A 113470-nucleotide genomic window follows, 5' to 3' on the forward strand; every position below is an offset into this window, starting at 1 on the left:
GATAAAGGTAAATGTAGTATATTATCTGTATTGGCGTATTAGTTGAGGGTGCGTAAAATGTGCACTGGTGAATATTATAATAACGCTTATGCTTATCATTTAATCAGGAAAGGAACAGAGTGATATGGGAAAGTATACCAAGCAGGACATATTCAGAATGGTTGAGGAAGAAGATGTTGAATTTATCAGACTTCAGTTTACTGATATGTTTGGAGTTTTGAAAAATGTAGCTATTACATCAAGCCAGTTAGGAAAAGCACTTGATAACAAATGTATGTTTGATGGTTCTTCAGTAGAAGGATTTGTAAGAATTGAAGAGTCGGATATGTATCTTTATCCAGACTATGATACATTTGAGATATTCCCATGGAGACCACAGCAGGGCAAAGTTGCAAGGCTTATATGCGATGTGTATACACCTGATGGTAAGCCATTTGAAGGTGATCCACGCTGGATTCTTAAGAAAGTAATTAAAGAAGCTGAGGATATGGGATATGTATTCGAGGTAGGACCTGAATGTGAATTCTTCCTGTTCCACACAGATGATAACGGACTGCCAACAACACTTTCACACGAGAAAGCTGGATATTTTGATTTAGGTCCAACAGATTTAGGTGAAAATGTAAGACGAGATATGGTGCTTACACTTGAAGATATGGGCTTTGAAATAGAAGCTTCACATCACGAGGTTGCACCAGCACAGCACGAGATTGATTTTAAATATGATGAGGCGTTAAAGACAGCCGATAATATAATGACATTTAAGCTTACAGTAAAGACTATAGCTAAAAGACACGGACTTTATGCAACATTTATGCCAAAGCCAAAGTATGGAATTAATGGCTCAGGTATGCACGTTAATATGTCACTTGCCAAGGACGGAAAGAATATATTTGCTGATGAGAATGACCCACTTGGTTTGTCAGAGGATGCATATCATTTTATAGCAGGACTTATGAAGCACGCAAAGGGTATGGCGGTACTTACTAATCCATTAGTAAATTCTTATAAGAGATTAGTTCCGGGTTATGAAGCTCCTGTATATATTGCGTGGTCAGCAACTAACAGAAGTCCGCTTATAAGAATTCCGGCTTCAAGAGGACAGGGTACAAGAGTTGAATTAAGAAATCCAGACCCATCAGCTAATCCATATCTTGTACTTGCAACCTGCCTTGCGGCTGGTCTTGATGGAATTAAGAATAAACTTGAGGTTCCAGCAAGTGTTGACTGTAATATATTTGAGATGACAGATGAAGAAAGAAAGCATGCGGCTATAGAGGTGCTTCCTGAAAGTCTTTATGATGCTGTCAGATATCTTAATGAGGATAAGTTCATATGTGATGTATTAGGAGAACATATTACATCTAAGTACACAGAGGCCAAGTTAAGAGAATGGAACGATTACAAGACACAGGTTACCCAGTGGGAACTTGATGAATACCTTTACAAATTTTAAAAACTGACTGTGATAAGAGGTTAGAATATGTCTACATTAATAGTTGCGTTTCCGAAAATAGAGGAGGCCAAGGCGGTTCGCAGTCTTTTAGTAAGAAGAGGTTATGATGTGGCAGTTCCCTGTACAAGCGGTGCTCAGGCTATCAATCAGGCAGATAATCTGTCAGACGGAATTATAATATGTGGTTATAAGCTGTCTGATAATATGTTGTATTCAGAACTATACGAATACAAGCCAAAGAGTTTTGAAATACTGCTTGTCGCGTCGCAGAATTTGTGGGAGGAATGTCACGACAGCAATGTTGTATGCGTTGCCATGCCGATTAAAGTTAATGATTTATTATCTACAATTGAGATTATGCAGCAATCGCAGATTCGCCGCAGAAGAAAAGCTAGAACCACGCCAAGGCAGAGAAGCCCTGAGGAACAAAAGATAATAGATACTGCAAAGCATATGCTTATGGAAAAGAATAATATGACTGAGCAGGAAGCATTCCGTTATATACAAAAATGCAGTATGGACAGCGGTAATACTATGGTAGAATCGGCGACTATGGTTATGAGTATATTTACGGATGCGTAACACTAAAGATGGGTATTAAAGAAAGATATAGATGTAACAGATTGGTATTATTAATGAAAGATACTGATATATAATTTTATAGTAAGGTGATTGGAGGATATATGGTATTTACAAAAATGCACGGAGCAGGCAATGATTATGTATATGTTGACTGCACTAAAGAAGAATTAGATAATCCAAGTGAGGTTGCAATTAAGGTAAGTGACAGACATACAGGAATAGGCTCGGACGGACTTATCCTTATAAAGTCATCAGATAAGGCTGATTTCTTTATGGAAATGTACAATGCTGACGGCTCACAGGGAAAGATGTGCGGCAATGGCATACGTTGTGTCGGAAAGTATGTATATGATAATGGTCTTACAGATAAGACAACAGTAAATATTGATACACTTGCTGGTATAAAGATACTCGAATTAAATATAGGTACAGACGGAAAGGTCGCAACAGCAAAGGTTAATATGGGATGTCCGGTTCTTGAAGCCGCAGATATTCCGATGGATATAAGTGCATTAAAGGATTATAAAGCTGTATACAAGGATATACTTTCTAACGCCAAGCATACAGGACTTAGCAAAGTTGCAGTAAAGGCACTTAGTGAAGTAACCAACGCCGTTGTAGCAGAAAAGATAGAAGTTAATGGCGGTATATATGAGATAACAGGCGTATCAATGGGTAATCCACACGGAATAGTGTATCTTGATAAAGATATTGATATAAAGAAGTTTGCAATTGAACAAATCGGACCTCATTTTGAAAGCCATATGGCATTTCCAGAAAGAGTTAATACTGAATTCATTCAGGTAGTTGATAGAAAAAATCTTAATATGAGAGTATGGGAGAGAGGTTCAGGGGAAACCCTTGCATGTGGTACTGGTGCCTGTGCAAGCCTTGTGGCGACAGTGCTTAATGGCATGTGCGATATTGATGCAACACTTCATCTTCTTGGTGGCGATCTTAATATAAGCTGGGATACAGAGTCAGGAAATGTGTATATGGAAGGTCCTGCAACAACAGTATTTACAGGTACAATAGAAATTTAGCAGATATTTAAGGAAGTGAGGAAAAAGTATATGGATATGAAGGATTTTTTAAATGTTCTAGCTTCTAAAGAGCCGGTTCCTGGAGGAGGGGGAGCCTGCGGATATGTGGCAGCAGTAGGAATGGCATTGGGCAATATGGTGCTTTCTTTGACAACAGGAAAGAAAAAATATGCAGAATATCAGGAAGAAATAGAAGAACTTATTGTTAAAGCTGGGGACATTACTAACAGATTGTATGAGTGTATGGATAAGGATGCCAAGGCATTTAAGCCGTTATCAGAAGCTTACGGACTTCCTAAGGATACAGAAGAACAGTTAGAGCACCGTAATAAGGTTATGGAAAATGCTTTGCTTATTGCAAGTGAAGCTCCTCTTTCTATGATGGAGCTTATAGTTGAGGCAATAAAGCTTATTGACAGAATATCGGTTATTGGAAGCAGACTTGCAATCAGTGATGCAGGTGTTGGTGTACAGATGTGCAAGGCGGCTCTTAACGGAGCTTCATTAAATGTGTATATCAATACAAAGCTTATGAAAAATATTGATGTTGCAGAAGATATGAATACTAAAGCTGACGAGCTTGTAATTACAGGCAATGAACTTGCTGATAAAGTATATGACAGGGTTATGGATTGTGTACATCCATAATAATCACAAAGATATTGGCATTGTAGTTATATAAAAATACCAGGATAACAATATATACAGTCAGAATAATGGAGGTATTATCTAATGGAAATATTAAAAGGACTGCCAGTTGCTAATTCTATTAATGAGCAGCTTATAGAAGATATTAAGAATATAGATGGGGAACTTCCACATCTTGCAATAATAAGAGTTGGTGAAAGACCGGATGACTGTTCATATGAACGTGGAGCAGTAAAGAAAATGGATAAAGTAGGTGTAAGATGTACAACATATACATTTGCGGCAGATATATCTAATGATGAATTTCAGAAGGAATTCGACCAGATTAACAATAATCCCGACATAGATGGAATCCTTCTCTTAAGACCATTGCCAAAGCATATTGATGAGAAGGCTGTCGAGAACAGAATAGACCCAAGAAAAGACCTTGATGGAATATCACCGGTTAATCTTGCTAAGGTATATGCAGGAGATGAAACAGGATATGCACCTTGTACAGCGGAGGCTGTTATAGAGATGTTAGATTATGCAGGTGTAGATATTAAAGGCAAGAGAGTTACAGTAGTTGGAAGAAGCCTTGTTATTGGTAAGCCTGTGGCTATGCTTCTTATGAAAAGAAATGCAACAGTTACAGTTGTACATACAAAGACAGTCGATATGGCGGCGACCTGTAAGCATGCAGAGATACTTGTTGCAGCGGCAGGCTCAGCAAAGATGATAAAGCCTGAATATGTTGCAGATGGTGCTGTTGTTATTGATGTTGGAATAAATGTTGATGAGGAAGGAAAGCTCTGCGGAGATGTGGATTTTGAAGCAATAGGGAATATTGCCTCAATCGCAACTCCAGTACCGGGCGGTGTTGGCTCAGTTACAACATCTGTACTTGCCAAGCATTTAGTGAAAGCTGCACATATGAGATAATGCTTATTAAGCTTCAGTTATACATTAACATACACTAGCAGATAGTTAATATTTATTAAGGTATTAATGAACTTATAGGATAAAAGACTTATAGGACAAAATGTGTTGATAGAAACCGCCGCCAGCCTTTAATTTCAATGGCTGACGGCGGTTTAATCTTTATATTAATGTGTCTGTAAAAATGTTATAACAAGTTCTACAATAAATACTGATGCACAGCTTAACATTGCAACCTGAAAAAGGCTTTTTCCAATCCACGCAAGCACGATGGCTATTACAAAAGCGATAGCCGCTGATATTATACTGGAGGTTGCAGATAATATCGCTGGAAAAGTCATAATAGCAAGTGTTACATAAGGCACATAGTAAAGAAATGATTTAACTGTGATATTTTTAATCTCTTTTCGTATCAGTGTAAGAGGGAGAACTCTTACAAGATATGTTACAAGAGCCATAATTAATATGTATATGTATGTATTATGTGTAGGCATAAATAATCTCCCAATTCTATATAGGTAATATGTTTCTTAAGTATTATTAGTAGCATTAGTGTTATCAGCACTTCTGGCATTCTCTTCCTTCACAGGAAAAAGAATTGCTGCCGCAAGTGAGATGATAACTGTTAATATAATAATTCGAGTTCCAGAGGAAATGCTGCTTATAACAGGGGCATAGCTGAATATACAGCTTATAATCATTGATATTGCTACAACGCCTGCAATTATGTGATTTTTCCTTGCCGGAGGAATTATTATTGCAATGAACATTCCGTATAATCCGACACTTAAAGCACTTACAATATTAGCTGGAAGTATATTTCCAAACAGCACGCCGAAGTATGTTCCAAGAACCCACGCGGGTGAGGCTACAAGAACCATTCCGTACATATATGCGGGGTTGAGTTTTTCAGGAACAGATACTGTCAGTCCGAATATCTCATCAGTAACGAACAATCCCATAATAAGTCTGTGAAAAAATGGCATTTTATTATCTAATTTCTGGCTTAAGGCACACGACATAAGAAAATATCGTGCATTAATTATAAGTTCCATAACAGCAATCTCTGTATATGCAGCAAGTGCCGCAATAAGTGTAAAGCCGGCAAACTCACCAGCAGAAGCGTGGCATGTTATGCTTGCAAGGGCAGCCTGTAAGGCGGTCAGTCCTGCATTCTTAGCGGCAATTCCCAACGTAAAAGAAACAGCAAGGTAGCCAAGTGCTATAGGCATACCGTTGTGAATTCCTTTTTTTAACCAATAAGAGGTTGAATTATTCATATATTCTCCAATCTTGCAAAATAATATAAAAATTGCAATAGACATTAAAGCTTATGCAAACCACTATGATACAACAAATGCTATATTTTTACAATGTTTTCATCTGGTGCAATGTCAAAAGTTTAACAAATATATAAAAATGGATATGCTATTTTAGTAAAAGTATTTGAAAATCGACTTACACTTGTGCATATATTACAAAAATATTATCAGAAATTTATAAAGCTTTGATAATTGATTATAAACCGGTATACTGGTATACTGCAAGTGTCAAAGGAAATGACAAATAAGTAACAAACAGGAAAATTTAACAAGTATCTAAAAAGCTAACAAGTAAACAAAATATTTAATTCACAGGAGGATTTAATTATGAACACAACATTTGCTTTAGGAAACGGATTAAAGGTAATCGATCTTACAAAGCCATTAGACCCAAAGACAGAGTCAAGAAGATGCCACCTTATCAGATATAACACAGGCGGACCAATTCCTGATTTCCACACAGCAATGGATCTTACAAGCCACTTAGGAACACATTGCGAGTGTCCTTATCATCACGATGACAACTGGCCATCAGTTGCTGAACTTCCACTTACAACATTTATGGGAAGAGCAATATATGTTGACTTCAAGGATACACTTCCTCACAGAAAGCACATCAGTGCGGCAGACCTTGACAAGGCAACAGAAGGCTGGGTAAAGGAAGGTGATATTCTTATCATCGACTCATCTTACAAGCTTGACCCATTCACACCTGATACTAATACAGACAAGGATCAGAGATTATTAGTAAATGGTGAGACAGCACAGTGGTGTGTAGACCACAAGATTAAGTGTGTAGGCTTCGGTGATGGTGTTTCAATTGAGAACTGCAACGAAGATGTTAAGCCTTTCCACGACATCTGTATGGCAGAGAACATCGTATTCCTTGAAGTATTAAAGAACCTTGATAAGCTTTCACAGGATACATTCTTTATGTCATACTCACCACTTCCAATATATGGCTTGGATTCTTGCCCAATCAGAGCTTATGCTATTGAAGGTCTTGCAGAATTTACCCGCTAATCAGTGAAAAATGTATTTAACATAATATAATATGCTGGCGGTCTTAAGGGCTGCCGGCAGCAATAGAAATAATAAAAAAATATTTATTACCGCAATAGCAAAAATAATAAATAAAGAAAAATATTTATTATGGTAATAATAAACAGATAAAAGAAGAATATTTTAAGAAGAAATAATATTTAAGATAACAAAAATGTGAAGAAATGGAGGCATACTATGAAGATAGCGGTACTTGGAGCTGGTGCCATGGGTTCTATATATGGTGGACATCTTTCTACTAACAATGATGTATATATGATTGATAAGAAGGCAGAACTTGTAGATAAGATTAATGCAGACGGATTAAAGTTATTTGAGAATGATACAGATGTAATATATCACCCAGCAGCATTACTTAGTAGTGAAGGAATAGGTGAAGTAGATTTAGTAATTATATTTGTCAAGGCTTTATATTCAAGAGCAGCACTTATGGAGAATAAGGGAATAATAGGAGATAACACATATGTAATGACTCTTCAGAATGGTGCAGGCCATGAAGACATTATCTTGGAATTTGTTCCTAAGGAAAGAATTATCATAGGTACAACAGAAGATAATGGAGCAATCCTTGGTGACGGATATGTAAGAAGAGGCGGCAAGGGCAAGACCAATATCGGTATGCTTGTTGAAGATTCACAGCATATGCTTGACAAAGTTAAGGTCTGTCTTGACTCTTGTGGATTTGATACACACATTTATGATAATATCCAGCAGCTTATATGGGACAAGCTGTTTACTAATGTTTCACTTAGTGCTCTTACAGGAGTTCTTCAGGTTCCAATCGGATTTATCGCAACAGATGAATATGCATGGAATATGACAGTTACTCTTATAAAAGAGGCAATGCAGGTAGCTAAAGCTATGGGGCTTGAGTTTAATGAAGAAGAGATGATTGAACGGGTAAGAAATACATCTCTTAATTCTCCAGAAGGAAGAACATCTATATATGCAGACCTTAAGGCAGGAAGGCTTACGGAGGTTAATACAATCAGCGGTGCGGTAGTTAAGGCTGGTGACAGATTGGGAGTTCCAGTTCCATCACATAAGATGATTGTTAATATGGTTCATGCAATGGAGAACAAAAGCAAGAATAATGTAGAATAAAATATAAATGTATATATTATAGAATTTCATATTTATAATAGAAGGGAGTTTTGTTATGATATTTTCATCAATTCATACAAAGGATGATTTTAAGAATTATCCAGCAGCAGTACAAAGAGCAATAGAATATTTAAAGAACAATGATTTTACTAAAATGGAAACCGGCGTATATGAGATAGAAGGAAAGCTTATGTATGCACAGGTATTCGATGCTGAGACAGAACCATTAGAGGCAAGAAAGCCGGAATATCACGAGAAATATCTTGATGTACAGTTTCTTGTAACAGGAAGGGAAAAGTTAGGCTTCACACCAGATACAGGTAACTACGAAGTGGCAGAAAGATATGATGAGAGAGATCTTATATTTGTTAAAGATGTAGAAAATGAAGGCTTTATCACATCAACACCTGGCTGTTTCTGTGTATTCTTCCCTACAGATATTCACAGACCACAGGTTGCAGATGGAGAGCCTATGAAGGTAAGAAAAGTTGTAGTTAAAGTAAGTGTAGAACTTTTAAAGTAATTCACTTGTATGCAAAAGCATAAGAATGGAGGATTTTATGGGTAAAAAATTGATGGCATTATTATTATGCGTATGTTTAATGGCCAGCTTTACACTTACAGGATGCGGAAGTAAAAGTGCAGATGGTCAGGAAGTTAAGATTATCAGAGTAGCATTTAACCAGAATGAAAATCACCCACAGTATAAAGCTATGAAGGAGCTTGGTGAGAAGTTCGAGAAAGCTACTAATGGCAGATACAAAATGACTATATATGCTAACGGTGTACTTGGTGAGCAGGGTTCTATGGCAGAATTCATCAGAACTGGTGCACTTGATATGGCTATAGTACCATGTTCAGTTCCAGAAGGATATGATTCTAACTTTGCTATTGTCGGTGCACCTTATCTTTATCAGGATATGGATCATTTAAGAAGAGCAACAGAATCAGGGGTATTTACAGACCTTTTCAAGTCAACAAGAAAGTACAATTTTGAAGTCCTTACAATATATACAGCAGGTGAAAGAAATATATATGCTGACAAGCCTATCAACTCAGCAGATGATCTTAAGGGTATGATTGTAAGAGTAAATGATAGTACAACATATCTTAATATGGTTAAGTATATGGGTGGTACAGGTACAGCAATGTCACAGTCAGAAGTGTATACAGCACTTCAGCAGGGTGTAATTGATGCAGGTGAGAACAGTGAGCTTGTATATTCAGATTTCAAGCATTATGAAGTAGCTAAATATTACTCATATACAAGACATATTGTTCACCCTGATGTAGTTGTAGCAAGTACTAATTTCCTTGACAGCATGTCAGAAGAAGACAGAGCAATATTTGATAAGCTTGTAATGGAATCAACAGAATATGAATTTGATACATTTAAGGAAGCTGTTGAGGCAGGTAAGAAAGAAGCAGAAGAACACGGTGCAATCTTTGTATATCCGGATACTAACGAATTCAGGGAAAAATGCCAGCCATTACTTGATAGTATTGCTAACCAGTCAGATATGACAAAGGATATTTATAATAAAGTAGAAGCTTTAAGAGAGGAGAATTAATATGAAGACAGTAAAAAATATATTAGATAAAGTAACTTCGTATGCAAGTGTATTCATATTTATAATGATGGTACTTATGGTAACTTATCAGGTTGTTGCCAGATACATTTTCTCAGCTCCAAGCAGTGTAACAGAAATACTTACAAGATATTCATTTGTATGGTTAATAATCATATCTGCAACATATATGTTTGGACAGAGAGAGCACATTAATATTGCAGTAGTAAAAGATAAGCTTCCTAAGAAAGCTAAGAGAATCGTCAATATAATAATTGAATGTGTAACAATCGCATTTGCTGGTCTTATAATGGTATTTGGTGGTTTTAAGATTACACATATGAATTTCGTACAGTTTGACTCAATCTTGCATATTCCAACAGGTATTATATATTCAATTATTCCAATATGCGGTGTAATAATTATCTTTTACAGCATATACAATATCGGACTTGAACTTAAAAAAGATGAAGCATAAAGGTACGCAATGCACATAAGTGCATAGAAATGAGAGGTATATATGAGTATAGCATTACAGGTAGCCTTAGTAATGGTTACAATACTGGTTGTACTGCTTGTTATCGGCGCTCCAATCGGTGTAGCAATTGGTATGTCATCAGCAGTATCAATGATATGTATGATTCCAGCAGATGTTTCATTTGCAACTTCTGCTCAGAGAATATTTGCGGGTTCTAATTCATTCTCGCTTATAGCAATTCCATTCTTCATTCTGGCAGGTAATATAATGAATAATGGTGGTATAGCAACAAGACTTGTTAATTGTGCCAAGGTAATCAGTGGACGTATGCCAGGTGCACTTGCACAGTCAAATGTAGTAGCTAATATGTTATTCGGAGCTATATCAGGTTCTGGTGCAGCAGCAGCCGCTGCTATGGGTGGTACAATCGGACCACTTGAAGAAAAAGAAGGATATGACAAGAACTACAGTACAGCAGTAAACGTAGCATCTGCTCCAGTAGGTATGTTAATTCCACCAAGTAACACAATGATCGTATATTCAAGTGTTGCAGGAAGCGTATCAATCGCAGCACTCTTTATGGCAGGTTATATTCCAGGTCTTCTCTGGGGTGGTGCAGTTATGATACTTGCAGGAATTATGGCTAAGAAGCGTGGTTATCAGGCAGAGCAGAGAGTTCCAGTTAAGGTTGCTCTTAAGACATTCTGGCAGGCAATCCCAAGCCTTTTACTTATCGTAATCGTAATCGGAGGTATCCTTGGTGGTATCTTCACAGCAACAGAAGGTTCTGCTATCGCAGTAGTATATGCAACCGTATTATCACTTATATATAAGGCTTTCAAGATTAAAGACATTCCAAGAATTGTCCTTGAAGCAGCTAAGACAACAGGTATCATTACATTTATGATCGGACTTTCATCAATTATGTCATGGGCTATGGCATTTACAGGAATTCCAGATATGATAGCAAATGCAATCCTTGGTCTTACAACTAATAAGTATCTTATCTTACTTCTTATCAATGTATTATTACTTGTAGTTGGTACATTTATGGACGTAACACCAGCGATACTTATCTTCACACCAATTTTATTACCAATCTGTAAGTCATTCGGAATGGATCCAATTCACTTTGGTATCTTACTCTGCTTCAACTTATCAATTGGTACAATAACACCACCTGTAGGAACAATTCTCTTTACAGGCTGCCGAGTTGGTGGAACTACAATCGAAAGCGTAATAAAGACATTGCTTCCATACTTTGCAATAATACTTATTGCCCTCTTGCTTGTAACTTATATACCAATGCTTTCAATGTTCCTTCCTAAGGTACTTGGACTTGTATAAATAAAGGTATATAGATAAAGAAAATGTGCTATTAACTTAAGAAAGAACAGCACTATTAATAACGATAAAATGTGGATATACACCACATTTATATAAACTTTTTTCCTAATATTATGTATGGAAACCGTATTGGTCATATGGCTGATACGGTTTCTTTTTACCATGAATTATGGTATGCTGTTAATAATAATTGTTATGGAGGGAGCATATGCCATTTACACATTTACACGTCCATACAGAGTATTCACTTCTGGACGGTTCAAGTAAAATAAAAGAGATAACTAAAAGAGCGGCAGAGCTTGGAATGGATAGTCTTGCGATAACAGACCATGGTGTTATGTACGGAGTTATTGATTTCTACAGGGCTGCAAAGGATGCAGGAATAAAGCCTATTCTTGGTTGTGAGGTGTATGTTGCTCCGGGTTCAAGATTTGATAAGGAAGCAGGAACAGGTGATGATAAATATAACCACCTTGTTCTGTTAGCAGAGAATAACAAGGGTTACCAGAACCTGATGAAGATTGTATCAAGGGGCTTTACAGAAGGTTTTTATTATAAGCCAAGAGTTGATAAAGAAGTATTAAGGGAATTCAGTGAGGGCATAATCGCATCAAGTGCCTGCCTTGCAGGTGAAGTTCAAAGATACCTTACAAGAGGAATGTATGAGGAGGCTAAAAGGGTAGCGCTGGAATATCAGGACATATTTGGCAAGGGCAATTTCTTCCTTGAATTACAGGACCACGGAATTGCAGAACAGCATTATGTCAATCCACAGCTTTTAAGAATGTCTGAGGAGACAGGAATTGAGCTTATATGTACTAATGATGTGCATTATACCTATGCAGACGATGCAGATGCACACGATATACTGCTCTGTATACAGACAGGAAAGAAAGTTACAGATGAGAACAGAATGAGATATACAGGCGGACAGTATTATCTTAAATCACCGGAAGAAATGTCCGATTTATTCAAATATGCACCGCAGGCAATCGCTAATACAGAAAAGATTGCACAAAGATGTAATGTAGAGATAGAATTTGGAGTTACCAAGCTCCCCAAATTTGCAGTGCCAGAGGGCTATACATCCTGGACATATCTTAATTATCTGTGTTACGAGGGACTTAAGAAAAGATATCCAAATCAGGCGGCAGATATATCTGTTGAGGATTTTGTCAGAAAGGCAGAGGAGGAAGCAGTTGAGGATAGAAAAGATGTAGTTATTAAGATTGCCAGGGATACTAATAATATATTTGAAAGATTGGCATATGAACTTTCAGTCATATATTCAATGGGATATGTAGATTATTTCCTTATTGTATGGGACTACATTAATTATGCTAAAAGGCACGATATACCGGTCGGTCCGGGAAGAGGTTCAGCGGCAGGAAGCATAGTATCTTACTGCCTTGAGATTACAGACCTTGACCCTATTAAATACAGCCTTATCTTTGAGCGTTTCTTAAATCCTGAACGTGTATCTATGCCCGATATTGACGTGGATTTCTGTTATGAGAGAAGACAGGAAGTAATAGATTATGTAGTTGCCAAGTATGGTAAGGATTGTGTATCACAGATTGTTACATTTGGTACTATGGCAGCTAGGGCTGTTATAAAGGACGTTGGAAGAGTGTTAGACCTTCCATATGCTATGGTTGATAATATTGCCAAGATGGTTCCAAGAGAGATTGGAATTACAATAGATAAAGCAATTAATGAAAATCCAGACCTTAGAAATGAATATGAGAACAATGAGGCTGTAAGAGATTTAATTGATAAGAGTAAAAGGCTTGAGGGACTTCCACGGCACGCATCTATGCACGCCGCAGGAGTTCTTATATGTGGAAAGCCAGTAGAAGATTATGTTCCGTTATCAACTGGATCTGACGGTGCAGTAGTTGCCCAATTTGTAATGACAACGCTTGAAGAATTAGGACTTCTAAAAATGGATTTCCTTGGTCTTAGAACACTTACAGTTATTAAAGATGCAGAAAATCTTATTAAAAAGCACAATAAGGACTTCTCTATAGATAAGATTGACTATACTGATAAAGGGGTATTTGATGCGATAAGTACAGGAAGATGTGATGGTATATTCCAGCTTGAAAGTGCAGGAATGAAGTCATTTATGAAGGAATTAAAACCTAGCAATCTGGAAGATCTGATAGCGGGTATATCATTATACAGACCAGGTCCTATGGACTTTATTCCACAGTATATAGAAGGTAAGAATAACCAGCAAAATGTTACTTATGCCTGCCCACAGTTAGAACCAATTCTTAAACCAACCTATGGCTGTATTGTGTATCAGGAACAGGTTATGCAGATTGTACGAGATCTTGCTGGATATTCGTGGGGACGAAGTGACCTTGTCCGTAGAGCGATGTCTAAGAAAAAAGCATATGTTATGGAGCAGGAGCGTAAGAATTTCATATATGGCAATCCAGAAGAAGGCGTTAAGGGCTGTGTTAATAATGGTATAGATGAGACGGTTGCAGGAAAGATATATGATGATATGATTGATTTTGCAAAGTATGCCTTCAATAAATCCCACGCTGCCTGCTATGCAGTTGTATCGTTCCAGACAGCATTTTTAAAGACATATTATCCAGTAGAATTTATGGCGGCACTTATGACATCAGTAATTGATAATACATCAAAGGTAGCGGGATATATATACGCCTGTAAGCAGATGAATATCAATATTCTTCCACCAGATGTTAACGAGTCGCAGATGGAATTCTCAGTAGATAATGGTGGCATACGTTTTGCAATGGCAGGAATTAAGTCACTTGGAAGACCGACAATCAATGCAATTATAAATGAAAGAACAAGTAATGGTACTTTCACATCAATGCAGGATTTTATTAATCGTATGTCAGATGCACTTAATAAAAGGGCAGTAGAGAACTTTATTAAGGCGGGAGCATTTGATACCTTTGGTAACAAGAGGCGTGCGATGATGCTTGTGGCAGATAGTATGCTTGATAATGCGGTTAAGCAGAAGAAAGATTCGATGTCTGGACAGATGTCACTGTTTGATTTTGTCGGCGAGGAAGAAAAGAAAGATTATGAGATAAAAGTTCCGGATGTTACAGAATACACTAAGGAAGAACTGCTTGGTTACGAGAAAGAAATTCTTGGTGTATATGTAAGCGGACATCCTCTTGATGAATACACTGGAATGGTGAAGAAATATGTAACCAATGTAACAACAGATTTTGAGATAGATGATGAGACAGGCGAAACTAAGGTAAGAGATGGCAATAATGCTACGATTGGCGGAATGATAATGAATAAAAGCGTTAAGACAACCAAGAACGGACAGCTTATGGCATATCTTACAATTGAAGATCTTGTTGGAACTGTTGAGGTAATCGTATTTCCGAGGAACTTTCTTATTAACCGGCCGGTTATAGATACAGCAGATAAGGTATTTGTTACAGGAAGGGTTCAGGCAAATGCAGATGAGAACGCAAGGCTTATATGTGATAAGGTTATAGATTTTAACACTATTCCAAGAAAGCTCTGGATAAGATTCGAGAGTGAAGAAGAATACCAGTCAAAGCAGAGTGAGCTTAATGATATTCTTTACAATTCAGATGGAAAAGATTCTGTTATTATATACTGCACTAAAGAAAATAAAAGGATTGCCCTTCCTGCAAGCAGGACTGTACAGGTTAATTCAGAACTTCTTATGAAGCTTAAGGGTCTGTATGGAGATAAAAATGTTACGACAACATAAAATAATTGTATAAAAATTTAGATAAAAATTATCTAAAATAATATATCTTTTTAAAGATTTGTGGTACTATTAAAAAAGGTTAAACTATTTAGGCAATTATAAAGCTGTAAGTGTTATAAAAGTTGTATCTGTTGACAGAGAATACTTTGTTACTTACAAGATATTTATATGGTGAATGTCATAGACTTTAGATGAAAGGGGAAATTATTTATGGCTAAAGAAATTAAAACAATCGGTGTATTAACAAGCGGTGGAGATGCCCCTGGTATGAATCCTGCAATCAGAGCTGTAGTAAGAACAGCTATTAACAAGGGACTTAAAGTAAAAGGAATTCAGAAGGGCTACAACGGTCTTATTAATGATGAGATTATCGATATGGATAAGAAGAGTGTTTCTGATATTATACAGAGAGGTGGTACAATTCTTTATACTGCTAGATGTCTTGAGTTTATGACAGAAGAAGGACAGAAGAAGGCTGCTGAGGTATGTAAAAAGCACGGGATTGATGGTATTGTTGTCATAGGTGGTGACGGGTCTTTCCGTGGAGCACAGAAGCTTGCTGAGACTGGAGTTAATACAATAGGTCTTCCAGGAACAATTGACCTTGATATTGCCTGTACAGACTATACAATTGGTTTTGATACAGCGGTTAACACTGCTATGGAGGCTATTGATAAGATAAGAGATACATCAACATCTCACGAAAGATGTAGTATTATTGAAGTAATGGGACGTAATGCAGGCTATATTGCACTTTGGTGTGGTATCGCTAATGGTGCAGAGGATATTCTTCTTCCAGAGAGATATAATGGTGATGAACAGGCAATAATTAATCACATTATTGACGGAAGAAAGAAAGGCAAGAAGCATCACCTTATTATCAATGCTGAAGGAATCGGACATTCAACAGGAATGGCAAGAAGAATAGAAGCTGCTACAGGAATAGAGACAAGAGCTACTATTCTTGGTTATATGCAGAGAGGCGGCTCACCTACATGTAAGGACAGAATGTATGCTTCTATTATGGGTTCTTATGCAGTTGATCTTTTAGTTGCAGGAAAGAGCAACAGACTTGTAGCTTATAAGGACGGAAGGTTCGTTGATTATGATATTGATGAGGCACTTGCCATGACTAAGGATATTAGTGATTATGAGTTTAATATAAGTGCTATGCTTTCTAACTAATTATACAGGAAATGGTGAAAAATGATTACAAGTACAAGTAGTTCGCAGGTTAAGCACGTAGTGAATCTGCAGAAAAAAGCAAAGCTAAGGAAAGAAGAGAAGCAGTTTGTTGTTGAGGGCGTGAAAATGGTGTCAGAAGCACCGGCAGACAGACTTGTAAAGGTATATGTATCAGAGACTTTTAAGGCTGATAATGAGGAATTTCTTGAAAGAATGAATTATGACAGCATAGGAAAAGACGTGCTGGAGATTGTGACAGACAACGTGTTTATGCGTATGGCAGATACACAGACACCACAGGGAATTATGGCAGTTGTCAGAATGTCAGATACAGATTTGGAAGGTATACTTTCAGACAAGCGCAACCCATTACTTCTTATTATTGAAAATCTTCAGGACCCCGGTAATCTTGGAACTATTGTAAGAATGGCTGAGGGTGCAGGTGTTACAGGAATTATTATGAGCAGTAACACAGTTGATATATACAATCCTAAGACAATCCGCTCGACTATGGGTTCACTTTACCGTGTGCCGGTTATATATGTAGATGATATATGCGAGGCGGCTGATGTATGTAAGTCTAAGGGCGTGACAGTATATGCGGCACACCTTAATGGTACAGATAATTATAATAAGAAAGATTATACAAACCCTACTGCATTTATGATTGGCAATGAGGGCAATGGACTTACAGATAAGTTAGCAGATAAGGCTGATGAATATGTAAGAATTCCAATGCAGGGTGAGGTTGAGTCACTTAATGCTGCTATTGCGTGTACAATTCTTACATACGAAGCAGTAAGGCAGAGGTTGTAATAACAGGCAGAAATGTGTCGAAGCTCTCTTTTTAAGGGTGTATTTTCATAAATATTTAATAAATGTTAAATCAGTAATATAAGCGCAAAGCCACGGAAACACTGTGTTCCGTGGCTTTTTGTAACAAATTTGACAAATTTGATTAACTTTGCTATTATACTTTCGTAACAAAATGTAACAATTCTGTAACATTTTGTAGGCGCATTTAACAACTTGTGCCGGAAAGGGAAAAACTTTATGAAACTTAGAAGTAGCAAAGCTGCTTGTTGTTTGGGAGCTACGCTGGTAGTGATGATGATGCCGGTTCTTCCAAAGGTAACAGACGCCAAACCTACCTATGAGCAACACGAAAGTACAATTACTGATACCGAGGTCAGAGTTGCATCATACGCAGCCAATGTTGAGGAAGTAATCTTAACAGGTTATGAAGAACAGCAGGGGCAGATGCAAAATAAAGCGCTTGCAATTACAGAACCTTATCTTGATGTATATTCAGCCGATGATGAGAATTCATCAGTTAATGGAAGACTTTATAAGAACACAGTGGTAGATGTGTTGGAAGTTAATGGCAGTATGACTAAGATAAGCTCAGGTAATTGCGAAGGATATACTAAGACAGCCGCTTTATTATTCAATCAGGAGGCAGAGGTTATAGCCCAGACTCTTGATGATGAAGATATCCTTACAGGATATACAATTGAAGAGGCAGAAGCAAAAGAGGCAGAGGAAGAAGCTGCCAGAATTGCCGAAGAAGAAAGAATTGCAGCAGAACAGGAAGCTGCAAGGATAGCTGAAGAAGAAAGAATACAGGCAGTTATATCAAGAACAATATCTGGAACGGATATATCATATAACTCAACAATGAGCGTAAGTAATGAAGAAATATATCTTCTTGCCTGCATTATTGACTGGGAAGCAGCTTATGAGCCATATGAGGGGAAGCTTGCAGTTGCTAATGTTGTATTAAACAGAGTTAGAAGCTCTAACTATCCTAATTCAATAACAGGGGTTATATATCAGAAGTCACAGTTCTCAGGAGCATCAGATGGAGCAGGCGGCCCATCAGCTAAGTTCCAGAACAGACTTAACAGTGGTATCCGTACACAGGAATGTATGGATGCAGCACTTGAGGCATTGTCAGGAAAGAACAATATCGGCGGATATACATCATTCAGAATGGTTTCAATAACCAATCTTTCAGCAATGTCAGACTATGTAATAATTGGTGGACACGTATTCCACTAAATAAGAATACCAGCCAGTGAACAGATAAAAGTCACTGTGCTGGTATTTTTTATGATTAGAAAATAGATGAATGTTACCACGCTGGTATTTTTATAATTAATAAACAGTGATGTAAGCAGGTAAGTGTTATTTGAATATGTAAGAAGTTGCATTTATGAGCTGTTTGCGATAAAATGTTATCTAAATTTATAAATTGGGTATTATTAGCAGGATAATATGCTATAGCCTTAGAGCAGAGATTGTTTACATATGATTTATGCTAAAGAATGGAGGAGCATTATGAATCTTAAAGGAAGAGATTTTTTAACATTAAAAGACTATACACCAGAGGAAATAGAATATCTTATAGAATTGGCTGCAAAGCTTAAGAAGATGAAGAAGGACGGAGTTGTTGAACAGCCATTACTTGGAAAGAATGTTGCTCTTATATTTGAAAAGACAAGTACAAGAACACGTTGTTCATTTGAAGTTGCAGCACACGACCTTGGTATGGGCGTAACTTACTTAGACCCTAAGGGTTCACAGATAGGAAAGAAAGAGAGCATAGCAGATACAGCAAGAGTTCTTTGTACAATGTTTGAGGGTATTGAATACAGAGGCTTTGGACAGGAGATAGTAGAAGACCTTGCAAAGTATTCTTCAGTTCCAGTATGGAATGGACTTACTAACGAGTACCACCCAACACAGATGCTTGCTGATATGCTTACAATAAAAGAAAAGCTTGGAAGATTAAAAGGTGTTAAGTTCGTATATATGGGAGATGCAAGATATAATATGGGTAATTCACTTATGATAGTATGTGCTAAGCTTGGATTACATTTTACAGCTTGTACAGCTAAGGAATATTTCCCTAATGAAGATCTTGTAAACCAGTGCAGGGAATGGGCTAAAGAAAGTGGCGGTTCTGTAACATTAACAGAAGATGTTACAGAAGGCACTAAGGGTGCAGAAGTTCTTTACACAGATGTATGGGTATCAATGGGTGAGCCTGATGAGGTATGGACAGAGAGAATTAACGCACTTCTTCCATATCAGGTTAATAAGAAGGTAATGGACAATGCTGATAAGAACGCTATATTTATGCATTGCCTTCCAGCTTTCCATGACTTAAAGACAACAATAGGCAAGGAAATTCACGATAAGTTCGGACTTGATGAAATGGAAGTTACAGATGAGGTATTCGAGTCAGAGCAGTCAGTTGTATTTGATGAGGCAGAGAACCGTATGCACACAATCAAGGCTGTAATGGCAGCTACACTTGGAGCATATTAAACCTATAAGTAACGTAACTATTAATTGCATAGAAATGAGGATTGGTATGTATTATACAACAAGTGGTTCTTATAAAAAGACCAAAATGATTATAGATTACACTAATATAGTTCTTACAATTGCAGCAACAGTTATATTTATTATAATAATGTTCCTAAGAAGCAGAAGCGGAGTGCTTTTTCCAATAGAGTTTCTTCTTGGAACAGTTGTTAATACACTTACGGCTGTGAAGCATTTTATAAATGGCAATAAGGTATCTGGTGTTATAGTGGCAGTAGTTGCAGTTCTTCTTGGAATAATGACTGTATTTACTGCACTTGTGGTATTGTAATAATTATAGGACGGTACGAATATGAAATCAGAGATATTACATTTGTTAAGAAATGCAGATGGATATATATCAGGACAGCAGTTGTGTGAGGCATTTGGCGTATCAAGGACTGCTGTATGGAAAGCTATTAACCAGTTAAAAGAGGAAGGCTATGTTATAGATTCTGTGCAGAACAAAGGCTACAGAATTACAGAATATCCTGATATAATAACAGATACAGAGATAAGAAGCCTTCTTATAAAAGACAGTGCAATAAAATCCAGGGCTGATAAAGAACAGGACAGGGAAGCTGGCAATAAGGATAGAAATGTAAGCACAGACAAAGAGGCTTATAACAAGCTTAAAGATAATAGCTCTGATGATAATAAGCTTGAGGGAATATTCCAGCATATCAGATATTTTGAGAAGACAGATTCGACTAATAACCAGGCAAAGCTTGCGGCAGAAAGCAATGCTCCTGACGGAACATTATTTGTTGCGGAATGTCAGACAGGCGGCAGGGGACGAAGAGGAAGAAGCTGGGAGTCACCTGCGGGAACAGGAATATGGATGAGCCTTCTGCTTCGTCCGGATATGAGCCCGGAGAGTGCTTCAATGCTTACACTTGTTCTTGCGATAGCAATGGTAGAGGCTATAAGGGAAGAGGTTAAGGATATAGATTGTTATATCAAATGGCCTAATGATATCGTTGTGAATGGTAAGAAGATAACAGGCATACTTACTGAGATGAGTGCAGAGATGGATCTTATACATTATGTTGTAATAGGCATAGGAATTAATGTCAATACAACAGAATTTGATGAGGCAATAAGGGATATGGCTACATCTTTATATCTTGAAACACATAGAAAGATTAAGAGAAGTAATATAATTGCTGCATTTTCAAGAAGCTTTGATAAATATTATCACGAATTCCTTAAGACTAATGATTTGTCACTGCTAGTTGATAAGTATAATGAACTTCTTATTAATAAAGACAGGACAGTCCGTGCTATATATGAGAAAGAGGAGCTTATAGCAACAGCGATTGGAATTAATAAAGAAGGCGAGCTTATTGTAAAAGATGAAGCAGGAAAAGAGATTGCAATAAGAGCTGGCGAAGTTTCAGTGAGAGGATTATATGGATATGTATAGTGATGAAAATGTGGTGCTTTGTGCATCTAATTCTTATGAGAAGAAATATTATTTTAACCCGGATTTTGACAGGCTTCCAGAAGATATAAAGAACGAATTAAAGATAATGTGTGTTCTTTTTACAGAGGAAGTCGGCGGAATACTTGATATGGAATTTGACGAGGAGGGCAACCTGTTATTCAAATCCACAGCAGATGAAGAAGATCTGCTGTATGATGATATAGCGTGCGGACTTCTTGTTAAGAAGAATCAGTATGAAAAAAGAGACCTGCTGGAATCGTTAGAGATGTTCTATAAAGTATTCTTCTTAGGTTTGGATGAGTAAAATATTATAACAACGGAGTTAAGATGAGAATAGGTAATGTTGATATTAAAACAAATGTCGCATTAGGACCGATGGCAGGAGTGACAGACCTGCCATTTCGTCTTTTATGCAAGGAACAGGGCTGTGGACTTTTGTATACAGAGATGGTGAGTGCCAAGGCGGTATTGTATAATAATAAAAATACAGAAGAATTATTAAAGACAGATAAGAAAGAAAGTCCGATAGCTGTACAGTTATTTGGTTCAGAACCACAGATAATGGCAGACATCGCCAAAAGGCTTGCGGAAAGAGATTTTGATATAATAGATGTCAATATGGGATGTCCAGTTCCTAAGGTGGTTAATAACGGAGAGGGGTCGGCACTGCTTAAAAATCCCCTGCTTGTAGGAAAGATAGTGGAGGCTATGGCAAATGCAGTTGATAAGCCTGTCACCGTAAAGATAAGGACAGGATTTGACGAAACCTGCATTAACGCTGAAGAAATAGCATATATTATACAGGAGTCAGGTGGGGCTGCGGTTGCGGTTCATGGAAGGACAAGAAGCCAGTATTATTCTGGAAAGGCTGACTGGGATGTAATAAGGCGTGTTAAAGAAAAGGTTCATATTCCGGTAATAGGCAATGGCGATATAAGAAGTGGTGAAGATGCAGTAAGAATGTTTAAGGAGACAGGCTGTGATGCCGTTATGATAGGACGCGGGGCACAGGGTAATCCGTGGATATTCAGACAGGTCAAGGACTATCTTGAAACAGGAAATATTACAGCACCTCCGTCAATAGATGAGATAGTTGATATGATTATCAGGCACTGCCAGATGTTATGCGATGTAAAGGGCGAATTTACAGCAGTGCGCGAGATGCGTAAACATTTTGCGTGGTATACAGCAGGAATAAAGCACGCGGCGGCATTAAGAAATGAAGTTAATCATATAACAAAGCAGGACGAGTTCAATGAATTTGTACAGCAGATGCGTGGATTGACATAAAGTATTAGTTGAGATATAATATCTTGAACATTTTATTAAGCAATAGTAATAATACTATATAAATATTATTTATAGAAAGGTGACGAGCTATGGCAGAGAAACAGTTACTTACAAAAAAAGGATATGAAGAAAGAGTAGCTTTACTTGAGCACTTAAAGGTTGATAGAAGAAAGGAAGTTGCCCAGAAGTTAAAGGAAGCAAGAGAACAGGGCGATTTATCAGAAAATGCTGAGTACGATGCAGCTAAAGATGAGCAGAGAGATATTGAAACACAGATTGCAGAACTTGAAGAAATTCTTAAGAACGCAGAAGTTGTTCAGGATAACAATACAGATAAGGACGCTATCAAGATGGAAAGCGTTGTTAAGCTTCACGATGTAGAATATGATGAAGATATTGAATATGTAATCGTAGGTTCTTCAGAAGCAGATAGTCTTAATAACAAGATATCAAATGAATCACCACTTGGAGCAGCTATGCTTGGCAAGAAGGTTGGAGATACAGTTAAGGTTGAAGCACCAGCAGGAGTTATTGAATATAAGATTATCTCAGTACAGAATGACTAATTATATATAAAGGAGATAAGAAAGTGGCAGATAAGAATAATTCACAGCCAGATGTTAATGAGCAGATTAAAGTAAGAATGGACAAGCTCGCCGCATTACAGGAAGCAGGTAAAGATCCATTTCAGATAACAAAGTATGATGTTACACACCATACAGATGAAATCAGAGCTATCTATGAAGCACACGAGAAGGAGCTTCTAGGGGACAGACCAGCAGTTAATACTGATGGAATGGACGAGCAGCAGGCAAGAGAGGCAGTTAATGCCGATTATAATGAGAGAAGAGCTATTATGGATGCTTCTCCTATAGAGGTAAGCTTTGCAGGAAGAATGATGTTCAAGAGAGTAATGGGAAAGGCATCTTTCTGTAATATAGCAGATCTTAAGGGCAGAATGCAGGCATATATATCAAGAGATGCCATAGGTGATGATGCTTATGCAGATTTCAAGAAGTCTGATATAGGTGATATATTTGGTATCAAGGGCTTTATATTCAGAACTAAGACAGGTGAAATATCAGTTCATGCAGAGGAAATAACACTTCTTTCTAAGAGCTTACAGGTACTTCCAGAGAAGTTCCATGGAATTACAGATACTGATATGAGATACCGTCAGAGATATGTTGATTTAATAATGAATCCTGAGGTTAAGGATACATTTGTAAAGAGATCACAGATTATAAAGGAAATCAGAAGATTCCTTGACGGCAGGGACTTTATGGAGGTTGAGACTCCAACACTTGTTTCTAATGCAGGTGGTGCAGCAGCAAGACCTTTTGAAACTCACTACAACGCACTTGATGAGGACGTTAAGCTTCGTATATCTTTAGAGCTTTACCTTAAGAGACTTATCGTTGGTGGTCTTGAAAGAGTATATGAAATCGGACGTGTATACAGAAATGAAGGTGTTGACACAAGACATAATCCTGAGTTCACACTTATGGAGCTGTATCAGGCATACACAGATTATGAAGGTATGATGGAGCTTACAGAGAGCATGTTCAGACACCTTGCACAGACTGTATGCGGTACAACTGAAATCACTTACAATGGTACTAAGATAGACCTCGGAAAGCCATTCAGAAGACTTACTATGAATGATGCTATCAAGGAATATGCAGGCGTTGACTTTGATACAATTAAGACAGATGAAGAAGCTAAGGCTCTTGCTAAGGAAAGAGGAATTGAGTTCGAGGAACGTCATACAAAGGGCGATATCATTAACTTATTCTTTGAAGAGTACTGCGAAGAGAAGTTAATCCAGCCTACATTTATTATGGATCATCCGCTTGCAATCTCTCCACTTACTAAGAAGAAGCCATCTGATCCAGAAAAGGTTGAACGTTTTGAGCTTTTCATCAACACATGGGAAATGTGTAATGCTTATTCAGAGCTTAACGACCCAATCGACCAGAGAGAACGTTTTGCACAGCAGGATAAGAATGCAGAGAATGGTGATGAGGAAGCACAGCACACAGATGAAGACTTCCTTAATGCACTTGCAGTAGGTATGCCTCCAACAGGTGGTATCGGATACGGCATCGACAGACTTGTTATGCTCCTTACAGATTCACCAGCTATCAGGGATGTACTTTTGTTCCCGACGATGAAAACTTTGAGTAAAGAAAACCAGTAAAATCAAGGGTTTCAGCGATTTTGAGTTGTGATTTACTACAAATTTACTACAAATTTGCTACGTATAATACGGAATAATACTTGATAATACGTTTTGTGCGACATTTAATTTTATAGGGTATGTACCTTTAGGACACTTTCCAAGTGAGAATTTGGGAGTGTCCTTTTGTTATGGTCAAAAATAAAATTTGGAGGTAAATACAATGAACAGTACAGCGTTAGGAGCAGAAAAGAAAGAAAACATTATTTTTATCAGCGATGCACATGAGAAATTCTATTACGAGAAGTTAAAAGAGGTAAGGTATCAGGATGTTTACCACAAGGCACTCTGCTACTGTCTTGGCATCAGTGACGATACCAGAAGAAATATTAAAAGCATTTATGATTTTAAGACAGGCTGCGTGAAAACGGAATGCCTGCAGGAAGGCTGGCAGACCAGCGGAAGCGTGAAAGTAGTCAGAATGGCATTTAATCTGTACTGTAATGGTACACCGAGTGTTTTTGACTATGAGGATATGGAGGAGCAGATTGACGAGTGCAGGAATTACACGGTGGAGGAACTGTTCTGCTGTGCCTACGCACCATATTTTTGGCAGGCGGTACAGATTCGTTATCCGGAGTATGCAAGATACAACCGGGAGCTGTATGCCCTGTTTGGAGGAGCAGACTAATGTTAAAGGTCAGACTGATGGGAACGAAGAACGATATTACTTGGTTCGGAAAGATATTGAACAATAATTCCAAAATTGAAGTTACCGAATTTTCAGATTTGTACCCGAACAAGGGGACAAAGAAGTTTTACAGAGCGTATGTGGAAGTAAGAAAGAGCAATGTAGCAGAGAAATCATAGAAAACAGCATAGAAAAAGGAGAATGTATCATGTGTAAAGTTATATCAATTGCAAACCAAAAAGGTGGTGTGGGTAAGACCACCACCACAAGCAACTTAGGAATCGGGCTGGCAAAGCAGGGAAAGAAAGTCCTGCTGATCGATGCGGACGCACAGGGGAGCCTGACTGCAAGTTTAGGCTTTACGGAACCGGACAAGCTGGAGGTCACGCTTGCCACGGTCATGGCAAATATTATCAATGATGAGGAAATGGAAAAGGGATACGGCATTTTGGAGCATGAGGAGGGCATTTCCCTCATGCCGGGAAATATTGAGCTGTCCGGTCTGGAGGTATCGCTTGTGAATGCCATGAGCAGGGAGCTGGTGCTGCGTTCCTACATAGAGCAGGTAAGGGAGGACTACGATTACATTCTGATTGACTGTATGCCCTCGCTTGGCATGATAACCATAAATGCCTTTGCCTGTGCCGACAGTATCTTAATTCCCGTGCAGGCGGCATATCTGCCCGTAAAAGGTTTGGAGCAGCTTATCAAGACCATAGGCAGGGTAAAGCGGCAGATCAATCCAAAACTGGAGATAGAGGGGATTCTGCTGACGATGGTGGATAACCGCACCAACTATGCAAAGGACATCAGTGCATTACTGATTGAGAATTATGGAAGCAAGGTTAGGATATTTCAGAACAGTATCCCGATTTCCGTAAGGGCTGCGGAAATTTCAGCAGAAGGTGTCAGCATCTATCGGCATGACCCGAAGGGGAAAGTGGCGAGTGCCTATCAGTCTTTGACGGAGGAGGTGCTTCGTGATGAGTAAGGCAGGAAGTGCATCAAAGGTCAAAATAAATAGTTTTGATGATCTGTTCGGAGCTTCCCAAGCTCCGGCAGGCACAGAGCAGGTGCGGGAGATACCGCTTTCCGAGCTGCATGAGTTTAAGGGACACCCGTTCAAGGTGCTTGACGATGAAAAGATGCAGGAAACCGTGGAGAGCATTAGAAACTATGGTGTGTTAATGCCCGGTATTGCAAGACCGAGGGCAGGGGGCGGCTATGAGATCATTGCCGGGCACCGCAGGAAGCACGGGTGCGAGCTGGCAGGGCTTTCCACCATGCCGATGTTCGTGCGGGATTACAGCGATGATGAAGCAACGGTTATCATGGTGGATACCAACATTCAGCGTGAGGATATTTTACCCAGCGAAAAAGCAAGGGCTTATGCAATGAAGTATGAAGCCATGAAACATCAGGGCAAAAAGGGAAGCGGAAGCAGCCTTGACGAAGTGGGGGAAGCTGCCGGAGAGAGTGGAAAGACGGTGCAAAGGTATATATGGCTTGCCCGTCTGTCTGATGAATTGCTGGATATGGTCGATAAGAAGAAAATCGGTCTGGTGCAGGGCGTTGACATATCGTTTCTCACGGAACAGGCGCAGGAATGGGTACAGGTCATTCTGGAGGAAACAGGTGCAGCAATTTCCACCCACCAGTCGGCAAAACTGAAGGAGTATGGAAAAAACGGGGAGCTGACCCTTGCAATGGTAAGGCTCATTTTGACGGAGGAAAAGCCGAAGGAAAGAAAGGTCACAATCAAAGGCGAGAGGATCAGCCGATATTTTACGGAGGAGTATTCCAGTGAGGAAATAGAAAATATCATCTATCAGCTATTGGAGGAATGGAACGCCGCAAATGGCGTGAGCAAGCAGTAAAGGAGGCACGGAAAATGGGCGGTACAATCAAATTCGATTATTACTACGGAATCGAAGCGGAGCAGTTTTCGTTTTACCGTGTTCCACGTCTGCTGATTAAGGACGAGAGGTTTAAGGGGCTTAGCAGCGATGCTAAGCTCCTCTATGGACTGATGCTTGACCGTATGGCACTTTCCATGAAAAATGGCTGGCTTGATGATGAAAACAGGGCGTATATCATTTATACGGTGGACAGTATCATGGAGGATTTGGGATGCGGCAAGGATAAGGCGATAAAAGTCCTTGCCGAATTAGATACCAATAAAGGGATCGGTCTGGTGGAACGGATACGCAGGGGACTTGGCAAGCCGGATATTATTTATGTGAAGAACTTTGTTATTCCAGAGGAAAATGATGAGCAGCCGGATAAACAGGGAGGCGATAAAGGTGCTTTTACTGAGGACGGAGAAGCCGACTTGCAGAAGTCGGAAAAACCGACTTCAAGAAGTTTGAGAAGCCGACTTCAAGAGGTCGGAAAAACCGACTTCAAGGATTCGGATAATCAGACTTCAGGAGGTCGGGAAAACGAACTTCAAGAGGTCGGAAAACCAGCCCCTAATTATACTGACTATAATAATACTGACATGAGCTATAACAATCCTATCAATCAATCAGGAGACCCGGAGCAGAGAAACGATAAGATTGATGTGATGGAGGACGTGAACGCATACATAGAGCTGATTAAGCAGAATATTGAGTATGAGCATCACATGAAGTATGATAAAAGGCAGGACAGGGATTTGTATGAGGAGCTTTTTGAGGTCATCTGTGAAGTGGTATGCGTAAAGCGTAAAACGGTCAGAATAGCGGGAGAGGATTACCCATATGAGCTTGTAAAATCGAAATTCCTGAAGCTCAACAGCGGGCATCTGGAGTATGTGATCGGCTGTATGCACGATACTGTCACAAAGATAACCAACATTAAGGCATACATGGTTACAGCACTTTATAATGCTCCCTCAACTATGAACCATTATTATCAGCAGGAGGTACAGCATGATATGTATGGCGGCGGCTGGGAGGAAAAAGGGATTGTCTGAAAGAATTGGAAAGATTTTTGCGGAGATAATAAATATATTCACAGGCAGCTTTTGGACAGAGTGTCCAGAGGTGGATAATGGTTTAAAAAATAGATTAGGCGGTGCGGTATGGAGAAGAAAGTATATATCACGAAAGAAGAACAGGAAAAGTGCAGAAGGGTTGCGGAGGCGTTTGCAGAGCTGTATGGGCTTGAGAATATCCTTGTCATGGATGCAGGAAGATACGGCTTTGTAAAATTGCAGTATTACAAGGAGCCGCAGGGCTTTGATGATGTGATAACCTTCACGGATAGTCAGAGTATGTTTGAAAATCTGTGGCAGGAATGGCTTGATACAAAGCTCTATTTAATGGCAAAGGGAACGCCGCTGATGGAGAAAGGTTATGGCGGCGTATTAAAAAGTCTGCCGGAGGAAAAACAGAAGGAACTTACAGACAGAAAAGCCGACTTTGCAATAAAGGCAGGAATTACATTATAAGCAACACAGCGTAAGGGCAGTTATGAGCAGACAGCTTGTAGCTGCCTTTTTATGTTCAATGACTTTTGGACACGATGTCTAAAGGTGGAAAGGAAGATAACAATGGAATCAATGAGAGATATCAACAGGGTAATGGAGAGGGAGGTTGCAAAGGGGAGCTGTCCGCTGGCTTTTGAACGGATGGAATTTGGCAGTAAGCCTTTTCAGTTTATCATATCAGAGGAAAAGTTAAATGAAGTTCTTACATATCTGCTGCGGATCAGAACCTTCGGGCAGTATGCAGGGAAAAGCATAATCAACAATGTATATATGGATTTGGATATGCTCTGCAAAAAGCCGCAGTTTAAGCGCACCCGTTCCGTCGTGGAACGGGAAGAAGTTTACACAAAAGTGCAGAGATATAAAAGAAAACTGAAGCCGGAATATGACGGCAGGGTGTGTCTGGAAACGGTACAGTGTATTTTCAGCCTGCCGGAGAAAGAAACGGACAGATACAGAATGATCTATGAAGGGCAGGAAACCTATGGTTTTATTATGTCAAATAAATATATCCTCGGTCTGTTTGCTTATTGTGAAGCCGCAAGAAAAACTATTGTGTGGGATGGCGTGGAATTTGAACACCTGACGGAGCAGGAGCAGAAGATCGTTTTGCTTGATAATGTGCGGGATGTGCTGTTTCAGGCATTGCTTTTCGATAATGTTTCAATGGAGAAGAATCATATCCGGGCAGATATGTGTACGGTTATGTTATTGGAATAATAAATACAGACAAAATATTTTATGATAAAAAGACTTCTGTTATAATAATTGAAGCGGAATTTATTTTAAAGAGGGATTATATGAAACAAAATCATCATTCGCTTGCATATAAGCGGCAGAAGCAGCCAAATAAAACCTATTAGGATTTAAAGCAGAAGCAGAAAATGAAAATTGCTGACCAAATGTTTCGGGAAACCTGCTCTTATTATAAAGAAAACGGGGAAATGCCCACAGAGGAAGCAGCAAGGGAAATTACGGAACGTATTTATAAAAAGCTGGAATCACAGGCGGTATGGGTTCCCTTTGATGAGGTTTACCAAGCATATCTTTTAAAGATGCCTCGTTATGAAATCCGTATCAGGGAAAACGGAATACCGGAGGAAAAGCCCGCAAAGGAGAAAAAGCCTGATTTACCAAAGAAAAAGAGGGGAAGCAACAATAAGATATGCCCGGAGTGCGGCAGGAAAATGAAACAGCAGTTTATCGGTTTGCAGCATTGCAAATGCGGTATGAGCTGGAAGAAAGATATTGGATATTTTGAACGTACCGGGGATATGGTGTTTGCTTTGGAACGCAGGAAAACAGGTAAAAAGACAAAGCAGTGTCCGGTAATCCGGTACAGATAAATTAAATATGGTACACAGCGTCAGGGCAGTTATAGACCATAAAGGTTTATAGCTGCCCTTTTTGCGTTTACAGACTTTTGGACACGATGTCCAAAAGCGGAAAGGAGAGCTTATGAAATATTTACTGCATCGGCTGTATGTTCCACCTTAGCGGAGCTTACAGTCAGATAACAATGGATCAGGAGGTACTTATGCAGGAGGAAGTAACGCAAAAGACAATCGCCCTTGTGATTAAGACCTCAAAACTAAGTGCCAGCGTACTGAAAGCTGCAATGCGGATTTATCTGAATCATCAGAAGCAGAAATCACAGAAATCGCATGGTAAAACTTCTGTGAAAAAGCTGGTGGGAGAGGGCGTGGGAGTATCGTCTATCGAAGTGACGGACAGCAACATCAAATCCTTTGAGCGGGTAGCTCGTAAATATAATGTTGATTTTGCTGTCAAGAAAGACAGGACGTGCGAACCGCCCAAGTATCTGGTATTTTTCAAGGGCAGGGATGCCGATGCACTGTCGCAGGCATTCAAGGAATTTGTTTATGGTAATGAGAAAAAGAAAGGCAGGACTTCCGTAAGGGAGAAATTAAAGCATTTCAGGGAAGCAGTGTCACAGGATAAGAACAGGGAGAGGAGCCGGGAGAAAAATAAGGACAGGGGACAGAGCCTATGAGCAGCATCATTGCAGGCATAACCAAAGACCTAAAGGCTGTCCCGGAAAATCTGAAAGCAAAGGCGAAAGGTGCGGACGCCAAGAAGCTGCTGCTTTTGAATGTCCCGTATATCCTTGCAGGCTATTTCTGTGACAAGGTGGCGTGGCTGTGGAGAGTATCGGAGGGAGCAGATGCTTCCGCCAAGATGATTGCAGCCATGAACGGCTTTGATACGCTTTTTTCCAATCCCCTGCCCAGCTTCCACCCAAGAGATTTACTGATTGGAGCAGGCTGCGGCATAGCCCTCCGGCTTGTGGTGTACTACAAAGCCAAGAACGCCAAGAAATTCCGGCATGGCAAGGAGTATGGTTCCGCAAGGTGGGGAAATGCCAAAGACATAGAGCCATACATGGACTCTGTGTTTGAAAACAATGTCCTTTTAACCCAGACGGAGAGGCTGATGATGTCAGGCAGACCAAAGCAGCCGAAGTATGCGAGGAATAAAAATATTCTTGTCATCGGCGGTTCCGGTTCCGGCAAGACGAGATTTTTTGTGAAGCCGAACCTGATGCAGATGCACTCAAGCTATGTCGTCACTGATCCGAAAGGAACGGTATTAGTCGAGTGCGGAAAGATGCTGAAAAGGGGCAAATATAAAATAAAAGTCTTAAATACCATAAACTTTGCAAAATCCATGCACTATAATCCTTTCGCCTATTTACGGAGCGAAAAGGATATTCTGAAACTTGTAAACACGATCATAGTCAACACCAAAGGAGAGGGACAGCAATCCGGTGAGGACTTCTGGATCAAGGCTGAAAAGCTCTATTATACGGCACTGATCGCTTATATCTGGTATGAAGCTCCGGAGGAGGAGCAGAATTTCGCCATGCTGATTGATCTGATTGATGCAAGCGAAGCCAGAGAGGACGATGAGAATTTCAAAAATGCCGTAGATTTGCTGTTTGAGGAGCTGGAAGCAGAGAACCCGAACCACTTTGCAGTACGGCAGTATAAGAAATACAAGCTGGCTGCGGGTGTTGTATGCTCTAAAAGACTTCTTAATCAAGCGGTTGGGAAGTCTCTTAGAACACACAACCTAAAACCGAAGAAAGGAGCACAAGTTATGAGAAAAAACGAGAAAATCACAGCTCTGTACGAACGACTGAGCCGTGATGACTTCGGCAAAGATGATGACCAACAGCGTGAGAGCAATTCCATTTCCAATCAAAAAGCTATGTTGGAGGAGTTCGCCGCACGGCAGGGGTTTACGAACATTGTCCATTTCACGGACGATGGCATTAGTGGTACTTGCTTTGACCGTCCCGGATTTTTGGCAATGATGAAAGAAGTGGAAGCCGGGAATGTGGAGTACCTGTGTATCAAGGACATGAGCCGCATGGGTCGTGACTATCTGAAAGTCGGTCAGATTATGGAAATCCTGCGTCAGCGTGGCGTTCGCCTTATCGCCATCAATGACGGCGTAGACAGTGCCAGAGGGGACGATGATTTTACCCCTTTCCGCAACATTATGAACGAGTATTACGCCAGAGATACCAGCCGTAAAATCCGTTCCACTTTCCAGTCCAAAGGCAAGTCCGGCAAGCACCTTACAGGCACGGTCATTTACGGCTATCTCTGGAACGAAGCCAGAGACCAATGGTTGGTTGACCCCGAAGCCGCTGATGTGGTCAAGCGCATCTTTGCCATGACGATTGAGGGCTACGGTCCGTATCAGATCGCCAGCAAGCTGAAAGAAGAAAAAGTCCTCATTCCGTCCGCTTACCTTGCCCAGCACGGCGAGGGCGTGAACAAGAATAAGACTTTCAAAGATGTGTACGGCTGGGGTTCTTCCACCATCTGCAACCTTCTTGAAAAGCGTGAATATCTGGGACACACCATCAATTTCAAGACCCGAAAGCACTTCAAGGACAAGAAAAGCCATTATGTCCCGGAGGACGAATGGACAATTTTCGAGAATACCCATGAGCCTATCATTGACCAGCAGACCTTTGACCTTGTGCAGAAAATCCGTGGGAATGTCAGACGCTACCCGGACGGCTGGGGCGAAGCAGCTCCCCTCACAGGCTTGCTTTATTGTGCCGATTGCGGCGGCAAGATGTATGTCCACCGCACCAACAACGGCAAGCGCATTTCTCAATACACCTGCTCACAGTACACCAAAGTTCCTTGCGGAACGCTATGCAAGACCCAGCACCGTATCAATGAAGATGTGGTACTGTCCCTTGTTTCCGAAATGCTCAAAGCCATTGCCGAATATGCAAAGCTCGACCGAGCCGAGTTTGTCCGTGTGGTGCAGGAAGCGCAGTCCAGCCAGCAAACAACAGAAGTTAAGAAACAGCGCATACGCCTTGCTGCCGCTAAGCAGAGGATTTCCGAGCTGGAAGTCCTGCTCTGCAAAATCTATGAGGACAACATTTTAGGAAAGCTGTCCGACAGCAGATACGCCACTCTGGACGCTCAATACGCAAAGGAACAGTCCGAGCTTACCGCTGAAATCTCTGCTCTGGAAAAGGCAGTCAAGAGCTATGAAACGCACGAAAAGAACGCTGACCGTTTTATCGCTCTGATTGACAAATACGAGAACTTCGACAAGCTGACCATTGCCATGCTCAATGAGTTCATCGAGAAAATCCTTGTGCATGAGCGTGACCGTAAAGGCAGTATACAGACCACACAGGAGGTCGAGATTTACTTCAATTTCGTTGGGCGATTCGTTCCCCCGACGTTTGGAGAAGTGGAGCTGACCCCGGAGGAATTGGAGGAAATCCGCAAGCGTGAGGAACGCAAGGACAGGCTTCATCAGAACTACTTGAAACGGAAAGCCAGCGGAGCACAGAAGCGATACGAGGACAAAATCAAGGGGAGAAAAAAGGCGGAAATCGAAGCCAAGAAAGCCGCCATTCGTGCAGAGGACATTGCAAAGGGAGTGTTCGTTCCCGTCAGCAGTTTACCGCAGAGAGAGCCGATGAAAGGAGTACAAACAGCATGAATATCACTTACACACAGAACGGTGATTATCTTATCCCGAACATCATTATCCGCAAGACAAAGCCCCTCGGACACTACGGCAGACTCCGCAAGGCGTATCTGGAAATGCACCGCCCGATACTGTTCAATGAGCTGGTGCTATCCGATAGGCTCTTTGAGCATTGCGCCGAGATTGACGAAGCGGCACAAAACCGAATGGAGCTGATCGTGCCGCAACTGGCAAAGCAGTACGGCGTGACCGAGCAACTGAAAGCCGATAATCAAATGGAATGGGTGCGGCAGATGAACGCTTGCAAGGCACAGGCAGAGGAGATTGTGAAAGCGGAATTGATTTATGATTGAGCGAGGAAGTCCGGGCAGAAAACTGTCCGGACTTTTCTCATATATTCCAAAGTTGCGGTAGAATTGTTCACAAGTTTTATGGTATAATTTGAATACGAAAAGTGAGCAACAAATCATTATTTGAGGAACTGGGCGGCAAATACGAAAGGCAAGGGGATTATTTGATACCGTGCTTAACTGTACCCGCCGAAGAAGAACAGGCAATAGGCATCTGGGGGCAACGGCATTTAGATTATCTAAAACAGTACCGTAAAGTTACATACACCAATCTTCTTACAAGCGGCAGGCTAAACGCCTACCTTGCCGACATCAACAGACAGGCACAGGAACGCTTTGAAAGGCTCATAGAGGGTATGAAACAGGCACAGGGCATAACGGAACAGCTAAAGGCAGAAAACGCCTTAGAATGGACAGGATGCCTCAATAACATAAGGGCTTGTGCGAGGGAGATTGTGGAAAAGGAAATTATTTTTGCATAAACAGATGATTAGTGGCAGGGGGAAATCCTGCCGCTTTTTCTGCTTTAGTTTGTCAGCTTGACAAATAAAGGGTTAAGGAATATAATTAGATTCAGTATTATACAAGGAGTTAATAAATATGCGGCAAGGTATTCTTAAATAAACTGTCAATTTGATAGTGGGAACAAAAAGTAGCAGTCCCGTTTCACTTTTAATATGGGGCTTAGTTTTTTGTACCCAGTTTAAGAATACTTTTATCATGTAATTTTATATGCCCGAAAACATATAAGTGTTTTGGGGCTATTGGAGTTATTTACCCAGTGATAGGAGTATTTATCACTGGGTATTTTTATGCCCTTTTTTGGGTGTTGATAGGAGGAAAATCACATGAAAATAATTAACTTAGGCATTCTGGCTCACGTTGACGCAGGAAAGACAACATTAACGGAAAGTTTATTGTATACCAGTGGTGCAATTGCAGAACTAGGGAGCGTAGATGAAGGCACAACAAGGACAGATACAATGAATTTGGAGCGTCAAAGGGGAATCACTATCCAGACAGCAGTGACATCTTTTCAGTGGGAGGATGTAAAAGTCAACATTATAGATACGCCAGGCCATATGGATTTTTTGGCGGAAGTATACCGTTCTTTATCCGTATTAGACGGAGCAGTATTATTAGTTTCTGCAAAGGATGGCATACAGGCACAGACCCGTATACTGTTTCATGCACTACAGATAATGAAGATTCCGACAATTTTTTTCATCAATAAAATTGACCAAGAGGGGATTGATTTGCCAATGGTATATCGGGAAATGAAAGCAAAGCTTTCTTCGGAAATTATAGTGAAGCAAAAGGTTGGGCAGCATCCCCATATAAATGTAACGGACAATGACGATATGGAACAGTGGGATGCGGTAATTATGGGAAACGATGAACTATTAGAGAAATATATGTCAGGGAAACCGTTTAAAATGTCAGAACTGGAACAGGAAGAAAACAGGAGATTCCAAAACGGAACGTTATTTCCCGTTTATCACGGAAGCGCTAAAAACAATCTGGGGATTCGGCAGCTTATAGAAGTAATTGCCAGTAAATTTTATTCATCAACGCCTGAAGGTCAATCTGAACTATGCGGGCAGGTTTTTAAGATTGAATATTCAGAGAAAAGGCGGCGTTTTGTTTATGTGCGTATATATAGCGGAACATTGCATTTGAGGGATGTTATTAGAATATCTGAAAAAGAGAAAATAAAAATCACAGAAATGTGTATTCCGTCAAATGGTGAAATCGTCCCGGCTGACCATGCCTGTCCGGGAGAAATTGTTATTTTAGCTGATGATACTTTGAAACTGAACGACATTCTGGGAAATGAAAAACTCCTGCCTCACAAAACATGGATTGATAATCCCATGCCATTACTTCGGACAACGGTAGAGCCGCAAAAGCCGGAGCAAAGGGAAGCCCTGTTAAATGCCCTCGCAGAGATTGCTGATACAGACCCTCTTTTGCATTTTGACATTGATACTGTTACACATGAGATTATGTTATCTTTTTTGGGGAATGTGCAGATGGAAGTCATTTGTGCCATCCTTGAGGAAAAATATCATGTGGAGGCAGAAATAAAAGAGCCTACTGTTATATATATGGAAAGACCGCTTAGAAAAGCAGAATATACCATCCACATAGAAGTCCCGCCAAATCCTTTCTGGGCTTCTGTCGGGTTGTCCATAGAGCCGCTCCCTATTGGAAGCGGAGTGCAGTATGAAAGCAGAGTTTCACTTGGATATTTAAATCAATCGTTCCAAAATGCGGTTATGGAGGGGGTTCTTTATGGCTGCGAGCAGGGGCTGTATGGATGGAAAGTGACAGACTGTAAAATCTGTTTTGAATATGGATTGTATTATAGTCCTGTAAGTACCCCCGCAGACTTTCGGCTGCTTTCCCCTATCGTATTGGAGCAGGCTTTAAAAAAAGCAGGGACAGAACTATTAGAGCCATATCTCCACTTTGAAATTTATGCACCGCAGGAATATCTCTCACGGGCGTATCATGATGCTCCAAGGTATTGTGCAGATATTGTAAGTACTCAGATAAAGAATGACGAGGTCATTCTGAAAGGAGAAATCCCTGCTAGATGTATTCAAGAATACAGGAACGATTTAACTTATTTCACAAATGGGCAGGGAGTCTGCTTGACAGAGTTAAAAGGATACCAGCCAGCTATTGGTAAATTTATTTGCCAACCCCGCCGCCCGAATAGCCGTATAGATAAGGTTCGGCATATGTTCCACAAGTTAGCTTAACAGCTTGCAAAAGTCATATAAAATGAGATTTGAAAGGATTAGAGACTAATTATGATGAAATGTAACTTCATGTTTGCTAAAAATTCAAAGGCATATTCTGTCTACCTGCTGTTCCGATTTGTCTGTTCCCTGGCGGTTTCTATGTCCACAGTGCTTTCCATCGTGTACCACCTGGAGGTGGTGCAGCTGGATGCTTTCCAGCTTGTCCTGGTAGGGACGGTTCAGGAGACCTCCTGCTTTCTGTTCGAGATGCCCACCGGTGTGGTGGCGGATTTGTATAGCCGTCGGCGCTCGGTGCTGATTGGAATGTTCCTCTACGGCCTGGGCTTTCTGATGGAGGGTGCGCTACCGTGGTTCGCGCCGGTTCTGCTGGCCCAGGTTGTCTGGGGTTGCGGTGATACCTTCATCACCGGCGCTCTGGAGGCGTGGATTGCCTCGGAGGAAGAGGACAAACCCATAGACAAGGTGTTCCTGCGGGGCAGTCAAATGGGGCAAATCGGCGGCGTTCTGGGCGTGGTGCTGGGCACACTGCTGGGAAACATAAACCTGCAAATGCCTCTCATCTTGGGGGGCAGTTTGTGCTTGTTGTTGGGGCTGGTGATGGTTCGCATCATGCCAGAAACCAACTTCTCCCCTGCTATTGAGGAACGGCAGGGCTTGCTTAAAGACTTTGTCTGCCTGTTCAAGCTCAACCTGGGCTTTGTGAAAGGCGCACCTGTGTTGCTGGCGCTCTTAGCAATCACACTATGCGGGGGACTTGCCAGTGAAGGCTTTGACCGGCTCTCCACCGCTCATTTTCTGGATGACACGGTAATACCCGTTATCGGGCCGCTGAACAGCGTCACTTGGTTCGGTGTTATCAGTCTTATCGGCAGCGGCTTAGGTATTCTGGCTTCTCAGTTGCTCATCGCCCGCATGGAGAAAAAAGGGACTGTCAGCCGAACCAGTGTGGTCATGTCCACCAGCGCCGGGTATATCCTGTTCCTGGTTCTCTTCGCGGTGGGGCGGAGCTTTTGGTTCATGTTGTTGGTGTTCCTGCTGGCGGGGCTTATGCGCACCATCAAGGAGCCTGTGCTGGCCGCCTGGATGAACGACCATGTGGATGAGAAAATGCGCGCCACAGTCTTTTCCACCAGCGGACAGCTGGACTCTTTCGGGCAGATCATCGGCGGGCCTATTGTGGGGCTGGTAGCCCAGCAGGTGTCCATACCCTGGGGGCTGGTCTGTACCGCTTTCCTGCTGTTGCCCGCGCTGTTCTTAGTGCCGGTGGCGGGAAAGAAGCGGGATTGATATGGCATAGTTAAGTTTACTGACGAGCGGGAGATTACTTCCGCTCGTCTTCATTTAGTAGCGCAAAATTTGAGGACTCTTTATTTCCTTATTCGGTATAGCGGAGGCGGCTGTCAATTCGACATAATTTTCTTGTGATACTTTACCGTACATGAGCATTAGGAATAGGAATGTATCTTTGTGTGGTAGTTGTTACTTGCACAGGTATTATTGTTTCAAAAATCAGTTCCAAGCCAAATGAAGATACTCCTGAAGAAAAAGAAGAATGACCAATTCCAGTTTGACGAACTGATAAAATCCCTTTAGGAACTAAAGGGCGCACTTCTATACTCTCCTATCGGAAGTATTCGTGCGTCCTGCGGAGCTTCATTCTCTGTCAGCAGAAGAAAACTGCCCGACCGAGAATGTTGCGTCACTTTGTTCCGTCAAGGGAGCTACACTCCCTTGCGCCGCTTATGCGGCTATCCCCTGTGTACTTGCCGTCCGCAAACAGCATGAAATGCTGTTCGCCGCCAGCAAGTTTGAAAAACTGAATACCGAAAAACTGACCGTTGACTGGTCGCACTATGCGAAAAGTTGACGGTCTTTTTTTATCCCAAAAATCAAAAAAGGAGGTCAATCACAATGACAAAACCGAAAACCCTCGATCAGCTTCGAGCCGAAAAGGAACGAGCTGAGACGCAGCTTGCACAGGAGAAGCACAAGCTGGAGCGTCTGGAGAACAGAAAGAAATATCTGGAGAAAGGCGAAAGGCAGAAACGCACCCATCGTCTTTGCAATCTGGGCGGCACGATTGAGAGCCTTGCCCCGGAGGTCAAAGATCTCACACGCACCGAAATGACAGAGCTGATGGAGTACATCTTTTCTCTGTCCGAAGTCCAGCGAGCCGTCCGGCACATGGCGATTACTCACACCAACCAAGCGAACAGAGAAAAGGAGCTGAAAGCCGATGGCACTATTTCATCTAAGCGTCACGCAGACTAAGCGAAGCGCAGGACAGTCCGCTATTGCTTCTGCCGCCTACCGTGCCGGGGAGCGATTGTATAGCGAGTATTACGGCGAATACAGCGACTACACCAGAAAGGGCGGCGTGATCTGCTCTGACATTCTCCTGCCGTCCCATGCACCGCCCGAATACGCAGACCGCCAGACCCTATGGAACGCCGTGGAAAAAGCCGAGCGTGGAAAGAACGCACAGCTTGCATACAGCTTTGACATTGCCTTGCAGAATGAGTTCTCCCTTGAGGAAAACATCGCTCTTGCAAGGCAATTTTTATTGGAGAACTTTGTGAGCCGGGGCATGGTGGTTGACTTCGCCGTACACCAGCCAGACCGGGAGGACGGCGGCATACCAAACCCACATTTTCATGTGCTTTGCCCCATCCGCCCCATCGAGCAGAACGGCAAATGGGGGCTAAAGCAACGCCGGGTGTATGAGCTGGACGAGGACGGCAACCGTATCCGGGACGCAGACGGAAAGTTTGTGTTCAACGCCGTTCCCACTACCGACTGGGGCAGTCCCGAAACGCTGGAATACTGGCGGCAGACATGGGCGGAGCTATGCAACGCCAAGTTTGCGGAAAAGGGGCTTGACGTTCGTATCGACCACCGAAGCTATGAGCGTCAGGGCGTGGAGCTTCTTCCCACCGTCCATGAGGGCGCAACCGTCCGGGCAATGGAGAAGAAAGGCATACGCACCGAGAAAGGCGAGTTCAATCGCTGGATTAGAGCCACCAATGCCGTTATCCGGGACATCAAGAAGAAAATCGCTCTCCTGTTTGATTGGATTGCCGAAGCAAAAGCAGAGCTTGCCAAGCCGCAGGCACCCGACCTTGTTTCTCTGCTGAACGCCTATTACACCCAGCGCAGAGCCGGGGCATATTCGCAGAAAGGCAAGGTCAGCAACCTAAAGGAGATGAACGAGACTTTCAATTATCTCCGGGCAAACGGCATTTACTCCCTTGAAGATTTGGAACACCGTGTCAGCGAACACAGTGCTGCCACAGAGAGCTTGAAGAAAACGCTGGACGAACAGACCGCCCGAATGAAAGCAATTAAGCAGCTCTATGACAGCTCCGCTGCTTTCCAGAGCTTGAAGCCTGTCTATGACGGCTTGCAGAAAATCAAGTTTGAGAAGCCCAGAGCCAAGTACAAGGCAGAGCATGAAACGGAACTGATACAGTTCTACGCCGCCAGACGAAAGCTGACTGGGGAGTTCCCGGACGGCAAGGTGGATATGAAAAAGCTGTCCGCAGAGTATGACGCTCTGGAACAGGCGCATGAAACCACCTACGGCGAGTTTAAGACCGTCAGAGACGATTTACACCGTCTTTGGAAGGTCAAGTCATGCGTAGATACTGCCGCCCGATTTAACGAGCGCACAGAGGAACAAATGCTCCAAAATCGACCCCAAACACGACACAAAAAGGAGGAACTATCCCGATGAATTACACCCAAGCACAGATTGACCGGGCAAACGCCGTCAGTCTGGAAGATTTTCTCCGCACACAGGGAGAGACGCTTATCAAAAGCGGACGGGAATACCGCTGGAAAGAACATGACAGCCTGACCGTCCGGGGAAACAAATGGTTTCGCCACAGCCAGAGCAAGGGCGGCTATCCCATTGATTTTGTCATGGAGTTTTACGGCAAGTCCTTTCCCGAAGCAGTCCAGCTCTTAACCGGCGAAAGCGCCGAGGGACAGAGCGAAGCCAGCACAGCACCGCCCACAGCGTTCCACTTGCCCTTGCACAACAGAACAGCCGACAGAGCAATTCAATATCTTTGCGAAAGCCGAGGTCTCAACAAAACGCTTGTTGAGGCTTTTCTTCTTTCCGGGGATATTTACGAGGACGCAAAGCGGCACAATGTTGTGTTTGTCGGCAGAGACCGAAGCGGTACGCCGAGATACGCCCATGTGCGAGGAACGGCAGACACATTCAGACAGGATATTACCGGGTCTGACAAGTCCTATCCGTTCCGATACGAGGGAAACGGCAACCAGCTCTTTGTCTTTGAAGCACCGATTGACCTGTTATCGTTCATCTGCCTTTATCCGCAGGACTGGAAGACAAGGAGCTATCTTGCCCTGGGCGGCGTTTCGGGCAAAGCCCTTGACCGTTTCCTTTCTGAACGCAAGGACACCCGAAAAGTATTCCTCTGCCTTGACAGCGACACCGCAGGAGGTGAAGCCTGCTTCCGACTGGCGCAGGACATTCCCAGCGAGATCGCCGTCATTCGCCTTGTCCCGGCAAGGAAAGACTGGAACGATGTTCTCCGTCAGCAAGGGGACATTCCCAGCCGCAAATTCATAGCCGAGACAATCACGCTGCGAGAGCTGCCCACCGCCCAGCCTGTTCCCATGCTCCGCATGGCAGATGTGGAGCTGACGAGCGTGGATTGGCTATGGTTTCCGTATATCCCATTTGGAAAGCTGACGATTATACAGGGCAACCCCGGCGAGGGCAAGACCTACTTTGCTATGCGCCTTGCGGCGGCTTGCACCAATCGAAAGCCTTTACCCGGTATGGAGACACTTGAGCCTTTTAATATCATCTATCAGACCGCCGAGGACGGTCTGGGCGATACCGTTAAGCCCCGGCTGATGGAAGCGGACGCAGACCTTGAAAAAGTGCTTGTCATTGACGATAGAGACACACCGCTGACCCTTGCCGATGAACGCATCGCAAGGGCAATCCGGGAAAACAACGCAAGGCTGGTTATCATTGACCCGGTACAGGCGTTTCTGGGCGCAGATGTGGACATGAACCGGGCAAACGAGGTGCGCCCGATATTCCGCAGTCTGGGAGACATTGCACAGGCTACCGGGTGCGCTATCGTGCTGATCGGACACCTCAACAAAGCCGCAGGAACGCAAAGCACCTACCGGGGATTAGGGTCTATCGACATTACGGCGGCAGTCCGCAGTCTGCTCTTTATCGGCAAGCTGAAGGACAGCCCCACAACAAGGGTACTTATCCATGAGAAAAGCTCCCTTGCGCCGCCCGGACAGTCCCTTGCCTTTTCTCTGGGAGACGAGAAAGGGTTTGCGTGGATAGGAGCTTATGACATTACCGCTGACGAGCTTCTTGCCGGGACAGACACAGCCAAGACGGAAAGCAAGACCGCACAGGCAGAAGCACTGATATTGGAACTGCTGGCAGACGGAAAGCGTATGCCGAGCGCAGAGCTGGAAAAGATGGTCAATGAGCGTGGGATTTCCTCACGCACCATGAGAACGGCAAAGAGCCGTATCGGGTACAGGCTTGTGACCGAGAAAGACGGCACAGCATGGGTCTGCTATCTCCGAGACTGACAACAGGAACACGGCAAGCGTGGCAAAGACGGCAAGGTTTTTATAGATACCTTAATGTTGCCGCCTTGCCTTGTTCCCTCATACCGACACCGCCCGATGATGAACAGTCACCGGGCATTTTTCATTTACAGGAGGATTTTGAATGAACAATACCGCAACCAACACCGCCACTTGCCCGACTGTCAGAAAGCAGATCGGCAAGACCACATATATCGTCCGTGTCCATTTCAGCCAGACCGCAAAAGAGACGATGGAGGACAAAATCAAGCGTCTGCTCCGTGAGGAAGTCCGCAAAATGTGACTTCTTTTTGAATTTGATGAAAAAGTCCTTGATTTTTCGTCTCTGGAAAAACAGCTAAATCCATACTTATTAGCTGCGGTGCAAGGTTAGCACCATTTGATATCAAAGAGCTGCGTGACCTGATGGAATATGACGAGCTGGAGCTTGACACGCTTGGAGAGCAAAAGACAGCGTTATTCGTCATTATTTCCGATACGGATGCCACATTTAATTTCGTGGTGTCAATCATGTATTCACAGCTCTTTAACCTGCTCTGCGATAAGGCAGACGATGTTTATAATGGCAGGCTTCCGGTTCATGTGCGGTGCCTGCTGGATGAGTTCAGTAATATTGGGCAGATTCCACAGTTTGAGAAGCTGATCGCTACCATTCGTAGCCGGGAAATATCAGCTTCTATTATTTTGCAGTCAAAGTCCCAGCTCAAGGCGATTTATAAGGACAACGCTGACACCATTGAAGGGAATTGTGATACCACCTTATTCCTCGGAGGGAAGGAAAAGACCACCTTAAAAGAGATGGCGGAGATTTTGGGTAAAGAAACAATAGACCTTTACAATACCTCAGATACGAGAGGTACAAGCCAGTCCTACGGTCTGAATTACCAAAAGACCGGAAAAGAGCTGATGAGTCAGGATGAGATAGCGGTCATGGACGGCGGGAAATGTATCATGCAGCTTAGGGGCGTAAGACCTTTTTTCTCAGACAAGTTTGATATAACGAAGCATGACAGATACAAAGAGCTGTCCGATTATGACCCGAAAAATGCCTTTGACATTGAGGACTATGTGAAGCATCTGCATCACATGAAAGTCACGCCTGCAACAATGGTAGACGATGCCTTTGACTGTGGGGAAGTAAACGGGCAGGAGGATAATTCCTCAATGACAACTGAATAGCGGCTTTTGGACAGAGTGTCCAAAAGTGCAGATTGACAACTGAATATGAAAATCTGTTTAGACATGCACAGGTAATGCAAAGCAAGTGTGCAAGTTTACTTGCAGACACGCAGATTTGCATTTAGCTGTATTTGGCGTTCAGCCGCAGCGAGATGAAGCGAAGCATAATCGAGCTGGCATGGATAAACACAAATCAAAGGAGTTTTGCAATGTATCTTTGTGAGAATAGAAAAGCACCCGGCACAGCCTATCGCCAAACAGAATGTACCGGATGCCAGCAGGGTTCTCCAAAGGATTTCCCTGCCCTTATTTTACCACAAAGGGCGGGGATTTACATACAAAGCTCTTTCTTTATCAAAAAATCAAATCTTAGGAAAGAAAGAGGTAAAAATCATGAGTTTTTTTACAACAGCAGTAACAGGATTAAAGACAGTCGTAACAGCAATCGGAGCAGGCGTGGCAGTATGGGGCGTTATCAACCTTCTGGAAGGCTATGGAAATGACAATCCGGGTGCAAAATCACAGGGCATCAAGCAGCTCATGGCGGGCGGCGGCATTGTCATTGTGGCGCAGACGGTGATTCCACAGCTCACTTCCCTTTTCTCATAATTCATGGGAGCGATCATTGACAAAATCACTGAATTTATAAAGGAAATGCTGCAGGGCTGGGTGCTTGACAATCTTTCCACGATGTTCACGGACGTAAATGATAAGGTCGGGACTATCGCCGGGGAGGTGGGGAAAACACCCAGCTCTTGGAACTCCGGTATCTTTTCCATGATACAGAGCCTTTCAGAAAACGTCATGGTTCCCATAGCGGGAATGATCATCAGTGCCATTCTCTGCTATGAGCTGATTACAATGGTAATGGACAAGAACAACATGCACGAGATCGGGAGCGAATTTTTCTTCCGTTATCTTGTAAAGGCATGTATTGCAGTGCTGTTTGTCAGCTATACCTTTGACATCACGATGGCGATTTTTGATGTGGGAAACCATATCGTGACAAAGGCTGCGGGTGTCATCACGGGCAATGCAAGCATAGATGTGACAGCCACTTTACAGACCATGTTCAACACCCAGCTTTCCACTATGGGCATTGGCGAACTGATAGGGCTTGGGATAGAAACCATGATCGTCAGCTTATGTATGAAAATCATGTCCGTCTTAATCACCGTCATTTTATATGGGCGCATGATAGAAATATACCTTTATGTTTCAGTGGCTCCGGTTCCGTTTGCGACTTTGAGCAACCGGGAATGGGGCAGTATCGGAAGCAACTATATCAAGGGACTGTGTGCTTTGGCATTTCAGGGATTTTTCATTATGGTGTGCGTAGGTATTTACTCCGTGCTGGTATCCGGCGTGGCAGTTGCCGGCAATCTTCACTCGGCTTTATGGTCGGTGGCAGCCTACACCGTAATCCTATGCTTCAGCTTATTTAAGACAGGCTCCCTTAGCAAATCAATCTTCAATGCCCATTAAAGGGGCATTGCATACGGGAAAGGAGGTGCAGCCGGGAGATGGTTTCCGGCTGCAATGCTTATGGCTATATCAGTAGCAGTGCCAAAAAATCTAAGCGGCATCAAGACAAAGGTGGCAATGAACTTAACAAAACGCCAGCTTGTCTGCTTTGGAAGTGCGGGTGCGGTGGGCATCCCCTTTTATATTTTCACAAAAGGGGTTATCGGCACACAGGCATCGGCACTGATCATGGTAGCCCTCATGCTGCCGTTTTTCTTTTTGGCAATGTATGAAAAAGACGGGTTCCCCGCAGAGAAGATTCTGTATTTTATGTTACGGCAGAAAATCCTCACGCCGGGAATCCGTCCCTATAAATCAGAAAATCTTTACAGACAGTTGGAGGAGAAAGAGAGAATGAAAAAGGAGGTGCGCTATCTTGAAGAAAAAGCCGCAGGCAGAAACGCAGGGCAGGCAGGTTAGAGCTGCAAAGCCCAAAGCAGGATTGAGCTTTTCAGAAAGGAAAAGGCTTATGGAGCTGAAACGTACTCTCTCCGGAAACAGCAAAAAACAGGAAAAGCCAACCACGGCACAGAATACCATTACCTTTAAAAAGATGTTTCAGGACGGTATCTGTCAGGTGACTTCCACTTTCTACACGAAAATGGTGGAGTTTTTTGACATCAACTATGACCTTTTAGAGATAGAAGATCAGGGGGAGATTTTAGAGGAGTACAGCAAGCTCATCAATTACTTTGATCCGTCTATTAAGTTTGAACTGTTCCTGTTTAACAGACAGGTCAACGAACAGACTTTGATAGAGCAGTTTGACATTCCTTTGCAGGGAGATGAATTTGACGATATCCGTGAGGAATATACGGAAATGTTAAAGAAACAGGCAGCAAAGGGAAACAACGGCATCATCAAATCGAAATACCTGATTTTCGGTATTGAGTGCAAAGGCTTCAAGGAAGCAAGGGCGAAACTTGCAAGCATCGAAGCCGATGTGATAAAGAACTTTTTAAATCTTGGCACACACGCCAGAAGCCTTGACGGAAAGGAACGGCTGCGTATCCTGCATGAATATTTCAACCAGGATACAATGGAGCCTTTCCGTTTTTCCTTTAAGGAGCTGTCAGAATCCGGTAAAAGCGTAAAGGACTATATCGCACCGCCGGGCTTTGACTTCCGTTATCCGAGCCGTTTTAAAGCGGGGAAGATGTATGGCAGCGTCCACTATCTGGACATCATTGCACCGAGATTTAATGATGAGCTGCTAAAGAAGCTCCTTGACATTGATGATAACCTAACCATTACCATGCACATGCAGACCTTTGACCCGGTAAAGGCGATCAAGATGTTAAAAGGGGCATTGACAAATATTCAGAAGATGAAGATTGAGGAACAGAAGAAAGCAGTACGCTCCGGCTATGACATGGATATTTTACCCACGGACATCATCACTTATGAAAAGGACACGCTGGAGCTTTTGGATGACCTTAATACCAGCAACCAGAAGATCATCAAGATGACATTCCTGATTACCTGCTACGGCAGGAGCAAGCGGGAGCTTGAGAACATCACGCAGAGTGTGTCCGGCATTATCCAGCAGGCAAACTGCAACCTGCGCTGTTTACAGTATCTGCAGGAGCAGGGGCTTATGGCTTCCGCACCGATAGGCTGCAATGAAACCGGGATAGAGTGTGTGCTTACCACAAAGAGTACCGCTATCCTTGTTCCGTTCTGTACGCAGGAGTTATTCATGCCTGCTCCGGCGATTTATTACGGTCTGAACGCCCTCAGTAACAACATGATCATGGCAGACCGGAAACGCTTAAGAACACCAAACGGCGTGATACTCGGTACGCCCGGCTCCGGTAAGTCTTTCAGTGCAAAGCGTGAGATTTTATCCTGTTTTCTTATGACAAGGGACGATGTGATTATCTGTGATCCGGAGGGAGAATATTTTGCCCTCGTGGGCGCACTGCACGGGCAGGTGGTAAAGCTTGCCACCAATTCAAAGGATTATTTAAACCCGATGGATATACAGCTTTCCCATAAGGGGGACAAGGAAGCGTTAAAGCTGAAATCGGACTTTATCATTACCTTATGTGACCTGATCGCCGGAGGGAAGGACGGGCTGGAGAACGATGAGAAAGGCATCATTGACGAGTGTATCCGTCATATCTACGATGGCTACTTTGAAAATCCCGTGCCGGAAAATATGCCGATCCTTGAAGATTTGTATAATGCCCTCTTGAAGCACAAGAACAAAAAAGCGGAGCGTATCGCAAACAGCCTCGTGCTGTATGTGCATGGATCGCAGAATTATTTTAACCACCGCACCAACGTGGACAGCCATAACCGCATCATGTGCTTTGACATCAGGGACTTGGGCAACCAGCTAAAGGAGCTTGGAATGTTAATCGTGCAGGATGCGGTCTGGAACAGGGTTTCACAGAACCGGGAGCGCAGGATTGCCACCCGCTATTACTGTGATGAGTTCCATCTTCTCTTAAAGGAAAAGCAGACAGCCATTTACAGCGTGGAAATCTGGAAGCGGTTTCGTAAGTGGGGCGGCATTCCGACAGGCTTGACGCAGAACGTGGGCGATTTTTTGAAATCAGAGGAAATCGAGGGCATACTCGGCAACTCTGATTTTGTTTATTTACTGAATCAGAACGCAAAGGATCAGGCGATACTTGCAGACAAGCTGGGGCTTTCCGAAAAGCAGCTTGCCCATGTGACAAACTCTGAGCCGGGAAGCGGACTGATTTTGTTTGACAACGTGGTAATCCCGTTTGTGGATAAGTACCCGAAGGACACCAAGACCTATGCTATCATGAATACCAAGCCGGAGGAAAGCGTAAAGCAGGAGGAAAATAATGTATGAACGGAGGAGGAAAGTGATGGAAACAGACACAATTATCCATAATGACTGTCTTGACGCCTTAAAAGATATGCCCTCTGAAAGCGTCCACTGCTGTGTCACATCGCCGCCTTATTACGGGCTGCGTGATTACGGCATGGACGGGCAGGTCGGCAGGGAAGCAACGCCGGAACAGTATATAAGGAAACTGACGGAAATTTTTTCGGAAGTTTACCGTGTACTCAGGGCGGACGGAACCTGCTGGCTGAATATTTCCGACACATACTGCGGTACGGGGAGCAAAGGGGGCTATAAAGACCCGAAGAACCCGGAAGGCAGGAACGGTCAGAATGTTTCCATAGTCCGGAATGTGGAAGGGTGCAAACATAAAGATTTAATCGGCATCCCGTGGATGCTGGCATTTGCACTCAGGAACAGCGGGTGGTATCTCAGAAATGATATTGTCTGGCAGAAAGGGAACGCCATGCCGGAAAGTGCAAAGGACAGGCTGACACGCAGCTATGAGCATATTTTCCTGCTTGCCAAGTCACAGAAATATTATTTTGATGCGCTGGCGATTTCGGAGCCGATAGCGGCGGATACGGCAAGGCGGTACATGGGAGGACGTGGAAGCAGCCATAAATATTCCGGCGAAGTGCCGGGGCAGGCAGGAATACAGAAGCTCAACAAGCCACGGAAAGCGGGGGAAATTAAGAAAAGCGACATTTCTCCTGTCAGGAACTGCCGGGATGTGTGGCTGATCAACACAGTGCCTTACCGGGGAAATCATTTTGCAGCGTATCCCCCGAAGCTGGTGGAGAGGTGCATCCTTGCAGGCTGTCCAAAGGGCGGCATTGTACTTGACCCGTTTTTTGGAAGCGGCACAACAGGGCTTGTGGCAGTAAGAAACGACAGGCATTATATCGGGATTGAACTGAATGAGGAATACTGCGTCCTTGCAGGAGAACGGATAGGAGGCGGATATGAAAATAAGGCTGATTGACATGAGTAAACGATAAGAGGCTGTTTCATTCCGTAAAGGATTTTAAGAATCATGACACAGGCGGTACAGAAAGGGGCAGGCATTGGATAGCAGATAGACATGGAGGAATTTTAATGGCAGAGATAAAGAAAGCACAGGCGGCTGGGTTTGCAGAGGATAGCAATGCTTTTGCCGGGGGCAGCTCCGTAAAGGGAACTGCCGCACCGAAAAAGGCACAGCAGAAGCAGTCCGGCGTACACCAGCCGAGAGATGCAGACGACACTTCCGGACAGAATGTCCAAAGGTCGGGACAGGCGGAAACTTTTGGACAGGATGTCCAAAAGCAGACAAAAACATCTGACAGCAGGAAGGCAAAAGGCGGGCAGAGAAAGCAGCACCGGAAGCAGGGTGCTTTTGGGCAGAGTGACAAAATGTCTGAAAATGCGGATGCCGGAAGTCAGAAGAAAAGTGATTTTACAAAGGAAAACAGTACCTTTACGGAGGACAATGGCACAGCGCAGGAAGAAAGGCAGTCCGGCGATGATTACCGCCGCAGGGACACCTATCATCAGGCAGAGAAAAGGGGGCATTACCGCAGGCGGAAACAGCGTGAGCATACGGACAGGGAACGGACGAAAACCTCTGATTTTGAACAGGATTTCAATACAAAAGACAATGCCTTTACAGAGGGAGAAAAAACGGAGTTTCAGGGCAGCAAAAAGCTGGATAAGTTACAGAAGAAAGCGGAGAAAGCCGGAAGAAAGACAGAAGCGGCAAGACGGAAGCTGCCAAAGAAAACGGAGTATTCCCTTGAGCGTGTCTTTGATGAAAAGACAGGCAGGGCAAAGTATGTGCTGACCGCCGTAAAAAAGGAAAAGCCCTTTAAACCGGACAGCCCGGTAAAGAGGATGGCGGGCAGAGCCGGATCAGAGTTTACCAATTATGCACATGGCAAGGTTGCCGAAGTGGAAAAGGAAAACGCAGGCGTGGAGGGCGCACACAAAAGTGAGCAGAAAGCCGAAGATGCGTACCGCTTTGTGAAGCGGCACCATAAAAACAGGCTGCAAAGGCGGCGTGAGAAAGTGGCGAAGCTGGAGAAAAAGCAGTTTCAAAAAGAGGTCAATTTCCGTTACCGGAAGTTTTTGGAAGAAAACCCGGAAATGCAGGAAAAGACGTTAAAGAAGCAGCTGCAGAAAAGACTGCAGAAACAGCGCATCAAACGTGAGTATGCAAAGGCAAGGCGGGCAGGGCAGGCGGCGAAGAACACAAAAGAAGCGGCGGTAAAATCTGCCAACTTTACCACAACGGTTGCAAAGAAGTTACAGGAAGCCGCACAGAAACACGCTGCCCTGCTTGTGACGATAGGAGCCTTTGCGGTGCTTTTGATTATGATTATGACCTCCATATCGTCCTGCGGGGCGATGTTTTCGGACGGCATGAGTACCACGCTGGCAGGGAGCTATATGAGCGTCCCGGCGGAGATGGATGCGGCAGATTTGGCATTTTCCGAGCTGGAAAAGAACCTGCAGGCAGAAATTGATGCCATAGAAACAGATTATCCGGATTATGACGAATACCGCTACAATCTGGATGCCATAGGGCATGATCCCTTTGCCTTAATCAGCTATTTATCCGCAGTCTATACGGAATTTACGGCGGCAGAGGTGCAGGGTGAAATAGAAAGCCTTTTTGACGAGATGTATGAGCTGACCCTGAATCCGACCACGGAAACAAGGACAGGCACAAGAACGGTCACAGACCCGGAAACGGGGGAGGAAACAGAGGAGGAATATGAGTACGAAGTCAGTATTTTAGAGGTCACGCTTACCGCAAAGGATTTGGGTGTGGTGGCAGCCGGACACATGAATGAGGAGCAGAAAGAGATTTATGCTTTTTATAACGAAACACACGGGCTGGTACAGCAGTTTTACACACCGCTTGACCTTTACTGGTACAACTATGTATCGAGCTATTACGGCTGGCGCATCAATCCGGTCACGGGGCAGGAGCAGCTTCACAGGGGCGTTGACATTGCAGTGCCGACAGGAACCACGGTCTATGCGGCGATGGACGGCACCGTCACAACAGCCGCTTACGATGATTACTACGGCAACTATGTGGTAATTGAGGACAGCAAAGGATACTGTACGAAATATGCCCACATGGACACGTTAAGCGTCAGTACCGGACAGGACATTACACACGGAACGGTAATCGGAACAACGGGAAACACGGGGAGCAGCACCGGAAGCCACCTTCATATCGAATGTCTGTATAACGGGGAATATTATAACCCGTTATTTTACTTTGAAGCAGGAGAAAAAACGCTGTACGGGGAAACACCGGGAAGCGGAAGCGGCGGGGGAGGTGCCATACCGCCTGATTCTTATAATGATGAAACCGTACAGGCACTTATGGAGGAAGCAGCAAAATATCTAGGCTATCCGTATGTATGGGGCGGTTCGTCACCGTCAACGAGCTTTGACTGCTCCGGCTTTGTCTGCTGGGTATTTACCAACAGCGGCGTACACAATTTTCCAAGAACCACGGCACAGGGCATTTATGACCAGTGTACTCCGGTTCCGGCAGCGGACGCAAAGGCAGGAGATATTATCTTTTTTACGGGTACATACAATTCAGGCGGTGCAGTCAGCCATGTGGGAATTTACTGCGGAAACGGTGTGATGATACATGCAGGCGATCCGATTAAGTATTCCAATATCAATACCTCGTACTGGCAGAGCCATTTTTATGCGTTTGGCAGATTGAATTAGAAATAAATGCCCTTTAACGGGGCATGGAAAGGAGAAATGATGTGACAAAGGAAAGGATTGAAAAGGAGCTTCAGAAAGTCCGGCAGCAGCTTGCAACGCTGCAGGAAAGGCAGAAGGACTTGGAGGAGCAGCTTCAGATGGCAGAGGACGCAGAAAAGATGAAATTCATTGAGAAGAATAAAATCTCTTTGGACAGGCTGATTCTGCTGAATAAAGTCAGTGAGGAAGAAATCCTGCATCTGTTAAAGCAGAAGGAGCAGGAGGAACAGACAAGACAAACAGAAAGGGAGGCAGTAAGCCATGAAAAAAATTAAGTTATCAACTAAAGCGGTGTTATCGCTTGGTTTATCAGCAGTATTATTCTGTATGCCCGCAGTGGGCTTTGCCCTGAACGGGAATTATGCAGTGAATGTCCATGCGGAGGATTCCAAAGAGCAGGAAGCAGTATCAGAGGAACCTGCGGAAAGCACAGGGCAGACGGAAGCCGACACAGAGCAGAGTGCAGAGGGCGGCACGGAAGAAAGCACGGAGAATACAACAGAGGAAAGTACGGAAAACGGTACGGTTTCCGGAAATGAAGTAACAGAGCCGGTGTGTACCTGTGAGAAAAAGTGCAGCGCATATGACTATGACAAGGATTGTGAAGTATGCGCCGCAGATTACAGGGACTGTGAATACAAGACTCCGAATGTAGTCATTAACATCAACAGTCCGGGCGGGTGGTACAACGAAAGGGCAACAGTTACGTTTACCGTATCCGATACGGCACACACGGGCAACTTTGAAATTGCCATGATACAGGCAAAAGTAGGGCAGAACGGGAGCTGGACGGACGTGACGGAAGATAAGAAGCTGGAAATTTCTGAAAACTGTACCGTCTATGTGCAGGTCACAGACCAGAAAGGCAATACATATGAGAGAAACCGGGCAATGAAATGTTTTGACACCACGAAGCCCACCCTCAATGCGGCGGTCAGTGACGGACTGTTAAGTATTCAGGTGCATGATACGGATTCCGGCGCAAAGGCGGTGTATGTCAACGGTTATGAGTTTACAGACCTGACAAACGGAACCCTGAATATCCGCTTACAGCAGTTTGATGCAGGATACGAGTATTTTACCATTTCCGCAATGGACAATGCCGGAAATATGTCGGAAGTTTATAAGACGAAAAATCCGTATTACAAAGACCCTGCCGATGAGAGTGATGAGAATCCGGCAGAGCAGCTCCCGGTCAACGCCGAAGCCACCAAGCCGGGGAGTGCCACGGGAACGGTGACAGAGCATACAAAGACGGACAGTGACGGCAATACCATTTCACAGACACCGGAGGAACAGAAGAAACAGGCTTTTGCTGAAGCAGATGCTGCGGAAGCGGCAGAAAGCGGTGATAAGGAACAGTCTGAACAGGGCAAGGAGTTTTACACTATTCAGACCGCATCGGATAAAGTATTTTATCTGATTATTGACAGGGACGGGGAGGAGGAAATGGTTTATTTCCTGACGGAGATTACGGAAAATGACCTTCTGAACACCACTTCCGACAACAGCGAAACCTTACCGAAAAACTCCGCTGCTCTGGAATCTGCAATCCCGACAACGGAGAGCGCACTGCCAAACAACAATACCGATAAGGAGAGCGAGCCGGAGGAAGATACGGAGTCAGAGAGTACCGAAGAAGAAAGCACGGAGGAAACGGAACCGGAGGAAGAAGCCGGAGAGGAAGCCAGCCCTATTGCTTCTTATATCATCATAGGTATCCTTGCCATTGCCTTTATCGGCGGAGCTTATTATTTTAAGGTAGTCCGCAGGAAGAAAGAGGATTTCATCGAGGACGAAGATGAGGACGAGGAAGATACGGAAGAATATGAGAATGAAGATGAGGAGCAGGAGGACAGCTCCGATGATGATTTCTTTGACGATGACAGGGAAAGCGATGCGGCGGATACCACGGAATAAGGAAAAGCAGGAGGAGCATTGAATGGGAAAAGAAACAGGAATGAAAGAAACGGTGGACAACGTGCTTGATGACATTGCCGCAAAGCGGGCTGCGGCATCGGAAAAAGCAGGGCAGGAGAACAGAGAAACAAGCCCCAAGAAGGAATTTAAGGAGATCACGATGAAATTCGGCAAGGGCTGTGTCGGGGAGGAATTTCAGGGGAAGGACGGGAATAAGTACAAGGAAATACTCGTTCCCAATCCCGATAAGAATGATCACAGACCGTGGCAGACTTTTGTGGTAAAGGCAAACCATGTCCACGAGGATAAGTTTGGTAAAGGGATGTGGATCAAGCTCCCGGCGGAGGGGCATACAACGCTGCGCCGTCCGGTTGTGGTCGGAGAAAAGCCTGACGGCAAAAAGGAATGGGGGACAGAGAAAAACAGCATTGCCAATGCCGATTTAAAGAAAATGGTGGAGGCTTATAAGGAGCGTCCGAGGGAGTCGGTAAAGGGCAGGCTTGCAGAAAAGAAAGCGGAAGCTGTCACGCAGAAGCCCGCCCAAAAGACGCAGAGTAAAAGTAAATCTAAGGAGGCGGAGCTGTAGGAATTATGAAGAAATATTCAGTGATACTGGCAGACCCGCCGTGGCAGTACAAGGTTTATTCCAAAAAAGGATTGGGACGCAGTGCAGAAAGCCACTATCCCACCATGAATATTGAGGACATTAAGGCACTTCCCGTAGCTGACATAGCAGAAAAGGACTGTGCCTTATTTCTTTGGGTGACATTCCCCTGCCTTTTGGAAGGCTTTGAAGTCATAAGGGCATGGGGCTTTACCTATAAAACAGTAGCGTTTGTGTGGGTAAAGCAGAATAAAAAGAGCGATTCCCTGTTCTGGGGCATGGGGTACTGGACACGCAGCAATGTGGAGCTTTGTATCCTTGCCACAAAGGGAAGCCCGAAACGGGTGGATGCGGGAGTGCATCAGGTTGTGGTTTCCCATATCGAGGAACACAGCCGCAAACCGGGAGAAGTCCATGAGCGCATCAGGAGGCTCATGGGCGATGTACCAAAGATTGAGCTGTTTGCCCGCAGAAAAGCGGAAGGCTTTGACGTGTGGGGAAATGAAGTGGATTCAGACATTGAATTTAAAGGAGGAAACAGATTATGCAGTTAGTGATAGCAGAGAAGCCCAGCGTGGCACAGCAGATTGCCAGTGTCATCGGGGCAGAGGAGAGAAAAGACGGATACATGGAGGGAAGCGGCTCTATCGTTTCGTGGTGCGTGGGGCATCTGGTGGAATTAGCACAGCCGGATGCCTATTCTGATGCGTGGAAAAAGTGGACGTATGAGAGCCTTCCCATGATACCGGAGAACTGGCAGCATGAAGTCAAACGGGATACTGCCGCACAGTATAAGGTGTTAAGGGAGCTGATGCACGATACAAGAGTGGACAGCGTGGTGTGTGCCACCGATGCAGGGCGTGAGGGAGAACTTATCTTCCGTCTGGTCTATGAGATGGCAGGCTGCAATAAGCCCATGAAGCGGCTGTGGATTTCCTCAATGGAGGAAAGCGCAATCCGTGACGGCTTTGCAAATCTAAAGCCGGGCAGCGATTATGACTGTCTGTATCAGTCAGCCCTTTGCAGGCAGCGGGCAGACTGGCTTGTGGGACTGAACGGAACACGGCTTTTTACGGTGCTGTATGGCGGCAAGGTGTTAAAGGTGGGCAGGGTGCAGACGCCCACCCTTGGCATGCTGGTTGAGAGGGAAACACAGATCATGAATTTCAGGAAAGAACAGTATTTCATGGCACATATCCTCTGCGGCGGTGTTGACGCAGCCACGGGAAGGATTAACAGCAGGGCGGAAGCGGAAACTGTTGCCGGGGCGTGCAAAAACGGACAGGCAGTTGTAACTTCCGCAGCTAAGGAGCAGAAAAGCATTGCCCCTCCGAAGCTCTATGACCTTACCACGCTTCAGAGGGACGCTAACCGCTTGTTTGGTTTTACCGCAAAGCAGACCTTAGAGTATGTGCAGAGCCTTTATGAGAAAAAGTTAGCCACCTATCCAAGAACGGACAGCCAGTATTTATCTGATGATATGGAGCAGACTGCAAAGAGCGTGATCGAAGCAATTTTTGGTTCCATTCTTTTTCAGGAAGATGTGATGTTCAATCCGAACATCAAGCGTGTGCTGAACAGCAAAAAGGTCACAGACCACCATGCGATCATTCCCACAATGGAGATTGCAAAGGCTGACCTTTCCACGCTGCCGGAACCGGAGCGAAAGATTTTATCCCTTGTGGCCAACAGGTTACTGTGTGCTACGGGGGAAAAACATCTGTATGAAACGGTAAAGGCAGAGCTTTCCTGCGGCGGTCATACTTTTCATGCTTCCGGTAAATCGGTCACGCATAACGGCTGGAAAGATTTTGAGGATGCTTTCAAGCGTGCCTTTAAGACCATAGAGGAAAAAGAAAGCACCGAAGAAAAGAAGCTGCCGGAGCTTACAGAGGGACAGACCTTTGAGAACATGCAGACGAAGATCAGCGAGCATTACACGACACCGCCGAAGCATTACACGGAGGATTCCCTGCTGTCTGCAATGGAGAGAGCCGGAGCAGAGGACATGGGCGATAATGTGGAACGCAAAGGGCTTGGCACGCCTGCCACCAGAGCCGACATTATCGAGAAGCTGGTGAAGGACGGTTTTGTAAAACGTGAGAAAAAACAGATGCTCCCCACGGAGGACGGCATGAAGCTGATTACCGTGCTTCCTGATGTGGTGAAGTCCCCGAAGCTCACAGCGGATTGGGAAAATGCCCTTACCCTTGTGGCAAAAGGTGAATATTCCATGCAGGAATTTATGGGCGGTATTGAGGATATGGTGCGTGACCTTGTGCAGACCTATCACAGTGTCAGCGAGGAGCAGAAATCCATGTTCGGAGGCGGCGCACAGGGAATCAACGCAGGAACTGCGTTAGGCAAATGCCCGAAGTGCGGCGGTGATGTGGTAAAAGGGAAGTTTGGAGCCTACTGTAAGAATAAATGTGGCATGAATGTTGGAAGGGCAATGGGAGCCGTTCTTTCCGACAGCCAGATTAAGAGTATGCTGGAGGGGAAAAAGACCCTTGTAAAAGGCTTAAAAGGGAAAAAAGGCACCTATGATGCCTATCTTATCCCGGAAGGCATTGAGGACTATTCCTACACCAAAGACGGGAAGGAAATCAGGGGATCACAGTATAAGGTTAGGCTGGAATTTCCGAAGCGTAAGAAATAGAAACAGAATAACAGTACATACAGGGCATACGGGAACAGTCTGTATGCCCTTAAATTTCAGGAAAAACGGAGGAATTGAATATGAGTGAAACTATGGAAAATGCAGCTTTAAACAGCGGGGAAATTGCAGACCGCACACCTGCAGCAAAGGCAGAGGAAACCAAAGCGGATAAATTTATCCGTCTTGGGGAGTACCGCATGAATAAGGCGATTGATGCGATTGGAAGGATAGAGAACCTTGCAAACAGGTCGGCTTATGAGTATACGCCGGAGCAGGTGGAAGCCATGTTCTCGGTGCTGGAGTCTAAGGTGGCAGAGGTAAAAGCAAAATTTACCGTAACAAAGAATAAGGAAAATGCAGCCTTTTCCTTTGGGAATAAGGCAGGGCAGGAAAATTGAGAAGGAGGATAAGCGGTATGAATACAGCAGTTTACAGTACAGGGGATAAGATTTTAAATGTGATGAAAGAAATGGATATGAGTATTCCGGGGCTTGCGGAGCTGTCCGGCATCCACGAAAATACCCTTTTAAATATCCTTGCCGGGATAAAGGAGCCGGACATCGGGACAGCGTGCAGGATTGCGGACGCACTCGGCATCTGCGTGCGTGAGCTGTGTCCGGATGAGGAACAGTATGCGGTTTTCATAAAGAAGGATACCCTTGCAAAGCTGATTGTGATTAGTGAGATCAACGGAGTGGAACCGGATGAACTGATTGCTTCCATTCTGGAAAAAGGCATTGAGGAAAACGGATTTTATGATTAAACAGGGCGGCGGGAGCAGTCCCGCCGTCATTTTTTGGAGGAAAGCCTATGACAACAAAATATCAGATGATTTCCATGCTGGCGGAGGAAACCGCAAAGCAGATCGCAAGGAACGGGCAGGAATGGATGAAATATCTTGATACGGCTGCAAGGCTGTATAAATATCCTTTTAACGAGCAGATGCTCATCTATGCCCAAAGACCCGATGCGAGTGCCTGCGCTTCCCTTGAAACATGGAATGAAAAAATGAACTGCTGGGTAAACCGTGGGGCAAAGGGGATCGCCCTGATTGACACGGACAGCGAGCGTCCGAGATTAAAATATGTCTTTGATGTATCCGATGTGCATAAAGCAAGGAGAATCGGGCGTGATCCATACCTGTGGGAACTTAGGGAGGAACATAAGGATGTGGTGCTTGCTCGGCTTGAAAATATTTACGGAGAAACAGACGCACAGATGCCCTTTGAAAAAAGGCTGATAGAGCTTGCGGAGCGGATAGCGTCCGACTATTATGAGGAGCTGCTTCCGGAAATCGGTTATGTCAGAGAGGGCAGTTTTTTAGAGGAGCTTGACGAGCTGAATGTGGGAATCCGGCTGCGTGACACGCTTGCATCAAGCATTGCCTATACCATTCTGTCACGCTGCGGTGCGGATATGGAGCAGTGGAAAGAGGAGCTTGATTTTGACAATATCAGCGAATTTAATACCACAAAGACCTTATCCGTGCTTGGCAGTGCCACAACGGAAATGTGCAAGCCGCTTCTTATGGAAATCGGTAATACAATCAGAGCCTATGACCGTCAGACTGCCCGGAAAAGGGCAGAAGAAAAAGCGGCTTTAGAGCAGTCCGGCACTATTTTAAAAAATGCCGAAAATTTAGATGAAATTCCGCTTGCAAATACAGCAGAAGCGGACTATAATGCTTTAAAGCGTGAAAGCGAAACACAGATACAAAATGAAACGGAAACTACTGACCATAAAGAAACGGAGGGCATTGCCAATGAAACTGACATACGAGAAGAACGGGGATTATCTGATCCCGAACCTGATGCCGAACGAGGAGCCGGAACAGGCACTCACGAAGTACGGGCTGATGAGAAAGAAATTCTTGCAGGAACACCGGAAAGGGATTTATCAGGGCATGGTGCTGACGGGCGAGCTGAAAGCACACTGCCTTCAGATACAGGAGCAGGCAGAGCAGAGAATGGACTTCCTGACACAGCAGATGGCAAAAGCAGAGGGAGTGGACGAGGCACTGAAAGCAGCCGATCAGATGAAATGGGTGGGACTGATGAACAGCATCAGACATTCAGCGGAGGAAACCGTGCTGACGGAGCTGATCTACAGTTAGAAAACAGTACACAACAGAATAAAGAACAGCAGGAGCCGGATAGTGAAAACAATTCATTATCCGGTTCTTTTTTGGATAACGATCAGGCTGTTCCAAATGAAGATGTTACCGGGCTTCGGAAAGGCATTTTATGTTCTGATGAATTTCTGATCCATAAAAGACCGGAGATTGCAGGCTATTTTGCAATGGAGCAGGATACAAGGCTGCAAACGGAATATTTTAGGAACTGCTTTCCATTCGGCACATATTATGCGCTGGATGTGGCTGGTACTTCCGTAGGTTTCCATGCCGGTGAAGAAGGGCTTTACATCAACATGACGGGAAAAGCCGGGGCAGAAAATGAAACGCTTTTGTCATGGGAAGATGCCCGTTTCCTTGTCAATTCCTATATGGAGGACGGTGTGTATTTACTGCCGGGAGAAGTGGCGGAGCAGATTGATATGGACGGAATGTATAAACAGCTTGACCTCTTTACCATGTTTAGCGAGCAGGTAGGAAATATCGCCATGAAGCAGGCTGAGGAAGTGTCTAAAGTGCCGCCTGCAATGCCGATACCGCAGGAGCAGCTTGACGCAATCCTTAGAAGCGGGGGCGGCAGGGACAACAGTCGGAAACGTATCTATGCCAAGTATTGTCAGGGCAAGACGCCGGAGGAAATGGCGGAATTTCTGAAAAAGGAATACGGAACCACCGGAAAAGGCTTTGAGTTTGACGGAAAACAGACAGCGGTATGGTTTGATGAGCAGGGAATGACAGCCGGATATGGCACATCGGCATTGGAAAATCCCAGGTTTACCATGAGCTGGAAGGAGCTGGAAACACAGATACGTTCACAGGTGGAGAACGGCACTTATATGAGTGCAAATGAAGTCTACCTTGTAGACGAGGCGGAGCGTGGGCGCATTGCAAACCACTTGTATTTCTTTTTCCGTGACGGTATGGAGGAAATGCCGGAAGAACTGGAATTGAAAGCTGCAAATTATCCGGATTCCCATGCAGGATTAGTGGAGCTTCTATCGACACCGGAGGGTGTGGATATGGCAGCTTCGTACATGGATAAGGCACTGCACCAGCTTGAAATGGGGGAAAAGAAGCTGCGTTTCCGTTCTGTCATGCCCAAAGAGGAACTGCGGGATGAGCTTGATAATCTGCTCCTGAAAAAGAAAACTTTTCCGGCAGATGACCGGGTGGAAGTGAAAAAAGAGGATTTCATCACGCAGGACGAGATAGACCACAGGCTCGGCAGGGGGAGTGGTTATCATCATGGCTCATTCCGTATCTATGATTATTTTATGGAGGGGCATAACAGCAAAGATGCTGCTGATTTTTTAAAACATGAGTATGGAATAGGCGGCAGCTCCCATGCGCTTGCCGGGGCTGACCACAGTTGGGAGGATCACGATTCCAAGGGCATCAGTCTGAAAAAAGGAAATTTATCAGAACCTTATTCAGAGGTGCTGTTATCCTGGAAAGTGGTGGAGAAACGTATCCGTAAGCTCATTCAGGAAGATAAGTATTTATCCCCGAAGGGAAAAGAAGCATTTGCGGCATATAAAGAAGAACAGGCGCAGAAAGAGCTTGAAAAGGCACAGGAAAAAATAGAGCGTGATACAAAGGCTGCCTGTAAAGATGCCATAGACAGGGCAATCACTGAAAACTTTGACGGATACCGTCTGCCAAAGGAAACAGCGGAGGGTGTCATAAAGGAATACGGGATAGAACGTGTCAGCTATGTGCTTGCAAATACTGTCATGCACCGCAGACAGGAGGACAGGATTTCCCCGGAAAACAAAGAATGGGCAAAGTCTATCACGCCTTATGCAATGTATGAAAGCCGGGATATTGTTGCCGCTTCACACCCTGCTGTGCTGAATGGCTTTATCAATCAGGCAAGAAGATATATTGAGCATGAAAAGGAGATTGCGGTACAGGCAGAAGCAGAGCAGGTGCAGGAACCGGAGCAGAATGATGTTTTGGATATTTCTGAAGGGGAATTAGAGTGGCATATCATACATGAGGGTGATGATGAAAACGGACAGCCTACGGAGTGGAGCGCAAAGCTGCCTGACGGGGAATTTCTATGGATTGACAAGGAAGCGGAGGGGTATGCCTTATATAATACCCACCATACAGATGCAAGCCCGGTTACTGTTTCGGAAACATTGGATGGGGCAAAGGAAAGCGGCGAAGATTACGCCTTAGAATTTGCTGCTGTTGATGTAGAAGAAGTGGAGAAAACCACAGTTGCGCTGGAATCGTCAGAGGATTATTCAGAGCCGGGGATAGGTTTTTATACCCACCAATATGCAGATGGCAGGGATGGAGTGCGTTACCGTCTTGTGACACAGGGGGAGGACGGGCTTCTTGTACCCTACCCGGAGCATAACAGGTTTTTTATCAATCGTGGGCTGGCGCAGGAATATATAGATACCCATGCAGATCTGATTGATGTGATCGGATATGATGAGATGGTATTCAGCTCTATGCAGAAACAAGGCGAATACAAAAGGGAGCAGGCAGGAAAGGAAACTTATGGACATGATGTCAATCCTTCTGTAATGCGGAAGGATTTGGAACCGGAAACCATTTCCATTGACGGGCAGAAGTGTATAAAAATAGATGAATGGAAGTCCGGTGAGGACAGTTATCTGCTTTGCAATTCCACAGAGGACAGCGATTTCTTCTATGCAGAGGTAAACGGGAATACGCATTTTGAATATGACCATAAGCCGGACAGGGAGGAAATAGAAGATGATTTCATAGACATCGAAGCCATGAGGGACATTGACCGACACGAAGCGGAAGTATTTTCACGCTTTGAGGGCAGTGATGATTTCCCTGATATTGACACCGATGCAGTCCGTGAAAAGCTGGAGAATGGAGAAGCTGACAAAGAAGCGGATGCCATGCTTGCTTTTGCGGAGCAGGCTGCAAAGGAAAACGAGGTTGAGCCATACAAGAGATTTTCCGTAACAGAAACAAGCGACGCCTTTGCACCGGGGGAGAATTTTGCCATTTGGGATGATGTCCGTGAGGAGTATTATCACGATGGGGACGGAACGGTACATACCTTTGCTGACAGAAAAGAAGCGGAGGAATATCTTGCACAGGTTGAAAAGGAAGTATCGGAAAAGGAAGCTGCCGAGTGGAGTTATGTGGAGGCTGCCAAGACGCCCTTTTATGAAAATGCAGAACCGCCATTGACAGCGGAGGACGTACAGAATCTTGTACTGATCAGTCAGGATTATAACAGAGGTTCCCGGACTACGGTATATGATTTTGAGTGTGATATTCGTGGAGAGCATGACAAACTGCAATATACCTTACAATACCATGATGACGGCGAAGGTTTTACCATTCATACCGAAAAAAATGATATTTGGGAGCGTATGCCGGAGCCGGAGCTTAGCAGGCTGGAAGGCATACTTGGCAGGGAAGCGTTATATTACCAGCTCCATAACAAAATCGCAGGGGCAGAAAGCCTTGAAGAACTGAAAGAGATTGAGTTTGACATTATGGAAAACCAATCTCCTTATTTTTCTGCCGTATCAGGGAGAGTATGGGAAGATTTTAACCGTAAAAATGATGAGCTGTCTGGTGTTTCGCATGAAGTGCCGGAAACTTCCGGACAGAATGTCCAGAAGTCAGAACCGGACACTTTAGGACACAATGTCCAAAAGCAGGAGCCAAAGACCGACAGGCAAAATGCAGTCAATTTCCATATCACGGACGATGCCCTCGGTATTGGCAGTGCAAAAGAGAAATTCCGCAGGAATGTGGAAGCCATACGCACCCTTGAAAAAATCGAGAGCGAGAACCGCACCGCCACGCCGGAGGAACAAGAGATTTTATCACAGTATGTTGGCTGGGGCGGTCTTGCCGATGCCTTTGATGAAACCAAAGCGAACTGGCACAATGAATATCAGGAATTAAAGGGGATTTTATCCGATGCGGAATATGCTTCCGCAAGGGAAAGCACCTTAAATGCCCACTACACAAGCCCCGTGATTATCCGCAGCATCTATGAAGCACTGGAAAACATGGGATTTGAAAAGGGCAACGTATTAGAGCCTTCTATGGGCATCGGCAACTTTTTTGGTATGCTGCCGGAGAAGATGCAGGAAAGCAGGCTTTACGGCGTGGAGCTTGACGGAATTACCGGAAGGATTGCAAAGCAGCTTTATCCCAAAGCAGATATTAAAATCACAGGCTTTGAAAAAACGGATTATCCAAACGATTTCTTTGATATTGCAATCGGCAACGTGCCTTTCGGTCAGTATAAGGTGGCAGACAGGCAGTATGACAAAAATAACTTTCTGATACACGATTATTTCTTTGCAAAGGCTTTGGATAAAGTGCGTCCGGGCGGTGTGGTTGCCTTTGTGACAAGCAAGGGCACAATGGACAAGAAAAGTCCGGAGGTCAGAAAGTATCTTGCACAGAGGGCGGAGCTTTTAGGTGCGGTCAGGCTTCCCAATACAGCGTTTAAGGAGAACGCAGGAACGGAAGTCACTTCCGATATTTTATTCTTAAAGAAGCGTGACCGGGTAATGGACTTGGAGCCGGAGTGGGTGCATCTGTCGGAAGATGAAAACGGCATTGCCATGAACAGCTATTTTACTGAGCATCCGGAGATGATCGTGGGAAAAATGGAAATGGTAAGCGGGCAATACGGCATGGAAAGCACCTGCACACCCGATACCACCAGACCCTTTGCAGAGCAGTTAAGGGAAGCGGTAAGCCGCATTGACGGGAAAATTGAGGAAATGGAGCTTGATGAGTTTGACAGAGAGATGGCAGACCAGACCATTCCGGCAGACCCGGACGTGAAGAATTACAGCTATACGCTTGTGGATGATAAGGTTTATTACCGTGAAAACTCCGTCATGAAGCCTGTGGACATGAAAGATTCCATGCTGGAGCGTATTAAAGGAATGGTGGGCATCAGGGATTGTACGCAGGAGCTGATCAATGTGCAGCTTCAGGAATATCCGGATACCGTCATTAAGGAGAAGCAGGCAGAATTAAATTCACTGTATGATGCTTTCTCCAAAAAGTACGGACTTATCAATTCACAGACCAACAAAAGGGCGTTTAACCAGGACAGCAGCTACTGCCTGCTCTGTTCGCTGGAAAAGCTGGACGATGAGGGCAATTTTAAGGGTAAAGCGGATATGTTCACCAAGCGTACCATTAAAAAAGCCGAGGTTGTCACAAGCGTTGACACCGCAGCCGAAGCCCTTGCGGTTTCGCTGTCGGAAAAGGCGAGGGTTGATCTTGACTATATGGCGGAGCTGTCAGGAAAAAGCACTGACACGATAAAAGAGGAACTGACCGGGGTAATCTTTAACAATCCCGTAACGGACAAATGGGAAACTGCGGACGAGTATTTAAGCGGCAATGTCCGTGACAAGCTGGAAACAGCAAAAGTCTATGCGGAGAACCACCCGGAATATGCCGTCAACGTGCAGGCACTTACACAGGTACAGCCAAAAGAGCTTGATGCAAGCGAGATTGAGGTGCGCATCGGGGCAACATGGATAAAGCCGGAGTATCTGGAGGATTTCATGCGTGACACCTTTGAAACGCCGCAGCACTTATTTGACAGGAACATCATGGGCGTACAGTTTTCGGACGTGACGGGGCAGTGGAACGTAAAGGGCAAAAATGCGGATTACGGAAATGCGCTTGTGAACATGACCTATGGAACCAGCCGCAGGAACGCCTACCAGATTTTAGAGGATTCGCTGAATCTGAAAGACAGCCGGGTATATGACACCATAGAGGAGGACGGGAAGGAAAAGAGAGTCCTCAATAAGAAAGAAACCACCCTTGCTGCACAGAAGCAGGATACCATCAGGGAAGCCTTTAAGGACTGGGTTTTTCGTGACCCGGACAGGCGGCAGGACTTAGTGGCAAAGTACAATAAGCTGTTCAATTCCACCAGACCGAGGGAATATGACGGTTCACACCTGAAATTTCCCGGCATGACACCGGACATTGAGCTAAAGCCACATCAGAAAAGTGCAGTAGCACACGTTTTATACGGGGATAATACCTTACTGGCGCATTGTGTCGGTGCGGGAAAGACCTTTGAAATGACAGCGGCGGCAATGGAGAGCAAACGGTTAGGCTTATGTCAAAAGAGCCTGTTTGTCGTGCCGAACCACCTGACAGAGCAGTGGGCGAGTGATTTTTTGCGCCTTTATCCGGGAGCTAATATTTTAGCCGCCACGAAAAAAGATTTTGAGCCTGCCAACCGGAAAAAATTCTGTTCGAGGATTGCCACGGGAGATTATGATGCGGTCATTATCGGACATAGTCAATTCGAGAAAATTCCCCTGTCACAGGAAAGGCAGGCGGCAATGATCGAGCGTCAGATAGACGAAATTGAAACTGCGATTGCAATGGCAAAAGCGGACAATGGGGAGCGTTACACAATCAAGCAGATGGAGAAATCAAGAAAAGCACTCCAGACAAGGCTTGAAAAACTCAATGATACATCAAGAAAAGACAATGTAGTGACCTTTGAGCAGTTAGGCGTTGACAGGCTTTTCGTGGACGAGAGCCACAACTATAAAAATCTGTTCCTTTACACTAAAATGAGGAATGTGGCGGGCATTGCACAGACAGAGGCACAGAAGTCCTCGGATATGTTTGCAAAGTGCCAGTACCTCGATGAGATAACGGGAGGCAAAGGAGTTACTTTTGCGACAGGCACACCGATCAGCAACAGCATGACGGAATTATACACCAATATGCGCTATCTCCAGTATGGCACGCTTCAGAAGCTGGGGCTTGGGCATTTTGACAGCTGGGCATCTTCCTTTGGAGAAACACAGACAGCCATAGAGCTTGCACCGGAGGGAACAGGTTATAGGGCGAAAACAAGGTTTGCGAAGTTCTTCAATCTGCCGGAGCTTATTTCCCTATTCAAAGAAAGTGCAGATATTCAGACGCCGGATATGTTAAAGCTGCCTGTGCCGGAAGCAGAGTATGAAAACGTGGTGTTAAAGCCGAGTGAATACCAGCAGGATATGGTGGCATCGCTTGCGGAACGTGCGGAGGCGGTGCGTGACAGGAAAGTGGACGCAGCGGTTGACAACATGCTCAAGATTACCAACGATGGGAGAAAGTTAGCGTTAGACCAGCGGCTTATCAACGATATGCTTCCTGATGATGAAAACTCAAAAGCGAGTACCTGTGTCAGAAAAGCATTTGAGATATGGGAGCAGACAAAGGAGCAGAAGTCCACACAGTTAATTTTTTGTGACCTTTCCACACCGAAGGGGGATGGCACATTTAATGTATATGATGACATAAAAAACAAATTGATCGGGAAAGGAGTACCGCCGGAGGAGATAGCGTTCATACATAATGCAAATACGGAAACAAGGAAAGCGGAGCTGTTCGCAAAAGTAAGAAGCGGGCAGGTTCGTTTTTTATTGGGTTCCACGCAGAAAATGGGAGCCGGAACCAACGTGCAGGATCGGCTTATTGCCTTACATCATCTCGATGTACCGTGGCGTCCGTCCGACATCGAACAGCAGGAGGGGCGTATTTTAAGGCAGGGCAACATGAATCCAAAGGTAAAGATTTACCGGTATGTGACAGAGAATACGTTTGACAGCTACTCGTGGCAGCTCATCGAAAACAAGCAGAAATTCATCGGGCAGATCATGACGAGCAAATCCCCGGTCAGAAGCTGTGAGGACGTGGACGAGGCTGCACTGACCTATGCGGAAGTAAAGGCTCTGGCAACGGGCAATCCCTATATAAAAGAAAAGATGGATCTCGATATTCAGGTGTCAAAGCTGAAGCTGATGAAAGCCAACCACACCAGCCAGAAGTACCGTCTGGAGGACAATATCGCAAAGCACTATCCGCAGCAGATCGCCATTCTGAAGGAGCGTATCAGCGGTATGCAGGCGGACATTCAGACCGCAAAGGCAAAACTTCCGGCAGATAAAGAGCAGTTTTTTATGAAAGTCGGGGATAAGGCTTATACGGACAAAAAAGAAGCCGGAGCTGCACTTGTGGAGATGTGCAAGGAAATGAAAACAGTCAATGTGCCTGCAACAGTCGGGGAATATGCCGGGTTTAAAATGGCGGTGTCTTTTGATTCGTTCAACCACAAATTTGTGATGAACTTAAAAGGGCAGTTAAGCCATAACTTGGAAATCGGTTCAGACCCACTCGGCAACATTGCCCGTATCAATCACGCTCTGGAATCTATGCCGAAACAGCTTGCCGAAGCGCAGACCAAACTTGAAAACGTGGAGCATCAGCTTGAAACAGCAAAAGCGGAAGTGCAGAAGCCTTTTTCACAGGAGCAGGAATTAGCGGAAAAGTTAGACCGTCTGTCTGCCTTAAATGCCCTGCTTAACATGGACGAAAAGGGCAATGACGGGATCGGCATGGAAGATGAGCCGGAAACGTCAGAGGGAGATAGAGAGGTTGCAGACCGTTCTGCAAAGAATATCCCGCTTGCGGAGAAACTGACGGATACGGGGCAGAATAAAGGCGGCAGGCAGTATACGGATGTACCTGCAGCAAGGGTATCCTTAAAGGAAAAGCTGGAAGCGTTCAAAGTCAAAGCTGCCGAGGGAGATGCAGATAAAGCCACGCCAAAAAAAGCAAAGGATAAAGCAGAAATTTTATAATTATTTTGAACGGGTAGCTGTGAAAAGCTGCCGTTTCCATTAAGCAGACAGGAGGGAGAAAGAGAACATACATTAGCAAAATAAAAAGAGGGAGAATGTTTATAACAGTTATTCTTCCTCTTTTTCATCAGGCGTAAACTCTGCAATATCATTAAGGGTAAATCCCTCGCCTAAAATATTCAGTATCACATTCAGCGTGTGGGTAGTGACAGACTGGTTGGTTTTCAACCGCTGAATCTGCGCCCTGCTGATACCGTAATGGGTGTAAAGACTGTACTGGCTTATACCGTTTTCTTTTAAGGTTTTAAAGAGTTTGTCGAATTTTATCATTATTTGCGATATTTTCCTTCCGGTTTTCTATTGAATATGTTTTATTATGCTCCTATAATGGAGATGATTATAGTTACCAAAATCGGAGATTATTATGCAAAAGGAGAAAATATGGAAAAGGAACAAATATTGCAACAATTATTTTCACAGACGAAAGAGGATAAGGACATACTGCTGGAACAATTAGTGTTCTGCAAATTTGCAAATGAATATGATTTTGAAAATTATTTCAGAATAGGGAAACTGAAAGAAAGTGATCTGTTCTGCTTGATAAGTTTCCTGTATCATCAGGATTGCTTTTTAATGATGCTGGACATTATGAACAGATACAGGGACAGATTTGTTTCACATGACGAGTCTTTATTAAAGGAACTGGATTTTTCAGAGCAGTTTATGTCAAGGATAGAAAAGATAAAGGGTGTTGCAGAGTGTTAAAAAAATATGGCAGTACGAAAAAAGCAGTCAGAAATGGCTGCTTTTATTGTGAATAAAAACAGATGGAGGTATCAGGAATGGAAACAGCAAAACAGAATACACAACAGAACATAGAGGAAAATGATGCGCTAAAGCAGTTCATGGGACTGCTTAACCGGCAGGGCATGGGAGAACAGTCACAAGATTTTATGGAGCTTTTTCAATATGTGGCAGGTATGCAGCTACAGCTTGCCGTGATGACAGACGAGCTGCAGGGTGTCAAGGAGCAGCTCTCACAGTTGCGGGAAAACCAGCCCAAAACGGTCACAGAGAGCCTTGTGGATAAGGTGACACACCTTCAGGAGAAAATCGCAAACCTGTCGGAACGCTTGTCAGCAGTAAAAGATCATTTAGCAGAAACAGCAACACAGGCATTCAATGCTTTTAAGGAAAAAGGAAAGGCGGAAATGTGCAAAGTGTTACAAAAAGGAATTTCTGGCGTGAAATCAGTGCTTGCAGACTGCCGGGAGCATCTGGTTGATGTGATGATGGACTACAAAAAGACAGCTAACCAGATAGACAGTATTGGAGATGAATTAAAGCAGATTGGGAACAGCGTTTCCAACGTGGGCAGACTATTGGCTGGAAAAGGCACAAAAGAGGCGTCTGACGAAAAGTCAGGCGTTGCCCTGACAAGGGCAGTTAATAAGCCTGTAAAGAAAGCCATTGCTAGGCTGGAAGAGAATCTTGACAGTATTGATAGAATGTCTGAAAAATTGGATAAAATCTACAGCAGGCTTGAGCCACAGAAAGCAGCGGAAAAGGGTACAAGAACTTCCTTAAAAGAAAAGCTGGCACAAATGCAGGAAAAGGCAGGAACGCAGAACAGGCAGCCGGATATGGAAAAGAAGAAAGAAAAGGGAAAGGAGGCAGTCATATAAAATTCATAAAAATTTTGTTGCAAAAACGGCAGTTGGATAATAAAATATAGTTAGAGAAGTATGTTTAACCGAAGATGAGCCATACTAATAAAGGAGGTGTTTATATGGCAACTTCAAGTATCACGAAGAATTTTGTCATTTCCGGCAAGGAGCAGGTGGAGATGTTCGTCAATGCGATTGAAGAATCTGCCAAAAACCGTCCTGTCCGTACTCCGGTAAATGTAAAATTCATTGAAACTGAGGATGAATTGAGAGAGTTTATGAGGTTTAGAGAAAAGAAAGCAAAGGAGAAATTAAATGCCAATAACGGATAAGTTTTTTGCAATCAATATCCGTAAGTATTTGGCATTGGGAGATGACCATGAAGCCGGGGAGCCTGCGCTTATTCAATTGCTCTCCGGATTTTCTTGTCCAAAGAATCCGGATGTAGAACATTTTTTGAAAAAAAATGCAATAGAGTTTACCAAAAAAAATCAGTCGGTTACATATCTTGTTTTTTCCAAGGATAATGGAGAAATGTTAGGTTATTTTACGCTTGCATTAAAGCCGTTGACAATCCGTGGTGAAACAGTAAGCAATACCACGAAACGAAAATTGCTGCGGGTTAGTGAATTAGATGTAAAGTCGGATACCTATACCATGTCTGCTTATCTTATAGCTCAGCTTGGGAAAAATTATGCAGATGGCAGGAACAGAGAGATTGCCGGAAAAGAGCTTATCGAACTGGCTTGGATGATAATTGAAAAAACACAATATATGTTTGGCGGAATGGTAACATTCTTAGAAGCAGAAAAAGAGGAAAAATTATTATCGTTTTACCGGGATAACAGTTTCTCACAGTTTGATACACGTCAGACTGCATCGGGAACAACAGAACCGCATGAGCTTGTGCAGCTGCTGCGCTTGCTCTAATACAATTTAATAGCAACTAAAAGGTGTATGGAAAGAGTATCAATAGCCATGCACCTTTTTTATTTCAGGAATACCGTCTTGTGAATTTACAGGGCGGTATTTTTGCGTGCAAAAAGAGTAAAAGCTCTGGAAAGGAAAAACTATGGTAGATAATAATACAAACACGGTCATCAACACGAACACAGTTCATATGACCGAGAAACAGAAAGTAAAAGAGATCACCGACAGACTGGAGGAAGGCTTAAAAGAGCTTTTTGAGAGTGAAAAGTATAAAAGTTACCTCTCCACTATGTCAAAATTCCACAATTACAGCTTTAACAATACGCTTCTGATCGCCATGCAGAAGCCGGAGGCGACTTTAGTGGCAGGCTACAAGGCGTGGCAGAAAAATTTTGGCAGACACGTCAACAAAGGCGAAAAAGCAATCCGTATTCTTGCCCCGATGCCTTACAAGATCAAGGAGGAACGGGATAAGTTAGACCCTGTGACCGGAGAAATGACCTTTGATGAAAACGGTATGCCGCAGAAAGAGGAAGTGGAGGTTACAATCCCGGCATTCCGTGTGGTATCTGTCTTTGACGTGTCACAGACGGACGGCAAGCCCATACCGGAGCTGGAGGCGCAGGAGCTTTTGTCTGCAGTGGAAGGCTATGAGAACTTTGTGCAGGCACTTATGAATGTGGCTCCGGTTCCCATTGGCTTTGAGGACATTCCCGGAGATTCCAAAGGATATTTTCATACAACGGAAAACCGGATTGCGGTGCAGGAGAACATGAGCGAGAGCCAGACACTGAAAACAATGGTGCATGAAACCGCACATTCTATGCTGCATAACAAGGAAATCAGCCAGGATATTGACGCACCTGTAAAGGACAGGAATACCAAAGAGGTGGAAGCGGAGAGCATCGCTTATACCGTCTGCCAGCACTTCGGCATAGATACGTCAGATTACTCTTTCGGATATATTGCCGGGTGGAGCAGCGGAAAGGACATGAAAGAGCTGAAATCTTCCCTTGATACAATCCGCAGAACTTCATCGGAGCTTATTAAGGGCATTGAAGGGCAGCTTCAGGAAATACAGCGTGACCGGGATTTGATGCAGGATAAGTCCATAAATGGACTGGAAAAGGAGAGCCGTCTGCTGATACAGAACAGTGATCTGTCCGAGTACAGCCTTGTAAATGTCAGGGGAATGGATGCGGCGGAGATTATGGAAGCTCTCTCTGCCATGAACGATGATGACAGGCTGAGTGTTGCTGCATATTTGGAAAGTAGAGGTGCATGGACTACGGAGATTGCCAATGAGGAAACAAGGGAATTTGGGGAGTACCACCTTGATGTCCGGTACATTACCGATACAAATGAGATAATTGACTTAAAGAAAGAAATGGCATGGGAAGAAAGGGCAAAGGAGCCAATCGGGGCGGATGATGTGATTTTGAAGATTACCCATGCGGAAGGTTTTGAGATAGAGCGCATTACCAATAAGACACCGGAGGAAGTACAGGAAATCATGGGTGCGCTTACAAAGCTGGAAGAAAAGGACAGGAAGAATATCCATGATTGTCTGGAAAGCTATGGGGCTGATTATATCCCTATCATTGTGGACGGCGGCAGAAATTCCGGTATGCCGCAGTTTAATGACTTTGAGATTGACCTGAATAAAAAAGAGGTAGTAATGATGAACCACCTTTCCCCGGCACAGCAGGCGGAGGGTATCATCAACCGTCTGGAATATGCAAAGACCGCTTTTTCCGATGATGAGCGTAACTTGATTGTAAATTATGCCTATAAGCTGAATGATATGGAAAAGACAAGGGAGCTTGCGGAACATATCTATTATGAGGAAACGGAAGGCAATCAGGGAGCAGCCCTTGCGGTCATTGATGCACAGGCAGAGATTGATGCACTTCCCGACCCTATGATCGGCTTGTCGGAAATGGAGGATTACGGATATACATGGAATGAGATGCTGCCGCTTACGAAAGAGAGGGCATTGGAATTATTTGAGCATGATTTACCGATATATGTACTGCATGAGGACGGTTCTGAAACAACCGTGGAGGACAGAACGCAGATAACGGAGCATGAGGGAATCTTTGGCATTGAAAAAAAGGATTGGGAGAATGAGAGAAATTTCCTCACAATGCAGGAGGAGCTTTCGGAGAATGAAGCGGCAAAGGAAACCCGGCTTTTGTATGGCAGCACGGATAAATACGGGATATATCAGTTAAAAGATGATCCGGAGCTAAGACAATTCCGCTTTGAGGGGACGGAAGCACTGAAACGCATGGGCATTACAAAGTACAATTTTGATGCCATTAAACGGGAGAATTACAACCTGATTTATGTGGGTGAACTGTCCGAACTGCAAGGACAGACGCAGGGGGAAACGCTGGAAGCAGTCTTTGAAAAGTTTAATATAGATCACCCGACAGACTACAAGGGACATTCCCTTTCCGTCAGCGACATCGTGGTGCTGCATGAGGACGGGGAAAATACTGCCCATTTTGTAGATTCCTTTGGATTTACGGAGCTTCCGGAATTTACAAGGACGCTGGAGGGCGAAAAAACGCAGGAAGCAGACAAAGCGGAAATGGAGCTTACCGATGAAGAAAAACAATTCCTTGAAACTGACAATGCACCTTTGATTGCGAAAAAGTTTCTTGCATGGGATGAGATTGAAGATTTGGGGTATCGTTTTTTTGAGGACGGGTATATCGACAGATTCGAGCCGAGCGAAAAAGCGTTGTATGGCGATGGCATGGTGCCGGAGCCTGAAATATATGATATAGCCCGCCGTATGCATGGCGGCGAGGATATTCGCAAGGAGCTTGCAAAGGCTCTTATCGGCGGATATGAACGGGTAATGGGAATAGGCGAAGATGATGCCGTTGCAGTGTTTGGGAATGATGCGGTGACTGTCACTTTCGGGAATGCCAAAAAGCAGATTTCCTATGAAGAAATGGGGACGGCTTTTCTCGGTCTGATTGAACGAGAGTACAAAGACGTTGAGCAGGCAAGAGCCACTGAGGAGCAGGAGGAAGAAATTGCGGAAGATGCCACTTTTGGACAGAGTGTCCAAAAGCCGGAAACGGAGAGCATAGAGGACGGGGACGAAATTATTGATCTCGGAGAGGAAAGGGAACAGGTGCTTGCAGAGATGAAAAAGGCACAAGGAGAAAGGCAGGACACCTCTGGACACGATGTCCAGAAGCCGGGAATGGAAGATAAGGAGGAACCTCACGAAACAGAGCTTGCATTTCAGATAGCAGACCGCTATATCACCATACAGGAAACAGAGGGCGGCTATGATTATTCCATTATGGGTATGGATTATAAAGAAATAGACGGCGGCGTGTATGACAATCCTGATATTAGTATCAGGGAAGCACTGAATGACATAGTGGAGGATTTGAAAGCGGAACCGGATCATAACGGTGCAAAGGGAAACATTGAGAAAGACAGCAAGCTGATACCGATGGATTTTGATGAGCTGCTTGTTAAAAATATGTACGCTGACCGTGTGGAAGGCTCCACTATTACGAATATGCAGAACACACAGAGCAGTGTGGTGGCAGATTTTAAGGCAAAGACGGATGAGCTGTTCCATGAAATAAGCGAGATGAATCCGGCAGAGATTGAGGAAACCGTCAAAGTCCATGTGCAGGCGAAAATAGACGAATATGGCATTGATGCACAAATAGTGGATGCTGCAGTAGTCGGGAGCAGATGCCGGGGATTGGAGCGTGAAGGCTCTGACCTTGATGTGGTAGTGGAGCTTTCCACAAATGAGCGTGAGGACGATTTATTTAACACTTTTAATGAGGACGGACTTCATATCGGCGGGATAAAGGTGGATATTAACCCGATTACTGAACAAAGGACGGGAAGCCTTGAAACCTATCTTCCACAGGTGGAGGAGTATCTTGAAGGTATCAGGATGGCAAGGGAGCAGGCAGAAAAAGAAGTAGAAGTAACCTTAATGGTATCGGAGTGCAGCGAATTTCATAATTACGGGGAATTTTATGAGAATATTTCCACCGTGGAGGAAGCCATTGCAATCTGGAAGCAGATACCGCCGGAGCGTTTGAACGCCATACCCGCAATCGGTATCAATGTCCATTTACCGGGAACAGAACCCTATGAGGATAGTGAGATTGACATTTTATCGGGCAGACGGATAGACCTTGAAATCCTAGAGCATATCCCTGATATTAAGAACAATCCGAAGGCTATGGAGGTTATTGCACAGCTTGTGGCAAAACTGCCGGAAATGGAGATAGACGGTGTGATGTCAGAGGAAATGGAAGCGAGGGTTTGGGAACTGCGTATGCCGGGGCTGGATAAGGCGGGGCAGCTTGCAGTAGAGCTTGACCGTTTTGTGTATGATTATGATATATATAGTTATCGTAATGATGTGCATAGTATGACCGAGAATATAGCGGAGCTTACAGAGATGTTAAATCAGGGAGATACGGAACATATCACAGAATGGCTAAATGAAGCGATTTCTGAAGGAGCTGCACCGGAGGAAGAAGAACGGGCAAAAGAACTGCTTGAAAAGCTGGCAGAGTATACGCCCCTTGCCAAGATTGAAGAAAATGCCATAAATGGCATGGAAGAACAGAACTATAACATGGTCGATGATGTGCAAGGAACTGGGGACAGTTCCTTTAATAACGGTGTTGGTGAAAAAGCACAGAAGGAAGCGGCAAAGAGAGAGCAAGAACAGCCTGCCGCAAGGATTTCTCTAAAAGCCCGCCTTGCCGAGAAAAAAGCACAGGTGGCAGGACAGAATCAAGACCATGATGCACAGGAAAACAGTAAAAATAATCAGAGGGAGATGTAAGCAATGAAAAATGAATTTACCGTGGAAGAAAGCAATTTAATCAGTATTTATACGGAAGAAGGTACAGCTTCCGGTTTGGGAAGCAGGGCAAAGGTCATAAAGAGTATCAGTGATGCAATGGAGCATTTGGAAGATGATGAGATGATGGAATTATCGCTTCGGGTGATTGTAAAACTGATTGACTTGACGGATCAGGAATTTGCGGAGCTGGAGTTTATAGTAGCAGAGTAAAATTTGAATGGGCAGAGCATGGCTTTTGTGGCTGTGTTCTGCTTTTTTATTGTATGAATATCTTTGAATAAGAGCAGAGGGAGCAGGCAAGGCAGAGAATATTGTCGGTTAATTCAAGCCGATAAATTGAACCCCGAAATGATTTATTGCCGGAGGAATTTTTTTCACAACAAAATAAGGGTTGTTTACAACATACATAAGCAGATGCGGAATTGTGTGATATAATTTAAGAAAAATTATAGAAGGATGTGATGCATATGGAGCATACGATTGCCAAAGACGCTTTTTCTGGCTTGTCAGGCAATAATGCAGTTTACAATGCAATTTGCATTGCAGTTTGTGATGATGAACAGTTTATGTGTGATATGATTGAAGAAAAAATCAAGGAGATGCTGCCGGATGCGGTAGTATGCAAATTTTTTTCGGCGCAGGAACTGCTTGACAGCGAAACACAAATAGATATTCTGTTTTTAGACATACAGATGCCGGAGATGGACGGAATGGAAGCGGCAAGGCTTTTTCGTAGAGATTGGAAACAGGCACTCATCATATTTGTTACAGCGGCTCCGGAATATGTCTTTCAGGCGTTTGATGTAGGTGCATTTCATTATCTGGTCAAACCTTTGTCAGATGATAAATTCTGTGAAGTTTTTGAAAATGCGGTTCAGGAGATTGAAAGCAGGAAGAAAGGAAATGGAGAACTTGATGAAGAATATATGATGATACAGGCAGGAGGAGACCATACGAAAATACTGCTGAAGGATATTATCTATGCGGAAGTGTTCAACCGAAAAGTCATTATCCATACCGTAAACGGCGATACAGAATATTATGGCAATCTGTCAAATCTTGAGAAAAAGGCAGGGGAGGATTTTTTTAGAACGCATCGGTCATATCTTATTCATTTTAGATTTGTACATAGATATGATGCTGCATCTGTTACTATGGAAAAGGGAACAGTGTTAATCGCTAAACAGAATTATCCTGAATTTGTGAAACAGTATTTGAAATATAATCAGAGGAAAGGCAGGGAAATCAAGTGAGTCCGATAGAATTATGTTGGAATATCACATCTTATATATCAATTATTGTGCAGCTTATCGCTGCCGGCGTTTGTTTTGGAGTATTTGTATTACCCTATATGCAGGGCAGAGATAAAGCAGTTAAGACGGGAAGTGTGTATGGGGTGGTAATGACGGTTTTATATATCATGCCGCCACAGATAGACAATATTCTTGCATATTTCATTGGAACAGTGGCGGCATTTGCCGTGATGTATGTGGAGGACAGGCAGAATATAAATCAAAAAATATTTTTGTCGGTCACTTTCTTTACGCTGCGTTGGCTGTCCTCTTCTATGGCAGGGATTATAGATTTCTTTCTGGATATTGTTCTTTTCAATTCGGCGATAGCGGCGATGTCATGGCTGCATTATGGACTGTATGTAATGACAAGAATTATGGATATACTGTTTTGTTCGCTACTTTTGCTGTTGTCCATTCAGGCTGTCAATAGAGCTTATGAGTACAAGAACAGATATATGGGAAAAAAGGAACTTTTGATGCTGATTGTGCCATCGTTGTTAGGCATGGTTGGCTATATGATTTTTCATTTTTATCAGGTAAAATCCGAAATGACAGGATTTTATGATGTGCTGTGTTTCCTATATTATTTAATGTCCATAATAGCAATCCTTGTGATAATTGTATTCTTTCAGAACTGGAAAAGCTTACAGGAAGAACAGTTAGGTCAGGAACTTTTGGAAAGCCAAATAAACAATATAAAAATGCATATTAAGGAAGTTGAAAAATTGTATGGAGATCTCCGTGCTATGCGCCATGACATGGGAAACCATATCCAGATGATAGAGCGTCTGATGGGTGCGGATAACAGCAGCGAGGCTTTTGCATATCTCGGAAGGCTGAAAAGTGAATGGCAGGAGCTTACGCCAGAGATCAGGACAGGTAATCCGGTTACGGACATGATCCTTCTGGAAAAAAGCAACGAAGCACAGATGCGTGGAATCCGGTTTGAATGTGACTTCCGTTATCCGGAAAATACAAAGCTGGATGTTTTTGATGTCTGCATTATCTTATATAATGCATTAAATAATTGCATGGAATCGGTAAATGGAGAAAAACCTTATATCAAAGTCCATGCGTTCCGTAAAAACAGTATTTTTATGTTGATCATCAGCAATAGTTTTAAGGGCAGGCTTCGGATTGACCCGGCAGAGGGAATTCCGTATACTGCCAAGAAGAATGGTGAGCATGGAATCGGCTTGAAAAATATGCGTAGAGTGGCAAAAAAATATATGGGTGACTTGTCATTTGAGCAGAATGGGGATGAGGTGACGGTGGGAATCATGCTCCAGATTGTATAAATGGTTTACAACGAAATAAGGGCGGTTCACAACATATCGGTTGATTAGCACAAGTAATTTTCCGATAAATTTGTTAGAGAATAGAAAATCTATAACATTAATTATAGGCTACTTGGGAAAGGGATTTCAAATTTATTTATCAAGGAGGACGAAACAATGACAATTAACGGAATTAGTGGAGCAAATACGCAGGCAGCGCAGATAGGGATGAATCAGGCAATGGATTCTTACAGCAAGAACATTCAGAACCAGATTGCCAATGCACAGAAACAGTTACAGGAGCTTTCTTCCAACGAGGAAATGACGTTAGAAGAAAAGATGAAGAAGCGTCAGGAGATTCAACAGCAGATCAGCGACTTGAATATGCAGCTTAGACAGCATCAGATTGAGCAGAGAAAAGAACAGCAGTCTAAGGGTGCATCTATGGACGATATGCTCGGCGGAAATCGAACAGCAGCAAAGTCGGGAAATAAGGGAAGCGGGCTGTCACAGGCAAGTATGCAGGCAATGATTTCCGCAGATTCTTCCATGAAGCAGGCAAAAGAGCAGGGCAGCGTGGCAACACAGATGCAGGGCAGAGCGAATGTTTTAAAGGCAGAAATAAAGCAGAGTGGAAGTACAGAGGCTAAGGAAGCGGAGCTGGCGGATTTGGAACAGAAAGCCGTAAATGCAACAGCCTCACAGATGAATACACTTGCAGAGGCTAATAAGGCTGTCAGCGAAGCTGCAGCAGCAGAACGCACTGAGAAGAAAACTTCTGATGCAAAAGAGGAAAAAGAGGCACAGGCAGAAGGCAAGACCGAAAAGACAGCAGACAGCGGTGCAATAGGAGAGAAAGCGCAGGATGGCATATCAGGTGCAGATGCACAGACAGGAAATATAGAAAATGTGCAGCAGGATAACGGCGCACAGGCACAGAACATACAGCCTGCCCAAACAGCCGTTCCAGAAACTCCGGCGGCACAGCCAGCAGTTTATACCCATGTTGATGTCCGTTTGTAAAGGAGGTAAGGCTTATGTCAGAAATAAACAGTTTCAGCGACTACGCAAGTAAATATAACACAAATATGGATTATTCTTCGTTATTTGGCGGCGGTGCTCCCTATATAGATAATGGCATGGGCGGGATCAATGTGTCGGACTATGCCATGATTAAAAACGGAAGCTATGGAAAACTGATGAAGGCTTATTATGCGAAACAGGATGCGGATAAGCTGTCACAGTTCGGTGATTCTTCCAAAACACTGACGCTGATGCGTTCCAGTGCGGACTCGCTGAAAAAGTCTGCGGAAGTGTTGGGCGATGTCTCGCTTTATGAGAAAAAGAAATTCAAGAAAAAGGACGAGGAAACCGGAGAAGAAATCGAGGTCGAGGATTATGACTGGGATGCGATCACAAAGGCGGTTAAAACCTTTGTTGACGATTACAATTCGGTGGTAGAACAGGCAGGAAATTCAGAAACGAAGAATGTGCTGCGCAATGCGGCATGGATGACCGGTATAACGGAGAAGGCGGGCAATCTGCTCTCGAAAGTAGGCATTACCATTGGAAAGGGCAATAAGCTGGAGTTTGATGAGGAAGGCTTGAAGAAAAAAACAACGTTAGGAGAAAGCGGTATTGAGTTTGACAATATTTCTACTTTAAAATCCCTGTTTACAGGGTATGGCTCATTTGCTAGCCAGATTGAGCAGAAAGCTTCGGCGATATCCAGCGCTGCGGCGAGGACAAAGGGAGTGGATCAAACCTACAATAAGAGCGGGGCTTATTCCGACACGCTGTCGAAGCTGTTTGGTAGTACCGTGGATGAAAAAGTGGGTGATAAGTTCAAAGATAAAGATACGGTCAAGGACAAAAACAAGGATAAAGAGAAAGATAAGAGTTCTGATAAAACTTCTTAAATCCAAGACAGATAAAAAAGCGATGAGAAAGATTGAGTTTGCGCTAATCACAATGGCTTGATATACAATATATATTAACCATAAATATATTGTAGTAGGAAGGAGGTGACAAAGATGAGGAAGTTAGGAAAAAAGGTTACTCTGGATAAGAGGTCCTTGCAGGCATACAAGTTCTGCGTATGTTCAAATTGCCCATGCCCTTCAGGCACGAGCAGCTATAGCGCAAAGGCATCTGATTCAGAAAGAAAAGCACCAACGAATTAGGGCTTGAAGTAGGCGACATCTAAACTCTAGATGCCATATGTGAAGGGAAGCATATATTCAGTACCTATGCGTATGGCATTTGGAGCGATGATAGAGCGGAGGTTTCTGATTACGGAAGAAGATGACAAAGATGAGCAAGCTAGGGGGACATGTCCTTCAGGCACGAGTAGCTATAATGCAAAGGCATCTGATTCAGAAAGAAAGACACCAACAAATTAAGTTTAAAACATGCGGCATCTAATCTTGGATGCCGCAATGCTATAGGAGAAAAAATAAATGTCAGTACCTTATATTCATACTTTTTATACTCCGAAAGGATATTATTTTTATGACTTTAATACCAATGCAATAGTCCGAATTAATAAAAGTGTATATGATTTTCTGAATGAATGGGAAAAAAACAAGGATTGTCCTAATTCGCAATCCGAATGTGGAAATATAATAGATGAACTAAAAAGAGCGGGTTTTCTGTCGGAACGTCATTGGACCAAGATTGAACATCCTGCAACTAAGATGTTGGATAGATATTTGCATAGTTCTGTGGAATCAATTACTTTACAGGTAACACAGCAGTGTAATTTAAAGTGTAATTATTGTCCCTATTCAGGGAGTTATTATAATAGAGAGCATAGTAACAGGCATATGTCATTTGAAACAGCTAAACAAGCAATTGATTTTTATATTGCACATTCTTTTGATATTCCTGTTGCTCATATTGGATTTTATGGAGGGGAACCTTTAATAGAATATGATTTGATTCGCAAAATTGTTGAATATTGTAGAGAAAAATGTTTTGGCAAAAAAATAATGTATTTTATGACTACAAATGCGACTCTTCTTACAGAAGAAGTAATTGATTTTTTAATGGAGAATGAATTTAATTTATCAATAAGTTTGGATGGACCGAGGAATTATCATGATCGCAATAGGCACAGAATTGATGATAGCGGTTCGTTTGATATAGTAATGCAAAATATTGAAAGATTATATAAACGATATCCTGAGAAAAAAGATAATGTCCAGTTTAATTGTGTGCTTGATCCCACATCAGATATAAAGTGTATAAATGATTTCTTTATGAATGAAGATATGCTTAAGGAATATAGGGTTCTTTTCAATTCTCTTTCGAGGGAAGGGATTAAGGATAATGATAAATTTGTTCCTAATAAAGATTATCTTGAACAATTCGAATATGAGTTGTTTAAGATGTTCTATTCAAAATCAGAAAAAATAGAAGGAATAGATGTATCAAAGGTTGTGGAGTCATACTATTTGCAAATCAAAACTGTGTATGCACAGAGAAAAATGAGCAGTTTTGTTGAAGATTTTTCGCATCCCGGAGGACCATGCATTCCGGGTACACATAAGCTGTTTGTCAATGTAAAGGGTGATTTTTATCCATGTGAGAAAGTTTGTGAGTGTTCGGCAGATACAATCATAGGGAATATAGATAAGGGATTTGATTTAGATAAGGCTGAGACGCTTTTGAATGTTGGAAAACTGACTGAGGAACAGTGTAGGGACTGTTGGTGTGCAAAATATTGTTATATATGTACTGCACATTTGGATCAGGGCGATGGGTTATCAAGAGAATTAAAACAAAAACATTGTGCTGGAGTAAGAAAAAGCATAGAAAATGATTTTAAAGATTATTGTCTTTTGCATGAAATGAGTGGATTGGACGATGATGTGATCTATTTGAACTGAGAAGGGAGTGAAATAGATGGCAGCTGCAAGCAGGGCACTGATGTATCCGTATGATATATCGCTATTACATATGATTATGCACAAATTTCCAGATTTTGAAATTATTGAAGTGGCATCACCAAATGGCTGGGGGTATGTAGGCAAGGATGCTGGAAGTAAGATAGGAATAGAAACAGGTATTATAGTGAAGCATGAACAGGAAATAGAATTCAATCAGATTGAAAAGCTGTTCCTTATGCCATCAATTATATCATTAGACGATAAATGTTTCAGAACAATTATTGATAAAGCAAAAAGTTTGAATATTGAAATTATTGATATGAGGAATAATGGAAATGACGTTTGCTTAAAAAGAGATGATAAGCTGTATGGAACAGAGATTAAGAAAATAGATAAGCCTGTTGTCCTTGTGATTGGAACTGGGGACAGGACAAATAAGTTTGACATCCAGTTGATTGTAAGAGAGTGCTTTCAAAAAAAAGGATATACTGTTTCGCAAATAGGAACAAAAGGATATTGTGAATATTTAGGTTTCCACAGTTTCCCCAATTTTATGTATTCCAATTTGCAGGTGACGGACAGGATACTTGGGTTCAATCATTATATTTATGAGCTGTCTAAGTCTGAAAATGCTGATGTTATCATTATAGGTGTGCCTGGTGGATTAATGCCCTACAGCGAGAAATATAATAATGATTTTGGCTATTTGAATTTTATGGTATCAAACGCTGTTGTTCCCGATTATGTTGTATTGGCGACAACGTATGTAGATTATAATAGGGATTATATCAATGCTATCGTTGATTCGTTGCGGTATAAATATGAATATGATGTGGATGCGGTTTTTATTGGGAATAGTTCTATTAATTGGGATGTAACAGAATCGTTGGATACTCTTACTTATGTAACACTGGATAAAAATTTTATTGATGAAGAAGTAAGGAAATGTAATGCTTACTCTGTGTATGATTCAGATAGTATTAAACAGTTTAGCGAGCAATTAATTAATACATTGGTGGGATATGACAACTATCCGACACTCTAAGGAGGAAAAGTATATGGTGGAAGAATTGAAACCAATGTTGGAAAATATTTCGGGAAAGAAACTAGACGAATTGTGTGATGATGAATGCCTTTTTTCCAGAAAGTATGCAATGAATGCAAGAGATATTGTTTATTTTCTAGTCGAAATAGAAGAACGATATGGTGTAGTATTCGATAAAGAAAAAATAAATAATCCGGATTTTTTTACTCTGAAAAATATTTCAAATGAACTATTAGCGAAAAGGGAATTGAAAAATTGCTGACCAGTTTTTTTAAGATTTCGGAGAAATACAATAATTCTGTGAAAATTGTGATTATGATATAGTGAGTGCAAGTGGCACAAGCACTTCTTCACTTTTTAACGGATATGTTTTTGGGGAAGCTGGAAAGTGTAGACTTTGACTATGAGAAATGTTTCAACATCCATTTATGGATGTTGATATAAAAGTTTAAAGTATATTGAAAATTTATAAGATAGGAGGAATTTTTTATGGCAATTTCTAGTGTAGGAAGTTATACAAATAGTTATGAAAACTTGTATACTTATAATCAGACTAAAAAAAGTGAAACAAGCGAGATATCTGAGGTAAAAACGGAAACCACAAAGAAGAGTAACAATGAAGAATATCTCAAAAGTTTGCAAAAGCAAGTGCCCTATATGAAGTTGCAAATTGGATATGGGCTTAATACAAGTAATGACGGCAAAGTGAATGTTGTAGATGTCAACCCCAAGCTTGTGGAGAAAATGCAGAATGATCCGAAAGCAGCAAAGGAGTATACACAGAGATTAAAGGATGTAGAATCTGCTTTAAAATGGCTCGATAATTATAAAAAATCAGTAGGGTCCACTGTAATTGTAAGGCATGATTATATTGATGAAAACGGAAATCTTTCTCATTTTTCTGTTTCGATAAGAAAAGATGAGATGAACGAAAGACTCCGTAAAGAAGCGCAGGAAAATGCCGAAAAGCAGATTGAAAAAACCCGTGAAAATGCACGTAAGAAAGCAGAACAGATTGCGGAAAAGCTGGAAGAAAAAGCTGAAGAAGCTAAAGAAGATGGTGAAAAAATAGCAATATCTGAAGGTATTCAGGATGAAAATGAAATTGTGAAGGACAGGGCGGAAAAACTGCTTTCCGAGAAGTTGGAAAATGCGACTGATGGGGAAGTGTACCTTGACAATGAAGATATGCAGGTAATTATTGATGCAGCCCAAAATAGAGAAGCTGTTACAACCAACACATCTTCAGAAGTTGGAAAAAATTTTGATTTTAAAATCTAATAGAGGAAGAAATTTGATTTTCTGATTATGCTTAAATAATTAAACAGCAGATGGTAAAGGCTTGACTTTTGTCAGGTATTATGACCATAAATTTATAGAAGAGGAGGTGAAAAAGATGAAAAAATTAGGAAAGAAGGCAAAAGTACATGAAAATAGCTTGTCTGCGTATTGTTCTTCGGCATGTACCTGTCTTACAATTACATGTACATGTTCAAGCACAAGTCATGATCCGACTGGAAACTATTTTCAGGGAGATGTAAAGGCTGATTCAGCAGGTACAATTGTATGGCTGTAATGCAGGTTACTGGTAAAGTCATTTTTCAATGAATAGGTAGATTGTTGAAAAAATGACTTTTTCAGTGCTTTTGCTACAATGTGCAAAGGGAGTTAGATTGTGCTTGTTTTTGACAATTTAACTCCCTTTAATAATAGGAGGTACAAATGAAAGTAGAAGCACCATTTATCCATTTGATTAAGTTACATACGAAGTATTATCTGTATGATGTAAATTCAAAAATGATTGTAAATATAAGCAATGATTTATTTGATTTTTTCAAAAGTAATGAAAATATAAAAGCAGAAATTGAAATTCCTCATAAATTGGAAGATGAAGTCCGTAGGCTTTTGAAATATGATTTGTTCAGTAAAACAGATACTGGCTATGAAATAGAATATCCGCAAGGTACGAATTTAGAAGAAATTTTAAATAACTGTATGAGGATTATGACATTGCAGGTAACGCAGAATTGTAATTTGCGCTGCAAATATTGTGTCTATTCGGGTTCTTATTCCAACCGGGTTCACAGTAATAAACGAATGTCATTTGAAACGGCAAAAAGTGCCATTGATTTTTTGTATGCACATAGCAGTATGACTACATCAATAGGCATTGGTTTTTATGGAGGAGAACCTCTACTTGAGTTTGACTTATTAAAGAAATGTGTAGAGTATGCGAAAATGAAATTTATTGGCAAAGATTTAAGTTTTACACTGACAACGAATGCTACATTATTGACAGAAGAAATTATGAAATTTTTTGTAAAAAATAACTTTTTTGTCACCATTAGCTTTGATGGTCCTCAAGTAATACAAGATAAGAATAGGGTTATGGCAGACGGAAAAAGTGGTTCTTTTGAGACAGTTATGAAAAATGTAGAAATGTTTTTAAATAAGTATCCTGATTTTTCTTGGCATGTCAGTTTCAATGCAGTATTGGACCCAACGAATGATTTTAGTTGTTCAAATGATTTCTTTATGAACTTTGAAACGGTAAAAAGTATAACAGCAAATGGAGTGTTGGTCAGTACAGATGGATTAAAGAAGGAATTAGAAAAGGATGAAACATTTTCCATAGCTTATGAATATGAAATGTTCAAGAATTTTTTATGTAGTTGTGGTAAATTAGATAAGATAGGAAGCAAGCTGTCTGTTGCCTATATTGAACAGTTGGAAAAGCTAGTTGCAAAAAGGGAAGTAGGAATTGAAAAAAATAAGAAATTTGCGCATCCTGGAGGACCCTGTTTAATCGGAGTGCATAAATTTTTTGTAAATGCGGATGGTAATTTTTACCCATGCGAGCGTGTTGATGAAAGTGCAAATGTTACGAAGATAGGTAATATTAAGAGTGGATTTGATTTTGACAGAATCAGGGAACTGCTAAACATTGGTAAATTAACGGAGAATGAATGTAAGAACTGTTGGGCATTTCAATTCTGTATCCAATGTTTCCGCTCAGCGGTGGATGGTGATAAACTGTCAAAAGAAAAAAGATTAGCTAAATGCAAAAGTTCAAAAATGAATGCAGAGGAAAGTATAAAGGATTATATTGTACTAAAAGAATATCATTCAAAATTTGGAGAAGGATTGAGGGGGAATTGATATGAATACGAATGAGCCATGTGCGGCAGTTTTTCCTGTAGATGAGGATTTCATGCGCTTGCCGAATAATGATGTGATACAACTGGAAGGAAGGCAACAAAAAATAACATATTATTTGACATTGGGTGGCTGGAATATTTCAAGTCCCAATCATATTATAAATGTTATTGATAAGTTTGATTTCAGCCAGTTAGATGTGCTTGTTCTTGTTAATTCCTACCATTTCTTAGAACATAGGGTTATTGAAGATATTATTAGAATAGCAGCACAGAATAACATAGAGATTTATTGGGCTAGGGATGATCGAGATGTAGACAGACAGGCTATAGAGGAAATGTCGGACGAATTAAAGGTGTGTACATCGTTTATTTGCAATGAAGTCGCTGCTGATATAAGTACAGTGTTACATAACTTTGATATACCCATTGTAAGCATAGCGGGGGTTGGTCCATATGTTCAGAAGTTTCAGGTAGGACTCAAACTTAGAAATGACTTCGTGAGTGCTGGATACAAAACCTTATATATAAGCTCCCGTAGGGAAGGTGTGTTATTTGGAGCTAGGATATTTCCAGAGTTTCTCTTTGAGAATGGCATGAGTTTTTCAGAAAAAATTTATGGAATTAATCACTACATCGAAAAATTATGCCGGGAAGAACAGCCGGATGTTGTATTGATTAGTGTTCCTGGTGAAACAATGGAATTGAGCCAAAAACATAAATTGGATTTCGGGTACTTAGCCAGCATTGTTTTTTCCGCAATCAAGCCAGATGTATCCATATTAAATTTATATAATCTGAAATATACAGATGAATTTTTAGAAGAACAGAAGAGTTATTGTAAATACCGTTTTGGTGCAGTTCCGGATTTGTTTTATGCTACATATACAGGAATTGTTGAATCGTCTTTACAGGAAGCATGGATACAATATTATCATGGAGATAAAATATATGATGATTTACTGACAAAAAACAAGCTGTTTAATGAAGCAGATGTGATGAATGGTCTATTTTTTGAGCGGGTTATGGAGATATTGGAAGAATATGGTTCATTAGATTTTATGTGAGGTGCATATGGAAGATAACAGAACAAGCATAAAGAAAAGGTTAGATGATATTTTTATAGAAAAAATGGGTTACTTAGTTAATAGACTTACAAACGATCAGCGTTCAAAGAGTTTGTTGAGTGATAGTGCTGGTATGCAGGCAAGGGATTTATTGAAACTTTATATGGAATTAGAAAACGAATTTCATATTGACTTTAATCCACTTGTATTAGACGGAAACTTTGATAAATATGATTGCCTATTAGGATATATTGTAAGAAAAACCGGAGAGAAGAATGTCAATTAAGAAGATTCATATTTATGTCATTGATGACGGAATATTAAACCGAAAAACGAATTTAATATATGCTTTAAGGTTTTAGTATTGCAGAGAAATTTTGATAAATAAAGTTGTATCATTGGATACGTAAAAGAATATGGTGATTTTAATGGTAAACAATAAAGTACATGTATGCATTATAGATAACGGAGTATTTTGCGGACAAGTTCATTTATATAAAAATATGGAAGTTGTTGGTAATGAAATCAGATTGGTTATATCTGAAAGTGATAAATTGTCGCATGGATCATCCTGTGCCAAAGTAATAGAAGCAAACATAGAAAAATCATATGAACTGAGCAGTATCACTATTTTGGATTCATATGGGAAGGGTGAAGTAGGGAGTTTGCTTTTGGCACTGGAATGGTGTAAAAATAATGCTGTTGATATTATCAATCTGAGTTTGGGAAGCACATACTTCAAAGACAGAAGATTGCTGCAAGAAATCATTAACGAGTGTGCGTATTCAGGTTTGATTATTGTGGCTGCCCTGTCTAATTCAGGATTTGCAACATATCCTGCCGGATTTACGAACGTGATTGCAGTGAGAAAATCCGATGTATTAAAAAGGCGGGAATATAAAGTAAATTATAGTGCAGGGCTTGGATTTGGCATTGTTGAAACATATGGGAGCGATACAGTTCTTGTTGATGGTAAAATGCATCAGACAAGAGCTAGTAATAGTATTGCAACGCCTTATGTAACTTCTAAAATTGCTGATATTTATTTTAAGGGTATTACTCCATTTTATATTAGACGATTTTTTTCACAGGAGCAAATAGATATAAATTGTTTTTATGTTGATTGGATTAGAACAGCGTATCTTAGTCATGTGCAGTTGCCTTCTAGAATATGCAGTTTTTGTGTTTCAGATGATTTAGACAGTTCTGATACGGTTATTCTTGGAGAAATGGATAATATTGAGCATTATCTTGATGCAGGGAAAAATATAATATACTTGGGAAATGATAAGTTGGAAATGACAAGCGATCATTGTTATATTTGGTCAAGATATAATAGGGAAAGGCAAATAGAACTGAACTCATATACTGATAATGAAGATATTGAAATACCAGTAATTTTTGTTAAAGGCTGTGATTCGCTAAATAAGGTTCGGGAACTATGCCGCAAAATGATTGAGCAAGATTACAACGCATATGGTATAACTGACAAAATTGTTGGGGAACTCATTGGACTTAGATATATTCCGGTAGAGAAGAAAAAAGGAACTGATATAAAAAAATATATTTGCAGTGAAATATTTTATGGACAATATGATATTTTAATCTGCGATTTGGGTAATTACTCAAAAGAGGATATTCAAACGGAAATTTGTATAGAGCCTGATGTATATATATATGCAGATGATGCAGAAATCTCTGTTTATAGTGAAGAAGAAAGCAAGGTGTTTAAGAAAATTAAAGGTATACCAGAGCAGTATATTATTGAACTGCTTACAAGGGAGTAATGATTGAATGACAGAAAAGGATATAATTCATAAATTAACATATTTGCTACATGGGCACAGAAGAAAAATTTTCATAATATTTGGATGTCTCTTAATATCTACCGGATTAAATTTATGTATTCCGTTTATTAGTAAAGAAATTATGGATGAGGGATTTATTGGCGGCAATAAAAATATTTTGTTATATTTGGTAGTAGGCTCTTTTGCTATATATATGCTCATATCAGCTTTGAATATTATCAAAGAGAAAGTGCGTGTGGAAATTGTTGCTAAAGTACAGTATTCATTATGGCATCAGGCATATGAACATCTGATGAGGATGAAAATAAATTATTTTGATGATAGAAATGCTGCGGAAATATTTAATAATCTTAGTGTAGATATTGCAAATATGGTATCCGTTGCGGATGAAAGTGCATTTTTTGTTGTGACACAGGCATTCAGCATGGTTGGAGGGGTTATTGGTCTTTTTATATTGGATTACCGTATGACGATTTTAGTATTGCTGTTTATTCCAATCAAGGCTGTTGTTATGAAATATTTTGCAAAATACCGTAAGAAAGTCATGGATGAATTTATCCTTGACAGTGAAAAATATTCTAGTTGGTTTGGAGATACGGTGGGCGGTGTAAAGGAGGTAAAGCTCTTTGATATACTAGACAACAAGCACAGAGAGTTTGATGAAAAACAAAGGGTAGTGATTCGCAAGCAGAAGAAAATGAATATGCTTAGTCAGTGGAATAGTGCGGCGGATGATGTATTAGTACATTTGTTGATAACGCTGATATATATAGTTGGCTCTAATCTAGTATTCAATATGCAGCTTTCGGTTGGTAGTATTTTTGCATTTATTACATACAGCTCATATGTGACAGGACCAATTTCTGCCATCTTGAACATCGGTTACTTGCTGTCAGGGATTATTCCATCGACAAAAAGATACTATATGTTTATGGAACTAGACGAAGAAAACAGTAACCAGAAGATAACAACATCCCCACAGTTTGGAGATATAGAGTTAAAGAATATATCATTTGCTTATGAGGAGGGAAAGCCTATTTTAGACGGTGTGAGCGTTATATTTCCAAAAGGAAGCAAAACGGCTATTATAGGCAGGAATGGTTCTGGCAAGACTACTATTATCAACCTACTTACGAGGCTCTATGAACCAGAAAATGGGCAGATATTACTGAATGGAACAAATATTGCGGATATGTCGTTACAGGCATATAGAGAAATGGTTTCCATCGTCAGCCAGCAGATATATCTTTTTAATGACAGCATAAGGAATAATATCTGTCTTTATAAGCAGGTAAGCGATGCTATGCTAAAAATAGCTTGTAGAGACAGTGGATTAGAAGATTTTATAAAAGAAGTATCCTTAGATTATGTGGTAGGTCAAAATGGTGCAATGCTTTCTGGCGGACAGAAACAGAAGATAGCCCTTGCAAGGGCATTGATCCATGATAAACCTATCATTATATTTGATGAAGCTACTTCCAACACCGATGCATATTCAGAGCAACAGATTAATGCATTACTGCACACTGGGCTTAGAGATAAAACGGTAATAGTGATTACACATAAAAAAGAAGTATTAAGTGAGGTGGATCAGATTGTGGTATTAGACGATGGAAAGATAGATATAGTTGGCGGATATGAGGCAGTAAAAAAGAGTAAATATTGGTTGCAGTTAAGGGATGATTATGTAGATATTTAAAAAGATGTATATAAGGGATAATGTAGAAGTTGTGAAAAGAAGAAAACCAATAGCTCCGCAAATGGGATTCTATTGGTTTTTCTTATTGTTCTGAATTGTCCCGTTTTCTCATCAGCGCAAGCAGATAGTGAACCGCTGGGAGCAGCTCGGCAACTTCCTGTTCCGTACAGTCATTTAGCATGATAAAGAGTTTCTGAAGGTTAGGCTGTGGAGTTACGCTTTCCGGATAAAAAATTCTGTCTGCGGAAATATTCAGATGCCTGACAAGGGGATACAGTTTTTCAAATTTTGGATTACCACGCCCGTTTTCAATATTGAGTATAGTACGGCTGTCAAAGCCTAAAATCTCAGCCAGCTTTTCTTGCGAAAGCCCAAGTTCTGTACGGGATTTCCGTATTGCATCGGCAAGATTTTGTTTTATGTCCTGCATTATAATTCACCTCCTTAGTAGTTTACAATACACATCGTCAGGAATGAATTACAGTAGAATACAGATTTTATATGGAGTAGAATACATGATAAAAAGAAGAAAGAGAGAAAAAGACAGGTATTACATATTGAAAACAAAATCAAATATGACTTACTGCACATATTGTGGTGTATTGCAATGAGGTAAAAACCCTCAATACAATACACCTTTTTTAATGCCTGATCAGAGGGTATTCTGGTTCCGTTCTGCTTTGCGGTCAGAGGTCTGATGGTCTTGTGAATCCCGGTCAAGATACTGCTTTAGATTATCAAGTTTTCTGTTTAAGGCATTGATTTCCTTTTCCGCAGATTTATAAGTGTTCTGCAAGGTTTCTTTCTTGGAATACAAGGCGTTGTAATCGCTGCGGAGTTTTTCGACATCAAGGTTTTTTAAGTCAATGCCAAATCGTTTTAGCATATTTTCGGCACCGTCATGGAGCAGCAGCTCGGTTTCGTGTCGGCGCAGGTATGCGTCCTGATCCTTTGACTTCTGATAACGGACATGATAGATATGATTGGCTTTGTACTGCTCGGCATACTTTAAAATCTGTCCCAAATTCTTAAGCTGATGCTCGGTTTCCACAAGGCTGTTTCGTGCGGTTTTGGCAAGGGCAGACTTGGCAGCAAGCTGCTTTTCAAGCTCGGCAATGGAGCCTGCTCCGCTGTAGCTTGCGGCTGCAATTTTGAGGTTTTGAATATCAGCCCAATGTTTCAGACCGGGACTTTGTGTAAACTTCTCCTCTGAGGTGTCAATGAGCTTTTTGGAGGAATAATCTTTGATAATAGGTTTTGCCTTTCGGGGAAAAGGAACACGCTTTTGGGACTGTTCCAGAGCTTTCGCTTCAATCCGTTCCTTAATCCTTTCTCTGGTGTATTCCGCACCTAAAGATTTGACGCTGCCACGGGCAAAACGCTCTCTGTCAAGGGGACGGAAAGAGATATATTTTAAGTCATTCTCACCAAAGGTTTCACCTTTTATTTCGTAGCCCTTTGCACGGATAAGATCAAGAAAATCCTCGTAGGTATCGGCGGTCTGTATGGCTTCGTCAATATCGTTCTTGAGCTTGGTTTTCCATGAAGAACTATTTTTGTCGGCAAGCCATTCTTTGTATTTTCTGCCACGATTGTCGGAGGGAGAAATGACCGATAACTGATGCTCGCTGCACAGCTCATCATTTAAGTGCCGGATGTGGTAATAGCTCTTTTTGCAGTCGTGATATTTTTCGTGATTGACGTTATCTGCAGCACAGAAAATGATGTGGTTGTGGACGTGTCCTTTGTCAATGTGGGTGGACACAATGTATGAGTATTTTCCTTCCAGTAGTTTGTCGGCAAGCTCCACGCCGATCTGATGGGCTTCCTTGTAAGATACTTCGCTCGGCATAAAGGACTGTATCAGATGAAAGGCTTTGTTTGTGTCTGCCTGACTGGTTTTTGAAAGGGCAAATTTGAAGTCATAAGCTGCGGTTTCAGGACTGCACCCAAAGGAAGAAATGAGGATACTTTCATCAGTTTTTGCCGGATCGCAGATGTAGTCTACTGCTTTATGGACGGTTGCTTTGATAGCATGGATTTTTGTGATTGCCATACCTGTTTCATCAGCTCCTTTACTTCTTTTACATCGGCTTCATAGACATTGCCCGTGGCGTTCATACGCTTTGCAATCTGGTTCAGATTGTTGCCGATACGGGCGAGGATTGTGTTGTATTCCCGCAGGTGTTCGTAGTCCACGTCATAGACATATCCGTACAGGATCAGGTGCCGTATAAAGGATGACTTGCTTTTCATACCGGAGATTTTGAATTTCTGTTCGAGTATGTATTGTTCATCATTGTTTAGATAGATTTTCAATTCATTTTGTCTTTCTCTTTTTGCCATTGCTTAATCCTTCCCTTTCCTTTTTAAATAGAAAATTTTTGATATGCCGTTTCCGGCGGTGTGTTTTTATAAGCGTAAAAAAATCAGAAATCCCGGTGGGGTAATTACTGATTTTTGCAGCGCATAGGGGGCCAGGGGGATATGCCCCTTGCAAGCCAGTTTTCTCAAGTTTCCACTCGGAAGAAACTTGGGAAAATGGTGCCTGTGAGGGAACACAGGCAGTGCTTGCTATTCTTCTGCAAATTGCCCGAAGGGAATTTGCGTGTTGTACGAGCTTAGGCGAGTGTCCTATAACACATAAGGGCGTTACCGCCCGTTTTTCGGATAGCCTTTAGGCTGTCCGGCTGCGTAGTTTTGCAGAAGCAATAAAAAACTGCTACGGCTTGCAAAGACATGGAATGCCCGCAAAAGCTCATAGCAGTTTGAGTGTTTTTATAAAGTTGTGATTTTATCCATAAAAGATTTTAGCAAGCGGAGGGGAGAAAGTCAACCAAAGAAAGCAGGGGAGAGGGAGAAAAATAATAAGCCGGAACATACGGACAGGCAGATGAAATTTCAGTGAAAAAAATTTGCAAAAGAAACTTTTAACAATAAGCAAAGTTCTTGCGGGGTCTGCCTTTACAATAAATTTGGAGGACTAACAGAGAGGAGGTGAAGCATGAATACGATGAATCGCAGAATAGAGATTATCAACATTCTTATTATCAGACGGCATACAACAGCGAATGAGCTGGCGCAGGAGCTTGGCGTTTCTATTCGCACGATACAGTACGATATTCAGGCTTTATCTCCACAGTATCCGATTTACACGAAGCCGGGAGAAAACGGAGGGCTTTTTATAAGGGAAGATTACAATCCGCATATCAATTCACTTACTCCGATGGAGCTGGAAAATTTGCGTGAAATGTATGAGCAGACGGAAGGGGTGCATAAGAAGGTGCTGTTGCAGATTATCCGTAAGTATGGACCGGATAAGCTGAAACTCTAAACTTGTCATTCTTGTAAAGCACATAATTTTTACAGAACCGTTCATAGCAGACGGGAGAGTGTTTATGTGCTTTTTGGGCTGATAAGTCCGATTTGATTTTATCCAAAATGCAGGCGTCAGCTTGCGAGTGTACCTTGACAATTTCATAGACAAATACATACAGGACGTGTGAGATATGTGGAGCCACTATGCGGACACGCCATGAGATACCTGCTTTCATTATTTTGTGAAAGTGCATACGAGGGAATATTGATTGCTGATATTGAAGTTAAGGTAAGGAGCGATGAATGTCTGGCAAAATGCACAGCAGTTGTGTGGGGCGAGGATACATATTTTTGATAATGATACTTCCGGAGATTTCCGGTCAAATTTGATTGACGGTGCGATACCGATGTGGGCGGTGTAATGAGCTGCCACCTGTATGGATTTTTTGAAAAGATTATTTGTCTGCTGATGAGAGCCGGAAAGAGTTTGCGGCTGTCATGGGCAGATAATAAGCTACATATTTTATGTCGGAAAGAGGTGATGATAGTGGAGCGAATGAAAAACGGAAAGAGATTTGTTCGTTACAAGGAAGGTGCAGAAATGTATAGTATGTGTCAGAGTAAATTTGAGCAGATGGCGAAAGATGCAAAGGCAATATATAAGGTCGATAAGCTGGTACTTGTAAATTGTGATATTTTTGAGCAATATTTGGAAACGTTCAGATTGTATGTGTGACAATTTTGGGGTTTGAGAGATTTTGCAGTAAAAACACTTGACTTTTCGTATACGGAAAGTATAATGGTAGATAGAAGTGATTGGAGGTGCATACAGATGGCTAAAATGGGTAGACCAAAGTCTGATGCCCCGAAATTGAACACATTAAGTTTAAGGGTAACGGACAGCGAGCTGCGAGAGCTGAAAGATTATGCGGACAGTCACGGAATGACCATAACTCAATTATTGCATACGGGTGTTGATTTATTGCTTAAGACACCGGATGCGGAGGTGCAAAATCTCTTTCCTTGAAGAAAGGAGCAGAGATGGCAAAAGCAAGAAAAGATAACAAAGGCAGAGCTTTAAGAAAGGGGGAATCCCAAAGAACGGATAACACTTATGTATATACATACACTGATCCGTTCAAGAAACGCAGATTTGTATATGCCAGAGATTTACAGACACTAAGGGAGAAAGAAGCAGATTTGATTAAAAATCAGCTTGACGGATTGGATGTCTATGTGGCTGGAAGTGCAACCTTGAATTATGTTTTTGACAGGTATATGTCAACGAAGTATGACTTACGCAGGACAACACGCTCTAATTACCTATATATGTATGACCATTTTGTTAGGGAGGGGTTTGGACAGCGTAAAATCGGAGAGATTAAGTATTCCGATGTAATGTATTTCTACTATTACCTGTTGAATGAAAAGGATTTGCAGGCAAACACGGTTGACACAATCCATACGGTTTTACACCCTACATTTCAGTTGGCAGTGCGTGATGGAATAATACGCATGAATCCTTCTGACGGTGTTATGGCAGAAATCAAAAGAAAAGCAGGAAAGAATAAAGGCATTAGACACGCTTTGACGGTAGAACAGCAGAGAGCATTTATGAATTATACCGCAAACAATCCGGTATTTTATCACTGGCACCCGTTATTTACAGTATTATTAGGAACTGGGTGTAGAATTGGAGAAGTTATTGGACTGAGGTGGGACGATTTAGATTTTGAAAAACGTCTTATCAGTATCAATCATAGCGTGACTTATTATGCAAGAGAAGGGAACAAGACACGAAAGTCAGAGTTTGCGGTGTCACTTCCAAAGACAGAAGCGGGTATTCGGACTGTTCCAATGATGGATGCGGTTTATGAGGCTTTCAAAGAGGAATACGAGGTGCAGAAAGAAAATGGTTTTAATAGTACTGTAATTGATGGTATGACGGGCTTCATTTTCTGTAACCGTTTCGGTAATATCCATAATCCTCAAACAGTCAACCGAACAATCAAAAGGATTTTGGAGAATTACAATGCGGAAGAAGTGATAAATGCCAAAAAAGAGAGAAGGCAACCTGTCATTATTCCAAACTTTTCCTGCCACCACCTGCGGCATACTTTTTGCACGAGGTTCTGCGAAAAGGAAACAAATGTAAAAGTCATTCAGGCTGTCATGGGACACGCTAATATCGAAACAACAATGGATATATATGCGGAGGTCACAGACGCAAAGAAAAAAGAAGCAATCGAAAACTTATCACACAATCTTGATATATTTTAGGAGAGAGTCCTAAGATTAAATGTGTGAATTATAACAACAAAATAACTGATATACTACAAAGTTACTACGAATTTTGCTTGCATGGTACGGAATAATACCTTATAATACGTTTTGAAAATGCAGCAAATATGGGATAATACCTGATAATGTGGAATAATACTTTATCCTCTTGGGTATTCCCGACAATGAAGTCCTTAGATGGTGTAAATAAGAAAAATGATGTAAATAATACAGCTTCTGAAGCACCTGAAAAAAATGTAAAAACTGAATCTGAAAAGATTGATTTTTCTAAGGTAAAGGTAGAGCCTTTATTTGAGGAATTTGTTGATTTTGATACATTCAGTAAGTCAGATTTCCGTGCAGTAAAGGTTAAAGAGTGTGTTGCAGTACCGAAGTCAAAGAAACTGTTACAGTTTACGCTTGATGACGGAACAGGCACAGACAGAACCATTTTAAGCGGTATTCACGCTTATTATGAGCCTGAAGAACTGGTTGGAAAGACGCTTATCGCTATCACAAATCTTCCACCGAGAGCTATGATGGGCATTGACTCTTGCGGTATGCTCCTCAGTGCTATCCACGAAGAAGAAGGCGAAGAAAAGCTCCATCTTCTGATGGTTGATGACCATATTCCAGCAGGTGCAAAGCTCTATTAAGATGATGTAAAGATGTACCGTTTTACCGAATAGACGGGACGTACTTCATTTGATAAAAAACTAAAAAAACAGCGATTTACATCAAACTTACATCAATTGATGCAGAAATCGGTGCAAGCAAGAAAAAATCGCATAATTGGCAGAATGAATGGGCAGTCCTGAAATCAGGATTGCCCATTTTTAGAAGAAAGACGAAAAACTCTTGACCTGCACGCAGCGTATACGCTTATACTATCAACATAAATCATAAGGAGGTGCATCGGATGTTATTAAATGAAATTATAAATGAGGTTGGAATGACAAAGCGTGCAGTTAAGTATTATGAAGAAAAAGGATTGCTGTCAGTGGATAAAGATAACAATGGTTATCGTAACTATACTGCACAAGATGTTGAAACTTTAAAAAAGATTTCAGTATATAGAAAACTCGGTATTAGTATTAAAGACATACAGAGCCTTTTGGAAACTGGCGACAAAAGTATTCTTCTTCGTATTTATCAAGAAAAAGTGCAGGAAAAAGTTTTAAAAGACTCAGAACTCGAAGCTTTGAAGCAATTTATAGATGATGGTGACGCAGACAAAGCAAATGAGGCACTTGATTATCAAACCGTTGAAAATGCAATTGAGTCTTTGCTACCGGGAAAAGAATGGGGAGATTATTTTAAAAGTCATTTCAAACCATTTCTTAATGTAAGGTTGAAGACTCTGGAACAGAAGCAGGCACTACAGAATATATTAGAATATTGCGATGAAACGACATTGAAAGTTCCTTTTATTATGGGAATAGGTGCGAAGATGATAGGTGGGATTGCACAAGAAACCAGAACCGCAGATGAGATGATAGCCTATTATCGTGATATGAGTGAAAGTGAATATGAAAGACTAAAAGAAAAAGTATGGAAAGGTGCTAAAATGAAAAACGGTATAATGAAATACCATCCAGCATTTATTGCACAGAGAAAAATGCAGAAAGAGTTACAAAATAAAGGATATAACGATATATTCATTCCTAATTTAATGGTTCTGTCTCCAACGTATGCAGAATATAAGAAAGCGTTAGATAATGTGAACGATAGAATGTGTAGAGAACTTGGACTGTATTATGATAGCAATTATAACTTAGTTATTAAAAAAGATAATTCTAAGTAAAAGTTAAACTACCCTTTGGGAGAGGAGAAATCCTTTTCTCAAAGGGCTTTTTCTATTTATACGGATATTCGCAAACTACAAGATAAAGCCAAAACTTCATATAGGACTTCGTGGAAGAAAGAAAAAGAATAAACAGTAACAATTAACCTTGCGGGGAATGTAAGCCAGTGACTTATGTTCCCTGTTTTTTTTGATTTGGAGGACAAACAGTGGTAGGAGAAAGAATCAGATATTACAGAAAACGACAAAAAATGACACTCAGGGAACTGGGCGAGAAAAGTGGTTTTGAAAATAGAGGTGATGTAAGAATTGCCCAATACGAAAATGGTTCAAGAGTTCCAAGGACGGGAACGTTGAACAGGATTGCAAAGGCACTTGGCATTCCGCCGGAAGAATTATTCTGTGAGGACTGTGGAAAGTGCATGTTTCTCAAGAATTATTACAGAAAGAAAAGAAAATCTCATACCACTTTTGATATGGGAATCGAAGAAGACAACAGTTACAGAGAACACAAAAATCCCGAGGATGAAGGGATTTTGTATGACAATTTAGATTAAGGAGGAACCGTAATATGATGAATTACGAGATTTTTAAGGAAGTAGTAAAAGAAAAGTTTATGGATTATATGCCTGAGAAGTTCAAAGGAATGGAGCTTGTGGCAGAACCCGTGGAAAAGGTGAATGTGACTCTTGATGGCATCATCTTACGAGAGGAAGGCAGGAATATTTCGCCTACGATTTATATCAATGACATGTATAAGAAGTATCAGGACTGTGGTGATCTTGAGGTGTCACATCATTGACAAATGTACATCGCCATGATATGGTTTGAGAAATATATATATTTTTTGTCGGAAGTGTAGAGTTTTTTGTCGGATACTTTTCTAAAATAAATAAGCTATTACATCTTTATGAAGGTGTTTCAGCATTTGGCACAAGGGGTTATCGCAGAAAGACCTATTTTTTGCAATAACTCAAGTAGAAATGAGGTGAATATCGATGATGCAGCAATTGTATAAATTGACATATGTCAAAAATGGGGGTGGGGTAGAAGCCTACTGACCGTGAATGACGCTCAGGAGAGAATGACAAAAGGAGGACTTTATGAATATTATCAAACATAAATATGGCAAACGAACGGTATCTCTGCTGCTTGCGGTAATTTTGGTGCTATGCCCTTTGCAGGTTAGGGCGGCAGATAACAAGCCAACCATCGAAATTGGTGACTACATTCAGATGGGTACTTATGGGGGAGTGCCAATTGTGTGGCGTTGTGTAGCGAAGGATAGCAATGGGCCATTGATGCTTTCGGATAGAGTATTGTGTGATTACATGCCCTATGATGCAAAAACCAACAAAAATGCCGAAACAGGCTCGCACCGGCGCAATAGCTGGAGAGATAATTTTGGTTCTAACCACTGGAGAGACAGCAACATACGTTCTTGGCTCAATTCCAACGCTGAAGCAGGAAAAGTGAAATGGCTTTGCGGAAATCCGCCAACAGAGGATTCTGTCTATCCTAAAACGGCAGCATATGACCAAAAGGAGGGCTTCCTTCGCAGCTTTCGTTCGGATGAGCTGGGAGCGATTCGAACGGTGAAGCAGCGTTCTATCGTTTCCCATCCGGAGTATACGGCAGGTTATATCGACGCAGCCGGTGTTGATCTTCCCTATAACACCACAATTGATACGGTAGCGGATGGGTATGACAGTGCCCATTATGAATATATTTGGGATAGAGTTTTTCTGCTTGATGTTCAGCAGCTCAAAACGGTTAATGATAACCTGAACGGCTACCATATCGCAAAAAACAGAAGCGGTGTAGCATGGAACTATTGGCTGCGTACACCGATTACAACCTGTAACCATGATATGCGATTTGTGACCCCTCAAGGGAATATTTTGCGTGACGCACCCTATAAGGGATATTACGGCGTTCGTCCTGCCTTCTATCTGAATACGGAAAATTACACCGTATCATCAGGCACAGGACAGAGCGCACAGGACCCCTATGTTGTTTCCGCACCGGATGCGCCGGATGACAGCATTGGCATATCCGGCGCTGTGCGAGAGGATGTGAATGGTGACTGGAATGTGAACACGGATGAGTATCTACAGCTGGAGATGAGTACCCTCTACACTGAGGATCCTGCATATGCAAATGTAACCGTACCGGTGTATACAATCCAGAAGCCTCGCAGCGATAAGGAGAACATGGTGATTGTGTACTGCGCCGAGGGCTACACCAAAAGCCAGCAAAAGCAGTTTGTCGAGGATGTAAAAAAGCTGTGGGGGGAGGTATTGCAGATAGAGCCATATCGCAGCATGGCGGATCGCTTTAATGTCTATGCACTCTGCACGGCATCGGTGGATGGCTATGGCGGTACCAGCACATTTTTTGCTGCGACCGCCAAAGGAGGAATTTCTACTAACAAAGGGAACTGGCGCAACCATGTTTTGGAGCGCATCATAGGCCCTGCGTTTATCGAGAAGATTCATGACGCACATATTCCTAATGAAACGCATCCAAACGAAAACACGATGGATCATAATTATAGACAGTATGATTATGTGTATGAAAATATCAACCAATTCGTTGTGTTGGCGAATAGCGGTGAGTATTTCGGTGGCTCTCATGATAATAAACAATATGGTATTCACTATATTGTTGCGTCAGCGAGAAACGCATATTCTGCGTTTACCCAGCGGCATGAACTGGGACACGGTCTGTTACATCTGGGAGATGAATATAATTATAGCACTGTTCCTGTAGATGAGTGGAATTACACTACATCACTGAATATGACTGCAACAAAAGATCCCACGAAAGTGAAGTGGAAGCAGCTGCTTGGCTTCCGTAATACCTATACCTGCCCGCATCTTGACTACTATCCTTTTACCTATAATTCCAGCAGGGATTGTCTGATGCGAGAGACCTTTCAGAATGATTTTTGCGATGTGTGCAAGCTACAGGGCATAAAGGTCATGAGTCAGCTCATTACAAATCCCCCTGCGCTTTATGTGGCTGTTCCTGAGGTGAAAAAGTATATCGGCGGTTACAGAAATCCCACAAAAGATCCTTCTGCCTTTGAGGCAGCGAATTCCTCCGCATATGAGAGCTATCAAAATGACAGGAATAGCCGTCTATTAAGCGGCGGCAGTAAAAACAGCTTTGATTATAGCAGCATGAAGGGGCAGCAGGTTGAGCTGCGCACCATTATACAAAATCTTTCGAATACCCAAGCGAAGACTGTGACCCTGCGCCTGTGGGTGGAACATTCCAACGGCGAAAAAGCGGTCACGACAGATGGGGAGCAGGTTTTCACTACGCAGGAGTTTGACATCCCTGTTTGGAAAGAGAAAAGCAAATTCTGGACAAAGGGTGCGTTGGATTACGAGGGCAGCGACTTTAATTCCGGCCTTGTCAACTGCTCTCTGGTTTACACGATTCCGGAGAATGCCATTCTGCAATCCGGCGATACCATCGGCTTTGAGATTGTAGATCATGCGACAGGCGAGGTATTGGCTGATGATGATACGGAGCAGCAGCGCTATGTCAATGTCACCATCCAATATCAGCTGGAGGATGGCACAGATGTTCCAAACACCATGCCGACTACCTTTACTGTTCCGGTAGGCAAAAAGGTTGATTGGCAGCCGCCGCAGGAACTGCACGGCTACACTTTTGTTAAAGCGGAGGGGATGGAAAATGCTGTCCCGAACAGTGGTATGACGATTCGTTATATTTATAAAAGGTCTGAGGAACGCCCCGAGCCGCCGGTGACAAAAAATTATACGGTGCAATACAATTGGGGCTCTGTATTCCCGACAGGCGCAACGCTGCCGCTAAATAGCAGCTCCTATTCGAGTGTGCAACAGGCGAAAGCGGCTGTGGATAAGAAATATACCTCCACAACACGCATTCAGGCACAAAAGGATGGTAAAAACGGCACATGGGCTTTTTCGGGCTGGGATGCCGGCAACCTAAACGGCACAACCGTGGTATTCCGTGGAAGTTGGAGTTTTACGGCGGATACAGCGCCGATAACGCCTCCGAGCGGTACAGCAAGCTACAAGATTACCGCAACGGCAGGTATCGGTGGAACAATCTCTCCCGGTGGCACGACAACGGTATCTGCCGCAGGTCAGCTTACATATACAATCAAGGCGAACGAAGGATATTATATTGCGGACGTAAAGGTGGATGGTTCGGAAGTGACAGCAACCACAAGCTACACCTTTAGTGATGTGAATACTGATCACACCATAGAAGTTACCTTTAAACAGGAAAGCCAGACACCGGATGTGATTGCACCAAGCATAACCACACAGCCTGGAAATGCGACAGTGAAGGTAGGTGAGACTGCGTCCTTTACCATAGCAGCAAGCGGTACAGATCTTACCTATCAGTGGCAGATAGACAGAAATGATGGGAAAGGATGGGTAAACATTGACGGTGCAACGGCAACGAGCTATACCACATCCACAGTCAATATAAGCTGCAACGGATTTAAGTATAAGTGTGTTGTTTCAAACAGCGCAGGAAACGTAGAGAGTAATTCTGCAACATTGACCGTACAGGATGCGGGCGGTTCCGATAATCCTGACACACCGAATAACACCTATCAGATTATTGATGGAGCAAACAGTAGTTGGACGCATGACAGTGATGGTAATATCACCATCCGGGGTAACGGAGACTTCTCCAAGTTTACCGGAGTTAAGGTGGACGGAAATTTGATAGACAAGAGCAACTACACTGCAAAGGAAGGCTCTACCATTATCACACTGAAAGCTTCCTACCTGAATACACTTTCGGCAGGAAACCATACAGTTGAAATCCTTTGGACGGATGGTTCTGCAAGCACCACATTTACCACCAAAGCAAATATCTCTGATAACAGTAATAACAACCAGAATGATAATAACAATAGCAATTCCTCTGATGACAAGCCATCGAGTGGAACTGATAAGAAGGATGTGACTGCACCTAAAACCGGAGACAACACACCGAGTGTATGGCTGTTTATACTATCAATTCTTTCCGGAATGGGATTGATTATTACCGTAAAGAAACGCAGAGAAAATTTGAATTCATAGAAACGATAGTTAAAAAATAAAACGAGAAAATAACCATGGAGAAGGCGGGCATGTATGTCCGCCTTTTCTTCAAAGAAAACACAACAGGGAGTGTACGCTGCGGAAGAGGCGAAAGAAAAGACACAGACGGAATCAAAGCAGAAGGCGTGTATGGGAATGGAAATGGAAATGCCTGACTCTGCAACTTTTATTAGCGGTGATATTTGTTTTTTCTGTGGCGGGGCTTCTTGGATATGGCATCTTCTATCTGTGTCAGAATGAGAGTAGCAGAAACACGCAAAAAGAATTACAAGGCATACGAGGAGAATCAAAAAAATTGCTGCTCCGACTCAATCTTCCACATGGAATACATCTTCCACCAGCATATTAAAGTACTTTGATATCTGCAGCATAAATTCGGCAGATGGGGTACTGTCCCCACGCTCTATCCTGCCGACAGTTTTGGCGCTGTATCCGATAGCAGCGGCAAGGTCGTTCTGGTAAATGCCACGCTGCTCCCGGATTTCTCTGATATTATTGGTAACCGCCATAAAAATCCCTTCTTTCAGTTCTATAGATATTTTCTTATTGTCATTATGCAAAATAATGTGTCCGATAAAAAGGACTTGCAATTTTATCGGCAATGCTTTAATTGTAAAATTTAACGCCAGAAATTGCCTACTTTTACTCTTACAATCGTGCGTTTACTTTTACAAATCTTGTTTTTTATAGGATAATACTCATATGCTGTCTGACCAGAAAGGAGCAGACCTATGAGTAAACATCTCACTTTAACTGACCGGGCAATTATTGAAAAATATCTCGCCCAGGATATGTCTTTCTCTTTTATTGCTAAAAGACTGAACCGCTCAGCAACCACAATCTCTTGCGAAATTAAGAACCACCGTTGCTTTGTTAACGGTTTCCGGTATACATCGAATGACTGCATTAATTATCGTTCTTGCTTACGCAGAAACATATGCGATCAGGAATCAATTTACACTTGTTCCCATCGTTGCAAAACATGTACGGAATTCCACTGTAAAAGCTTATGTTCACAGTACATTTCTGCACATTGTCCTTTGCTGGATAAACCGCCTTATGTTTGCACTCGTTGTCCAAATGAGAAGACATGCAAAAGAAACCATGCCTACTACACTGCTCATCGGGCGCACGCTGAATACGTCAAAGAATTAAGTTCATCAAGGAAAGGCATTCGTACCAGTCCTGAACGGTTATTGGAACTAAATGATTTACTAATGCCGCTGGTTAATAAAGGACAATCCATCAACCACATATTTGCCACTCATTCCGATGAAATCAGGATTAGGGAAAAAAAGGACGATATATGCGAAATCTCTTGTAACACTTAGGCAGAAAGAAGACGAACTTGTTCGTGACCAGATGGACGGGTTAAATGTATATGTTGCTGGAAGTGCAGATGTAAATTTTTTGTTTGATAGATATATTTCTACCAAGACGGAGTTGCGAAGCACTACAAAAGCAAATTACTTATATACATGGGATCATTTTATCAGGGATACGTTCGGAAAGAAAAAGATTAAGGATGTGAAGTATTCTGATGTCTTATTTTTCTATACGGATTTGATTACGAACAAGGGATTGCAGGTAAATACTTTGGAGAGTATCAATACTGTATTGCGACCTACATTTGAGCTGGCAGTACGAGATGATATTATAAGAAGAAATCCTGTAAATGGAGCTTATGCCGAGGTGAAAAAAAGAAACGGTGGTGCTAGAAAGAGTCGAAGAGCACTGACAGTAGAGCAACAGAGAGAATTTATTGATTATGTTGCAAAGAATCCGTTTTTCTTCCATTGGTATCCGTTTTTTGTATTTCTGCTTGGAACTGGATGCAGAATCGGTGAGGCAATAGGCATCAGATGGGACGATGTTGATATGAAGAAACGAACAATCAATATTAACCATAGTCTTACTTATTACACAAGATCTGACAATTCATTTAAGTGTGAGTTTCGGGTTTCAGAACCTAAAACAGAAGCAGGAATAAGGACAATTCCAATGATGGGACCGGTGTATGAAGTGCTCAAGTCTGAATATCAGCGTCAGCAGGAAGAAGGTTTTTGTGTTGCAGAGGTTGATGGAATGACAAACTTTATATTTACTAATCGGTTTGGAAATCCACATAATCCGCAGGCAGTAAATCGTGCAATCAAGAGAATCATTGATACTCATAATGCCGAAGAAGAGGTAGAGGCAAAGAAAAAGAAGAGAGAACCTATAATGTTGCCCAGGTTTTCATGTCACATTTTTAGACACACATTTGCTTCGAGGTTTTGTGAGAACGAAACCAATGTAAAAGTTATTCAAGAAGTAATGGGACATGCAGATGTCAGCACAACCATGAACATTTATGCGGAGGCAAATCCAGAGGTTACTAGAGAGGCTTTGGAGAAACTTGCCAAGAACATGGATGTATTTTAGAAACAACGATATAATATAGAAAAGAGTCCTCTGATTTGAGGACTAGGCAATTGACCAAAAAAATTTAATATGACTAATATATGACCAAAAAAGACTGCAAATTTGGTTATTTTAGTACAGCTTGCTAAAGAAAATATTGTAATGATTTAAAGAAATGTAAATCATCTTACAGCTCTTTACAGCAGGAGCGAAAAAGCTCCCGACGATGAAGTCATTAGGTTCAGACAAGAGTGCTGCAAAGGCTGAAAAGAGTACTTCTACAGAAGCAGCATCAGACGGCAATAATAATGGTTTCTTTACAGCTAATGATAAGATTGATTTTTCTAATGTTAAGGTAGAGCCATTATTTGAAGAAGCTGTTGACTTTGATACATTTTCTAAGTCAGATTTCAGGGCTGTTAAGGTTAAGGAATGTGTTGCAGTTCCTAAGTCAAAGAAGTTACTTCAGTTTACTTTAGATGATGGAACAGGCACAGACCGTACAATCCTTAGCGGAATCCATGCTTACTATGAGCCAGAAGAACTTGTTGGAAAGACACTTATCGCTATCACAAACCTCCCACCTAGAAAGATGATGGGAATAGAATCTTGTGGTATGTTACTTTCAGCGGTAAACAATCTTAAGGATTCAGAGGATGAAGAGCTTCATCTTCTTATGGTTGATAACCACATTCCAGCAGGTGCGAAGCTCTATTAAGATGAGAAACTGAGCCTTGCGGCGGTGTGCACTTGCAAACACCGACATAAGGCGAAAAACGCAAGGAGACGCCAGTCGACGTGATGTAAAGATGTACCGTTTTACCAAATAGACGGGACGTACTTCATTTGATAAAAAACTGAAAAAACAGCGATTTACATCAAACTTACATCATTTGATGCAAAATTAAGTGCAAGCAAGAAAAAATCGCATAATTTGGAACATCAGCAGGAAAACAAGCACGAGCAAAGCGAGTATTTGTTTTCACCTGATGTGACAACGACAAAATCAAGGAGTGCGAAGCACGGCAACGGCAAAGCCGTTGGATTTTGGAGTGATAAATGAGTGGGCAATTCCAATCGGGATTGCCCATTTTTAAAATGAATGGAAATGCAAATAGGAATTTATCAGAAAATGAGGAATAGTTGAAATGGAGGCGCTATAATAACATGAAGATTGAAGGGAACCAGAAAGAACTGGATGCAATGGTAGAATTTCATAAGGGAAACCGTGTCGAGGGACTGAGACTGCAACAAGAATTTGCAGCGGAATTTCGTAAGGAGTATAAAGACAAAGATCACTGTCCTTGCCTGAAAGCCTGTCGTTATCACGGAAACTGTAAGGAATGTGTAGCAATCCACAGAGCGCATCAGGAACATATTCCTAATTGTATGCGACCATTGATTAATAAAAAATTGAAATTGATGTCAGAATTAACAGAGCATACCTTGGCAAATGAAATAGAAGCTCCACATGAGATTTTAAGAAAATAGGCAAGTCAAATTCCCGTTTATTGGGAAGTCGCAGAGAACGAAAAATCGGAAGTTTACAGCGAGGTGAAAGATGTTGAATTATGTAGAATATGGAAAAGAAAACAAATATGATGATGATATATTTTTTCAAAAATACAGTCAAATGAGTCGCTCACAGCAGGGACTAGCCGGTGCAGGAGAATGGGAAACATTGAGAAAGCTGCTGCCGGATTTTAAAGATAAGCGTGTGCTTGATTTAGGATGCGGCTATGGATGGCACTGTATTTATGCGATGGAACACGGAGCGTCTTCTGTTGTAGGTGTTGATATTTCTCATAAAATGCTCGAGGTAGCCAAAGAAAAAACACATTTTCCACAGGTTGAATATAAATGCTGTGCTATAGAAGATGTGGAATTCCCAGAGGAGAGTTTTGATGTAATATTAAGTTCACTTGCGTTTCACTATGTAGCAGATTATGAGATTTTAGTAAAAAAGATATATAGAATACTGAAGTCTGGTGGTAATCTAGTTTTTACGGTTGAACATCCTGTTTTTACTGCCTATGGAACACAAGACTGGTATTATAACAAAAAAGGAGAAATACTGCATTTTCCGGTGGATAATTATTATTATGAGGGTAAACGAACAGCTGTGTTTTTGGGAGAAAAGGTTACAAAATTTCATAGAACACTGACCACATATCTAAATACACTGCTTTCAAATGGTTTTATAATAAATCATATTGTGGAGCCGCAGCCGCCGGAAAACATGATGGATATTCCGGGGATGCAGGATGAAATGCGCCGTCCCATGATGCTGATTGTATCGGCGAACAAAAATTGCTATACTACATGATATTGGTGCGGTTGAAGCACAAAAAAAATACGGTTCTATTGATGGTGTCTATCAAGAAAAGGAAGGACCAGAAGTAGCGAAAGAAATATTAAAAAAGGTAGGCTATAACAAAAATATTGATAGAATATGCTTTATAATAGGCAACCATCATACTCCATCTAAAATTGATGGACTTGATTTTCAAATACAATGGGAAGCTGATTTGCTTGAAAATTTAACGGTTATGGATAAAGAAAAAGAACAGGAAAAATTCCCATTATGACCATGGGACCGATCTGTATTGCACCGGAGCTTAAAAGTAAGGGGTATGGAAAGATTTTACTGGATTATTCTCTGGAAAAAGCAAAAGAGCTTGGATGCGGAGCAGTATGCTTTGAAGGGAATATCGATTTTTATGGAAAAAGCGGATTTAAACAGGCAAGCGAGTTTGGCATCCGCTATCATGGATTGCCGGAAGGCGAGGATGCATCTTTCTTTCTGTGCAAAGAACTGATACCGGGATATCTTAATGGAATTACAGGAGAGTATGCACCTCCGGCAGGGTATCTGGTAAATGAAAAGGAAGCAGAGGCATTTGATAGAGAGTTCCCGTATATGGAGAAGAAAAAACTTCCGGGGCAGATTTTCTAAAATGTAGCAATCTTCATCAAATCTTTATTTTTCCCTGATAGATTATATTTCAGTAAGAAATGAAATATGGAAGGAAGGATAGTAAAGATGGAAATGATGTTGCAGACACAAAATTTATGTAAATATTTTAGAAAGCAGAAAGCGGTAAATAATGTTTCACTTAATATAGAAAAGGGACAGATTTATGGACTGCTTGGACCGAATGGCGCTGGTAAATCTACCACATTGAAAATGCTGACCGGTATGATGAAACCCACTGCAGGAAAGATTTACTTTGATGGAAAACTTTGGGATAGGAAAGATTTATCAAAAATAGGAGCGTTAATTGAGAATCCGCCTATTTATGAAAATCTTTCCGCCAGAGAGAATTTGAAGGTAAGACAATTATTGCTTGGTACAGATGAAAACAGAATTGATGAGGTCTTGCAGATTGTATCACTTACAAACACCGGAAAGAAGAAAGCAGGACAGTTTTCTTTGGGGATGAAGCAAAGACTAGGCATTGCAATGGCATTGCTTGGAGAACCGGAACTTTTGATATTGGATGAACCTACGAATGGATTAGATCCAATAGGCATCGAGGAATTACGAGAGCTGATTAGGTCTTTTCCGGAACAGGGAATCACTGTAATTCTCTCCAGTCATATTCTCTCGGAGGTACAGTTACTTGCAGATAAAGTCGGGATTATTTCAGGTGGAATCTTAGGATACGAAGGAGCATTAAAGCAGGGAGATAATCTTGAAGATTTGTTTATGAATGTGGTAAGAAAAAACCAGAAAGCAGGTGAAATCCATGGTTAATATTATAAAAGCAGAACATCAAAAAGCCAAAAGAACCATGCGAAAAAAGTTTATCTGGGGATTTCCTCTTCTTACATTTGTCATGGCATTTATATTTACTCTTGGGATGACAAATGCTTATGCAGAAAGTGTTTGGAACTGGTGGTATACACTTTTGCTGCCGGGGATGATTGCTCTATTTTGTTATCTTTCTGTGGCGCAGGAGAAAAAGATAAAATACTATCATTTAATGACTATTCCCACAGACAGAAGAAAATTGTTGCTGGGGAAAATTATTTATATTGGGTACATGATTTTGTTTTCTAATGTGATTGTGTTTGCAGGAGCAACGCTTGGAGGCTTTCTTCTAACGACACATGTTCCAGTGAAAGGAGCGTTGATTGCAGTATTGTTTCTGACGGTTTCTGAGTTATGGGAGATTCCGGTAGCTTTATTTTTAAGCGAACGATTTGGAATGATTGTAAACCTGTTCGTCTGCCTATTTATTACCGTCAGCGGTGTGCTAATATCACAAACCAGAATCTGGTATGTACTTGTTTCTGCAATCCCTATGCGAATGATGTGCCCGTTGCTTCATGTTTTACCAAATGGACTTGCCGCAGAAGCAGGGAATCCTTTTTTGGATACGGGAGTCATTGTTCCGGGAATGTGTCTCTCAATCATCTGGTTTGTTTTTGTAACGGTTCTGTTTTTGAAATGGTTTGAGAGAAGAGAGGTGAAATAAGATGATTGGAAGATCTCTTAATGCAGACTTGCGAAAGATGAAAGGAACATCTGTGATTCTGGCACACTTACTGATTCCGATTATAACCAGCGTTATATTTTTAATATATTACTTTTTTTCACCATGGAATGAAAATATGAAAGTGATTGCATTTTATCAGGCAATAGGAGCAGGACTTCCGGTACTTATTGGAATTTTTACAGCAAGTGTGATGGAACAGGAACAAAATGCAGGTAATTTTCAAAATCTGTTGTCTTTACCAGATAAACCTGCAGCATTTTTATCGAAACTGTTGATGCTACTGGTTTTGTGTCTGTGCTCTATCCTATTGACAGCAATCATATTCGGAATTGGATTTGGAAGAATCGCATCAAGCGATATCGAAATCATGAAAGGATGTATATTTGCAGCATTGCTGCTGTGGGGAAGCAGTGTTCCACTTTATCTGTGGCAGCTGATTCTGGCTTTTCAGTTTGGAAAAGGGGTATCCATTGGAGCAGGGATTATATCAGGACTAATTAGTGCATTGATGCTTACCGGACTTGGAGATTATGTGTGGAAATATGTATTTGTCTGCTGGACGGGTAGAGTACCATATACTTATCTGCAATCTGTATTGGGAGAAACTAGTGTAGGTGAATGGTTGTCATTCATACCAGGTTGCTTAATATTTACAGGGATTAGTATGGTATACTATTTTTGGTGGGTAAACCACTGGGAAGGAAACAGAATATCGGAATAGAATCGAGGGAAACTATGGCAAAAATACTGGCAGTTGATGATGAACCGGCAATTTTGGAAATGATAGAAAGCATTTTGAATAAGGATGGACATCTGGTTACCAAAGTAAGTAATCCACTAAAAATTAATATGGAAGAATTACATCGTTATGACCTGATTTTACTGGACATTATGATGCCTGGAATTGATGGCTTCGAATTATGCAAAAGAATTAGGAGACTTGTGGATTGTCCGATTTTGTTTCTTACGGCAAAAACGGAGGAAAACAGTCTGGTAAACGGACTTTCTTTAGGAGCAGATGATTATATTTCAAAGCCATTTGGAGTGATGGAACTTCGGGCAAGGATCAACGCGCATCTTAGAAGAGAGCACAGGGAACATTCTGTCCGGATGGTTTTAGGGAGAGTCTGCATTCAGATGTCTCAAAAGAAACTATTGGTTGATGATAAAGAACTTCCTCTTACGAAAGCGGAGTACGAAATTTGTGAATTCCTGGCTAAAAACAGGGGACAGGTTTTCTCGAAAGAACAGATTTTAGAAGAGGTCTTTGGTTTTGACAATGAGAGTAATGACAGTACTATAATCACGCATATCAAAAATATAAGAGCAAAATTTGCGGATTATGATTATATGCCGATAAAAACAGTCTGGGGGATTGGATATAAATGGGAAGAGTAAAGAGAAGCAATGCACTCAGCAGGATTTTTATGAGATATGTACTGGTCATGCTTGGATCATTAGTAGGTTTGGTGATTGTTGCTTGGCTGCTGCTGTGCCTTTTGATTAGTGTGGGCTGTATTTATCCGGCAAATTATGCAGAGCAAAAGATTAATGAAGCATATGATACGATTCTACGTGCAGATAAAGTGACTGCTGAGATGATTCCCGCACCTTGTGATTATGTAATCTTTTCAGAGAATGGAGAGAAAATAGGTGGAGATCTGTCAGAGCAATACGAACAGATAGCATGGAATGTTGCAAAGCACGGAAACGCATCCGGGAAATATTTTTATAAAGTAATTGCAAGGGAAAATGAATATGTTGTATTGCAATATCGCCTGACACCTCAATATCATTCAGCTTTTTTGAGGGAGCATTTTATAGGACCACAGAATGTGATGAGTATTATGTCTGTGATTGGAGCGATAGCGATTATCATCATTCCGTCCATACGTTTTGGAAAAAGAATCAAAAAGCAGATGCAGCCTGTATTAGACGCAATCGGACAAATAAAGGATCAAAATCTGGAATATGAGACATCCTGTTCCGGTATCAAAGAGTTTGATGACTGTTTATCGGCAATCGATGATATGCGAGATGCATTGCGAGAATCTTTAGAAAAGCAGTGGAAAACAGAGCAGGAAAAGAAACAGCAGATGTCTGCTTTGGCGCATGATATTAAAACACCTCTTACGATTGTACGGGGAAATGCAGAACTACTTTCAGAGACTGAACTGACCACAGAACAGAAGAAAAATATCACTTATGTTTTGAACGGCACAACACAGATACAAAGTTATGTAAAACAGTTGATAGATGTCACAAAATCATGGAATTGCAGTGATGTTACCTATACAACGGTGAGGTTAGAAGATTTTTTCGCAGATATAAAGGAACAGGCACTCGGACTGGTAGAAATCTATCACCAGAAGATAGATTGGAAGGCGGAACAAAGTGATAAAAAGGTAACAATTGCTTATGATCCAATGTTCCGGGCCGTAATGAATGTGATTCAGAATGCAGTGGAGCATACAAAAGAAAATGGAATCATTTATATTGACGCAAAGGAGCAGGATGACCGGCTGACATTCATTGTGGAGGATAGCGGATCAGGATTTACAAAAGAAGCATTATTGCATGGCACAGAGCAGTTTTTTATGGATGACACAAGTAGAAATGGCAAAGCCCATTATGGGATTGGGCTTTTTTTCGCAAAAACTGTGGCTGAAAAATATGGCGGAGGGATTAAACTTTCAAGTTCTGAAAATACAGGTGGGGCGAGGGTAGAAATATTTTTCCTGAGTAGTCAGGAAACACGCTAAATAGACTGCAATTAAGCTATGTAAAAGAAATGGAAGATACTATCACAAACCGAATGCTTCACTGGTCTTATACACCTGAACAGAAAGAGAAAGTGAAGAAGGCACTTGCCGCAGGAGTTACTAAGTCAACGATTCTTACTTACTTCTATCCGGAGGTTACTGTGGAGAGGATGAGTTTATATCGGAAGAAGTAGTAAATGTTATCGCATAGACACAGGATTATGTTATACTGTGTCTATGCGACATTAAAGAAACTTACAAATCGTTGTTTGGAGGTACACGATGATAATAAAAATTGTTACACTTTCACTGATGGCAGTGTTTTACATCTGCTATTTTGCAAAGCTGATTAGTCAGAAAAAGCAAGGCATAAAGACAGACCAATTAGGAAAAGGAAAAGAGGGATTTGTCAAATTTATAGAAGTAGCTCTTAAAATAATCACATATTTGCTTCCTGTAATACAGATTATCAGTATTGTGTTTTATTCGGGAACAGCACATATTGTGTTGCAATTTACAGGAGTTGTAATAACAATGTTCGGTGTACTTGCTTTTATTGTTTCTGTTACACAGATGAAGGAGAATTGGAGAGCAGGTGTGCAAAAAGAAGAAAAGACCAATTTGGTAACAACGGGCATCTATTCTATTAGCAGAAATCCTGCATTTTT

Annotated in this window: 105 protein-coding genes and 4 pseudogenes; 102 read left to right on the plus strand and 7 right to left on the minus strand. The window is 42.2% G+C overall.

The annotated features are described in order from the left end of the window. Window positions 1-124 precede the first annotated feature (124 nt). The 5 genes from glnA to WMO42_RS10925 all read left to right on the plus strand — a co-directional run bounded on the left by glnA (window position 125) and on the right by WMO42_RS10925 (window position 4650). On the plus strand, window positions 125-1456 hold the full coding sequence (gene glnA / locus WMO42_RS10905; RefSeq protein ID WP_349192273.1) for a type I glutamate--ammonia ligase: 1332 nt from the start codon (window positions 125-127) through the stop codon (window positions 1454-1456). Between the two features lie 27 nt (window positions 1457-1483). Next, window positions 1484-2038, plus strand: a complete 555-nt coding sequence (locus WMO42_RS10910) for an ANTAR domain-containing protein (RefSeq protein ID WP_055176523.1) — start codon at window positions 1484-1486, stop codon at window positions 2036-2038. A gap of 101 nt (window positions 2039-2139) precedes the next feature. Next, window positions 2140-3081 (plus strand): diaminopimelate epimerase, encoded by a 942-nt coding sequence (gene dapF, locus WMO42_RS10915; RefSeq protein ID WP_349192276.1) that lies wholly within the window; start codon window positions 2140-2142, stop codon window positions 3079-3081. Between the two features lie 30 nt (window positions 3082-3111). After that, window positions 3112-3729: a cyclodeaminase/cyclohydrolase family protein gene (locus WMO42_RS10920; RefSeq protein ID WP_055176520.1), complete on the plus strand. Its 618-nt coding sequence runs from the start codon at window positions 3112-3114 to the stop codon at window positions 3727-3729. Between the two features lie 84 nt (window positions 3730-3813). Further along, window positions 3814-4650: a tetrahydrofolate dehydrogenase/cyclohydrolase catalytic domain-containing protein gene (locus WMO42_RS10925; RefSeq protein ID WP_022501325.1), complete on the plus strand. Its 837-nt coding sequence runs from the start codon at window positions 3814-3816 to the stop codon at window positions 4648-4650. Window positions 4651-4814: 164 nt separating this feature from the next. On the opposite strand, the gene WMO42_RS10930 is transcribed toward WMO42_RS10925, so the two are convergent. Together WMO42_RS10930 and WMO42_RS10935 are read right to left on the minus strand one after the other, a co-directional pair. Continuing rightward, window positions 4815-5141, minus strand: a complete 327-nt coding sequence (locus WMO42_RS10930; RefSeq protein WP_022501324.1) for an AzlD domain-containing protein — start codon at window positions 5139-5141, stop codon at window positions 4815-4817. A 36-nt stretch (window positions 5142-5177) separates the two neighbouring features. Then, entirely contained in the window at window positions 5178-5927 is a 750-nt protein-coding gene (locus WMO42_RS10935) for an AzlC family ABC transporter permease (protein ID WP_022501323.1), read from the minus strand. A gap of 369 nt (window positions 5928-6296) precedes the next feature. Here WMO42_RS10935 and WMO42_RS10940 point away from each other — a divergent pair, with 369 nt between their 5' ends. The 52 genes and pseudogenes from WMO42_RS10940 (at window position 6297) to WMO42_RS11195 (ending at window position 67907) form a co-directional block, all read left to right on the plus strand. Further along, window positions 6297-6992 carry a cyclase family protein gene (locus WMO42_RS10940; RefSeq protein ID WP_022501322.1) on the plus strand — a complete coding sequence of 232 codons (696 nt, stop codon included), beginning with the start codon at window positions 6297-6299 and terminating at the stop codon, window positions 6990-6992. Between the two features lie 216 nt (window positions 6993-7208). After that, complete coding sequence (locus WMO42_RS10945) at window positions 7209-8135, plus strand: ketopantoate reductase family protein (protein WP_055307195.1); 927 nt, start codon at window positions 7209-7211, stop codon at window positions 8133-8135. A gap of 55 nt (window positions 8136-8190) precedes the next feature. After that, window positions 8191-8658: a YhcH/YjgK/YiaL family protein gene (locus WMO42_RS10950; protein ID WP_022501320.1), complete on the plus strand. Its 468-nt coding sequence runs from the start codon at window positions 8191-8193 to the stop codon at window positions 8656-8658. Between the two features lie 37 nt (window positions 8659-8695). Then, a complete protein-coding gene (locus WMO42_RS10955; RefSeq protein ID WP_022501319.1) occupies window positions 8696-9706 on the plus strand; it encodes a TRAP transporter substrate-binding protein in 1011 nt (336 codons plus the stop codon). A gap of 1 nt (window position 9707) precedes the next feature. Next, the gene (locus WMO42_RS10960; protein WP_022501318.1) at window positions 9708-10181 is read left to right on the plus strand and encodes a TRAP transporter small permease; all 474 of its coding nucleotides are present in this window, start codon (window positions 9708-9710) and stop codon (window positions 10179-10181) included. A gap of 42 nt (window positions 10182-10223) precedes the next feature. Further along, window positions 10224-11528: a TRAP transporter large permease gene (locus WMO42_RS10965; RefSeq protein WP_022501317.1), complete on the plus strand. Its 1305-nt coding sequence runs from the start codon at window positions 10224-10226 to the stop codon at window positions 11526-11528. Window positions 11529-11736: 208 nt separating this feature from the next. After that, on the plus strand, window positions 11737-15273 hold the full coding sequence (locus WMO42_RS10970) for a DNA polymerase III subunit alpha (protein WP_349192281.1): 3537 nt from the start codon (window positions 11737-11739) through the stop codon (window positions 15271-15273). A 210-nt stretch (window positions 15274-15483) separates the two neighbouring features. Then, complete coding sequence (pfkA, locus tag WMO42_RS10975; RefSeq protein ID WP_022501315.1) at window positions 15484-16458, plus strand: 6-phosphofructokinase; 975 nt, start codon at window positions 15484-15486, stop codon at window positions 16456-16458. 21 nt (window positions 16459-16479) lie between these two features. Beyond that, a complete protein-coding gene (locus tag WMO42_RS10980; RefSeq protein ID WP_349153820.1) occupies window positions 16480-17274 on the plus strand; it encodes an RNA methyltransferase in 795 nt (264 codons plus the stop codon). Between the two features lie 237 nt (window positions 17275-17511). Beyond that, window positions 17512-18519: a cell wall hydrolase gene (locus WMO42_RS10985; RefSeq protein WP_082437215.1), complete on the plus strand. Its 1008-nt coding sequence runs from the start codon at window positions 17512-17514 to the stop codon at window positions 18517-18519. A 279-nt stretch (window positions 18520-18798) separates the two neighbouring features. Next, window positions 18799-19791: an ornithine carbamoyltransferase gene (argF, locus tag WMO42_RS10990; RefSeq protein WP_022501312.1), complete on the plus strand. Its 993-nt coding sequence runs from the start codon at window positions 18799-18801 to the stop codon at window positions 19789-19791. Window positions 19792-19837: 46 nt separating this feature from the next. Further along, a complete protein-coding gene (locus WMO42_RS10995) occupies window positions 19838-20122 on the plus strand; it encodes a hypothetical protein (protein WP_022501311.1) in 285 nt (94 codons plus the stop codon). 21 nt (window positions 20123-20143) lie between these two features. Continuing rightward, window positions 20144-21256: a biotin--[acetyl-CoA-carboxylase] ligase gene (locus tag WMO42_RS11000; RefSeq protein ID WP_349192283.1), complete on the plus strand. Its 1113-nt coding sequence runs from the start codon at window positions 20144-20146 to the stop codon at window positions 21254-21256. Beyond that, window positions 21249-21581 carry a DUF6145 family protein gene (locus WMO42_RS11005; protein ID WP_055176704.1) on the plus strand — a complete coding sequence of 111 codons (333 nt, stop codon included), beginning with the start codon at window positions 21249-21251 and terminating at the stop codon, window positions 21579-21581. The genes WMO42_RS11000 and WMO42_RS11005 overlap by 8 nt, the downstream gene beginning before the upstream one ends. Before the next feature lie 23 nt (window positions 21582-21604). Further along, window positions 21605-22567, plus strand: coding sequence for a tRNA dihydrouridine synthase DusB (gene dusB / locus WMO42_RS11010; protein WP_349192284.1), 963 nt, complete (start codon window positions 21605-21607; stop codon window positions 22565-22567). 89 nt (window positions 22568-22656) lie between these two features. Next, window positions 22657-23133, plus strand: a complete 477-nt coding sequence (gene greA / locus WMO42_RS11015; protein WP_022501307.1) for a transcription elongation factor GreA — start codon at window positions 22657-22659, stop codon at window positions 23131-23133. A 23-nt stretch (window positions 23134-23156) separates the two neighbouring features. Next, the gene (gene lysS / locus WMO42_RS11020) at window positions 23157-24767 is read left to right on the plus strand and encodes a lysine--tRNA ligase (protein WP_349192285.1); all 1611 of its coding nucleotides are present in this window, start codon (window positions 23157-23159) and stop codon (window positions 24765-24767) included. 202 nt (window positions 24768-24969) lie between these two features. Then, the gene (locus WMO42_RS11025) at window positions 24970-25437 is read left to right on the plus strand and encodes a DUF6075 family protein (RefSeq protein WP_055194884.1); all 468 of its coding nucleotides are present in this window, start codon (window positions 24970-24972) and stop codon (window positions 25435-25437) included. Continuing rightward, complete coding sequence (locus WMO42_RS11030) at window positions 25437-25616, plus strand: hypothetical protein (RefSeq protein ID WP_055194882.1); 180 nt, start codon at window positions 25437-25439, stop codon at window positions 25614-25616. Before WMO42_RS11025 ends, WMO42_RS11030 begins: the two co-directional genes overlap by 1 nt. A gap of 29 nt (window positions 25617-25645) precedes the next feature. After that, window positions 25646-26428: an AAA family ATPase gene (locus WMO42_RS11035; RefSeq protein WP_055194881.1), complete on the plus strand. Its 783-nt coding sequence runs from the start codon at window positions 25646-25648 to the stop codon at window positions 26426-26428. After that, window positions 26421-27314, plus strand: coding sequence for a ParB/RepB/Spo0J family partition protein (locus WMO42_RS11040; protein WP_055194879.1), 894 nt, complete (start codon window positions 26421-26423; stop codon window positions 27312-27314). The genes WMO42_RS11035 and WMO42_RS11040 overlap by 8 nt, the downstream gene beginning before the upstream one ends. A 14-nt stretch (window positions 27315-27328) precedes the next feature. After that, window positions 27329-28393 (plus strand): DUF6017 domain-containing protein, encoded by a 1065-nt coding sequence (locus tag WMO42_RS11045; protein WP_055194877.1) that lies wholly within the window; start codon window positions 27329-27331, stop codon window positions 28391-28393. Window positions 28394-28501: 108 nt separating this feature from the next. After that, a complete protein-coding gene (locus WMO42_RS11050; RefSeq protein WP_055194875.1) occupies window positions 28502-28870 on the plus strand; it encodes a hypothetical protein in 369 nt (122 codons plus the stop codon). Window positions 28871-28972: 102 nt separating this feature from the next. Continuing rightward, complete coding sequence (locus WMO42_RS11055) at window positions 28973-29629, plus strand: hypothetical protein (protein WP_055194873.1); 657 nt, start codon at window positions 28973-28975, stop codon at window positions 29627-29629. Window positions 29630-29793: 164 nt separating this feature from the next. Beyond that, window positions 29794-30255: a hypothetical protein gene (locus tag WMO42_RS11060; RefSeq protein WP_349192287.1), complete on the plus strand. Its 462-nt coding sequence runs from the start codon at window positions 29794-29796 to the stop codon at window positions 30253-30255. Window positions 30256-30446: 191 nt separating this feature from the next. Then, entirely contained in the window at window positions 30447-30923 is a 477-nt protein-coding gene (locus WMO42_RS11065) for a PcfB family protein (RefSeq protein ID WP_055194871.1), read from the plus strand. Then, window positions 30920-33916, plus strand: coding sequence for a DUF4368 domain-containing protein (locus WMO42_RS11070; RefSeq protein WP_349192289.1), 2997 nt, complete (start codon window positions 30920-30922; stop codon window positions 33914-33916). Before WMO42_RS11065 ends, WMO42_RS11070 begins: the two co-directional genes overlap by 4 nt. Next, complete coding sequence (locus tag WMO42_RS11075; protein WP_055182593.1) at window positions 33913-34257, plus strand: TnpV protein; 345 nt, start codon at window positions 33913-33915, stop codon at window positions 34255-34257. The genes WMO42_RS11070 and WMO42_RS11075 overlap by 4 nt, the downstream gene beginning before the upstream one ends. A gap of 101 nt (window positions 34258-34358) precedes the next feature. After that, window positions 34359-34736, plus strand: coding sequence for a TnpV protein (locus WMO42_RS11080; protein WP_055182591.1), 378 nt, complete (start codon window positions 34359-34361; stop codon window positions 34734-34736). Window positions 34737-35102: 366 nt separating this feature from the next. After that, a complete protein-coding gene (gene tet(O), locus WMO42_RS11085) occupies window positions 35103-37022 on the plus strand; it encodes a tetracycline resistance ribosomal protection protein Tet(O) (protein WP_055182589.1) in 1920 nt (639 codons plus the stop codon). Between the two features lie 69 nt (window positions 37023-37091). Beyond that, window positions 37092-38312 (plus strand): tetracycline efflux MFS transporter Tet(40), encoded by a 1221-nt coding sequence (gene tet(40) / locus WMO42_RS11090; RefSeq protein ID WP_044999308.1) that lies wholly within the window; start codon window positions 37092-37094, stop codon window positions 38310-38312. Between the two features lie 624 nt (window positions 38313-38936). Continuing rightward, complete coding sequence (locus WMO42_RS11095; RefSeq protein ID WP_195255633.1) at window positions 38937-39296, plus strand: DUF3847 domain-containing protein; 360 nt, start codon at window positions 38937-38939, stop codon at window positions 39294-39296. Next, window positions 39262-40758: a MobQ family relaxase gene (mobQ, locus tag WMO42_RS11100; protein ID WP_195255632.1), complete on the plus strand. Its 1497-nt coding sequence runs from the start codon at window positions 39262-39264 to the stop codon at window positions 40756-40758. The genes WMO42_RS11095 and mobQ overlap by 35 nt, the downstream gene beginning before the upstream one ends. Further along, window positions 40755-42626, plus strand: a complete 1872-nt coding sequence (locus WMO42_RS11105; protein ID WP_195255631.1) for an AAA family ATPase — start codon at window positions 40755-40757, stop codon at window positions 42624-42626. The genes mobQ and WMO42_RS11105 overlap by 4 nt, the downstream gene beginning before the upstream one ends. Window positions 42627-42768: 142 nt before the next feature. Further along, on the plus strand, window positions 42769-42927 hold the full coding sequence (locus WMO42_RS11110; RefSeq protein ID WP_006428300.1) for a transposon-encoded TnpW family protein: 159 nt from the start codon (window positions 42769-42771) through the stop codon (window positions 42925-42927). A 41-nt stretch (window positions 42928-42968) separates the two neighbouring features. Continuing rightward, window positions 42969-43823 (plus strand): annotated as a pseudogene (locus tag WMO42_RS11115) (VirD4-like conjugal transfer protein, CD1115 family); the annotation flags it as partial. 393 nt (window positions 43824-44216) lie between these two features. Further along, complete coding sequence (locus WMO42_RS11120) at window positions 44217-44432, plus strand: Maff2 family mobile element protein (protein WP_055237933.1); 216 nt, start codon at window positions 44217-44219, stop codon at window positions 44430-44432. 3 nt (window positions 44433-44435) lie between these two features. Then, window positions 44436-45308: a VirB6/TrbL-like conjugal transfer protein, CD1112 family gene (locus WMO42_RS11125; protein ID WP_055230551.1), complete on the plus strand. Its 873-nt coding sequence runs from the start codon at window positions 44436-44438 to the stop codon at window positions 45306-45308. A 60-nt stretch (window positions 45309-45368) separates the two neighbouring features. Beyond that, window positions 45369-45767 carry a PrgI family protein gene (locus WMO42_RS11130; protein ID WP_055195815.1) on the plus strand — a complete coding sequence of 133 codons (399 nt, stop codon included), beginning with the start codon at window positions 45369-45371 and terminating at the stop codon, window positions 45765-45767. Window positions 45768-45816: 49 nt separating this feature from the next. Further along, window positions 45817-48177 carry a VirB4-like conjugal transfer ATPase, CD1110 family gene (locus WMO42_RS11135; protein ID WP_349192315.1) on the plus strand — a complete coding sequence of 787 codons (2361 nt, stop codon included), beginning with the start codon at window positions 45817-45819 and terminating at the stop codon, window positions 48175-48177. 16 nt (window positions 48178-48193) lie between these two features. Beyond that, window positions 48194-49156, plus strand: coding sequence for a site-specific DNA-methyltransferase (locus WMO42_RS11140; RefSeq protein ID WP_055195813.1), 963 nt, complete (start codon window positions 48194-48196; stop codon window positions 49154-49156). A 113-nt stretch (window positions 49157-49269) separates the two neighbouring features. Further along, a complete protein-coding gene (locus tag WMO42_RS11145) occupies window positions 49270-51909 on the plus strand; it encodes a CD1108 family mobile element protein (RefSeq protein WP_055195805.1) in 2640 nt (879 codons plus the stop codon). Window positions 51910-51950: 41 nt separating this feature from the next. After that, complete coding sequence (locus tag WMO42_RS11150) at window positions 51951-52223, plus strand: hypothetical protein (RefSeq protein ID WP_055230552.1); 273 nt, start codon at window positions 51951-51953, stop codon at window positions 52221-52223. Beyond that, complete coding sequence (locus WMO42_RS11155; RefSeq protein ID WP_055195799.1) at window positions 52210-53868, plus strand: CD1107 family mobile element protein; 1659 nt, start codon at window positions 52210-52212, stop codon at window positions 53866-53868. Before WMO42_RS11150 ends, WMO42_RS11155 begins: the two co-directional genes overlap by 14 nt. Window positions 53869-53890: 22 nt before the next feature. Further along, window positions 53891-54454, plus strand: a complete 564-nt coding sequence (locus WMO42_RS11160; protein ID WP_055195797.1) for a hypothetical protein — start codon at window positions 53891-53893, stop codon at window positions 54452-54454. A gap of 5 nt (window positions 54455-54459) precedes the next feature. Beyond that, window positions 54460-55026 carry an MT-A70 family methyltransferase gene (locus WMO42_RS11165; RefSeq protein WP_055195795.1) on the plus strand — a complete coding sequence of 189 codons (567 nt, stop codon included), beginning with the start codon at window positions 54460-54462 and terminating at the stop codon, window positions 55024-55026. Then, window positions 55017-57131 (plus strand): type IA DNA topoisomerase, encoded by a 2115-nt coding sequence (locus tag WMO42_RS11170; RefSeq protein WP_055195793.1) that lies wholly within the window; start codon window positions 55017-55019, stop codon window positions 57129-57131. Before WMO42_RS11165 ends, WMO42_RS11170 begins: the two co-directional genes overlap by 10 nt. 80 nt (window positions 57132-57211) lie before the next feature. Further along, on the plus strand, window positions 57212-57529 hold the full coding sequence (locus tag WMO42_RS11175) for a hypothetical protein (protein ID WP_227064068.1): 318 nt from the start codon (window positions 57212-57214) through the stop codon (window positions 57527-57529). A 17-nt stretch (window positions 57530-57546) separates the two neighbouring features. Beyond that, window positions 57547-57894: a helix-turn-helix transcriptional regulator gene (locus tag WMO42_RS11180; RefSeq protein ID WP_055195791.1), complete on the plus strand. Its 348-nt coding sequence runs from the start codon at window positions 57547-57549 to the stop codon at window positions 57892-57894. Then, entirely contained in the window at window positions 57887-58033 is a 147-nt protein-coding gene (locus WMO42_RS11185) for a hypothetical protein (RefSeq protein ID WP_172704767.1), read from the plus strand. The genes WMO42_RS11180 and WMO42_RS11185 overlap by 8 nt, the downstream gene beginning before the upstream one ends. Before the next feature lie 908 nt (window positions 58034-58941). Beyond that, on the plus strand, window positions 58942-59244 hold the full coding sequence (locus WMO42_RS11190; protein WP_306784332.1) for a TnpV protein: 303 nt from the start codon (window positions 58942-58944) through the stop codon (window positions 59242-59244). 1112 nt (window positions 59245-60356) lie between these two features. Further along, a complete protein-coding gene (locus WMO42_RS11195; protein WP_334291920.1) occupies window positions 60357-67907 on the plus strand; it encodes a DUF3849 domain-containing protein in 7551 nt (2516 codons plus the stop codon). 108 nt (window positions 67908-68015) lie between these two features. On the opposite strand, the gene WMO42_RS11200 is transcribed toward WMO42_RS11195, so the two are convergent. Then, entirely contained in the window at window positions 68016-68237 is a 222-nt protein-coding gene (locus tag WMO42_RS11200) for a helix-turn-helix transcriptional regulator (protein WP_055195787.1), read from the minus strand. 111 nt (window positions 68238-68348) lie between these two features. Between WMO42_RS11200 and WMO42_RS11205 the strand changes: the two genes are divergently transcribed. From WMO42_RS11205 to WMO42_RS11305, 21 genes are all read left to right on the plus strand, one after another. After that, window positions 68349-68672, plus strand: coding sequence for a hypothetical protein (locus WMO42_RS11205; RefSeq protein WP_055230553.1), 324 nt, complete (start codon window positions 68349-68351; stop codon window positions 68670-68672). A gap of 77 nt (window positions 68673-68749) precedes the next feature. Further along, window positions 68750-69592, plus strand: a complete 843-nt coding sequence (locus WMO42_RS11210; RefSeq protein WP_055195783.1) for a DUF6674 family protein — start codon at window positions 68750-68752, stop codon at window positions 69590-69592. A gap of 104 nt (window positions 69593-69696) precedes the next feature. Continuing rightward, window positions 69697-69906, plus strand: a complete 210-nt coding sequence (locus WMO42_RS11215) for a hypothetical protein (protein ID WP_055195782.1) — start codon at window positions 69697-69699, stop codon at window positions 69904-69906. After that, window positions 69890-70504, plus strand: coding sequence for a hypothetical protein (locus tag WMO42_RS11220; protein WP_055195781.1), 615 nt, complete (start codon window positions 69890-69892; stop codon window positions 70502-70504). The genes WMO42_RS11215 and WMO42_RS11220 overlap by 17 nt, the downstream gene beginning before the upstream one ends. Window positions 70505-70646: 142 nt before the next feature. Further along, complete coding sequence (locus WMO42_RS11225) at window positions 70647-75356, plus strand: YodL domain-containing protein (protein ID WP_147581273.1); 4710 nt, start codon at window positions 70647-70649, stop codon at window positions 75354-75356. Between the two features lie 3 nt (window positions 75357-75359). Beyond that, window positions 75360-75587, plus strand: coding sequence for a transposon-transfer assisting family protein (locus tag WMO42_RS11230; RefSeq protein WP_055195780.1), 228 nt, complete (start codon window positions 75360-75362; stop codon window positions 75585-75587). Between the two features lie 323 nt (window positions 75588-75910). Further along, on the plus strand, window positions 75911-76630 hold the full coding sequence (locus WMO42_RS11235) for a LytTR family DNA-binding domain-containing protein (RefSeq protein WP_055230646.1): 720 nt from the start codon (window positions 75911-75913) through the stop codon (window positions 76628-76630). Beyond that, entirely contained in the window at window positions 76627-77970 is a 1344-nt protein-coding gene (locus tag WMO42_RS11240) for a sensor histidine kinase (protein ID WP_055230555.1), read from the plus strand. Before WMO42_RS11235 ends, WMO42_RS11240 begins: the two co-directional genes overlap by 4 nt. Window positions 77971-78126: 156 nt before the next feature. Further along, window positions 78127-78972: a FlxA-like family protein gene (locus tag WMO42_RS11245; RefSeq protein WP_349192297.1), complete on the plus strand. Its 846-nt coding sequence runs from the start codon at window positions 78127-78129 to the stop codon at window positions 78970-78972. A gap of 14 nt (window positions 78973-78986) precedes the next feature. Further along, window positions 78987-79868, plus strand: a complete 882-nt coding sequence (locus WMO42_RS11250) for a hypothetical protein (protein WP_070098684.1) — start codon at window positions 78987-78989, stop codon at window positions 79866-79868. Between the two features lie 114 nt (window positions 79869-79982). Then, window positions 79983-80132 (plus strand): CLI_3235 family bacteriocin precursor, encoded by a 150-nt coding sequence (locus tag WMO42_RS11255; protein WP_070098685.1) that lies wholly within the window; start codon window positions 79983-79985, stop codon window positions 80130-80132. 276 nt (window positions 80133-80408) lie between these two features. Beyond that, a complete protein-coding gene (ccpM, locus tag WMO42_RS11260) occupies window positions 80409-81839 on the plus strand; it encodes a Cys-rich peptide radical SAM maturase CcpM (protein WP_055195774.1) in 1431 nt (476 codons plus the stop codon). 16 nt (window positions 81840-81855) lie between these two features. Next, window positions 81856-82884 carry a TIGR04066 family peptide maturation system protein gene (locus WMO42_RS11265; protein ID WP_055195771.1) on the plus strand — a complete coding sequence of 343 codons (1029 nt, stop codon included), beginning with the start codon at window positions 81856-81858 and terminating at the stop codon, window positions 82882-82884. 13 nt (window positions 82885-82897) lie between these two features. Beyond that, window positions 82898-83146 (plus strand): hypothetical protein, encoded by a 249-nt coding sequence (locus WMO42_RS11270; RefSeq protein WP_055195769.1) that lies wholly within the window; start codon window positions 82898-82900, stop codon window positions 83144-83146. Window positions 83147-83373: 227 nt separating this feature from the next. After that, window positions 83374-84165 (plus strand): DUF6033 family protein, encoded by a 792-nt coding sequence (locus WMO42_RS11275; protein WP_055195766.1) that lies wholly within the window; start codon window positions 83374-83376, stop codon window positions 84163-84165. A 115-nt stretch (window positions 84166-84280) separates the two neighbouring features. Then, window positions 84281-84460 carry a CLI_3235 family bacteriocin precursor gene (locus WMO42_RS11280; protein ID WP_055195764.1) on the plus strand — a complete coding sequence of 60 codons (180 nt, stop codon included), beginning with the start codon at window positions 84281-84283 and terminating at the stop codon, window positions 84458-84460. 146 nt (window positions 84461-84606) lie between these two features. After that, a complete protein-coding gene (ccpM, locus tag WMO42_RS11285) occupies window positions 84607-86043 on the plus strand; it encodes a Cys-rich peptide radical SAM maturase CcpM (protein WP_055195762.1) in 1437 nt (478 codons plus the stop codon). A gap of 1 nt (window position 86044) precedes the next feature. Next, window positions 86045-87106, plus strand: a complete 1062-nt coding sequence (locus tag WMO42_RS11290; RefSeq protein WP_055195759.1) for a hypothetical protein — start codon at window positions 86045-86047, stop codon at window positions 87104-87106. A 7-nt stretch (window positions 87107-87113) separates the two neighbouring features. After that, window positions 87114-87392, plus strand: coding sequence for a hypothetical protein (locus WMO42_RS11295; protein ID WP_055195757.1), 279 nt, complete (start codon window positions 87114-87116; stop codon window positions 87390-87392). 142 nt (window positions 87393-87534) lie between these two features. Next, window positions 87535-88893, plus strand: coding sequence for a S8 family serine peptidase (locus tag WMO42_RS11300; protein ID WP_055195755.1), 1359 nt, complete (start codon window positions 87535-87537; stop codon window positions 88891-88893). A 7-nt stretch (window positions 88894-88900) separates the two neighbouring features. Further along, window positions 88901-90613 (plus strand): ABC transporter ATP-binding protein, encoded by a 1713-nt coding sequence (locus tag WMO42_RS11305; RefSeq protein ID WP_055230558.1) that lies wholly within the window; start codon window positions 88901-88903, stop codon window positions 90611-90613. 82 nt (window positions 90614-90695) lie between these two features. On the opposite strand, the gene WMO42_RS11310 is transcribed toward WMO42_RS11305, so the two are convergent. From WMO42_RS11310 to WMO42_RS11320, 3 genes are all read right to left on the minus strand, one after another. Further along, the gene (locus WMO42_RS11310) at window positions 90696-91043 is read right to left on the minus strand and encodes a helix-turn-helix transcriptional regulator (protein WP_055195751.1); all 348 of its coding nucleotides are present in this window, start codon (window positions 91041-91043) and stop codon (window positions 90696-90698) included. Between the two features lie 222 nt (window positions 91044-91265). After that, window positions 91266-92669, minus strand: coding sequence for a relaxase/mobilization nuclease domain-containing protein (locus WMO42_RS11315; protein WP_055230559.1), 1404 nt, complete (start codon window positions 92667-92669; stop codon window positions 91266-91268). Further along, window positions 92618-92959, minus strand: coding sequence for a MobC family plasmid mobilization relaxosome protein (locus WMO42_RS11320; protein ID WP_055196095.1), 342 nt, complete (start codon window positions 92957-92959; stop codon window positions 92618-92620). Before WMO42_RS11320 ends, WMO42_RS11315 begins: the two co-directional genes overlap by 52 nt. A 658-nt stretch (window positions 92960-93617) precedes the next feature. Here WMO42_RS11320 and WMO42_RS11325 point away from each other — a divergent pair. The 11 genes and pseudogenes from WMO42_RS11325 (at window position 93618) to WMO42_RS11375 (ending at window position 103375) form a co-directional block, all read left to right on the plus strand. Then, the gene (locus WMO42_RS11325) at window positions 93618-93947 is read left to right on the plus strand and encodes an HTH domain-containing protein (protein WP_055196094.1); all 330 of its coding nucleotides are present in this window, start codon (window positions 93618-93620) and stop codon (window positions 93945-93947) included. A 177-nt stretch (window positions 93948-94124) separates the two neighbouring features. Then, complete coding sequence (locus tag WMO42_RS11330) at window positions 94125-94286, plus strand: hypothetical protein (protein WP_172704766.1); 162 nt, start codon at window positions 94125-94127, stop codon at window positions 94284-94286. Between the two features lie 186 nt (window positions 94287-94472). Beyond that, the gene (locus tag WMO42_RS11335; RefSeq protein WP_172678263.1) at window positions 94473-94667 is read left to right on the plus strand and encodes a DUF6462 family protein; all 195 of its coding nucleotides are present in this window, start codon (window positions 94473-94475) and stop codon (window positions 94665-94667) included. Window positions 94668-94763: 96 nt separating this feature from the next. Next, a complete protein-coding gene (locus WMO42_RS11340; RefSeq protein WP_055196093.1) occupies window positions 94764-94958 on the plus strand; it encodes a hypothetical protein in 195 nt (64 codons plus the stop codon). Between the two features lie 14 nt (window positions 94959-94972). Beyond that, a complete protein-coding gene (locus WMO42_RS11345; protein WP_055196097.1) occupies window positions 94973-96211 on the plus strand; it encodes a tyrosine-type recombinase/integrase in 1239 nt (412 codons plus the stop codon). A 173-nt stretch (window positions 96212-96384) separates the two neighbouring features. After that, a pseudogene (locus WMO42_RS11350) lies at window positions 96385-96867 on the plus strand (lysine--tRNA ligase); the annotation flags it as partial. 263 nt (window positions 96868-97130) lie between these two features. Next, a complete protein-coding gene (locus WMO42_RS11355) occupies window positions 97131-98015 on the plus strand; it encodes a MerR family transcriptional regulator (RefSeq protein WP_023920554.1) in 885 nt (294 codons plus the stop codon). 209 nt (window positions 98016-98224) lie between these two features. Beyond that, window positions 98225-98572, plus strand: a complete 348-nt coding sequence (locus WMO42_RS11360; protein WP_349192301.1) for a helix-turn-helix transcriptional regulator — start codon at window positions 98225-98227, stop codon at window positions 98570-98572. A gap of 14 nt (window positions 98573-98586) precedes the next feature. Next, a pseudogene (locus WMO42_RS11365) lies at window positions 98587-98802 on the plus strand (DUF5688 family protein); the annotation flags it as partial. A 316-nt stretch (window positions 98803-99118) separates the two neighbouring features. Then, window positions 99119-103114, plus strand: a complete 3996-nt coding sequence (locus WMO42_RS11370; RefSeq protein WP_349192302.1) for a M64 family metallopeptidase — start codon at window positions 99119-99121, stop codon at window positions 103112-103114. A 54-nt stretch (window positions 103115-103168) separates the two neighbouring features. Then, a complete protein-coding gene (locus WMO42_RS11375; protein ID WP_055306796.1) occupies window positions 103169-103375 on the plus strand; it encodes a hypothetical protein in 207 nt (68 codons plus the stop codon). A 68-nt stretch (window positions 103376-103443) separates the two neighbouring features. Here the strand turns inward: WMO42_RS11375 and WMO42_RS11380 are convergent, their stop codons facing one another. Continuing rightward, window positions 103444-103644, minus strand: coding sequence for a helix-turn-helix transcriptional regulator (locus WMO42_RS11380; protein WP_349192304.1), 201 nt, complete (start codon window positions 103642-103644; stop codon window positions 103444-103446). A 763-nt stretch (window positions 103645-104407) separates the two neighbouring features. Here WMO42_RS11380 and WMO42_RS11385 point away from each other — a divergent pair. From WMO42_RS11385 to WMO42_RS11445, 13 genes and pseudogenes are all read left to right on the plus strand, one after another. Beyond that, complete coding sequence (locus WMO42_RS11385) at window positions 104408-105559, plus strand: site-specific integrase (protein ID WP_349192317.1); 1152 nt, start codon at window positions 104408-104410, stop codon at window positions 105557-105559. A gap of 205 nt (window positions 105560-105764) precedes the next feature. Next, a complete protein-coding gene (locus tag WMO42_RS11390) occupies window positions 105765-106256 on the plus strand; it encodes a hypothetical protein (protein ID WP_055306795.1) in 492 nt (163 codons plus the stop codon). 449 nt (window positions 106257-106705) lie between these two features. Further along, window positions 106706-107029, plus strand: coding sequence for an LPS biosynthesis protein (locus WMO42_RS11395; protein WP_349192306.1), 324 nt, complete (start codon window positions 106706-106708; stop codon window positions 107027-107029). A 70-nt stretch (window positions 107030-107099) separates the two neighbouring features. Then, a complete protein-coding gene (locus WMO42_RS11400) occupies window positions 107100-107864 on the plus strand; it encodes a class I SAM-dependent methyltransferase (protein WP_349192308.1) in 765 nt (254 codons plus the stop codon). Then, window positions 107848-108114, plus strand: a pseudogene (locus tag WMO42_RS11405) (HD domain-containing protein); the annotation flags it as partial. The gene WMO42_RS11400 and the pseudogene WMO42_RS11405, both read left to right, overlap by 17 nt. Before the next feature lie 8 nt (window positions 108115-108122). Further along, on the plus strand, window positions 108123-108494 hold the full coding sequence (locus WMO42_RS11410) for a GNAT family N-acetyltransferase (protein WP_055306792.1): 372 nt from the start codon (window positions 108123-108125) through the stop codon (window positions 108492-108494). Window positions 108495-108581: 87 nt separating this feature from the next. Continuing rightward, window positions 108582-109295 carry a lantibiotic protection ABC transporter ATP-binding protein gene (locus tag WMO42_RS11415; RefSeq protein ID WP_055176472.1) on the plus strand — a complete coding sequence of 238 codons (714 nt, stop codon included), beginning with the start codon at window positions 108582-108584 and terminating at the stop codon, window positions 109293-109295. Further along, window positions 109288-110019 (plus strand): lantibiotic immunity ABC transporter MutE/EpiE family permease subunit, encoded by a 732-nt coding sequence (locus WMO42_RS11420; protein ID WP_090141244.1) that lies wholly within the window; start codon window positions 109288-109290, stop codon window positions 110017-110019. Before WMO42_RS11415 ends, WMO42_RS11420 begins: the two co-directional genes overlap by 8 nt. Window position 110020: 1 nt before the next feature. After that, window positions 110021-110761, plus strand: a complete 741-nt coding sequence (locus WMO42_RS11425) for a lantibiotic immunity ABC transporter MutG family permease subunit (protein WP_055040007.1) — start codon at window positions 110021-110023, stop codon at window positions 110759-110761. A 14-nt stretch (window positions 110762-110775) separates the two neighbouring features. Beyond that, entirely contained in the window at window positions 110776-111438 is a 663-nt protein-coding gene (locus WMO42_RS11430) for a response regulator transcription factor (protein WP_090141246.1), read from the plus strand. After that, window positions 111426-112802 carry a HAMP domain-containing sensor histidine kinase gene (locus WMO42_RS11435; RefSeq protein WP_349192310.1) on the plus strand — a complete coding sequence of 459 codons (1377 nt, stop codon included), beginning with the start codon at window positions 111426-111428 and terminating at the stop codon, window positions 112800-112802. Before WMO42_RS11430 ends, WMO42_RS11435 begins: the two co-directional genes overlap by 13 nt. 29 nt (window positions 112803-112831) lie before the next feature. After that, the gene (locus WMO42_RS11440; RefSeq protein WP_318295714.1) at window positions 112832-112996 is read left to right on the plus strand and encodes a hypothetical protein; all 165 of its coding nucleotides are present in this window, start codon (window positions 112832-112834) and stop codon (window positions 112994-112996) included. A gap of 88 nt (window positions 112997-113084) precedes the next feature. Continuing rightward, window positions 113085-113470: isoprenylcysteine carboxyl methyltransferase (locus WMO42_RS11445; protein ID WP_349192311.1), on the plus strand; the 386-nt coding region annotated here is incomplete at its 3' end.

It is taken from the genome of Lachnospira sp. CLA-JM-H23 (assembly GCF_040096425.1).
Lineage (GTDB): Bacteria > Bacillota > Clostridia > Lachnospirales > Lachnospiraceae > Lachnospira > Lachnospira rogosae.

What these genes read in the sequence shown, in the direction of transcription:
- glnA (WP_349192273.1), top strand. Translation starts at nt 125, where the DNA reads ATGGGAAAGTATACCAAGCAGGACATATTCAGAATGGTTGAGGAAGAA.
- WMO42_RS10910 (WP_055176523.1), top strand. Translation starts at nt 1,484, where the DNA reads ATGTCTACATTAATAGTTGCGTTTCCGAAAATAGAGGAGGCCAAGGCG.
- dapF (WP_349192276.1), top strand. Translation starts at nt 2,140, where the DNA reads ATGGTATTTACAAAAATGCACGGAGCAGGCAATGATTATGTATATGTT.
- WMO42_RS10920 (WP_055176520.1), top strand. Translation starts at nt 3,112, where the DNA reads ATGGATATGAAGGATTTTTTAAATGTTCTAGCTTCTAAAGAGCCGGTT.
- WMO42_RS10925 (WP_022501325.1), top strand. Translation starts at nt 3,814, where the DNA reads ATGGAAATATTAAAAGGACTGCCAGTTGCTAATTCTATTAATGAGCAG.
- WMO42_RS10930 (WP_022501324.1), bottom strand. Translation starts at nt 5,141, where the DNA reads ATGCCTACACATAATACATACATATACATATTAATTATGGCTCTTGTA.
- WMO42_RS10935 (WP_022501323.1), bottom strand. Translation starts at nt 5,927, where the DNA reads ATGAATAATTCAACCTCTTATTGGTTAAAAAAAGGAATTCACAACGGT.
- WMO42_RS10940 (WP_022501322.1), top strand. Translation starts at nt 6,297, where the DNA reads ATGAACACAACATTTGCTTTAGGAAACGGATTAAAGGTAATCGATCTT.
- WMO42_RS10945 (WP_055307195.1), top strand. Translation starts at nt 7,209, where the DNA reads ATGAAGATAGCGGTACTTGGAGCTGGTGCCATGGGTTCTATATATGGT.
- WMO42_RS10950 (WP_022501320.1), top strand. Translation starts at nt 8,191, where the DNA reads ATGATATTTTCATCAATTCATACAAAGGATGATTTTAAGAATTATCCA.
- WMO42_RS10955 (WP_022501319.1), top strand. Translation starts at nt 8,696, where the DNA reads ATGGGTAAAAAATTGATGGCATTATTATTATGCGTATGTTTAATGGCC.
- WMO42_RS10960 (WP_022501318.1), top strand. Translation starts at nt 9,708, where the DNA reads ATGAAGACAGTAAAAAATATATTAGATAAAGTAACTTCGTATGCAAGT.
- WMO42_RS10965 (WP_022501317.1), top strand. Translation starts at nt 10,224, where the DNA reads ATGAGTATAGCATTACAGGTAGCCTTAGTAATGGTTACAATACTGGTT.
- WMO42_RS10970 (WP_349192281.1), top strand. Translation starts at nt 11,737, where the DNA reads ATGCCATTTACACATTTACACGTCCATACAGAGTATTCACTTCTGGAC.
- pfkA (WP_022501315.1), top strand. Translation starts at nt 15,484, where the DNA reads ATGGCTAAAGAAATTAAAACAATCGGTGTATTAACAAGCGGTGGAGAT.
- WMO42_RS10980 (WP_349153820.1), top strand. Translation starts at nt 16,480, where the DNA reads ATGATTACAAGTACAAGTAGTTCGCAGGTTAAGCACGTAGTGAATCTG.
- WMO42_RS10985 (WP_082437215.1), top strand. Translation starts at nt 17,512, where the DNA reads ATGAAACTTAGAAGTAGCAAAGCTGCTTGTTGTTTGGGAGCTACGCTG.
- argF (WP_022501312.1), top strand. Translation starts at nt 18,799, where the DNA reads ATGAATCTTAAAGGAAGAGATTTTTTAACATTAAAAGACTATACACCA.
- WMO42_RS10995 (WP_022501311.1), top strand. Translation starts at nt 19,838, where the DNA reads ATGTATTATACAACAAGTGGTTCTTATAAAAAGACCAAAATGATTATA.
- WMO42_RS11000 (WP_349192283.1), top strand. Translation starts at nt 20,144, where the DNA reads ATGAAATCAGAGATATTACATTTGTTAAGAAATGCAGATGGATATATA.
- WMO42_RS11005 (WP_055176704.1), top strand. Translation starts at nt 21,249, where the DNA reads ATGTATAGTGATGAAAATGTGGTGCTTTGTGCATCTAATTCTTATGAG.
- dusB (WP_349192284.1), top strand. Translation starts at nt 21,605, where the DNA reads ATGAGAATAGGTAATGTTGATATTAAAACAAATGTCGCATTAGGACCG.
- greA (WP_022501307.1), top strand. Translation starts at nt 22,657, where the DNA reads ATGGCAGAGAAACAGTTACTTACAAAAAAAGGATATGAAGAAAGAGTA.
- WMO42_RS11025 (WP_055194884.1), top strand. Translation starts at nt 24,970, where the DNA reads ATGAACAGTACAGCGTTAGGAGCAGAAAAGAAAGAAAACATTATTTTT.
- WMO42_RS11030 (WP_055194882.1), top strand. Translation starts at nt 25,437, where the DNA reads ATGTTAAAGGTCAGACTGATGGGAACGAAGAACGATATTACTTGGTTC.
- WMO42_RS11035 (WP_055194881.1), top strand. Translation starts at nt 25,646, where the DNA reads ATGTGTAAAGTTATATCAATTGCAAACCAAAAAGGTGGTGTGGGTAAG.
- WMO42_RS11040 (WP_055194879.1), top strand. Translation starts at nt 26,421, where the DNA reads ATGAGTAAGGCAGGAAGTGCATCAAAGGTCAAAATAAATAGTTTTGAT.
- WMO42_RS11045 (WP_055194877.1), top strand. Translation starts at nt 27,329, where the DNA reads ATGGGCGGTACAATCAAATTCGATTATTACTACGGAATCGAAGCGGAG.
- WMO42_RS11050 (WP_055194875.1), top strand. Translation starts at nt 28,502, where the DNA reads ATGGAGAAGAAAGTATATATCACGAAAGAAGAACAGGAAAAGTGCAGA.
- WMO42_RS11055 (WP_055194873.1), top strand. Translation starts at nt 28,973, where the DNA reads ATGGAATCAATGAGAGATATCAACAGGGTAATGGAGAGGGAGGTTGCA.
- WMO42_RS11060 (WP_349192287.1), top strand. Translation starts at nt 29,794, where the DNA reads ATGAAAATTGCTGACCAAATGTTTCGGGAAACCTGCTCTTATTATAAA.
- WMO42_RS11065 (WP_055194871.1), top strand. Translation starts at nt 30,447, where the DNA reads ATGCAGGAGGAAGTAACGCAAAAGACAATCGCCCTTGTGATTAAGACC.
- WMO42_RS11070 (WP_349192289.1), top strand. Translation starts at nt 30,920, where the DNA reads ATGAGCAGCATCATTGCAGGCATAACCAAAGACCTAAAGGCTGTCCCG.
- WMO42_RS11075 (WP_055182593.1), top strand. Translation starts at nt 33,913, where the DNA reads ATGAATATCACTTACACACAGAACGGTGATTATCTTATCCCGAACATC.
- WMO42_RS11095 (WP_195255633.1), top strand. Translation starts at nt 38,937, where the DNA reads ATGACAAAACCGAAAACCCTCGATCAGCTTCGAGCCGAAAAGGAACGA.
- mobQ (WP_195255632.1), top strand. Translation starts at nt 39,262, where the DNA reads ATGGCACTATTTCATCTAAGCGTCACGCAGACTAAGCGAAGCGCAGGA.
- WMO42_RS11105 (WP_195255631.1), top strand. Translation starts at nt 40,755, where the DNA reads ATGAATTACACCCAAGCACAGATTGACCGGGCAAACGCCGTCAGTCTG.
- WMO42_RS11110 (WP_006428300.1), top strand. Translation starts at nt 42,769, where the DNA reads ATGAACAATACCGCAACCAACACCGCCACTTGCCCGACTGTCAGAAAG.
- WMO42_RS11120 (WP_055237933.1), top strand. Translation starts at nt 44,217, where the DNA reads ATGAGTTTTTTTACAACAGCAGTAACAGGATTAAAGACAGTCGTAACA.
- WMO42_RS11125 (WP_055230551.1), top strand. Translation starts at nt 44,436, where the DNA reads ATGGGAGCGATCATTGACAAAATCACTGAATTTATAAAGGAAATGCTG.
- WMO42_RS11130 (WP_055195815.1), top strand. Translation starts at nt 45,369, where the DNA reads ATGGCTATATCAGTAGCAGTGCCAAAAAATCTAAGCGGCATCAAGACA.
- WMO42_RS11135 (WP_349192315.1), top strand. Translation starts at nt 45,817, where the DNA reads ATGGAGCTGAAACGTACTCTCTCCGGAAACAGCAAAAAACAGGAAAAG.
- WMO42_RS11140 (WP_055195813.1), top strand. Translation starts at nt 48,194, where the DNA reads ATGGAAACAGACACAATTATCCATAATGACTGTCTTGACGCCTTAAAA.
- WMO42_RS11145 (WP_055195805.1), top strand. Translation starts at nt 49,270, where the DNA reads ATGGCAGAGATAAAGAAAGCACAGGCGGCTGGGTTTGCAGAGGATAGC.
- WMO42_RS11155 (WP_055195799.1), top strand. Translation starts at nt 52,210, where the DNA reads ATGAAAAAAATTAAGTTATCAACTAAAGCGGTGTTATCGCTTGGTTTA.
- WMO42_RS11160 (WP_055195797.1), top strand. Translation starts at nt 53,891, where the DNA reads ATGGGAAAAGAAACAGGAATGAAAGAAACGGTGGACAACGTGCTTGAT.
- WMO42_RS11165 (WP_055195795.1), top strand. Translation starts at nt 54,460, where the DNA reads ATGAAGAAATATTCAGTGATACTGGCAGACCCGCCGTGGCAGTACAAG.
- WMO42_RS11170 (WP_055195793.1), top strand. Translation starts at nt 55,017, where the DNA reads ATGCAGTTAGTGATAGCAGAGAAGCCCAGCGTGGCACAGCAGATTGCC.
- WMO42_RS11175 (WP_227064068.1), top strand. Translation starts at nt 57,212, where the DNA reads ATGAGTGAAACTATGGAAAATGCAGCTTTAAACAGCGGGGAAATTGCA.
- WMO42_RS11180 (WP_055195791.1), top strand. Translation starts at nt 57,547, where the DNA reads ATGAATACAGCAGTTTACAGTACAGGGGATAAGATTTTAAATGTGATG.
- WMO42_RS11185 (WP_172704767.1), top strand. Translation starts at nt 57,887, where the DNA reads ATGATTAAACAGGGCGGCGGGAGCAGTCCCGCCGTCATTTTTTGGAGG.
- WMO42_RS11190 (WP_306784332.1), top strand. Translation starts at nt 58,942, where the DNA reads ATGCCGAACGAGGAGCCGGAACAGGCACTCACGAAGTACGGGCTGATG.
- WMO42_RS11195 (WP_334291920.1), top strand. Translation starts at nt 60,357, where the DNA reads ATGCCCAAAGAGGAACTGCGGGATGAGCTTGATAATCTGCTCCTGAAA.
- WMO42_RS11200 (WP_055195787.1), bottom strand. Translation starts at nt 68,237, where the DNA reads ATGATAAAATTCGACAAACTCTTTAAAACCTTAAAAGAAAACGGTATA.
- WMO42_RS11205 (WP_055230553.1), top strand. Translation starts at nt 68,349, where the DNA reads ATGGAAAAGGAACAAATATTGCAACAATTATTTTCACAGACGAAAGAG.
- WMO42_RS11210 (WP_055195783.1), top strand. Translation starts at nt 68,750, where the DNA reads ATGGAAACAGCAAAACAGAATACACAACAGAACATAGAGGAAAATGAT.
- WMO42_RS11215 (WP_055195782.1), top strand. Translation starts at nt 69,697, where the DNA reads ATGGCAACTTCAAGTATCACGAAGAATTTTGTCATTTCCGGCAAGGAG.
- WMO42_RS11220 (WP_055195781.1), top strand. Translation starts at nt 69,890, where the DNA reads ATGCCAATAACGGATAAGTTTTTTGCAATCAATATCCGTAAGTATTTG.
- WMO42_RS11225 (WP_147581273.1), top strand. Translation starts at nt 70,647, where the DNA reads ATGGTAGATAATAATACAAACACGGTCATCAACACGAACACAGTTCAT.
- WMO42_RS11230 (WP_055195780.1), top strand. Translation starts at nt 75,360, where the DNA reads ATGAAAAATGAATTTACCGTGGAAGAAAGCAATTTAATCAGTATTTAT.
- WMO42_RS11245 (WP_349192297.1), top strand. Translation starts at nt 78,127, where the DNA reads ATGACAATTAACGGAATTAGTGGAGCAAATACGCAGGCAGCGCAGATA.
- WMO42_RS11250 (WP_070098684.1), top strand. Translation starts at nt 78,987, where the DNA reads ATGTCAGAAATAAACAGTTTCAGCGACTACGCAAGTAAATATAACACA.
- WMO42_RS11255 (WP_070098685.1), top strand. Translation starts at nt 79,983, where the DNA reads ATGAGGAAGTTAGGAAAAAAGGTTACTCTGGATAAGAGGTCCTTGCAG.
- ccpM (WP_055195774.1), top strand. Translation starts at nt 80,409, where the DNA reads ATGTCAGTACCTTATATTCATACTTTTTATACTCCGAAAGGATATTAT.
- WMO42_RS11265 (WP_055195771.1), top strand. Translation starts at nt 81,856, where the DNA reads ATGGCAGCTGCAAGCAGGGCACTGATGTATCCGTATGATATATCGCTA.
- WMO42_RS11270 (WP_055195769.1), top strand. Translation starts at nt 82,898, where the DNA reads ATGGTGGAAGAATTGAAACCAATGTTGGAAAATATTTCGGGAAAGAAA.
- WMO42_RS11275 (WP_055195766.1), top strand. Translation starts at nt 83,374, where the DNA reads ATGGCAATTTCTAGTGTAGGAAGTTATACAAATAGTTATGAAAACTTG.
- WMO42_RS11280 (WP_055195764.1), top strand. Translation starts at nt 84,281, where the DNA reads ATGAAAAAATTAGGAAAGAAGGCAAAAGTACATGAAAATAGCTTGTCT.
- ccpM (WP_055195762.1), top strand. Translation starts at nt 84,607, where the DNA reads ATGAAAGTAGAAGCACCATTTATCCATTTGATTAAGTTACATACGAAG.
- WMO42_RS11290 (WP_055195759.1), top strand. Translation starts at nt 86,045, where the DNA reads ATGAATACGAATGAGCCATGTGCGGCAGTTTTTCCTGTAGATGAGGAT.
- WMO42_RS11295 (WP_055195757.1), top strand. Translation starts at nt 87,114, where the DNA reads ATGGAAGATAACAGAACAAGCATAAAGAAAAGGTTAGATGATATTTTT.
- WMO42_RS11300 (WP_055195755.1), top strand. Translation starts at nt 87,535, where the DNA reads ATGGTAAACAATAAAGTACATGTATGCATTATAGATAACGGAGTATTT.
- WMO42_RS11305 (WP_055230558.1), top strand. Translation starts at nt 88,901, where the DNA reads ATGACAGAAAAGGATATAATTCATAAATTAACATATTTGCTACATGGG.
- WMO42_RS11310 (WP_055195751.1), bottom strand. Translation starts at nt 91,043, where the DNA reads ATGCAGGACATAAAACAAAATCTTGCCGATGCAATACGGAAATCCCGT.
- WMO42_RS11315 (WP_055230559.1), bottom strand. Translation starts at nt 92,669, where the DNA reads ATGGCAATCACAAAAATCCATGCTATCAAAGCAACCGTCCATAAAGCA.
- WMO42_RS11320 (WP_055196095.1), bottom strand. Translation starts at nt 92,959, where the DNA reads ATGGCAAAAAGAGAAAGACAAAATGAATTGAAAATCTATCTAAACAAT.
- WMO42_RS11325 (WP_055196094.1), top strand. Translation starts at nt 93,618, where the DNA reads ATGAATACGATGAATCGCAGAATAGAGATTATCAACATTCTTATTATC.
- WMO42_RS11335 (WP_172678263.1), top strand. Translation starts at nt 94,473, where the DNA reads ATGATAGTGGAGCGAATGAAAAACGGAAAGAGATTTGTTCGTTACAAG.
- WMO42_RS11340 (WP_055196093.1), top strand. Translation starts at nt 94,764, where the DNA reads ATGGCTAAAATGGGTAGACCAAAGTCTGATGCCCCGAAATTGAACACA.
- WMO42_RS11345 (WP_055196097.1), top strand. Translation starts at nt 94,973, where the DNA reads ATGGCAAAAGCAAGAAAAGATAACAAAGGCAGAGCTTTAAGAAAGGGG.
- WMO42_RS11355 (WP_023920554.1), top strand. Translation starts at nt 97,131, where the DNA reads ATGTTATTAAATGAAATTATAAATGAGGTTGGAATGACAAAGCGTGCA.
- WMO42_RS11370 (WP_349192302.1), top strand. Translation starts at nt 99,119, where the DNA reads ATGAATATTATCAAACATAAATATGGCAAACGAACGGTATCTCTGCTG.
- WMO42_RS11375 (WP_055306796.1), top strand. Translation starts at nt 103,169, where the DNA reads ATGTCCGCCTTTTCTTCAAAGAAAACACAACAGGGAGTGTACGCTGCG.
- WMO42_RS11380 (WP_349192304.1), bottom strand. Translation starts at nt 103,644, where the DNA reads ATGGCGGTTACCAATAATATCAGAGAAATCCGGGAGCAGCGTGGCATT.
- WMO42_RS11385 (WP_349192317.1), top strand. Translation starts at nt 104,408, where the DNA reads ATGAAATCAGGATTAGGGAAAAAAAGGACGATATATGCGAAATCTCTT.
- WMO42_RS11390 (WP_055306795.1), top strand. Translation starts at nt 105,765, where the DNA reads ATGAAGTCATTAGGTTCAGACAAGAGTGCTGCAAAGGCTGAAAAGAGT.
- WMO42_RS11395 (WP_349192306.1), top strand. Translation starts at nt 106,706, where the DNA reads ATGAAGATTGAAGGGAACCAGAAAGAACTGGATGCAATGGTAGAATTT.
- WMO42_RS11400 (WP_349192308.1), top strand. Translation starts at nt 107,100, where the DNA reads ATGTTGAATTATGTAGAATATGGAAAAGAAAACAAATATGATGATGAT.
- WMO42_RS11410 (WP_055306792.1), top strand. Translation starts at nt 108,123, where the DNA reads ATGACCATGGGACCGATCTGTATTGCACCGGAGCTTAAAAGTAAGGGG.
- WMO42_RS11415 (WP_055176472.1), top strand. Translation starts at nt 108,582, where the DNA reads ATGGAAATGATGTTGCAGACACAAAATTTATGTAAATATTTTAGAAAG.
- WMO42_RS11420 (WP_090141244.1), top strand. Translation starts at nt 109,288, where the DNA reads ATGGTTAATATTATAAAAGCAGAACATCAAAAAGCCAAAAGAACCATG.
- WMO42_RS11425 (WP_055040007.1), top strand. Translation starts at nt 110,021, where the DNA reads ATGATTGGAAGATCTCTTAATGCAGACTTGCGAAAGATGAAAGGAACA.
- WMO42_RS11430 (WP_090141246.1), top strand. Translation starts at nt 110,776, where the DNA reads ATGGCAAAAATACTGGCAGTTGATGATGAACCGGCAATTTTGGAAATG.
- WMO42_RS11435 (WP_349192310.1), top strand. Translation starts at nt 111,426, where the DNA reads ATGGGAAGAGTAAAGAGAAGCAATGCACTCAGCAGGATTTTTATGAGA.
- WMO42_RS11440 (WP_318295714.1), top strand. Translation starts at nt 112,832, where the DNA reads ATGGAAGATACTATCACAAACCGAATGCTTCACTGGTCTTATACACCT.